The sequence below is a fragment of the Mycobacterium sp. 050128 genome (genome assembly GCF_036409155.1).
In the GTDB taxonomy this organism is placed as follows: Bacteria; Actinomycetota; Actinomycetes; order Mycobacteriales; family Mycobacteriaceae; genus Mycobacterium.
In genome coordinates this window covers 227,722-343,064 of sequence record NZ_JAZGLW010000002.1, presented here as the reverse complement: position 1 = coordinate 343,064, position 115,343 = coordinate 227,722, and the positions used below count along the sequence as shown (strand labels likewise).

At 65.9% G+C, this 115,343-nt stretch carries 100 protein-coding genes, 1 pseudogene and 2 riboswitches (1 of these 103 running past the window's edge); of the genes and pseudogenes, 62 read left to right on the top strand and 39 right to left on the bottom strand.

Annotated elements, in window-relative coordinates; all coding sequences use genetic code 11:
* A protein-coding gene (locus SKC41_RS19010) for a GAF and ANTAR domain-containing protein (protein ID WP_330979232.1) crosses the window boundary here: on the top strand, nt 1-613 show its 3' portion. It extends 134 nt beyond the left edge of the window; 613 of the gene's 747 nt are visible here — the last part of the coding sequence; the start codon falls outside the window, past its left edge; it ends in the stop codon at nt 611-613.
* Here the strand turns inward: SKC41_RS19010 and SKC41_RS19005 are convergent.
* The 11 genes from SKC41_RS19005 to SKC41_RS18955 form a co-directional block, all read right to left on the bottom strand.
* The gene (locus SKC41_RS19005) at nt 610-1,410 is read right to left on the bottom strand and encodes a GAF and ANTAR domain-containing protein (protein WP_330979231.1); all 801 of its coding nucleotides are present in this window, start codon (nt 1,408-1,410) and stop codon (nt 610-612) included. The two genes, SKC41_RS19010 and SKC41_RS19005, sit on opposite strands and share 4 nt — an antisense overlap.
* A gap of 37 nt (nt 1,411-1,447) precedes the next feature.
* Nucleotides 1,448-3,082, bottom strand: coding sequence for a fatty acyl-AMP ligase (locus SKC41_RS19000; protein ID WP_330979230.1), 1,635 nt, complete (start codon nt 3,080-3,082; stop codon nt 1,448-1,450).
* 557 nt (nt 3,083-3,639) lie between these two features.
* Nucleotides 3,640-4,758, bottom strand: a complete 1,119-nt coding sequence (locus SKC41_RS18995; RefSeq protein ID WP_330979229.1) for a M24 family metallopeptidase — start codon at nt 4,756-4,758, stop codon at nt 3,640-3,642.
* Nucleotides 4,748-5,983: a M24 family metallopeptidase gene (locus SKC41_RS18990; RefSeq protein ID WP_330979228.1), complete on the bottom strand. Its 1,236-nt coding sequence runs from the start codon at nt 5,981-5,983 to the stop codon at nt 4,748-4,750. The genes SKC41_RS18995 and SKC41_RS18990 overlap by 11 nt, the downstream gene beginning before the upstream one ends.
* Complete coding sequence (locus tag SKC41_RS18985) at nt 5,980-7,152, bottom strand: amidohydrolase family protein (RefSeq protein ID WP_330979227.1); 1,173 nt, start codon at nt 7,150-7,152, stop codon at nt 5,980-5,982. Before SKC41_RS18985 ends, SKC41_RS18990 begins: the two co-directional genes overlap by 4 nt.
* A gap of 36 nt (nt 7,153-7,188) precedes the next feature.
* Nucleotides 7,189-10,704, bottom strand: coding sequence for a carboxylic acid reductase (gene car / locus SKC41_RS18980; protein WP_330979226.1), 3,516 nt, complete (start codon nt 10,702-10,704; stop codon nt 7,189-7,191).
* A gap of 43 nt (nt 10,705-10,747) precedes the next feature.
* Nucleotides 10,748-11,695, bottom strand: a complete 948-nt coding sequence (locus SKC41_RS18975) for an SDR family oxidoreductase (RefSeq protein WP_330979225.1) — start codon at nt 11,693-11,695, stop codon at nt 10,748-10,750.
* Entirely contained in the window at nt 11,689-12,918 is a 1,230-nt protein-coding gene (locus tag SKC41_RS18970) for a cytochrome P450 (RefSeq protein ID WP_330979224.1), read from the bottom strand. Before SKC41_RS18970 ends, SKC41_RS18975 begins: the two co-directional genes overlap by 7 nt.
* A 28-nt stretch (nt 12,919-12,946) precedes the next feature.
* A complete protein-coding gene (locus SKC41_RS18965) occupies nt 12,947-13,624 on the bottom strand; it encodes a TetR/AcrR family transcriptional regulator (protein ID WP_330979223.1) in 678 nt (225 codons plus the stop codon).
* Between the two features lie 198 nt (nt 13,625-13,822).
* Entirely contained in the window at nt 13,823-14,446 is a 624-nt protein-coding gene (locus SKC41_RS18960) for a hypothetical protein (protein WP_330979222.1), read from the bottom strand.
* A 106-nt stretch (nt 14,447-14,552) separates the two neighbouring features.
* Nucleotides 14,553-15,362, bottom strand: coding sequence for a SigB/SigF/SigG family RNA polymerase sigma factor (locus tag SKC41_RS18955; protein ID WP_330979221.1), 810 nt, complete (start codon nt 15,360-15,362; stop codon nt 14,553-14,555).
* Between the two features lie 476 nt (nt 15,363-15,838).
* Between SKC41_RS18955 and SKC41_RS18950 the strand changes: the two genes are divergently transcribed.
* From SKC41_RS18950 to SKC41_RS18935, 4 genes are all read left to right on the top strand, one after another.
* Complete coding sequence (locus tag SKC41_RS18950; RefSeq protein WP_330979220.1) at nt 15,839-16,720, top strand: SDR family NAD(P)-dependent oxidoreductase; 882 nt, start codon at nt 15,839-15,841, stop codon at nt 16,718-16,720.
* Between the two features lie 299 nt (nt 16,721-17,019).
* Nucleotides 17,020-18,258, top strand: coding sequence for an FAD-dependent oxidoreductase (locus SKC41_RS18945; protein WP_330979557.1), 1,239 nt, complete (start codon nt 17,020-17,022; stop codon nt 18,256-18,258).
* Between the two features lie 56 nt (nt 18,259-18,314).
* Nucleotides 18,315-18,893 carry a DUF4389 domain-containing protein gene (locus SKC41_RS18940; RefSeq protein ID WP_330979556.1) on the top strand — a complete coding sequence of 193 codons (579 nt, stop codon included), beginning with the start codon at nt 18,315-18,317 and terminating at the stop codon, nt 18,891-18,893.
* A 79-nt stretch (nt 18,894-18,972) separates the two neighbouring features.
* Nucleotides 18,973-19,503 (top strand): class I SAM-dependent methyltransferase, encoded by a 531-nt coding sequence (locus SKC41_RS18935; protein WP_330979219.1) that lies wholly within the window; start codon nt 18,973-18,975, stop codon nt 19,501-19,503.
* Between the two features lie 3 nt (nt 19,504-19,506).
* On the opposite strand, the gene SKC41_RS18930 is transcribed toward SKC41_RS18935, so the two are convergent.
* Nucleotides 19,507-22,023 (bottom strand): ABC transporter permease, encoded by a 2,517-nt coding sequence (locus SKC41_RS18930; RefSeq protein WP_330979218.1) that lies wholly within the window; start codon nt 22,021-22,023, stop codon nt 19,507-19,509.
* Nucleotides 22,020-22,718, bottom strand: a complete 699-nt coding sequence (locus SKC41_RS18925) for an ABC transporter ATP-binding protein (RefSeq protein WP_330979555.1) — start codon at nt 22,716-22,718, stop codon at nt 22,020-22,022. The genes SKC41_RS18930 and SKC41_RS18925 overlap by 4 nt, the downstream gene beginning before the upstream one ends.
* 324 nt (nt 22,719-23,042) lie before the next feature.
* Here SKC41_RS18925 and SKC41_RS18920 point away from each other — a divergent pair, with 324 nt between their 5' ends.
* The 3 genes from SKC41_RS18920 (at nt 23,043) to SKC41_RS18910 (ending at nt 25,751) form a co-directional block, all read left to right on the top strand.
* Nucleotides 23,043-24,446, top strand: coding sequence for a WS/DGAT/MGAT family O-acyltransferase (locus SKC41_RS18920; RefSeq protein WP_330979217.1), 1,404 nt, complete (start codon nt 23,043-23,045; stop codon nt 24,444-24,446).
* 142 nt (nt 24,447-24,588) lie between these two features.
* Nucleotides 24,589-25,374, top strand: coding sequence for a heavy metal-binding domain-containing protein (locus SKC41_RS18915; RefSeq protein WP_330979216.1), 786 nt, complete (start codon nt 24,589-24,591; stop codon nt 25,372-25,374).
* Nucleotides 25,374-25,751 (top strand): DUF5073 family protein, encoded by a 378-nt coding sequence (locus SKC41_RS18910; RefSeq protein WP_330979215.1) that lies wholly within the window; start codon nt 25,374-25,376, stop codon nt 25,749-25,751. Before SKC41_RS18915 ends, SKC41_RS18910 begins: the two co-directional genes overlap by 1 nt.
* Before the next feature lie 222 nt (nt 25,752-25,973).
* Here SKC41_RS18910 and SKC41_RS18905 read toward each other — a convergent pair.
* From SKC41_RS18905 to SKC41_RS18895, 3 genes and pseudogenes are all read right to left on the bottom strand, one after another.
* Nucleotides 25,974-26,642: pseudogene (locus SKC41_RS18905) on the bottom strand (cutinase family protein); the annotation flags it as partial.
* 107 nt (nt 26,643-26,749) lie between these two features.
* Nucleotides 26,750-27,223, bottom strand: a complete 474-nt coding sequence (locus tag SKC41_RS18900) for a hypothetical protein (protein ID WP_330979214.1) — start codon at nt 27,221-27,223, stop codon at nt 26,750-26,752.
* A 31-nt stretch (nt 27,224-27,254) separates the two neighbouring features.
* Nucleotides 27,255-27,923, bottom strand: coding sequence for a TetR/AcrR family transcriptional regulator (locus SKC41_RS18895; RefSeq protein ID WP_330979213.1), 669 nt, complete (start codon nt 27,921-27,923; stop codon nt 27,255-27,257).
* Nucleotides 27,924-28,101: 178 nt separating this feature from the next.
* Here SKC41_RS18895 and SKC41_RS18890 point away from each other — a divergent pair, with 178 nt between their 5' ends.
* A complete protein-coding gene (locus SKC41_RS18890) occupies nt 28,102-29,868 on the top strand; it encodes an N-acyl-D-amino-acid deacylase family protein (protein WP_330979554.1) in 1,767 nt (588 codons plus the stop codon).
* A 35-nt stretch (nt 29,869-29,903) separates the two neighbouring features.
* Here the strand turns inward: SKC41_RS18890 and SKC41_RS18885 are convergent, their stop codons facing one another.
* A complete protein-coding gene (locus SKC41_RS18885; RefSeq protein WP_330979212.1) occupies nt 29,904-30,503 on the bottom strand; it encodes a TetR/AcrR family transcriptional regulator in 600 nt (199 codons plus the stop codon).
* 199 nt (nt 30,504-30,702) lie between these two features.
* Between SKC41_RS18885 and SKC41_RS18880 the strand changes: the two genes are divergently transcribed.
* Entirely contained in the window at nt 30,703-31,251 is a 549-nt protein-coding gene (locus SKC41_RS18880; RefSeq protein WP_330979211.1) for a class I SAM-dependent methyltransferase, read from the top strand.
* A gap of 10 nt (nt 31,252-31,261) precedes the next feature.
* Here the strand turns inward: SKC41_RS18880 and SKC41_RS18875 are convergent, their stop codons facing one another.
* From SKC41_RS18875 to SKC41_RS18860, 4 genes are all read right to left on the bottom strand, one after another.
* A complete protein-coding gene (locus SKC41_RS18875) occupies nt 31,262-32,632 on the bottom strand; it encodes a DEAD/DEAH box helicase (RefSeq protein WP_330979210.1) in 1,371 nt (456 codons plus the stop codon).
* A gap of 299 nt (nt 32,633-32,931) precedes the next feature.
* Nucleotides 32,932-33,213: a thiocyanate hydrolase gene (locus SKC41_RS18870; protein ID WP_330979553.1), complete on the bottom strand. Its 282-nt coding sequence runs from the start codon at nt 33,211-33,213 to the stop codon at nt 32,932-32,934.
* 89 nt (nt 33,214-33,302) lie between these two features.
* Entirely contained in the window at nt 33,303-34,001 is a 699-nt protein-coding gene (scnC, locus tag SKC41_RS18865; protein WP_330979209.1) for a thiocyanate hydrolase subunit gamma, read from the bottom strand.
* Nucleotides 33,998-34,855 (bottom strand): SH3-like domain-containing protein, encoded by an 858-nt coding sequence (locus SKC41_RS18860; protein ID WP_330979208.1) that lies wholly within the window; start codon nt 34,853-34,855, stop codon nt 33,998-34,000. The genes scnC and SKC41_RS18860 overlap by 4 nt, the downstream gene beginning before the upstream one ends.
* Nucleotides 34,856-34,981: 126 nt before the next feature.
* Here SKC41_RS18860 and SKC41_RS18855 point away from each other — a divergent pair, with 126 nt between their 5' ends.
* Nucleotides 34,982-35,821 (top strand): enoyl-CoA hydratase-related protein, encoded by an 840-nt coding sequence (locus SKC41_RS18855; protein WP_330979207.1) that lies wholly within the window; start codon nt 34,982-34,984, stop codon nt 35,819-35,821.
* On the opposite strand, the gene SKC41_RS18850 is transcribed toward SKC41_RS18855, so the two are convergent.
* The 8 genes from SKC41_RS18850 to SKC41_RS18815 are packed head-to-tail and all read right to left on the bottom strand — an operon-like array spanning nt 35,818 to nt 44,457.
* Complete coding sequence (locus SKC41_RS18850) at nt 35,818-37,518, bottom strand: FAD-binding protein (RefSeq protein ID WP_330979206.1); 1,701 nt, start codon at nt 37,516-37,518, stop codon at nt 35,818-35,820. The two genes, SKC41_RS18855 and SKC41_RS18850, sit on opposite strands and share 4 nt — an antisense overlap.
* Entirely contained in the window at nt 37,515-38,882 is a 1,368-nt protein-coding gene (locus tag SKC41_RS18845) for an aromatic ring-hydroxylating oxygenase subunit alpha (protein ID WP_330979205.1), read from the bottom strand. Before SKC41_RS18845 ends, SKC41_RS18850 begins: the two co-directional genes overlap by 4 nt.
* Before the next feature lie 22 nt (nt 38,883-38,904).
* On the bottom strand, nt 38,905-40,437 hold the full coding sequence (locus SKC41_RS18840) for an acyl-CoA synthetase (RefSeq protein ID WP_330979204.1): 1,533 nt from the start codon (nt 40,435-40,437) through the stop codon (nt 38,905-38,907).
* A gap of 8 nt (nt 40,438-40,445) precedes the next feature.
* Complete coding sequence (locus SKC41_RS18835) at nt 40,446-41,318, bottom strand: enoyl-CoA hydratase-related protein (protein ID WP_066815899.1); 873 nt, start codon at nt 41,316-41,318, stop codon at nt 40,446-40,448.
* A 16-nt stretch (nt 41,319-41,334) separates the two neighbouring features.
* Entirely contained in the window at nt 41,335-41,571 is a 237-nt protein-coding gene (locus SKC41_RS18830) for a lipoyl domain-containing protein (protein ID WP_330979203.1), read from the bottom strand.
* Nucleotides 41,564-42,562, bottom strand: a complete 999-nt coding sequence (locus tag SKC41_RS18825) for an alpha-ketoacid dehydrogenase subunit beta (protein ID WP_330979202.1) — start codon at nt 42,560-42,562, stop codon at nt 41,564-41,566. The genes SKC41_RS18830 and SKC41_RS18825 overlap by 8 nt, the downstream gene beginning before the upstream one ends.
* A 4-nt stretch (nt 42,563-42,566) precedes the next feature.
* The gene (locus tag SKC41_RS18820) at nt 42,567-43,550 is read right to left on the bottom strand and encodes a thiamine pyrophosphate-dependent dehydrogenase E1 component subunit alpha (protein WP_330979201.1); all 984 of its coding nucleotides are present in this window, start codon (nt 43,548-43,550) and stop codon (nt 42,567-42,569) included.
* A 43-nt stretch (nt 43,551-43,593) separates the two neighbouring features.
* On the bottom strand, nt 43,594-44,457 hold the full coding sequence (locus tag SKC41_RS18815) for a mycofactocin-coupled SDR family oxidoreductase (RefSeq protein ID WP_330979200.1): 864 nt from the start codon (nt 44,455-44,457) through the stop codon (nt 43,594-43,596).
* A 217-nt stretch (nt 44,458-44,674) separates the two neighbouring features.
* Here SKC41_RS18815 and SKC41_RS18810 point away from each other — a divergent pair, with 217 nt between their 5' ends.
* From SKC41_RS18810 to SKC41_RS18800, 3 genes are all read left to right on the top strand, one after another.
* Nucleotides 44,675-45,895 carry a CaiB/BaiF CoA transferase family protein gene (locus tag SKC41_RS18810; protein WP_330979199.1) on the top strand — a complete coding sequence of 407 codons (1,221 nt, stop codon included), beginning with the start codon at nt 44,675-44,677 and terminating at the stop codon, nt 45,893-45,895.
* Between the two features lie 137 nt (nt 45,896-46,032).
* Nucleotides 46,033-47,397 (top strand): wax ester/triacylglycerol synthase domain-containing protein, encoded by a 1,365-nt coding sequence (locus SKC41_RS18805; RefSeq protein ID WP_330979198.1) that lies wholly within the window; start codon nt 46,033-46,035, stop codon nt 47,395-47,397.
* Nucleotides 47,398-47,609: 212 nt separating this feature from the next.
* Nucleotides 47,610-47,906 carry an ANTAR domain-containing protein gene (locus tag SKC41_RS18800; RefSeq protein ID WP_330979197.1) on the top strand — a complete coding sequence of 99 codons (297 nt, stop codon included), beginning with the start codon at nt 47,610-47,612 and terminating at the stop codon, nt 47,904-47,906.
* Nucleotides 47,907-48,058: 152 nt separating this feature from the next.
* Here the strand turns inward: SKC41_RS18800 and SKC41_RS18795 are convergent, their stop codons facing one another.
* Nucleotides 48,059-48,805, bottom strand: a complete 747-nt coding sequence (locus tag SKC41_RS18795; protein WP_330979196.1) for an IclR family transcriptional regulator — start codon at nt 48,803-48,805, stop codon at nt 48,059-48,061.
* A 66-nt stretch (nt 48,806-48,871) separates the two neighbouring features.
* Here SKC41_RS18795 and SKC41_RS18790 point away from each other — a divergent pair, with 66 nt between their 5' ends.
* Together SKC41_RS18790 and SKC41_RS18785 are read left to right on the top strand one after the other, a co-directional pair.
* Nucleotides 48,872-50,212, top strand: a complete 1,341-nt coding sequence (locus SKC41_RS18790; protein WP_330979195.1) for an FAD-binding oxidoreductase — start codon at nt 48,872-48,874, stop codon at nt 50,210-50,212.
* Nucleotides 50,212-51,030 (top strand): DAPG hydrolase family protein, encoded by an 819-nt coding sequence (locus SKC41_RS18785; RefSeq protein ID WP_330979552.1) that lies wholly within the window; start codon nt 50,212-50,214, stop codon nt 51,028-51,030. The genes SKC41_RS18790 and SKC41_RS18785 overlap by 1 nt, the downstream gene beginning before the upstream one ends.
* Nucleotides 51,031-51,139: 109 nt before the next feature.
* On the opposite strand, the gene SKC41_RS18780 is transcribed toward SKC41_RS18785, so the two are convergent.
* Nucleotides 51,140-52,951 carry a DUF4407 domain-containing protein gene (locus SKC41_RS18780; protein ID WP_330979194.1) on the bottom strand — a complete coding sequence of 604 codons (1,812 nt, stop codon included), beginning with the start codon at nt 52,949-52,951 and terminating at the stop codon, nt 51,140-51,142.
* Between the two features lie 177 nt (nt 52,952-53,128).
* On the opposite strand from SKC41_RS18780, the gene SKC41_RS18775 reads away from it, so the two are divergent.
* The 3 genes from SKC41_RS18775 (at nt 53,129) to SKC41_RS18765 (ending at nt 54,865) form a co-directional block, all read left to right on the top strand.
* Nucleotides 53,129-53,686, top strand: a complete 558-nt coding sequence (locus SKC41_RS18775) for a hypothetical protein (protein ID WP_330979193.1) — start codon at nt 53,129-53,131, stop codon at nt 53,684-53,686.
* A gap of 181 nt (nt 53,687-53,867) precedes the next feature.
* Entirely contained in the window at nt 53,868-54,281 is a 414-nt protein-coding gene (locus tag SKC41_RS18770; protein ID WP_330979192.1) for a hypothetical protein, read from the top strand.
* A gap of 155 nt (nt 54,282-54,436) precedes the next feature.
* On the top strand, nt 54,437-54,865 hold the full coding sequence (locus SKC41_RS18765) for a type II toxin-antitoxin system Rv0910 family toxin (protein ID WP_330979191.1): 429 nt from the start codon (nt 54,437-54,439) through the stop codon (nt 54,863-54,865).
* Between the two features lie 9 nt (nt 54,866-54,874).
* Here the strand turns inward: SKC41_RS18765 and SKC41_RS18760 are convergent, their stop codons facing one another.
* From SKC41_RS18760 to malQ, 3 genes are all read right to left on the bottom strand, one after another.
* Nucleotides 54,875-55,072, bottom strand: coding sequence for a LapA family protein (locus SKC41_RS18760; RefSeq protein ID WP_330979190.1), 198 nt, complete (start codon nt 55,070-55,072; stop codon nt 54,875-54,877).
* A 149-nt stretch (nt 55,073-55,221) separates the two neighbouring features.
* Complete coding sequence (locus SKC41_RS18755) at nt 55,222-55,692, bottom strand: nuclear transport factor 2 family protein (RefSeq protein ID WP_330979189.1); 471 nt, start codon at nt 55,690-55,692, stop codon at nt 55,222-55,224.
* 26 nt (nt 55,693-55,718) lie between these two features.
* Nucleotides 55,719-57,860 (bottom strand): 4-alpha-glucanotransferase, encoded by a 2,142-nt coding sequence (malQ, locus tag SKC41_RS18750; protein WP_330979188.1) that lies wholly within the window; start codon nt 57,858-57,860, stop codon nt 55,719-55,721.
* Between the two features lie 407 nt (nt 57,861-58,267).
* On the opposite strand from malQ, the gene eccB reads away from it, so the two are divergent.
* Nucleotides 58,268-59,788: a type VII secretion protein EccB gene (eccB, locus tag SKC41_RS18745; protein WP_330979187.1), complete on the top strand. Its 1,521-nt coding sequence runs from the start codon at nt 58,268-58,270 to the stop codon at nt 59,786-59,788.
* Nucleotides 59,785-63,957 (top strand): type VII secretion protein EccCa, encoded by a 4,173-nt coding sequence (gene eccCa / locus SKC41_RS18740; RefSeq protein ID WP_330979186.1) that lies wholly within the window; start codon nt 59,785-59,787, stop codon nt 63,955-63,957. Before eccB ends, eccCa begins: the two co-directional genes overlap by 4 nt.
* A 42-nt stretch (nt 63,958-63,999) precedes the next feature.
* Here the strand turns inward: eccCa and SKC41_RS18735 are convergent, their stop codons facing one another.
* On the bottom strand, nt 64,000-65,175 hold the full coding sequence (locus tag SKC41_RS18735; protein ID WP_330979185.1) for a cytochrome P450: 1,176 nt from the start codon (nt 65,173-65,175) through the stop codon (nt 64,000-64,002).
* A 266-nt stretch (nt 65,176-65,441) separates the two neighbouring features.
* On the opposite strand from SKC41_RS18735, the gene SKC41_RS18730 reads away from it, so the two are divergent.
* The 23 genes from SKC41_RS18730 (at nt 65,442) to SKC41_RS18620 (ending at nt 91,247) form a co-directional block, all read left to right on the top strand.
* Complete coding sequence (locus SKC41_RS18730) at nt 65,442-65,636, top strand: ferredoxin (protein WP_330979184.1); 195 nt, start codon at nt 65,442-65,444, stop codon at nt 65,634-65,636.
* A gap of 482 nt (nt 65,637-66,118) precedes the next feature.
* Entirely contained in the window at nt 66,119-67,354 is a 1,236-nt protein-coding gene (locus tag SKC41_RS18725; RefSeq protein ID WP_330979183.1) for a PPE family protein, read from the top strand.
* A gap of 173 nt (nt 67,355-67,527) precedes the next feature.
* Nucleotides 67,528-67,827, top strand: a complete 300-nt coding sequence (locus tag SKC41_RS18720; protein WP_036469081.1) for a PE family protein — start codon at nt 67,528-67,530, stop codon at nt 67,825-67,827.
* 10 nt (nt 67,828-67,837) lie between these two features.
* Nucleotides 67,838-69,052, top strand: a complete 1,215-nt coding sequence (locus SKC41_RS18715) for a PPE family protein (protein ID WP_330979182.1) — start codon at nt 67,838-67,840, stop codon at nt 69,050-69,052.
* 296 nt (nt 69,053-69,348) lie between these two features.
* Nucleotides 69,349-70,578, top strand: a complete 1,230-nt coding sequence (locus SKC41_RS18710; RefSeq protein ID WP_330979181.1) for a PPE family protein — start codon at nt 69,349-69,351, stop codon at nt 70,576-70,578.
* Between the two features lie 440 nt (nt 70,579-71,018).
* Nucleotides 71,019-72,254, top strand: a complete 1,236-nt coding sequence (locus SKC41_RS18705) for a PPE family protein (RefSeq protein WP_330979180.1) — start codon at nt 71,019-71,021, stop codon at nt 72,252-72,254.
* 88 nt (nt 72,255-72,342) lie between these two features.
* A complete protein-coding gene (locus SKC41_RS18700; protein ID WP_330979179.1) occupies nt 72,343-73,560 on the top strand; it encodes a PPE family protein in 1,218 nt (405 codons plus the stop codon).
* 310 nt (nt 73,561-73,870) lie between these two features.
* On the top strand, nt 73,871-74,170 hold the full coding sequence (locus SKC41_RS18695) for a PE family protein (protein WP_090602177.1): 300 nt from the start codon (nt 73,871-73,873) through the stop codon (nt 74,168-74,170).
* 231 nt (nt 74,171-74,401) lie between these two features.
* Complete coding sequence (locus SKC41_RS18690; RefSeq protein WP_090602180.1) at nt 74,402-74,698, top strand: WXG100 family type VII secretion target; 297 nt, start codon at nt 74,402-74,404, stop codon at nt 74,696-74,698.
* 48 nt (nt 74,699-74,746) lie between these two features.
* Entirely contained in the window at nt 74,747-75,031 is a 285-nt protein-coding gene (locus SKC41_RS18685) for a WXG100 family type VII secretion target (RefSeq protein ID WP_036469090.1), read from the top strand.
* A gap of 91 nt (nt 75,032-75,122) precedes the next feature.
* A complete protein-coding gene (locus SKC41_RS18680) occupies nt 75,123-76,025 on the top strand; it encodes an ESX secretion-associated protein EspG (RefSeq protein WP_330979178.1) in 903 nt (300 codons plus the stop codon).
* A 261-nt stretch (nt 76,026-76,286) separates the two neighbouring features.
* Nucleotides 76,287-77,798, top strand: a complete 1,512-nt coding sequence (gene eccD / locus SKC41_RS18675) for a type VII secretion integral membrane protein EccD (protein ID WP_330979177.1) — start codon at nt 76,287-76,289, stop codon at nt 77,796-77,798.
* On the top strand, nt 77,776-79,695 hold the full coding sequence (locus tag SKC41_RS18670) for a S8 family serine peptidase (protein WP_330979551.1): 1,920 nt from the start codon (nt 77,776-77,778) through the stop codon (nt 79,693-79,695). Before eccD ends, SKC41_RS18670 begins: the two co-directional genes overlap by 23 nt.
* Nucleotides 79,696-79,714: 19 nt before the next feature.
* Nucleotides 79,715-80,914, top strand: coding sequence for a type VII secretion protein EccE (gene eccE, locus SKC41_RS18665; RefSeq protein ID WP_330979176.1), 1,200 nt, complete (start codon nt 79,715-79,717; stop codon nt 80,912-80,914).
* Nucleotides 80,911-82,743, top strand: a complete 1,833-nt coding sequence (eccA, locus tag SKC41_RS18660; protein ID WP_330979175.1) for a type VII secretion AAA-ATPase EccA — start codon at nt 80,911-80,913, stop codon at nt 82,741-82,743. Before eccE ends, eccA begins: the two co-directional genes overlap by 4 nt.
* A 132-nt stretch (nt 82,744-82,875) precedes the next feature.
* Nucleotides 82,876-83,048: riboswitch (M-box (ykoK) riboswitch) on the top strand.
* 354 nt (nt 83,049-83,402) lie between these two features.
* Entirely contained in the window at nt 83,403-84,608 is a 1,206-nt protein-coding gene (locus SKC41_RS18655) for a PPE family protein (protein WP_330979174.1), read from the top strand.
* 21 nt (nt 84,609-84,629) lie between these two features.
* On the top strand, nt 84,630-85,826 hold the full coding sequence (locus tag SKC41_RS18650; RefSeq protein ID WP_330979173.1) for a PPE family protein: 1,197 nt from the start codon (nt 84,630-84,632) through the stop codon (nt 85,824-85,826).
* Between the two features lie 6 nt (nt 85,827-85,832).
* Nucleotides 85,833-86,192: a DUF732 domain-containing protein gene (locus SKC41_RS18645; protein ID WP_330979172.1), complete on the top strand. Its 360-nt coding sequence runs from the start codon at nt 85,833-85,835 to the stop codon at nt 86,190-86,192.
* Between the two features lie 990 nt (nt 86,193-87,182).
* Nucleotides 87,183-88,418 (top strand): PPE family protein, encoded by a 1,236-nt coding sequence (locus SKC41_RS18640; RefSeq protein WP_330979171.1) that lies wholly within the window; start codon nt 87,183-87,185, stop codon nt 88,416-88,418.
* A gap of 5 nt (nt 88,419-88,423) precedes the next feature.
* A complete protein-coding gene (locus SKC41_RS18635) occupies nt 88,424-89,812 on the top strand; it encodes a PPE family protein (RefSeq protein WP_330979170.1) in 1,389 nt (462 codons plus the stop codon).
* Between the two features lie 36 nt (nt 89,813-89,848).
* Nucleotides 89,849-90,172, top strand: coding sequence for a DUF732 domain-containing protein (locus tag SKC41_RS18630; RefSeq protein ID WP_330979169.1), 324 nt, complete (start codon nt 89,849-89,851; stop codon nt 90,170-90,172).
* Nucleotides 90,173-90,259: 87 nt separating this feature from the next.
* Nucleotides 90,260-90,382, top strand: a complete 123-nt coding sequence (locus SKC41_RS18625) for a DUF732 domain-containing protein (RefSeq protein ID WP_442931706.1) — start codon at nt 90,260-90,262, stop codon at nt 90,380-90,382.
* Nucleotides 90,383-90,536: 154 nt separating this feature from the next.
* The gene (locus SKC41_RS18620; protein WP_330979168.1) at nt 90,537-91,247 is read left to right on the top strand and encodes an MgtC/SapB family protein; all 711 of its coding nucleotides are present in this window, start codon (nt 90,537-90,539) and stop codon (nt 91,245-91,247) included.
* Nucleotides 91,248-91,250: 3 nt separating this feature from the next.
* Here the strand turns inward: SKC41_RS18620 and SKC41_RS18615 are convergent, their stop codons facing one another.
* Nucleotides 91,251-92,441 (bottom strand): NAD(P)/FAD-dependent oxidoreductase, encoded by a 1,191-nt coding sequence (locus tag SKC41_RS18615; protein WP_330979167.1) that lies wholly within the window; start codon nt 92,439-92,441, stop codon nt 91,251-91,253.
* A 63-nt stretch (nt 92,442-92,504) separates the two neighbouring features.
* Here SKC41_RS18615 and SKC41_RS18610 point away from each other — a divergent pair, with 63 nt between their 5' ends.
* Both SKC41_RS18610 and SKC41_RS18605 read left to right on the top strand, forming a co-directional pair.
* Entirely contained in the window at nt 92,505-93,446 is a 942-nt protein-coding gene (locus SKC41_RS18610) for a sterol desaturase family protein (protein ID WP_330979166.1), read from the top strand.
* A gap of 119 nt (nt 93,447-93,565) precedes the next feature.
* Complete coding sequence (locus SKC41_RS18605; protein ID WP_330979165.1) at nt 93,566-94,246, top strand: Rv1815 family serine proteinase; 681 nt, start codon at nt 93,566-93,568, stop codon at nt 94,244-94,246.
* Nucleotides 94,247-94,252: 6 nt separating this feature from the next.
* On the opposite strand, the gene SKC41_RS18600 is transcribed toward SKC41_RS18605, so the two are convergent.
* Nucleotides 94,253-94,699, bottom strand: coding sequence for a nitroreductase family deazaflavin-dependent oxidoreductase (locus SKC41_RS18600; RefSeq protein ID WP_330979164.1), 447 nt, complete (start codon nt 94,697-94,699; stop codon nt 94,253-94,255).
* Between the two features lie 121 nt (nt 94,700-94,820).
* Here SKC41_RS18600 and SKC41_RS18595 point away from each other — a divergent pair, with 121 nt between their 5' ends.
* The 3 genes from SKC41_RS18595 to SKC41_RS18585 all read left to right on the top strand — a co-directional run bounded on the left by SKC41_RS18595 (nt 94,821) and on the right by SKC41_RS18585 (nt 97,597).
* Nucleotides 94,821-95,504: a TetR/AcrR family transcriptional regulator gene (locus SKC41_RS18595; RefSeq protein WP_330979163.1), complete on the top strand. Its 684-nt coding sequence runs from the start codon at nt 94,821-94,823 to the stop codon at nt 95,502-95,504.
* Between the two features lie 123 nt (nt 95,505-95,627).
* The gene (locus SKC41_RS18590) at nt 95,628-96,128 is read left to right on the top strand and encodes a VOC family protein (protein WP_330979162.1); all 501 of its coding nucleotides are present in this window, start codon (nt 95,628-95,630) and stop codon (nt 96,126-96,128) included.
* Nucleotides 96,125-97,597, top strand: a complete 1,473-nt coding sequence (locus tag SKC41_RS18585; protein WP_330979161.1) for an FAD-binding protein — start codon at nt 96,125-96,127, stop codon at nt 97,595-97,597. Before SKC41_RS18590 ends, SKC41_RS18585 begins: the two co-directional genes overlap by 4 nt.
* 4 nt (nt 97,598-97,601) lie before the next feature.
* Here the strand turns inward: SKC41_RS18585 and SKC41_RS18580 are convergent, their stop codons facing one another.
* Nucleotides 97,602-99,521 carry an ABC transporter ATP-binding protein/permease gene (locus tag SKC41_RS18580; RefSeq protein ID WP_330979550.1) on the bottom strand — a complete coding sequence of 640 codons (1,920 nt, stop codon included), beginning with the start codon at nt 99,519-99,521 and terminating at the stop codon, nt 97,602-97,604.
* A 94-nt stretch (nt 99,522-99,615) separates the two neighbouring features.
* Between SKC41_RS18580 and SKC41_RS18575 the strand changes: the two genes are divergently transcribed.
* From SKC41_RS18575 to SKC41_RS18515, 13 genes are all read left to right on the top strand, one after another.
* Nucleotides 99,616-101,259 (top strand): acetolactate synthase, encoded by a 1,644-nt coding sequence (locus SKC41_RS18575; RefSeq protein WP_330979160.1) that lies wholly within the window; start codon nt 99,616-99,618, stop codon nt 101,257-101,259.
* Nucleotides 101,260-101,384: 125 nt separating this feature from the next.
* On the top strand, nt 101,385-103,709 hold the full coding sequence (secA2, locus tag SKC41_RS18570) for an accessory Sec system translocase SecA2 (RefSeq protein WP_330979159.1): 2,325 nt from the start codon (nt 101,385-101,387) through the stop codon (nt 103,707-103,709).
* 63 nt (nt 103,710-103,772) lie between these two features.
* Nucleotides 103,773-104,399: a CDP-alcohol phosphatidyltransferase family protein gene (locus tag SKC41_RS18565; RefSeq protein WP_330979158.1), complete on the top strand. Its 627-nt coding sequence runs from the start codon at nt 103,773-103,775 to the stop codon at nt 104,397-104,399.
* The gene (locus tag SKC41_RS18560; RefSeq protein ID WP_330979157.1) at nt 104,392-105,318 is read left to right on the top strand and encodes a DUF881 domain-containing protein; all 927 of its coding nucleotides are present in this window, start codon (nt 104,392-104,394) and stop codon (nt 105,316-105,318) included. The genes SKC41_RS18565 and SKC41_RS18560 overlap by 8 nt, the downstream gene beginning before the upstream one ends.
* 13 nt (nt 105,319-105,331) lie before the next feature.
* A complete protein-coding gene (locus SKC41_RS18555) occupies nt 105,332-105,664 on the top strand; it encodes a small basic family protein (protein WP_036469126.1) in 333 nt (110 codons plus the stop codon).
* Nucleotides 105,665-105,669: 5 nt separating this feature from the next.
* On the top strand, nt 105,670-106,545 hold the full coding sequence (locus SKC41_RS18550) for a DUF881 domain-containing protein (protein ID WP_330979156.1): 876 nt from the start codon (nt 105,670-105,672) through the stop codon (nt 106,543-106,545).
* A 24-nt stretch (nt 106,546-106,569) separates the two neighbouring features.
* A complete protein-coding gene (gcvH, locus tag SKC41_RS18545) occupies nt 106,570-106,968 on the top strand; it encodes a glycine cleavage system protein GcvH (protein WP_330979155.1) in 399 nt (132 codons plus the stop codon).
* Nucleotides 106,969-107,182: 214 nt separating this feature from the next.
* A complete protein-coding gene (gene garA / locus SKC41_RS18540) occupies nt 107,183-107,656 on the top strand; it encodes a glycogen accumulation regulator GarA (protein ID WP_442931729.1) in 474 nt (157 codons plus the stop codon).
* On the top strand, nt 107,656-108,402 hold the full coding sequence (ftsR, locus tag SKC41_RS18535) for a transcriptional regulator FtsR (protein ID WP_330979153.1): 747 nt from the start codon (nt 107,656-107,658) through the stop codon (nt 108,400-108,402). Before garA ends, ftsR begins: the two co-directional genes overlap by 1 nt.
* Before the next feature lie 117 nt (nt 108,403-108,519).
* Entirely contained in the window at nt 108,520-109,014 is a 495-nt protein-coding gene (locus SKC41_RS18530; RefSeq protein WP_036469133.1) for a bifunctional nuclease family protein, read from the top strand.
* Nucleotides 109,015-109,263: 249 nt separating this feature from the next.
* Nucleotides 109,264-109,896, top strand: coding sequence for a MerR family transcriptional regulator (locus tag SKC41_RS18525; protein WP_330979152.1), 633 nt, complete (start codon nt 109,264-109,266; stop codon nt 109,894-109,896).
* 84 nt (nt 109,897-109,980) lie between these two features.
* Nucleotides 109,981-110,078, top strand: a riboswitch (glycine riboswitch).
* Between the two features lie 156 nt (nt 110,079-110,234).
* Complete coding sequence (gene gcvP / locus SKC41_RS18520) at nt 110,235-113,060, top strand: aminomethyl-transferring glycine dehydrogenase (RefSeq protein WP_330979549.1); 2,826 nt, start codon at nt 110,235-110,237, stop codon at nt 113,058-113,060.
* 86 nt (nt 113,061-113,146) lie between these two features.
* Nucleotides 113,147-114,421, top strand: a complete 1,275-nt coding sequence (locus tag SKC41_RS18515; RefSeq protein ID WP_330979151.1) for an HNH endonuclease — start codon at nt 113,147-113,149, stop codon at nt 114,419-114,421.
* Between the two features lie 13 nt (nt 114,422-114,434).
* On the opposite strand, the gene SKC41_RS18510 is transcribed toward SKC41_RS18515, so the two are convergent.
* On the bottom strand, nt 114,435-115,307 hold the full coding sequence (locus SKC41_RS18510) for a haloalkane dehalogenase (protein ID WP_330979150.1): 873 nt from the start codon (nt 115,305-115,307) through the stop codon (nt 114,435-114,437).
* Between the last annotated feature and the right edge of the window lie 36 nt (nt 115,308-115,343).

The window sequence follows — 115,343 nt, the reverse complement described above, 5'->3', positions numbered from 1 at the left end:
CGCGGCGGGTTTCCTCCTGGCGGACCCGTTCGAGCAACTCCGCCTGCTGGCCGCCACTTCCGAGCAAGCCCGCGAAATCGAACTCTTCCAGCTCCAGGCCGACGAAGGACCATGCGTGGACTGCTACACCACGGGCCGGCCGGTCTCCGTCGCTGAAGTGGGGGCCGAAACCGATCGCTGGCCTGCGTTCGCAACGGCCGCGCGCGATGCCGGATTCGCATCGGTGCATGCCGTCCCGATGCGCGCGGCCGGCGCTGTACTCGGCGCTCTCGGTCTGTTCGGCAGCCGACCGGGCACGCTGACGGAATCCGATCTGCTTGTCGCCCAAACGCTTACGCATATCGCTTGCGTCGCGATCATTCAGCAGCATCCACTCACACCGTCCAGTGTGCTGCCTCAGCTACAGTCGGCGCTTGCGAGCCGCGTCACGATCGAGCAGGCAAAGGGCTTCCTCCGTGAGCGCCTCGACGTCGAGGTCGAGGAAGCCTTCGCCATCATGCGTACCTATGCCCGCCGTCGGAAAGAACACCTCACCGACGTCGCCCACCGGTTGATGACTGAGCCCGGATCCCGGGCCACCCTGGTATACGAACTATCGGAACTCACCCGCTAACCCCGACGCGTGCGGGCACGCCGAGCCGCCTCCTCGACCAGTTGCCCTGCCACAATATGAAGCTTGACGTTCTTATGTTGGCTGAGGTCGCTGAGCCGCTCGAATGCCTCCTCCGCGCCGACGCCGGAACGGCTCCGGATTATCCCGATCGCCTGATCGATCACCGCCCGGCTCACCAATGCTCGTTGCAGTCGCTCCGTGCGCTCGCGCGCGCTCGCCAGCAACTGCGCGTGGTACACCGATACCGCCGCCGGCCGCGCGAACTGTGACGCGATCTCCACCGCATGATCTGCGAACGCGTCGCGGCCATATGCGTATGAGTTGATGGCGCCGATCACCTCGTCGCCGACCAGCAGCGGCAGGGCCAGCACGGAGTGCACGCCCATTCGGGCGACCCGCCCGCCGAAGTGCGGCCAGCGCGGGTCGCTTCCCAGGGATCCGCTGACCGTGGGGCGTCTCGACCGCATGCAGGTTATGCATGGGCCCTCATGGAGATCTTCGTACTGGGCAGTATCGATTTCTTCCACGAACGCCGCCGTCACCGCCCACGTCTGGACTTGCGGCCTGTCGTGATTGGACTTGATCAGCGTCACGCCCGCGCCGTCTACCGCGGGAATGGCCCGTGCCGCAAATTCAGCTACGTCACTGAGGATTTCGCCTACCTGTCGCGCGCCGGCCACGATCCCGGCAACCCCCCTCAGCCCTGCATGCAGATCGATTTCGTCCGCTTCGAGCTGCGCCCGTGACAGTGCGGGCTGGGGTCGCTCGCGGCCGGGTTGAGGATCGTAGTCGGTCATGGTCCCAGCCATTTTAAGCTGGTCGATGGGCGACCAATCAATCAACGAGTGCCAACGCGTGGGCACGACGCAGCTTCCCCGACGGCGTCTTGGGGATCATCCCCGGGGCCACCACCACGACCCGGTGGGGGCGCGCATCGACCTCGGCGAACACTTCGTGCGCCACCTGTTGCTCGATGCGCTGGACTTCTGCGGGCTGTTCCCAACCGTTGGACTCGACCGCCACGACGAAGGTCTCGCGAGTTAATCCCGCGTCTAACCGCACCGCCACCACACAACCCGGTCGCACCCCTGGCACCCGAGTTCCGGCTCGTTCGATGTCGGCCGGGTAGATCTTGCGACCGGCCATGATGATGACGTCCTTGACCCGGCCGCAGACGACTATGTTGCCGTTCTCCGTCACATAGCCCAGGTCGCCGGTGTCGTACCACCCCTGATCATCTTGCGCCGCAACGAGACCGGCCACGGTGACATATCCTTCGGTCACCGATTCGCCACGCAGCTGGATGACGCCGACGCCGCGAGCCGGCAATATCGCGCCGTTCTCGTCGACGATCCGCACGGACGTGCCCTCCAGTGGTCGGCCGAGACATGCCAGCCGGCGGGTACGACCCTTGGTCGCAGGGATTGCCCGATGCAGGACAGCGAGCACATCGGCGTCCACTTCGTCGACGGTCATCCCGTCACCACAGTCGGTGAACGAGACCGCCACGGTGGCCTCCGCCATTCCGTACGCGGGGACGATCGCGGCCGACTTCAGCCCGAACGGTGCGCCGGCGTCACACAGGTCCTCCACGTCGGCTGGGTTAACCTGCTCGGCGCCCGAAAGTGCCCACCGCAGCGACGACAAATCGAACTGTCCCGGCGTGGCCTGCCGACGTAGCCGCTTGGCGAACAGGTTATAGGCGAAGTTCGGCGCAGCCGTCATGGTGCCCTTGTACTTGTCAATTAGCTTGCCCCACAGCAATACATCGCGCAGAAAGTCCATCGGGGTGATCTTGACCAGCTCGACACCGTAGTACATCGGAACGGTCAGATAGCCTGTCATGCCCATGTCGTGAAAACACGGGAGCCAGCTGACGATCACATCGTGGTCAGCGTCGACATGCGCGCCGACGAACATTGCCTCGGCATTGGCAACGAAGTTCGCATGGGTGATCCGGACCGCCTTCGGGGGCCCGGTAGAGCCGGAAGTCAGCTGCAGAAATGCAACGTCATCGTCGTCAGTGTCGACCGGTTCGATCCCTTGACCCTCGAAAAGCCGCGCAATGGTAAGCACATTCAGGCCCGATCCGGTCAGCAGAGCAGAGGCCGGCATGAACGGATCCGAGACCAGAACCACCTCCGCTCCGATCATCTGGATAACAGCGATGGTCTCCGCGGCCCAACGCTGCAGGTTGGTTCGGGGGGTGGGCTGATGCAGCATCGTGAGACTGGCGCCGCGCATCCAAATGGCCTGGGCGGCCGGCGCGATCTCAACCGGAGCCGCCGCCAGGACGGCGACAGCGTCACCGTGTCCGATTCCTGCCCTAGCCAGGCGGCCCGCAACTTGGCGGGCCCGCTGGTGTACTTCAGCCCAGGTGTGCCGCATTGGTGCGTCTGGTTCGCCGGTGACCATGCCCATCACGCTCCATTGGGCGCTGGCGAACATCGTGTCGGTAAATCTGCTCACGGAAATCCCTCTTGCTCCGGTGCACCCGCTCGGCGCATTCGCCTCCGAGTTGGTGGCTTCGTCTGACGCGGATTCGAACCCGAAGTGTCGCGTTTAGAAAAGACGAGAAGACCGGAACAAGCGGCGGGGACTTCGGATCACCACCGTGACGTCTTCCAAGGCTGGAGAATCAACCAAAGTCACACCGTACCGTCTGCCGCGACCGACTGCAGCAAGACCTACAAAAGCATGTGGAGGTGCCCTGCTGGAGCTTGCCGACGTGAGTTGCCGCCGCTCGAAACTGACAGCCAAATCCTTTCTAACTTTGTTGCCAACGGGGGTACGGTGAGCTACAGCGACGGAATTAGGGCCGGTTGCGTCCGTCTTTCTGACGCCAGATGACCGTTGGTGCAACTGTGGTGTTAAGCAGTCAGCATCAGACTGGCCGTTGTCGACTCCGCTGTGTGCACAACCGCAGCAATGCAAACGTTTGTAACACCTCGCCGCAAAGGTCGCGCGGCTTCACATCGGAGGTCTCGTGCGCTGACCGCCGAGCAGAGCAACAGAGCGACGGCCCCTTAGCTCGTGTCGCCCCAGGACGGGCTCGTGGTCAGCACGTCGGTGCCGGTGTCGGTGATGTGGACGGTGTCGCGGCGGAACACCGCCCCGATGCCTTGTTGCCATACGTAGCCGGTGACCGCCAGGACCATGCCCGCCTCGAGCTGGTCGTGTTCGCCCGCTGCCACCAACGTCTCGGACACCACCGGGGGATCGAACCCCAGGCCCAATCCGTATGCGATCGGCATCGGCGGGATCGGTTCCCCGGCCGCCTCGTATGCGGCCAGCAGATCGCGGACGGACGCACCGGGACGACAGGCGGCCAGCATCTTGTCGTACAGCGTGTTCGACCTTTCGAACAGCGCACGAGCGTCGACCGGGTCGCCGACGGGCCAGGTGCGGCCCACCTCGGCGACATAACCGTTGGCCAGTGCTCCGGCGGCGAATGCGACGAGGTCGCCCGGCCGGGCCTCGGCGTCACCGCGACGCCACGGCCGCTCCCGCGAGGTCACCCACGCGGCGTCTTGGGTGGCCGGGGTGCTGACCCCGCCCGCGGCCATCGCCTCCATCATGACCCCGGCCAGCGTCCGCTCGGACACTCCCGGCGCCAATTCGCCCAGGGCAGTGGCGAGTCCGTGCTCGGCGATCCGCAGCGCACTGTCCATCGCCGCGACCTCGTCGGGCGTCTTGATGCGCCGCGCCGCCCGCATCGCCGGCTCGGCATCGACGAGCTCCGCAATTGGGAATGCGCCGGGCAACAATGCGGCGAAAGTCGGTGTGATCGCGTCGGTTCCGACCCGCCGCGCGGCCTCGGCGCCGTCGACCTTCTTGAGCACGTCGATCAGCGTCATCGGGTTCCAGGCCAGCCCGTAGAGGTGATCGTGGTCGATCTCCTCAGGCACCCCTTCGTCGTCGGTGCTGTTGAGGTAGATGTCTCCGGTGGCGCGCACCAGCACGCACATCGGACCGAACGGCCGGGTCCCGGCGATCCAGAGCTGTGGCGCGCCAGTGACATAGCGAATGTTGGCCTGGCGGCCGAGCACCAGTATGTCGAGGGCGTGTTCGTCCATTTGGGCCAGTACGCGGTCCCGGCGCCCGAATCGTAGTGCCCGGGTGTCGGGCAGAACTTCAGTCGCCATAGGGCGTGTAAGGGTAGTCGGTAATCGGCGCGTAGCCGTCTTCGGTGATCACCACGATCTCCTCACTGCGGTAGCCTCCGGTTCCGTCCTCCCACATCACGGGTTCCAGAACCAGAACCATGCCGGGGGGAAACACGAAGTTGTCGTCGAACTCCTCGCCGAGATCGGTGCCGATCATCGGCGCTTCGGCGGGATAGGTGCCGATGCCATGGCCGAGATAGAAATGCGGCAGCCACGGTTTGCGACCACCGTTAGCCGCGATCGCCGCCCGCGCCAAATCACCGGATGTCACACCGGCTTTGGTCACCGCCAGCACGGCGTCCAGCACCGTGCGCCACTGACGGAATTGATCTTGCTGCCGTGGGGTCGGCTTTTCACCGACCACCCAGGTCCGGCCGAAATCGGAGCAGTACCCGTGGTAAGTGATGCTGATATCGGTCCACAGCACATCGCCGGCGGCCAGTTCGCGGTCGGTGGGCAGCAGCGGCAGCGCAAGATCTCCGTGCGTAGTCCAGACACCGGCTGCCCGAGAACTCGGCATCACCTGCCAGATGGCCTCCAGCATGTTGGTGGTGGCCCCGAGCTCGAACGCGCGACGTACCAAGGTGGCCGACAGATCGATCTGCCGCACTCCCGGCTTCAGCGCCTTCTGCACGTCGACGATCGCTTGTTCGGTGATGCGGGCGGCCCTGCGCAGACAGGACAGCTCGTCTCGGGTCTTCACCAATTGCGCGGTGCCGAGCACGATCGCGGCATCCGTCGGTGGCCCCGCGGGGAATAGTTTCGGCGCTGCCCGCCGCATGGCCCCGGTGAGCTCGTCGACGGCGATGCTCGCTCCCGGCGGGATCAGACCGGCCAGCTGTCGCGCGAATTCCTGGACGCCGTGGTCGAATTCGAGGTAGGCGGGGCCGTGCAGATGGTCGTCGGGTACCGGCGACTCCGCCGACGATCCGCTGCGCAACGGCATGAACAGGTGCGGATGCTCGTCGTCGGCGAGCACCACCGCGACGGGGCGCTCCACATGCGAGAGACCGGCGTCCAGCAGCGGCCAGCTGGCTCCCGTCGCGTAACCGACGTAGCCGTTCATCAGCAGGATCAGCGCGTCGACGCCGTGCTCGGCCATCGCGGATCGCAATCGGGCCCCGACCTCCGTGCGCATGCGGGCCCAGTCCGGCTCGTCGGGCGCGTCGAGGACCGAGCGTCGGGCGGAAAGTGTCTTCGTCATGCTGAAATCCCCAGGAATTTCTTGATGTTGCCGCCGACGACACGCACGGCGTCCTCGGGTCCGACGGCGTCCACCACGGCGGCCAGCGACCTCTCCGAATAGCCGAAAGTGCTTTCGTTGTGCGGATAGTCGGACGACCACATCACCTTGTCGATTCCGATCTCGTCGATCTGTCGGAGGCCAAGACCGTCAACCATGAACGAGGCACACATGTGGGTGTCCCAGTAGTAGCGGATGTCGTGCTCGGGCTGATGCCGCAGCATGTGCTGGTAGGAGGCCAGCACGTGCTCGGCATCTTGCAGAGCCGTTGGCACCCAGGCGATTCCGCCCTCGAACCAGCCGACGCGCAGGCGCCGGTGCCGGTCCAGGATCCCGCCGAAGATGTACTTGGAGAACATCTCCCGAAACGAGTCGATGTTGACCATCATGGCCACCGCGACGCTGTTGACCTCGCTGGGAAACTTCGGCTGACTCTCGCCGATATGGTGGGTGATGGGCAGGCCGGCTTCCTCGATCTCGTCCCACACCGCGCTCATCGCCGTGCTGGAGTAGTCGATGGGCTGTCCGTTTTCGTCGTTACCTGGGTTGATCGGCATCAGAAATGTCTTCAGCCCCAACGATTTCAGTTCCATCAGCGTGCGGCGGGCCCCACGCGGATCCCACCAGTTGATCAACCCTACCCCGTAGCAATGGCCGTGAGAGCGGTCCTGGACCGCGGCGATGTGCTCGTTGTAGACGCGGAAGATGCGCTCGCGGATCTCGTGGTTCGGGTGGTGGAACAGCGCCAGCACCGCGTTGGGGAAGGCGAGTTCCTTGTCGACGCCGTCCTCGGCGAGTTCGCGAATCCGGGCTTCGACATTGTTGGTGGCCGCACCGGCGAGATCGTCGTATTGCATAAGCACCGCGCTGAAATCGCCGACCACCATGGACTGTCCGGGCTGGCCAAGCAGATACGCGCCATCCTCGTACCAGATCCGCGGTGCCTGATCCTTCAGGTCGGCGGGAAACTGTTCGTAGAAGATGTCGTCGGCTACCGAGATGTGGTTGTCGGCGGAGAACACCTCGGTGCCGGCCGGCAGGCCGGTGTTGAATTCCGCGGCCCGGCCGTGCCGGTGCTTGGGCGCGCCGATCATGCCTTCGGGGTAGAGGGTGTTGGCTGGGCTGGACATCATCGTCCCTTCGTTGGGATCACTTCTCGGTACGGATCACCGGGTGAGCCCGCCGATCTGTGCCAGGTCGGCGAGGTACTTATCGATCAGCTGCCGCGAGACATGGGGGATCGCGCGACCCGAGTGTTCGACCGCGGACTGGAATCGCGCGCCGGATACCGGTGACCCGGCCATAGCGAGCATGGGTTCACGGTAGACGTCCAGCACGGTCAGCACCGACTGGGCGCGCTGCCGCTCGGGCAGAGCCCCCATCGCCGTCTCGAAGCGGGCGAGCCAACTCGAGTAGTCGTCGATCTTTTCGACCGGATAACCCGCGGCGATGATCCAGTCGACGAACGTGTCCATCGAGATGCCGCCGTCGTGCGGGTTGGTGGTGTTGTACGTGGCGAAGCTGCTGCCGTGCCGCGGTCCGATCGCGGCTATTGCGTCGGCGAGGAAGTCGACCGGCAGGCCCTCGTAGTGCGGCCTGGCGTCGCCTGCCTGGTAGAACGACCGCGGGGCGACACCCGTGGCCACCAGGCTGAACAGCAGGCGGGTGAAGATGTCTGGCACGTTGAGCTGTCCTGCATAGCGGCTGTCGGCGAGGATCATGCCCGGCCGGAACACCGCCACCGGCAATCCGCACAGATCGTGGGCCTCGCGCATCAGCACCTCGCCGGCCCATTTGCTGATCCCGTACCCGTTGGCGTAACTGTCACTGACCACACACGCGGGGACCGAACGGCGGATGTCGGTGTCTTCATCCACGAGCTGGTGCGCCACGGCGCTGACGCCCAACGTGGAGATGTAGTGGACCGGCTTGAGTTTGGTGGTGATCGCCAACCGGATCACCTCCGCGGTACCGACGACATTGGGACCGAACAGCTGCTGATAGGGCAGCACGTGGTTGACGTGGGCGGCCGGGTGCACGATCAGGTCCACGGTCTCGCTCAGGCGCCGCCAGGTCGCGTCGTCGATCCCGAAGCCGGCCTCGCCGATGTCACCGGCCACGACTTCGAGATGGCCGTCGGCCAGGGTCCGGAAGCGGTCGAGCAGCTTGGGATCGGAATCCAAAGCGGCCTCAATGCGCTGACGAGCGTGTGCGGCATCGGCGCCGCGCGTCAGGCACACGAGTGTGCCACCCGAATCCGCCAGTCGTTGCAGCCATTCCAGCCCGAGGAACCGACCCAGGAAACCGGTCGAGCCGGTAAGCAGGGCGGTGCGGATCTCGCTCGTGGGGGCGGGCAACGACGTCGCCGCCTTCAGGATGTCGTCGTCGATGAACTTGTCCAGGCGTAGGTCGCAGGCCGACACCTCGTGACCGGCGCCGTCGTGCACGGAGGCGTAGGTGGGCCGCAGCACATCGGAATTGCGCTGGCGGTCAATATGATTGGCGATGCGGAGCAGATCCCCGGTCGGGTCGATCACCACGCCCACCGAAACCTCAACACCGTAGATGTCGGTCAGCAGCGTCGAAAAGGTCAACGCGGACAGCGAATCGCCGCCGAGATCGATGAACCTGGCCTCCGGCGAGACATCGCCCGCCGGCACGCCCAGGGTGGCCTGTACGGCCTTACTGACGGTCGCCAGCACCGGCTGGTCGGCGCCGCCGGTGCGCAGGGCACGCAGCTGCTGCAGTTGGTCGTCGGCCATGGCCGCATAGAGCTGCTCCAGGCGCTCGCCATAGCGCTCTTTGAGCTTGGGCCGCAGGAACTTTCCGACACCGGACAACAGGCCGTTGGCCAAGCTGAACGGCTCGGTCTCGATCAGGAAATCGCGGGGGATCTCATAGCCGTTGAGCCCGTTCTCACGTGCGATCTGTCGCAGCGAGTCGGCGATCATCGAGGTGCCGACGCCAGCGTCGTGCGGCACGATCACGGCAAGCAGGAAGGAACGTTCGCTGTTGCCGTAGATGTAGATCTGGTGAATCAACGAGCTGGTCGAGTACAACGCCTCCAGCCGCGAAACGGCGACGAATTCACCCTGTGCCAGCTTGATGACGTTGTTGCGCCGGTCGACGTAGCGCAGTTGGTCCGGCCCGACCTCGGCCATGATGTCGCCGGTCTTGTAGTAGCCGTCCGCGTCGAACGTCGTGGCCGTCAGGTCGGGGCGGTTGTAGTAGCCGGCCATGAAGCGAGCCGACTTGACCGCCAATTCTCCACGGGGATAAGGCTTGTCGGTGTTGAAGTAGCCGAGCTCGGGAACGTCGAGCAGCTTGTAGTCGATCACCGGCGGTCGCAGCACGTGCTCGTCGGCCACGATCATCCCGCCGGCGATCTCGGTGGACGAATACCCGATCAGCAGGTGCTGGTCGAGCACGATCTCCATGAACTCCTTGATTTCCGGGGACAGCGCCGCCGATCCGCAGCCCACCGCCAGCACGCGTCCGCCCAGAATCTGCTCGCGGATCGCGGTGGTCAGTTCCTCGGCCGTATCGTCGGATGCGCCCCCGGCCAGGCTGCGCCGGTCCAGCTCGCGCTGATAGTGGTGGTAGAACATCTCGCACACCCGGGGAACCAGACTCATTGAGGTCGGCCGCACCAGCGCCAAGTCGTCGAACAGCGTCGACAGATCGCTCTTGGCCGCGAAATAGCTGGTGCCGCCGTTGGCCAAGGTCAAAATCACGTAGCCGTACCCGATCAGGTGACTCATCGGCATGTAGCTCAATGTGATGACCGGCTGATCCGACTGTGCGAGCCAGGTGCCGATGCACAGACTCTCGGTGAACATCGCGCCCTTGGGTGTTCCGGTGCTCCCAGAGGTGTAAAACACCCATGCCAGCGGATCCTCGTCGGCCCCGGCCACGTGCAGCGGCGGGGCGGGCAGTGATTTGCCATGCGCGACAACATCATCGAGCGTTTCGATAGTCAGGCCGGTGCCCGTGGCGGCCAGCCGGTCGCGCGCGGCCTCGTAGCCGGCACGCTGATCGTCGTCGCGGGGTTCGTAGTCGAACACGATCAGCCGCTGCGGCGCGGTGCCGCTCCGGGCTGCCTCTAGCACTGTTTCCAAGGCGATCTCGAGGTTATCGATCCCGACGGCGAAGATTCGTGGTTGGGTCTCGTTGAGGATCGGCGCATGCTGAGCGGCCGGTGCGCTGGTCTGTAACGGCACCACCACCGCACCGAGGTGAATGCAGGCGCACTCGATCGCGGTGTAGTCGATGCTGGCGAAACCCAGCATGCACACGAAATCGCCGGTCTGCGCCGGGTGCTGTTCGTGATGATGCCAATCGCCGGCCACCGCTTGGACACGCGCCCACAGCTCCGCGTAGCTGACGGTCTCGAAGCGCGACAGGAAGTTCAGTGTCGAGCGTCCGGTCGCGGGATCCGTAATCACTTCGCGCACCCGCCGTCCCAGCGCCGGCCGCTCGGCGTAGCCCCGCAACACGGTCGCCATAACCTCGCCGATCCGCAGCCCGGGAGCGCGTGCCGCGGCTGCAATGTGCTCGTCGGGGCGGGTGGCGCTGAATTGCGCGTCCTCGGCATAGAGTCGCTCACGCCGGCGTGCCAGCCGTTCCCACTGGTCCTGCTGGGCGCCGGGATCCTTTACGTCAGAGCGGCCGACGAACGCCATAGTTCACCACTTCCCTGTGTCGAAGCCGTCCCGGCCGGTCCGGTCAGTCCGGATAGCTGACGCCGGTGAGTTCTTCGGAGAGCTGCCAGAGTCGCTTCATCTCGATTTCATTGCGTGCGAGCCGCGGGACGCGGGCGAATGTGACTCCGCCCCCGGCAGTTTCGTAGAAGCCCCGCGGTCCGTAGTAGCGGCCACCTTCGGCATCCGGCGAGACTGCCGCGTACAGGGTTGGCTTGATGCCCTCGTCGATGTCCAGCCACATGAAAGGCAATAAACGCCAGGTCAATTGGGTCAGTCGCGCCTGTAGCGTCGGTTTGTCCCGTCCATACGAGGCCCCGCTGAGCAGGTTGGTCTTGCTCAGTCCCGGGTGCGCGGCATTGGACATGACGCCCCAGCCACCCCGGCCGCTGCGCCGGTTCAGTTCGACCGCGAACATCAGCTGCGCCAGCTTGGCGATGCCGTAGGAGACCATCGGTTTGTAAGCGTGCCGGGCGTTGGGGTCGTCGAAGGTCAGTTTCGGTTGGGTGGCGGCGATGCTGCTCACCGTCACGACGCGCGACGACGTCGCGGCGCGCAGCAGCGGCAGTAAGTGCGCGGTGAGAGCGAAGTGGCCCAGGTGGTTGGCGCCGAATTGCAACTCGAATCCGTCGCTGGTGTGCAGCAGCTCCGGCGGGGTCATGACGCCGGCGTTGTTGATCAAGACGTCGATCGGCCGGCCTTCGGCAGTCAGCTCTTCTCCCAGTGCTGCAACGCTTTCCAGCGATGCGAGATCCAGCTGCTTGATGCTGAGCTTCGCGGCGGGAAATTCGCGGCGTATCTTTGCGATCGCGGTCTCGCCCTTGGCGTTGTTCCGGATGGCCATCACGACGTCGGCGTCCGCGGCCGCCAACCGCTTCGCGAGTCCGAATCCCAGACCGCTGTTGGCCCCGGTGACAACCGCACGCTTACCGGCCAGATCCGGCACAGTCAGCGTCAGGTTCGGCTTCACCATGTCACGGGAAGCTCGTAGACGCCGTAGGCCAACGTGTCGTGCTTGAACGGCAGCTCCTCGACCGGAACGGCCAGCCGCAGGGTCGGCACCCGGCGCAGCAGCGTGGGCAGCGTGATCTGTAATTCCATGCGGGCCAACTGCTGTCCCACGCACTGGTGGCGGCCGTAACCGAATCCGACGTGCGCACCCTGATCGCGGGTCAGGTCCAGCCGGTCGGCATCCGGGAACTGGCGGTTGTCCCAGTTGGCCGGTGCGACATCGAGAATGATGCCTTCTCCCGCGCGGATCGTCTCCCCGCCGACTTCGATGTCCTCGATGGCGATGCGACGTTGACCGGTTTGGATGATGCTCAGATACCGCATCAGCTCCTCGACAGCATTGGCGATCGCCTTCGGATCTTCGGTTTCGACCAAGAACTGCCGCTGATCGGGATGCTCGAGCAGGGCCGCGATACTCAGACTGATCATGTTCGCGGTGGTCTCATGGCCCGCGATCAGCACGCCGACTGCGAGTTGGGTGGCTTCGCGCACGCTGATCTCTTCGGCGTTGACCCGTTCCGCCAGATCGGACACCAGATCCTCCGAGGGGCTTTCCATCTTGAGCCGAATCAGCTTGGCGAGGTACTTCGCCAACGACGCCGCGCCCTGGGCCGTGTCCTCCTCGGTCGCGTAGCGCCCGGTGCCACGTTGAGCTTGTTCCTGGAAGAAATCGGCGTCCTCATAAGGCACACCCAGCATTTCGCTGATGACCAGCGTCGGGACGGGCAGCGCCAGCGCGCTCACGATGTCGCCGGGGTTGGGGCCTGCCAGCAACGCGTCGATCCGCTCGTCGACGATCTTCTGTACCGCGGGGCGCAGTCCTTCGACCCGCTTGAAGGTAAAGGGTTTTGACAGCATCCGGCGATAGCGCGTGTGTTCCTCGGCGTCGGAGGTGAACACCGAGCGCGGCCGTTTGTGCACCGTCGCCAGCATTCCCTCGTTCCAGTGCGGATAGCCCGGCAGCCGATCGTCGACGCTGGTGCGCGCATCGGTGAACAGCGAGCGGATCGCGTCGTAGCCGTGAATCAACCACGGTGTGCTGCCGTCCCAGATCCGCACCCGGCTGAGCTGCTTGGTTGCGTTGAGCGCCAACGATTCCGGGGGAGGGGCGAATGGGCAGCTCGCGGCCCTCGTCATCGGGAAGTCCGGAATGTCGGTGGCTGGATCAGTTGAGACGTCGGTCATCGCGCTCCTTGTTTTCACCGCTGGTCGGTCAGTCGCCCGCTGAACTCACATGAACCGGCGCGCGCCACAACCCGACGATCGCGTCGATCAGTCCCTCACCGGCGACCGGCCAACTGGAACGCGATCGCGGCCCGTGCTCGGCCAGTGCGCCTTCGTGCTCGGCGCACGTGTGCATCAGCAGGTTTCGGACCATGACGATCCGTTCGGATCGCACTCGCTTGGGCAGGTCGGGCAGGCATCGGTTGATGCCGTCGATGGTCTGCACCAGCCTCGGCGACATCAGGGCGTCTTTGGTGACGACATGGTGATAAGTCGGGTCGGCCATCGCCTGAGCGGCGAACCTCGCATACCAGCTCGGCGTGCCCAGCGCGGCCAAATGGTCGGTGAGTGGCCGCACCAGCGTGCTCACCCAGTCGCGCAGCTCGGTGGAATCGCCGATGTCGTCCAGCATCTGCGCGCGGAGTTGTTCTATCGGCTCGCGGTGCTTGCTTTCGATCGCGCGCAGCAGTTCGGTCCGGGTCCCGAAGTGATAGCAAGCCGCGGCGTTGTTGCCCTGCCCGGCCGCCTCGCTGATCTGCCGGTTGGACACGGCATACATTCCGCGCTCGGCAAACAACCATTCGGCGGCCGACAAGATCGCCTCACGCGTACCCATCGACCGGTCAGAACGTGCTGTCCGCTCGGCTTTCACCGCCTCAGTGAACACTGCGCCGCCGATTAAATCAAGCCATTTATTTAATGCGTGTCAGGGCCCGTTTCATCGGCGCCCGGGTTACCGGAGGTGGTGGTAAGTCGTGACGGCTTGGAGCCGCCGCCACAGCCGACCGACACAGCGGCGAACGTCAATCCGGCTGTGGCCGATGCAATCAGGCTCGGAGCGCGTGCGGTCGACGGCGACCCTGGCTCAGCCGCCGAGCCCCTTCTTCACCGCCGCATCCTGCTTTTGGCCGATGTCGTTGATGAAGTCCGGTGGCGGCAGCGTGTCGGGCGGGCCGTCGAATTCCAGCGTGACAAAGGCCTTGCCCTCGGTGAACAGCAATACCGCGATGCCCTTGTTGTTGTCGGGCGAGTTACCCGAGACCACTGTTCCGTCGGTGCCGATCTTGACCGAGTCCGTGGTCGGATGCTTGATCGCGCCGCCCTGTGCCGATTTCGCGGCGTTCAGTGCGCTGGTCGCCGCACCGGGGTCCGGCAGTACCTGGATGGTGACTTTGATGGTGTGGCTGTTGTCTTGGGTGTTGAATGTCGTCGCGGCGCCGGGCTGGCCGTTCGGATTGTTCGTCGGCGGCGTGCCGGTGAAAGGCACCGGCGCGTCGATATCGGTCACCTGGATCAACCAGCCCGTGTAATCGACCGCCGGCGCTGCGGGCGCCGAGGAGGTCGGCGCCGCGCTGCTCTTGCTGGTTGACGAGGTGGCCGATCCCGATGTCGTCGGCGAAGGCTTCTGATTGCCGCCGCAGCCGGCCACGGTCAACGCCAGCGCTGTCGCCACAGCGACCCCCGCAACCACCGGTTGTGAAAGCCTCATCGCGTCGTGCTCCTTCCAGGCTCGATCTGGCAACGGAGTCGATTTCACCCCAAAGGCACAGTACAGTGCGCGTGTCGTCAGATCGGCTGGGCACCGATGTCGCGGCCTATTCCAGCTGATCGCGCAGGGACGCCAAGGTACTCGCCAAAATGCGCGACACCTGCATCTGTGACACCCCGATTCGTTTCGCGATCTGGCTCTGCGTCATCGATTCGAAGAACCGCATGTGCAGAACCTCTTGTTCGCGGTCGGAGAGCGCGGCTATCAGGGAACGGACCGCTTCGCGGTTGGTGATGTGGTCGATCTGGGGGTCGATGCCACCCACCGCGTCGGCGACCACACGACTGCGCCCCGATGAATCGGCGCCGACCGGTGCGTCCAGGGACTCCAGCTGGTAGGCGTCGCCGGCAACGAGGCATTCGACGATCTCGTCGTGAGCGACCCCGAGCTCTTCCGACAGCTCGCGGGCCGTCGGTGCGCGGCCCAGTCTCTGGACCAAATCTGCCGTCGCTCTGCTGATTTGAACATGAAGCTCACGCAACCGGCGCGGCACTCGCATGCCCCAGCTGTAGTCGCGGAAGTGGCGCCGAACCTCACCCATCATGGTGGGAATCGCGAAGCCGATGAAACTGGGCCCTTTGTCGGGGTCGAACCGGTTGATGGCGTTCATCAGGCCCAGCCGCGCGACTTGGGTCAGGTCGTCGAGACCCTCACCGCGTCGTCCGAAGTGACGAGCGACGTGGTCCGCCAGCGGAAGACACCTGTTCACGATGCATTCGCGCTGACGGTGGTACTCGTGCGATTCGGCCGGCAGGGTGCGCAACACCAGAAACATGCCGATGACGTCGTCGTAGGAATCGTCGTTACGAGTGGTAGCCGGCCGGGTGGGCCGGGGCGGGGCAAGGACTTCGGTCATCTGGTCAACCGCCCCCTCGCAACTGCAGGTGTGGAGACAGCTGTGCACAAACGGATTCGCATTGCGGTACTTCCTTCGAAGTCGCGTGCAGTGAGGTTTCGCAGGCGAATGCCGACACCCCGCTGCAACCGTCCGTTGGACACGGATCGGTTGTTCGCAGCGCACGGAGCACCGAAGTAAGGGACCGGAAGATGTTGATCGCCGGAGCCACAGCCCAGCAGCCGTGCGGCTGACTGACCGCTTTTAGCTAAACGGCGACGTGTCCAGAACGGACTCAAGTTCCGATCCTACGCCCCCCGAGCCGGATCGGCGATTGTTCGCCGAATACCGGACGCCGAGCAACCTCGGGTGGCCCGAACCGGCACCGTCGACGAGGGTCAACCCCACCCGCGTACTGTTCGGCAAATGTCGGGAATCGGCGCCACCCGGCGCTCCTCTAAGCGTTATCGGGAACACGCTGGTTGGAGCCCGCGCCGATGAGCGACCAGGACTTACTCACCGGACGCGGCGCGGTGGTGTCCGGCGGAAGCCGCGGCATCGGCCGCGCGGTCGTCGAACTGCTTGCCGAGCTGGGCGCCGCGGTGGTGGTCAACGGCCGCGATGCCGATGCCGTGACGGACACCGTCGCGGCGGTCACGGCGACGGGCGGCCGAGCCACCGCGGTGATCGGAGCCGCCGACGACGAGGCCGTCGCCGCCGCGCTGGTGGAGACCTGCCGCGACATGTTCGGACGATTCGACATCCTGATCAACTGTGCCGGTATCGCCGAGCCGCCCGGCTCCTCGATCCTGGACATCTCGCCTGGCGACTTCAATCGCCTGTTGGGCGCCCACATCGGCACGGTCTTCCATACCTGCCGGATCGCCGCGCGCGCGATGGTCGAGCAGGGACACGGGACGATCGTCAACACCAGCTCGGTGGCCTTTCTGGGCGACTACGGCGGCACCGGCTACCCCGCGGGCAAGGGCGCCGTCAACGGCTTGACGGTGGCCATTGCCGCCGAGCTCAAAGCCAAAGGCGTGCGGGCCAACGTGGTGTGCCCCGGCGCACGGACACGCCTTTCCACCGGAGACGACTATGAAAAGCACATCGCGGATTTGCACCGCCGCGGATTGCTGGACGACGTGACGATGCGGGCCTCGCTGGATAGTGCCCCGCCCGCGTTTGTGGCACCGCTCTACGCGTATCTCGCCAGCGACCTGTCGCGCGACGTGACCGGTCAGATCCTTGTTGCCGCAGGCGGATTCGTCGGCCGGTTTGATCGCCCGGTCCCGTCCCTGCTGGGCTATCGCGACCACCATGATGCCGCGCCGTGGGGGATCGAGGACCTGCACAAGATGATCGGTGCGCGCCGCTAGCCGCAACCTCGAAATTGACATCCCGTGTTGTCCGAAGGGATCGCCCGGCCGAGATGCGGTGTGTGACTTCACTTCGGGTAGTGACGGATTCGGCCTTTTCCGATTGTGCCGGTGCCCGGCTGGCGTCGCGCATATCTCCGTCGCGGACAGCAATTCGAGTGCCCTCTGCCTTGAACCGATTCAAGCGTGCTTGCGTGTCCAGGAGAGTGACGAGCCGAAGCAAGATCGCTGACCACCCACTGGGGCGCAGGACCAGAGGGCGGACACAACAGCGCGATCGCGCAAGCGCCAGCAGCCACATCAGCTGGCTCCCGTCCTCGAAGGCGCGGTCCGGGCGACCACTTAAGGTCCTGGTGATCGGTGCGGGAGTGAGCGGCATTTCGGTTGCCCGGGGATTGCTCCGGGACGGCCACGACGTCACGGTCTTCGACCAGCGCACGGATACGCGCGCAGGCGGGGGCGCGATCACCATCTGGTCCAACGGTGAGACGGTATTGCGGCAGCTGGGCGTCGACATGGATGGGGCCGGTCAGCTGCTGTCCAGCGTGCGTTTGCTCACGTCGAGCGGGCGCCGAGTCGCCACGCTGGACGTCAACGCGATGGTGCAGCGCTTGGGCGCGCCCGTTCGGATGGTGCCACGCCGGGTCCTGCTGGAACGGCTGCTGACGGACTTTCCGGCCGATCGCATCCGCTGCAACGCGCGTGCCGCCCAGGTCATCACGATGCCCGACGGCGTAGCGGTCGGGCTCGAGGACGGACGCGTGGCCGAAGGCGACGTGCTGATCGGCGCCGACGGTCTGCATTCGGTGATCCGGGACGTGGTCGGCGCGCCGGCCGCCGAGCCCACCGGCTGGTGCAGCTGGCAGGGGCTGGCCAGCGTGCCCGAGATCGTCGACAGGCAGACCGCGTATCTCGTCATCGGCGCTACCGGGAACACCGGTGTCTGGCCGGCCGGCGGTTCCTACGTGCAGTGGTGGTTCGACATGCCGTGGTCCCACGACTTCATTCGGCCACATCGCCCGATCGAAGCGATCCGGTCGACCTTCGCCGGCTGGTCTGATCCGGTCGATCGGGTCCTCGCGAAACTGACCGACGACGATTTGGCCCAGTCGCCCTACCCGCATTTCCGGCATCCGATGACCGCGCCGCTGAGCGCCGGTCCGGTGACGTTGCTCGGCGATGCCGCGCACACGATGCCGCCCACCTTCGCGCAGGGGACGAATCAGGCGCTGCTCGACACCATGGTGTTGTGCAAGACGATTTCGGATCTGGACGCCGGCAGCTGCCGGGCCGAGCTATCGCGCGCGCTGCGCTCATACGAAAAGACCCGGCGACACCAGGTGGGCGCGGTGTCGGCGGTGGCTTCGCTGCAAGTTTCACATCGCGAATCCGTGTTGAGACCGGCGGCGTTCCTGCCGGATCGGTTGCACACCTGGGCATTGACAAATTTCGTGCGGATGACCAGCCACCCGCGTATGGCGGCGGAGATGGATCGCGCGCTCGCGGCAGCAACTTCGACTAGGCGATGCCCACGGTGACCGCGCCGCACGTCGTCGGGATCCAACCGGCCCACGCGGAGGTCGAGACCGTCCGCGTGCGAGCCGATTTCGACGCGCCGTCGCGCTGGCTTTGGCTCCTAAAGTGGTGTGTGCTGGCCGTGCCGCACTATCCCATCCTGATTGTTCTCTATCTGGTGTATCCGATCCTGACAGTCGTTGCCGGCGTGGCGATCCTGTTCACCGGGCGGTATCCGCGCCCGATCTTCGACTTCAATGTCGGTGTGCTGCGCTGGTCGTGGCGAGTCATGAACTACCGGTTCCCGATGAACAGCACCGACAAATATCCGCCCTTCACCCTGGCGGCGCGGCCCGACTATCCGGGCGAACTCGATGTCGAATATCCCGAGCACCTGACGAATTGGGCCGTCCTGGTGAAGACGTGGTTGTTGGGCGCCCCGCAGGTCCTGTTGTGCTGGGCGATGGAGCCGCTGCTTCAGGTGCTGTGTGTGATGTCCGCGGTGGCGTTGTTGTGCACCGGCACGATTCCGCAGGGCATCTTCGATCTGTTGATGGGCATTGTGCGATGGCGCTACCGGGTCGCGGTGTATGTATCGTTGATGCGTGACGAGTACCCGCCTTTTCGAATGGACTTAGGTAGCCGCTACGCCCGGTAATCCGTTGTTTCCCTACATATATCGGTTCGGCCAGCCGGTCTTCGATCGCCTCTTTTACAACCGGTATCGCCGAGACGCGATGGCGCACGCGACCGGCCGGCTGCTAATGGTGGGGCTGGGGCCGGGAGCCGACCTGAAGTTCGTCCCGTCCGCGGTGACTTCCATCTCGGCGGTCGAGCCGGTGGCCACGTTCCGGCAGATGGCGTCTCGTCTCGCAATGCGCAACGGCATCGCGGCCGATATCGTCGAAGGTACCGGCGAGTCAATACCTTTCGGCGACAACAGTTTCGACTCGGTACACATCGGGTTGGTGTTGTGCTCGGTCGACGACGTCACTGCGACGCTGGCCGAGGTCCGCCGGGTCCTGATGCCGGGCGGCCGACTGGTCGTTCTCGAGCACGTGCGCGGCGAGGGCGCGACGGGCCGACTCCAGGATCTGATCGCCAAGCCGTGGTCCTGGTTTGCTGCGGGGTGTAAACCGAACCGGCGCACCGTCGACGCGATCGCGGCCGCCGGATTCGATACCGCGGGGCTGCGCAGCCTCCCGCGCACCCCGGTGCCGTTTCCGTGCAAACCCCATCTGCAGGGGTTCGCCACGCTCGTGGAGTAGTACCTAGTCGACGCCGACAGCTTCGATGATGTTCAGGCGCGCCGCGCGTCGGGCCGGCGGCACCGAGCCGAGCAGGCTGATCGCCAACGCGCCGGCGGTAAAGGCGAGGGCGATCCAACTCGGATGGAACGTGACGCGGAAGTTCATCATGTCGCCGCTGACCAGACTGAACAGCCACTGGTCCGCGCATCCGAACACCAGCCCCAAAACACCGCCCACAAAACCGATTCCGGCCGCCTCGGCCAGCACCATCCGCAGCGTGAACCGTCGGCTGGATCCCATTGCCCGCAGCACACCGATTTCGCGTCGGCGTTCGAGCACGGAAAGCGTCAGCGTGTTGAGCAGCGCGACGGCGGCGACCAGCACGACGATGATCCAGACGGCGTTGGCGATGAACATGCTCTGATGCATCGGCGCTTCAAGCCCCGCCAGCTCTGCGTTGCCGTCATAGACGTAGATCGGCGCCGGCACCGCCGCGCGGACATCGGCTAAGAGGCGATGCGGATCCACGCCCGGGGTCGCGGCGATCTGCAGCGTCGTCGCGATTGGACGGTCGAACCACGCCCGCATCCGATCCAGACTCAATCCCAAGGTGCCGATGACCGTCGAGAAATAGGGCACCAGGCCCAGCACCGTCGCCTGCTGGACGCCGTGCGGGGTCTGCATCCGGAGTTGGTCGCCGACCCGAACGTGCAAGGTCTTGCCCAGATTCTGCGAGAGCACCACCCCGCGACCGGCCAGCACATCGTCGCGCACTTGCCGGTCCAGCGCCCGGTACAGCGGATCGGCGGTCCCGGCGGAGAACCCGTCGAGCATCACCCGGGTGCCCCCGACCTCGGCGAATCCGTACGAACCCTCGGTGACATGCGCGACGCCCGGAACGGCGGCCAATTTCTCGGAAAGTCCTTGCGGTAGCGAGTCAGTCGGGTAGCTGTCCGGAGGATTCGCGGTCACCCACACCGGGGTCTGCGCCACCGGTGCGAAAATGCTCCGCGCGGATCGGATCATGTCGTTGTTCGTGCCGGTGATCGTGACGGTCGTGATGACCGCGATCACCACCGTCATTACCGTCGCCCACACCCGTCGCGGTGCACGCTCGATGGTGGCCGCGGCAAGGGCACCGACGGTGCCGAATATCCGCGCGGTAGTGGCCGCGGCGTTGACGATCGGCATGGTGAGCGCGAAACCCAGTGCGACTTCAGCAGAGAACACGGCCGACATCGCGACGAACGCCAACACGCCGCGCTGGGTGACGACGACCGCGATCGACACGGCGAAGACGGCAATGGCCCCGACACCGCACACGACCCGCAGCCAGTGCGGTACGCGGTCGGCCGCTGACACTCCGACCGGTGCCAATGCCTCGATCGGTGCGACCTTGTACACCTGCCGCGCAGCCATCGCCGAGGCCACCACGCTGGTGAGTGCGGTCGTCACGACGGCGATCGGTATCGCGTAGCCGGGTAGCCAGTATTCGATGCGGGCTTCGAGTCCCTGCGTCATGGCCGGTGGCAGACGGCCAATCGCGATGCGGCCCAGCAGGATTCCGATGGCCGAGCCGATGCCGCCGCCGATCACCCCGAGTATCGCCGCTTCCGCGAGCATGTCGCGCACGATGACGGTACGCCGGCCCCCGATCGCGCGCAGCATCGAGATGACCGGCCGGCGCTGGGTGATCGCCATGGTCATCGTGGTGTAGATCAAGAACGCGCCGACCATCAACGCCACCATCGCACCCATCAGGGCCATGTAGTTCATCAGCTTGACACCGTCGCCGGCCCGGGTAGCCCGCATACTCGGGTCGGCGACGATGGCCCGACCGTTCACCGCCGCACTGACGCCCGCGCGAACCTGGCTCAGGTCGGCTCCGGGTTTCATCGTGATCAGGATAGAGTCGAGCTGACCCTGGCGCCCGGTGATGTTCTGCGCCAAAGCAAGTGGCGCCAGGACGTAATGCCCGCCGTTGAGAGCTGCGACCTCTTTGCCGGCGAGTACCTCGGTCACCGTGACCGAGCCCGAACCGACTTGGAACGTCTCGCCTTTGGCACGACCGATTCCCGGACCGATGCGGACCCCGTTCGCAGGCCCGGGTGGATTCGCTTGTTGTTCTGGCGCAACAGTTGTCAACGCGTTCTTCAGAGCCCCGCCCAGCGCTGCCAGGCGATCGTCGGCGCCGAACAGCAGCACCGGCCCCGAGGAGGTGGAAACCGTCGTCCGGATCATGGGCGCGGCGGTCGCCACGCCGGGCACCGCGGCGACGTCGGCGGCGAGCGCGCCGGGAAACCCCGCGTCGGTGATCCCGGAGACCTCCAGCGAGGCGATGCCGGCGATCCCGTCGCTGAGTCGATTGACCGATCCGGTGATTGACCCGAAGATGCCGAATACCGCCACCAAATACATTGCGGAGACGGCCATTACCGCGATCGAAGCGAATGTGCGCCGCCGGTGCACGGCCAGCTCGCGCAGGCTGAACACGCGCAGCCGGCTCGCCGTGGCACTGATCGCCGAAGCCGGTCTCACACCAAAACCGCGGATCGCTCGTTGGACACGACGCGCCCGTCGGCCAGCATGATCACCCGATCGGTTGCCTGGGCTGCTTCGGGGTTGTGAGTCACCATCACCACCAGCCGGCCGCGTCCGGGTTCGTGCGCGACGTCGCCGAGCAGCGTCAATATCGAAGCGCCCGTGGTGGAGTCGAGGTTTCCGGTGGGTTCGTCGGCCAGGATCAACGGTTGGTCCATCATCAGCGCCCGCGCCACCGCGACGCGCTGCATCTGGCCACCCGACAGTTCCGCCGGCCGGTGCTCGGTCCGGTGGCCGAGGCCCACCCGCTCTAGCAGACGAATCGCATCCGGTTTGGCCTTACCCAGCCGCACGCCGTCGAGCAGCTTCGGGACGGCGACGTTCTCCCACGCGGACAACGTCGGTAGGAGATTGAAGAACTGGAAGATGAAGCCGACGCGATGATGGCGAAATTGTGACTGCTGTTGGTCATTGAGGCGCCCGATCTCGTCGCCGTCGAATTCGATCGACCCGGAATCGGGGGAGTCCAGCGCGCCGAGCAAATGCAGCAACGTGCTCTTGCCGGCACCCGAAGGCCCGACCATCGAGACGAATTGCCCACCCTCGAGCCGCAAGCTGATCTTGTCGAGCGCGCGGACGGTTTGTCCGCCAATCCGGTATTCCCGCACCACATCACGCAGTTCGATGGTCAGCAGCTGGTGCTTGGGTCCATCGCAGGTGTCGACTCGTCTGAACATGATCCTCCTGCGCCTCCGCACGTAATCAGCGCGCGTCTGCCGCTAACCGCACGGCGCCCAAGGCGCTGGTACCCGGTTAACGAGACCCAACCGTGACGGGTTCAGCCCGGGGTTCGGGATGCGGAGGTGCCGTCCGCCGCGGCGAGTTGAATACCGTGGCGGTATGTCATCGAAATTTAACCAAGAGCGTTTGCTCGGGGTGTAGCCCCGCATTTTTCAACTACCTAAACTCCAAGGGGTTCGGGGGGTTTTCGAAGGTCACTAGTCGAGCAGGCGGCTATGGAACGACTGAGCGGGCTGGATGCGTTTTTTCTCTATTTGGAGACGCCGACCCAGCCATTGAATGTGTGTTGCGTGTTGGAGTTGGACACGTCGACCATGCCGGGGGGCTACAGCTACGCCGGGTTTCGCGCCGCGTTAGCGAAGAGCATCGCGGCGGTGCCGGAGTTCCGGATGAAACTCGTCGACCACCAGCTGAATTTCGATCACCCCGTGTGGGTGGACGACGATAAGTTCCAGCTCGAGCACCATTTGCAGCACGTCGGTGTCCCGGCGCCCGGGGGGCGCCGGGAGCTGGCCGAGATCTGCGGGTATATCGCCGGGCTGCCGCTGGATCGGGATCGACCGCTCTGGGAGATGTGGGTGTTGCAGGGCGGCGCCAACAGTGACGCGGTCGTGATGATGCTCAAGGTGCATCATGCGCTGGTCGACGGCGTCGTGGGTGCCAATTTGCTGGCCCACCTGTGCAGCGCGGAACCCGATGCGCCGGCCCCGAAGGCGGTCACCGGTGCGGGCGGCGGTAACCCCGTGCGGATCGCCGTGAGCGGACTGATGGGCTTTGCCCGCCGGCCCTTGCGGTTGGCGACCGTGGTGCCCTCGACCATGTTGACGTTGGCGCAGACCGTGCTGCGGGCGCGCGACGGCCGCACGATGGCCGCGCCGTTCTCGGCCCCGTCGTCCCCGCTCAACGGTCGCGTAACGCGCTACCGCAACGTCGCGTACACGCAGCTGGACATGCGCGACGTCAAGCGAGTCAAGGACCGCTTCGGGGTGACCGTCAACGACGTCGTCGTGGCGTTGTGCGCCGGGGCGTTGCGGCGTTTCCTGCTCGAGCGCGGTGAGCTGCCCGACAACCCGCTGGTGGCCGCCGTGCCGGTGTCTGTGCACGGCAAGTCCGATCGCCCCGGGCGCAACCAGACCACCTGGATGTTCTGCCGGGTGGAAAGCCAAATCAGTGATCCGGCCGAACGGATCCGCGCGATCGCGGTTGGAAACAAGGCCGCCAAAGAGCACACCGCGGCTCTGGGTCCAACCCTCCTGCACGACTGGACGCAGTTCGGCGGCCCGACGATGTTCGGTGCCGCGATGCGCGTGCTGCCGCACCTTCCGATCAACCGCAGCGCGTTCAATCTGGTGTTGTCGAACGTGCCGGGCCCGCAGGACCAACTGTATTTCCTGGGGTGCCGCGTCGACACGATCTACCCGCTCGGGCCGATCATCGGCGACGCCGGGCTCAACATCACCGTGATGTCGCTCAACGGAGAACTCGGCATCGGCCTGATCGGCTGCCCGGACCTGTTGCCCGACCTGTGGGGCATGGCCGACGCGTTTCCCGATGCGCTCAAAGAGCTGCTGGAGTGCCGCGATAGCCAGGTCGACGACAGCTACTCGCCGGATGCCTGAGGCCGCGAGTGCATCGTCGGTAGCCGGCCACCGGTAGACAGGGCATCGTTACGTCCACTCCGTCGACAATGTCGCACGTTACGTGTGTGTCCGAAGGCACTGCGGCCTACGCTGGCTGCGAACCGCAGGAGGGTCTTTGACAATGGAACCGAACCAGCTCGACCCCGTCGCCAGCGAACGTCTCTCGCATGCCGGGAAGCTATGGACTTCTGACCTTTCGATCAACGAGTTCGCGCTGCTGCATGGCGCCGGATTCGAGCCGATGGAACTCGTGATGGGGGTCTCCGTCTACCACGTCGGCTATCAGTTCACCGGCATCCGGCAGCAGTCGGAGTTGCCCGTGCTGACCGACGCGACCTACCGGGCGCGCTGGAATGCGATGTCGCGCATGCAGGCCGAAGCCGATGCGCTGGGCGCCGATGGCGTGGTCGGGGTCCGGCTCGATTGGCGTCATCAAGGCGAAGGCGAACACCTCGAATTCATCGCGGTCGGAACCGCCGTGCGATACGTCGCCAAGCCGGGAGCGTTTCGGAGGCCCAACGGGCAGGCATTCAGCAGCCACTTGTCCGGCCAGGATCTGACCACCCTGCTGCGTTCCGGGTTCGCGCCGGTCGCATTCGTGATGGGCAACTGTGTGTTTCACATCGCCGTGCAAGGCTTTCTGCGAACACTTGGTCAGGTCGGGCGCAACGCCGAGATGCCGCAGTGGACGCAGGGCAGCTACCAGGCGCGGGAGCTGGCCATGACGCGCATGCAGAGCGAGGCCGAGCGCGACGGTGCAAACGGCGTCGTGGGCGTGCATTTCGCCATCTCGAATTACGCCTGGGGACATCACACCGTTGAGTTCTACGTGGCGGGCACCGCGGTGCGCCGCAGTGGTGAGCCGCAGACCATCACACCGTCGTTCGTGCTGCCGATGAGTGATTGATGACGAGTTACGACCCTGAGCGCGCCAGCCGCGCGATCGGAGCGGCCCTGGCCGGACCCGGCGGCGTCGGACAAGTGATCACGGTGTTTTGCGGCGTTCCCGGCGTCATTCTGACGCCGGCCCGGCGCGGCCTTTTCCGGTCCGCGCCGCAGCGAGTCCAGATCGGCGACTGGCGCTACGAACTCACCGCCGACGGTCGACTGAGCGCCGGCCATATCGTCAATGGCATCGTGTTGGCCGAGGAGGTCTTGGCTGCCGGCATCGTCGGCCCGCACATCGCCCGCGCGCTGGGGCAGCTGGTGGGCCACTACGGGCCGACCATCATTCCCAACATCGACGCGGCCGTCGAGGTCCTCGAGGCGGCACCTCGCTACTGAGTGAATCGCTCTGCAGGACAATACGTTTCGCTCGTTAATGGCTGGACATAACAGCGCCCGGTCGCTTCCGGTCCGCTACGCTGCCGGTCCCGGGGGCGGGCCTGGGTGATGCGATGCCACCGGCGCAGGGGAGGGTGCCGGCGCGGCGGACGGTGCCGGCGTCGCCGTCGGCGCGGATGCTTGTCCCGGTGTCGGCGACGGGCTCGGTGCGGTGGCTTGGGCAATACGGTTCGCGGTGAAATCGGCCGCCTGATCGATCATCCCGGCCTGCTGGTACTGCCTATGCGCGGAGAAGTCACCAGAGCCGGCACAGATCGGGTCATTTGGCACACACAACTCGATAGCCTTCGGCGCGTACAACGGACCGATCGTGACCGGCGGCTGGTTGATCATGCTCATGAACTGGCTCGCCGGTTTCCCGAACAGCGCGACCGCGACAACGTGGTTGGCGATCTCGGCCGGCATGGGTTGCAGGTCCTGCCCCAGGCGTGCGTCCTCGGGCACCTGGTTCGCGGTGACGAAACCCATCACGGCCGCGCCCTGGGAATATCCGCCCAACACCATTTGGGTTTTCGGACAACTCGCCGCGGTCTGCTGGATATGAGCGCCCGCGTCGGTAATGCCGTCGACCGCTCGGGGAAAGCTCATGGTGGCCGGGTAATCGACCGGATACACGCTGAGCGACTTCGAACCGAGGCGCGCGCGCAGAGCATCGACGAAGCCCTCGCCGATGTCGCCGACTCCAGGCGCCTGGTCGGTGCCTCGGGCGAACACGACCTCGACATCGGGGCACGGTTCGGCGGACACAGCGGGAATGGGGGCGGTCAGCAGTGCCGCCCACGTGGACGTCGTAGCGGCACAAAGCAAAACGGGGAGGGCGTACGCCTTCACGCGTTGAATTTTGTCACATTTTCCCCATCAGCGCCTGCTGTGCATTTTCGCATCAACTGGCGTGTCGCCGCGGCGGGCCATCCGTCAGTTAAGTCTATGGGGCGCAGCTACTTCGGTGCGTCCTGCGCGCCGGAGTGGCGCCGGTGCAGAAACGCGCTGCCCGCACGAAGCACGCCACGAAACGCGTATACGGCCGCCACCACGCACAGCAGGATCAGCAGGATGAACATGGGTAACCAGTTGCCTCGGCTGTGGTCGACGCCCCACCAGACGATCGTGAAGAGCACCGCGCACAACATCACCACCACATCGCGCCAGTTGCCCTGGTACGACATCGCGGCCCGGCGCAATGCGCGGCTCCGGTTCGCGGAGTCGACCAAGTCGTCGACTCGGGCATCGATCGAGCGGCGCAGCGCGTCGCGTCTCTCGGTGGCCTCGGGTGGCAGGCGATCCAGCAGGTCCATGTCCTGCTGGATCAATTGCCGATAGTCGGGACCCCGGAATTGCACGGCCGCCAGCGCGAGTAAGACACCGCCGAAAGCGGGCGCGCTGTCCAACGCGAGCTGTCCCAGTCCGACCATCGTTACTCCTCCTTGTGCAGCTGATCCCGGATCAGGACGCCGCCGAGGGCCGCCGCCGGGCCCGCGGCTCGGGAGTCCGCAGCGGGTCGATTGCCTGGGCGATTTGCGGGTACGCGATGGCCGGTCCGATCCAGCGGACCAGGTAGCGTCGAAGATCGGCGCCGCTGCGCGCGGGCCGGCCGGGGTCCGCCAGGAACGAGTGCAGCAGCCGAAGGGTGAACTCGTTCAACTCGTCCAGGCCCGCGTCGTCGAAACCGTGTTGCTCCCAATCGATATCGAAGCGGTGCAGCATCGATCGCCCGAAGGCCAGCGCGGTATCCGACACGATGGAGATCGTTTGACCCCCGCGGTGGCGCTGATTCAGCACCAACTCCAGCTGATTGTCAGAAGCCAGCTGTTCGACGCAGAAGGCAAAACTCTCCGTCACCGCCAAGACGGGATCGGTGATGCCTTTGAGGTGGGCCGCCAGATGATCGAGGAAGCCGTCGGCCGATCGCATCGCGCTCGCCACCTGCAATGCCTGAGTCCCGGGGAAATACCTGTACACGGTCTGCCGGGTCACGCCCAGAGCGCGGGCGACGTCGGCGATCCGCATGGCCGAGCCGCGCTCGTCGATGATCTTGTCCGCCGCATCCAGGATCCGCTCGATCGCCTCCTCATCGGAGCCAGGGGTGTTCCCGGCCCAACCGTGGCTGCGCATCGTTAGTGGGCGGCAAACAGGTCGTCGGTGCTCATCACCGCTAGATCATATCGTCGCAGCTAGATGATCGTTGCTGACGCGCTTAGCCGACCGGGAATCCGGGCCCGCGCTCCGATCAACCAATGACAAGACACTATCCGAGGTGTGTATGCTCACTGCAAATCAGGAGGCCGCAAGCATGCAGTACGACACCGTGATCATGAATGGACGCTGGTTCGACGGAACCGGCGCGCCATCGGCTGTCCGCAACATCGGGGTGCGCGACGGCCGCGTCGCCACCATCACCGACGGGGTAGTCGACACGACCGGCGCCGATGTCATCGACGCAACGGGGCAGTGGGTGATCCCCGGGATCATCGACATCCACACCCACTACGACATCGAAACACTCTGTGAACCAGCGCTTTCCGAGTCGCTGCGACACGGTGTCACGACGGTGCTACTGGGCTGCTGCTCGCTGTCCACCGTGTACCTGGAGAATGTCGACGCGGGCGACATCTTCGGCCGTGTCGAGGCGATTCCGCGGCGTTACGTCATCGAGCAGCTCGACAAGGCCCGGTCTTGGCGCAGTCCGAAGGAATATGTGGCCGCCCTCGAGGAGCTCAACCTGGGTCCCAACGTGGCCGCGTTCATCGGCCATTCCGATATGCGGGCCGCAACGATGGGACTCGACCGGGCGACCCGCAAGGACATCCGCCCGTCGGCGGCGGAACTGGCGCGAATGGAGTCGATGCTGACCGAAGCGCTCGACGAGGGCTTTGTCGGGATGTCCTCGCAGCAGTTGCTTTTCGACAAGCTCGACGGTGAGGTGTGCAGGTCGCGCACGCTGCCGTCGACCTACGCCACGTCACGCGAACTTCGTCGCCTCAACGCTATTCTGCGGCGGCGCAACAAAATCCTGCAGTCGGGTCCCGACATCAAGAATCCGCTGTCGATCTTCTCCCAGCTGGCGGCCTCGCTCGGGGTGGGTCGCCGTCGCCTCAAAACCAGTCTGCTGTCGGCCGCCGATGTGAAGGCCTTGCCACCGGTCATCTACCTGATGGAGGCTGCGGCGCGGGTCGTCAATCGACTTGGCGGTGACTTTCGCTGGCAGCATCTGCCGGTGCCGTTCGAAGTGTATGCCGACGGGATTTCGCTGGTGATCTTTGAAGAATTCGGCTCCGGCGCCGCCGCCCTGCATCTGCAGGACGAGCTTGCCCGCAACGAGTTGATGCGCGACGAGGACTACCGGCGCCAGTTCCGCAAGGACTACGACCAGAACTACGGGCCGCGAGTGTGGCATCGTGACTTCTTCGACGCCGACATTGTGGCGTGCCCGGATGAATCGGTGGTGGGCAAGTCCTTCGGGCAGGTCGGGCTCGATCGCGGAGGTCTGCATCCGGTCGACGCGTTCCTCGATCTGGTGCTCGAGCACGGCGAGGCGCTGCGCTGGCGTACCACGATCTCAAACCACCGGCCCGAGTTGCTCAAGAAGCTGGCGCAAAGCGCGAGCGTACAAATGGGGTTCTCCGACGCGGGCGCGCACCTGCGCAACATGGCGTTCTACAACTCCGGCTTGCGGCTGCTGCGGCACGTGAACGACGCGGCAAAGCGCGGCACACCGTTCCTGTCGATCGAGCGGGCGGTGCACCGGCTCACCGGCGAGCTCGGAGCCTGGTACGGCATCGACGCGGGCACCCTGCGAGAGGGCGACCGCGCCGACATTGTCGTGATCGACCCGGACAGGCTCGACGAATCGCTCGATGCGTATGCCGAGCACCCGGTCGAGTCCTATGGCGGCCTGTCGCGCATGGTGAACCGCAACGACGACACCGTCACGCACGTCTTCGTGTGCGGGCAACTCGTGTTCAACGTGGGACAGGCCTCGCCGGTGCTGGGCAAGCAGCGGTTCGGTCAGTTCTTGCGCGCCGGCAACTCAGCCCGGACGCTTACGCCGGCGGTCTAGCCGGATCCTGTTGCGGTCAAAAGGCTTTCGGACGATCAGGCGACCGACGCTCCCAAGATGAGGTTGACCGCCTCATCGAGTTGCCCGGCGATCTCCTCGTAGCTGACGAATCGCGCCGTCATCAGCGCGCCGGCGAACGTCATCTGCAGGGTGGTTTTCACCGTGCGGGGCCAGCCCGGGCCCAGCGCCGCGGCGATCCGCTTGGACACTTCTTCACCGATCTGTTCGCGCAGCGGCACGACGGCGGGATCGTCGGCCATCAAGGCCGCTCCGCAGGCGGCACTCAACTCGGGCTCGTCGGCGACGGCCACCGCCATGTCCCGCAGCGTCGCGCTCACCCTGGTCTTGGTGGTGTCGTTGACGTCGGTGTGCAACGGCAGCGCGCGCAGAAAACGTAGATAGACGGCGGCCACCAGGGCGCTCTTGGACGGGAAGTAGGTGTAGGCGCTGGCCGGCGATACCCCGGCGCGGGCGGCAACGGCCCGCATCGTCAGGTCGGCGTAGGACGATTCGCGGAGTTCCGCCAGACCGGCCTCGAGGACCTTGCGGATTGTTTGACCTGGCCGACGATCGGAGCGGCGGGCACCTGTGGCACCGGCCGCCGTCCGGGCAGCCGACGCCACTTCTCTAGACACCCGTCCAGTGTAGAAAAACGGAATACCCACGGCCAACTAGCCGAACCATGGCGATGAAACGTCGCGTTACTGCATCGACGACCTCTGTTTAGCTGCGCCAGAAGGCCCGCCGGCGTCGACCTGCCCGTCAAACGCAGACAGCTGTCCAGAAAGTTTGGCTCTTCGTTTGTCGTGCCACGCGAGTCGTAAGGTGACGGCTGTGACCCGGGAGGACCAGCGTCGTTGGGACGAGCGGTACACGAGTAAAGGACCACCGGCGCCGGACGCGGCGGTCGGGCCTCCCGGTGCCTTCGCCGCCTATGCGGACATTTTCCCGACGACCGGGCGCGCTCTCGACGTCGCCTGTGGCCCGGGATACGCCAGTGTCTGGCTGGCGCAGCGCGGGCTGGAGGTCGTCGGATTCGATGTTTCCGCGGTGGCCGTCGGCCAGGCCCGGGAACTGGCCCGGCACAGCAGTGTCGACGAGCGCTGCCGTTTCGGCGTAGTGGATCTCGACGACGGGTTGCCGGATGGACCACCCGTCGACGTGATCCTGTGCCACAAGTTCCGCGACCGCCGCCTCGACCAGGCTTTCATCGATCGCTTGGCGCCGGGCGGCCTGCTGGCCGCGGCGGCGCTCAGCGAGGTCGGGGCGCAACCGGGTCCGTTTCGCGCGACGCCCGGCGAACTCGCTGTGGCCTTCGGCGCACTGGACGTCATCGCCGCAGGCGAAGGGCAGGGCCTGGCCTGGCTACTGGCACGGGCTTGAGGTCCGCGAACTACCCCTGCGCGCGGCTCGATCGCCGGCGATGTTCGACCCGCCGCGTCGGTGTCGCGGTGCGTTGCGACGCCCCCGATTCGGTTCGCCCGGTATAGGCCTTCGCGGAGCGAGTGCCGCCCTGACGGCGCCGTTGGCCGCCGGCGTTCGCTCGGTGCTGCCGGGGCGGGCGCGATGGGGCAGCGGCGGGCGCCGGGGCCTGGTAGGGAGCGACCTCGCCGACGAGCGCTTGCACCGCCTGCGACGTCCCGGTCACCTGCTGAGGGGCGACCTTGATACCTGCCTTGCGCATCAATGCCTGTGTGTCGTGTCGCTGCTCGGGCAGGACCACGGTGACGACGTCACCGGCGCTGCCCGCCCGCGCCGTGCGTCCGGACCGGTGCAGATAAGACTTGTGCTCGGCGGGCGGGTCGATGTGCACGACGAGTTCAACCTCGTCGACGTGCACGCCGCGTGCCGCGATATCGGTTGCCACCAGCACCCGGGCGCCGCCCGAGGCGAACATCGCAAGGTTGCGCTCGCGGGCGGGCTGAGACAGGTTGCCGTGCAAGTCGACTGACGGAACTCCCGATTCGGTGAGCTGCTTGGCGAGCTTGCGGGCCTGATGCTTGGTGCGCATGAACAGAATCCGGCGCCCGGTGCCGGAAGCGAGCCGCTGCACAACTTCCTTCTTGGCTTCGGCGTTGGCGACGTGGAACACGTGATGCGTCATCTCGGATACCGGCGAGTCGGCACTGTCGACGGAGTGCGACACCTCATCGCGGAGGAACCGCTTGACGAGCTTGTCGACACCGTTGTCCAGGGTCGCCGAAAACAGCATGCGCTGACCGCCATTCGGCGTCGCGGCCAGGATTCGGGTGACGCCGGGCAGAAAGCCGAGATCGGCCATGTGATCGGCTTCGTCGATCACGGTGACCTCGACAGCATCGAGGCTGATCAGTCGCTGCTTCATCAGATCCTCGAGCCGGCCGGGGCAGGCCACCACGATGTCGACGCCGGATTTGAGGGCCACCACCTGGCGGTGTTGGGAGACCCCGCCGAAGATCGTCGTGACGCGCAGACCGCAGGCGGCTGCCAGCGGTTCGAGCGTCGCGCTGATCTGGCTCGCCAGCTCACGGGTGGGTGCGAGCACCAAACCCGATGGCCGCGAACGGCGGCGGCCGCCTTCGGAGAGTCGGCTCACCAGCGGAATCGAGAAGGCCAGCGTCTTACCGCTGCCCGTTTTCCCGCGGCCGAGTACGTCGCGGCCGGCCAGCGTGTCGGGCAGGGTAGCGATCTGGATCGGAAATGGATGTTCGATGCCGCGCTCCGCGAGCGTGCTGACGATTTGTCCGCGCACGCCGAGTTCGGCAAAGGTTTTGTCGGTAGTCACTTTTCGGTGCCTTTCAGGCATCGGTCATGCCGGACCGCCGGATGTAGCGCGCGGTTCTCAGCACAAGTTGGCGAGATTGCCGGAGGGCAAAATCGATCGCCGCGAGACAAGCTAGTGCGGATGCACGGTTCATCTGAACGTGGTGAGTTAACCCGAATTTCGGGGCGGCACCAGGTGGGATGAAGAAGCGTTCCACGACGTAGTTGACATCTAGCTGTGAGGCCAACGTTGCTGCCAGCATAGCGCACCCAAAGCACAACGACGAAAAAGCAGCCTGTGATGTGCGTCGCCGCGATCGATCAGGATTCGAGCCTGGCCCGCACCGCTGCCATGCGTTCTTCGAGTTCGGACTCATCGATCACACCACGCGCCAAGAGTGAATGAGCCAGCGCGACCAACCGGTTTTCCGGGTAGGGCAGGTCGGCGTAGACCGTCGCCGACAGGGTGTCCTCTTCGTTGCGCCGGTCCACGAAGCCGAGTACCTCTGGGCCACAAGCGCTTTGGTCAAGGGCATCGCAGATGCCGTCCAGGCTTGTCTTCCAGGGCGGCACTGCATTGTCGACGCCGTACTTCTCCGCCATTCGGGTCCAGACCTGGTTGCGTTCAACGATTTTCGCCAACGGCGCGATCCTGGAACGTTCGGAAGTGTTCACTTGGCCGCCCTCGATGATCAATCGCCGACCGGATGGATCGCCGGCCGGGTTTCGGTGATCGAGTTCGTCGTCACTCCGGCCTTGGGCAGTGCCACACCGATCAGGCAGTCGCGGGTGATGATTTGGGCCAGCTGGTCCTCGGTCCAGCCTTCGGTTCCCTCGGGGCGCACGGGCATCACCATGAAGCGGTGCTTCTGGTTGGAGTCCTCCACCCGAATCTCGACCTCTTCGGGGAGGTATAGTCCGAATTCGGCGAGCACTTGGCGCGGCCAGCGCACGATGCGGCGGCGGAAGTTGGGCGTGCGGTACCACTCAGGCGAATTGCCCAGAATCGGACGCGGGTAGCAGGAACACAACGTGCACACGATGACGTGGTGCAGAGTCGGCGTATCCACCAGCACGTGGAAAGCCGTGAAGTCGCTCGGCGTGCCAAAACCCGTCGGGTCTAGCCAGTCGACGCCGACTTCCTTACTCGCGGTGAGCGGATCGGAAATCACCAGCTCCTTGAACGCGGAGTCGAGCCAAGCCCGCGCCACCAGCTGGGCCGCCGGAGTCGGCCCGATCTGCTCGGCGTATTCGGTCATGCGGCGGTGTTCCTCCGCGGTGAAAATTCCCTTCTCGATGCACAATTCGCGAAGGGCGATCTCGAGGACCTCGAAGTCGGTGATCTCGTCCACCATCGGCGCGGCGGTGCGATCGTGATCGTGAGCGGTCATGCTGACGTCCTCTCGGATCGGGCCGCTTCGAGCCATCGCTCGGGTATCTCGGTTTGCAGGGTGTCATTGGCGGGACCGGTGTAGCCGTGCCAAAGTTCGGTGAGGTTGAACCGAACGATGTAGAACCACTCGGGCTTTTGATCGGGGCCGGCCCAGGTCTCGTCCTCGGCGGCGGGGCTTTCGTAGGTGACGACGGCGATTTCACCCGTCGCGCCCCGCACGTATTCCTGGGTTCGGGTATAGAGCAGGATGGGCAACTCCTTGACGACGACCTTGTCGCCTACCTGGAATTTCGGTTCGCCGGCCTGACCGGCGTATATCTGCGGGTCGCCCTTGCCGACGGCGTGCAGGTGGTGTTCGTTGCGTTTGACCTTCGCAGGGTCGCCTTCGAATTTGGGCTTGGCCTCCAAGGGCTTACCCTGTAACCCGCCGTCGTACCGGGCCTTGACCTCGACCATGCGTTCGGCCAGCTCGCTCAGCCCGATGTGGTGTTTCTCGACGAGGACGCGCACGACGGCGAGCAACCAGCGCACGTAATACGGAAGACCCAGATAGATGGCGCGGCCCAGGTCGACATTGCCCATCCGCCGCCGTTCCTCCGACAGCCAGATACCGCGCCAGCCGAGAACCTCACACATGATGTAGGTGTTCTCTTCCCAGATCTCGTACTGCTTGTTCTGGTATTCGATCGGGGCATCCGGCTCGCCGCCGACGTCGTGCGGCGTCTTGGCGTAGGCGGCGAAGCGATCGTGATCGATGAGATCGGGGGTGGGCGCGTCGGGAAGTTCCGGGTAGGAGGACTTGAGCCTGGCTACCAGATCCAGTTGCACTGCGCGGTCAAAAGGAGTCGCCATCTGGGCTCCATTCATACGTCGCGATCTAGGCCGGTGCACAGCCCGGTGCGCACCCAATACAGCTCACTCCACTCGTCAAGATCACGCAACCGCTAAACCAGTTGCGCGCAGGGTAATGTCACTGCGATGGAGCGTCGCGTCCTCGAAGCGATCATCTATGAACGTGAGCCACCGATCGCGCGGATAATTCTTAATCGGGTCGACAAGGCCAATACCAAGGATGCCGTGCTCGTCACCGAAGTCGACGATTGCCTGCACGAGGCGGACCGCGACAGCGAGATCAAGGTCGTCATTGTCAAGGCCAACGGCAAGGGCTTCTGCGGCGGCCATGTCGCCCGCTGGGGCCCGGACGAAAACCCCTATCCCGATTTCGGAAATACGTTTGAGGACCTGTACAAAGGCACCGCGGACCTATTTCTGTGGCCCACGTTGTACTTGTGGGAGTTCCCGAAGCCGACGATCTCGCAGATTCACGGCTATTGCATGGGCGGCGGGATCTATCTCGGGCTGTTGACCGACTTCTGCGTGGCGTCCGACGACGCGTATTTCCAGATGCCGCTCGCCCAAAGTCTCGGAGAACCGGGCGGCCACACCATGATTGAGCCTTGGCTACTGATGAACTGGCATCGCACCATGGACTGGCTGTTACTGGCGCCCACGCTGTCCGCCCAGCAAGCCCTCGATTGGGGGCTGCTGAACAGGGTGGTGCCGCGAGAAGACCTGGAGGACACGGTCGAGGAGATGGCGCGCAAGATCGCCCAAATCCCGTTGACCACACTGATGGCGGTGAAGAACAACGTCAAGCGCGCCTGGGAGTTGATGGGTATGCGCGTGCACCTTCAGGTCAGCCACATCCTGACCAACATGGTCGGCGCCGCCACCGATGTTCAGGCGCGGCGCGCCGAACTGATGCAATCAGGCATGAAGCCACGCGATTTCGTCGACCGCGACGAAAAAGACGCCTAACGGCTTTTCTCGCCGGCGATTCTGCGCCCGGCCGCATGTCGTGCGGCGACGTAACCGAAAACCATCGAACTCGCGATGCTTGCCCCGGCACCCGGATAGGTGCGGCCCATCACCGTCGCGGTGGTGTTGCCCGTCGCGTAAAGACCGTCGATCACCTGATCCTGCTGATCGAGCACTTGGGCGTATTCGTTGGTGATCACACCGCCACATGTTCCGACATCCGCGGGCAGAACGCGGGTCGCGTAGTACGGCGCGCGGTCCAGTGGGCCGATCGCGGCGTTCGGTCGATATCCCGGATCACCGAGGCAGTCGTTGTAGGCCGACTGCCCACGCCCGAAGTCGGGATCCAATCCCTTCGCGGAGAACCGGTTAAACCGTTCGATGGTGCGCGACAGCTCGTCGGCGGGCAGGTCGATCTGGCGGGCCAGGTCGGCGATCGTGACGCCGCGTTTGACGGCGCCCTTCTCGATCAGCTCGGGGGGCAGGTGCTGATTGCGTTTCAGCGGATTGGAACTGGTGACGTACCGGCGCACGTATCCGTCGTCGAAGATCATCCAGCAGGGGACCGCCTTATTGGCGTACATCGCCTTGCCGACCTCGACGTAGGAGTTCGACTCGTTGCAGAACCGACGGCCGGTCGAGTCGACGTAGATGGCGCCGGGCCGCTGCCGCCCCGAGCCCAGGGACGCGGCGACCGCGCCTCCGTTGGCGATGAAAACCGAAGGCAGCCACCATGCTTCGTCGAGCAGATCGGTCTTGGCGCCCAGCCGCATTGCCGTTTCGAGCACTTCGCCGGTGTCACCGGCGTTGGCGATCGACCACTGGCCTTCGTTGGGCTGGTCGCCGCTGTACCGGCGACGCATCTCTTTGTTGTGGCCGAAGCCGCCGGCGGCCAGCAGAACTCCCTTGCGTGCTTCGATGTTCAGCGCGACGCCGTTCCGATTGACCCGAGCACCGACGACGCGGCCGTCCTCGACGATCAGGTCTTCCATCGCGGTGTTCGTCCACAGTGGCGGTTGATTTCCACCGAGGTCGATCAGCGCCTTGAGCATCTGCGCGATCAGTGAGGCGCCGTTGGTGAGGATCTGGGTGCGGCGAGCTCGTGCCGCGGCGGTGCGCGCGAACACCTTGGTGGCGACCGCGAATGCGCGTGGCGCACGGTTGAAGTACTGAACCGAACGAAGCTCGTTGGTCAGCACCACGTACCCGTAGTTCTTGGCCAGCGGCGGCTGCACCTTGTCGTGCCAGCTGCCGAGGTCGGCGGCGTCGAACGGGATTCCCTCGACGGCGCGACCGGACTCGTTGCCGCCCTTGTGGTTCGGGTAGTAGTCGCTCCAACCGGCGCAGCGGATCAGCCGAATACCCTTGCGGATCAAGAAATTGTCCATCTCGTAGCCCGCGGTGAGGAACATCTCCCGGCGCGCAGGAGAGGAGGCCGCACCGATATCGCCGACCACGTCGGCCAGATAGGCCAGGCCGTCTTCGTGCGAATCGGCGATGCCGTCGGCACGCATCAACGGGTTGTTGGGCAACCAGACGATACCGCCGGAAAGCCCGGTCGATCCGCCGACCAGGGCCTGCTTCTCGACGATCAGGGGCTCGAGTCCACTGTCCAGTGCCGCGAGCCCCGCCACCATTCCGCCGCCGCCGCTGCCCGCGATCAGTAGATCTACCGAGCGGTCCCATGCAGTGGTCATGAGCCGAACCCGAGATCCGCGATGGGCACGTCGATCGTGGTATTGGTCTTCTGAATCGCGGGAACCAGCGCGTCGTAGGGCAGGCCGGCGAGGAACCCGTCGATGACCCGCTCGAAGTTCGAGATCAGTCCTTCGATCTGGTCGGAGAGTCGCATGTATTCAAATCCCTTGGAGTGCAGTCCTTTTTGCTGCCGCGGCAAATTGGAGAAGTCCTGGGCCGGAATCGGCGGCCAGCGCGGATCGTCGGGTGCCATCGGTTCCGGTGGAATGGGCTTGCCGGTGATCTGATCCGGCGGGATCCGCGTCAGCGACCAGATCTCGAACAGGGTCTCCTCGGGCCCCAACGGCCGGATCCGGTACGACGAAGCGCTGCTGTACTGCGGCAGCAAAAAGTAATGGGGGAAGGCGAAATTGATCGCCTCGGTGATGCCGCGCCGCGCAAGGTCATTCAAGTCGGGAATATCGCAGCCCCGGGCACGATGCCAGCCGACGATCGCGTCGTTGAGCGTCCTGCGCCAGGTAGCCATGGCCTCGGCCGGATCGGCCGGCAGCTCGATGTTCTGCAAGCCCTCGGCGATACGGACGTCGTTCTCATGCGTCATACCCGCCATGCCTTCGCCGAGCGTGCGCATGAAATACAGGTTGGTCTGCGCCAGGCCAGGCTTCGCGGTTGTGGTGGGCATGCTCGACGGCAGCAGCTGGGGGTGCGTCTGCGGAACGTGGTAGCCCTCCATGAATGCCGCCGTCGCCAGCTTCCAGTTCACCGGAAGCCGGCACGACTGCCACCATTCGGTGCGCAGGGTTTCCACGTGCCAGGCGTCATAGATCGACGCGAACGGTTCCATGCACTCCCGCAACGCCGGCGCGCCGTCGTCGAGGTTGATCCACGCGCAGCCGCCCCAGAGCTCACAGCGGACCGAGACGAGTTCGAGGTCATCCGGACGCATGTTGTCCTCGGCGAACGCCTCGGGCCGCAGCACGAAGGTGTTGCGTCCGTCGATGCCCCAGCACCAGCCGTGGAACGGGCATACGAAGGTGCGTCGATTTCCGTTGCCTTCCACCAGCTTTACCCCGCGGTGGCGACACGCGTTGTGATAGGCCCGCACCGTCTCGGTGTCGACCCGCACCACGATGATCGACTCGTCGAGAATCTCATACTCGACGTAGTCGCCGGGCTTGGGTATCTCCTCGAGCCGGCAGGCCATCTGCCACACCCGGGGCCACAACATCTCGGCCTCCAGCGCGTAGAAGTCGGGGTCGTAGTAGCGCTGCTTGGGAATTCGATCGGCGGCCGCCACTGCCCACGGCACCGGTAACGCCGTCCAGTTCGCCTGACCACGTCTCGAACCTGTTTCTACAGCCATCTTGTCATCCCTTGTGTCAGCGTCACACGATCCGCGATGCCCGCCCCTGCCAGTAACGCTCGCGAATGCGCCTCTTGTACAGCTTTCCGTTCGGATCGCGCGGCAATTCCGGGTCGAATTCGACTGTGCGCGGGCACTTGTAGCCGGCCAGGTGGTCCCGGCAGTACGCGATCAGCTCGGCCTCCAGGTCGGGCCCGGTCTCGACGCCGGCGACGGGCTGCACGACGGCCTTGACCTCTTCGCCGAACTCGTCGTTGGGCACGCCGAAGACCGCGGCATCGACCAGTTTGGGATGCATGACCAGGAGGTTCTCCGCCTCCTGCGGGTAGATGTTCACCCCGCCGGAGACGATCATGAACGTCGACCGATCGGTCAGGTACATGTACCCGTCCTCGTCGACGTATCCCATGTCCCCCAAGGAGCGCCAGCCGCGGTCGTTGTACACCGACGCGGTCTTGGCGGGATCCTTGAAGTACTCGAATTCGGGTCCACCTTCGAAGTAAAGCTCTCCAGCCTGACCGATGGGAAGCTCTTGTCCGTCGTCGCCGACCACATGCACCGGGGCCATCGGGATGCCCACCGAGCCGGGGTGGTCCAGCCACTCCTCGGGACCGATCACGGTCCCCGCGAATCCTTCAGTGCCGCCGTAGTATTCGTGGATGATCGGCCCGAGCCAGTCCATCATCTGGTGCTTGACGTTCACCGGGCACGGGGCGGCCGCATGGATGACGCAGCGCAGGCTGGAGACGTCGTAACCGCGCCGCACCGCCTCGGGCAGTTTGAGCATCCGGACGAACATCGTCGGAACGAACTGGGCGTGCGTCACCCGGTGCTCCTCGATCAGGCGCAAGACCGCCTCGGGGTCGAACTTCTTCATGATGATCGACGCCGCACCCACCCGGTTGGCCGCCATCGTGTAGTTCATGCCGGCCGCGTGATACAGCGGCGCCGGGGACAAATACACACTCGATTGGTCCATGCCGTACTTGTGGGTCAGTGCCATCTCGAGCACCGACTGCGCCCAGGAGCCGTTGCCGTCGGCCGGCAGCGGCCGGCGGACCGCCTTGGGCCGTCCGGTGGTGCCGGACGAGTAGAGCATCTCGGATCCGTCCGACCACGGTGGCGCGGCACCCGCCGCTGCCAGAGCATCCTCGTAGCGGGCCCAGCCGGGCAGTTCTGCGCCAACGCCGATGTGGACGTCGGCCGCCGTGTTGACATCGCGCACGTGGGCAGCGACTTCGGGCATCGACGCGTCGACGAACACCGCCCTGGCATCCGAGTCGCCGATCACGTACGCAACCTCGTCGGGCGTGAAATGGGTGTTGACGGCGGTGTAGTAGAGCCCGGAAAGTTGGCATCCCCAAGTGATTTCGAAGAATTCCGGTCGATTCGGCAACACCAGGGCCACGCCATCGCCGCGGCGCAACCCCGCGTCGTGCAGCGCCGCGGCGACCCGTTGGCTCCGCTCGTAGAGTTCGCCGAACGAGATCGTGCGGCCGTCGGCAATCAACGCCGGCGACTGTGCGACCGCGATCGCGTGATCGGCGATGTTCACCAGCGGACCTACGTAGCCGCGGCGCCGTCGGTTTGGGCGGCGGCCGCGGCCTGACGCCGCGCGTGCTCGGACGGTAGCACCTTGTCCTTGAACACGGTCTGGATCAGCTGTTGCACGTCCTTGCTGATCGAGGCGAGTGCGACGAGATCGTTGGAGCTCTGCCAGTGCACCCGCATGCCCATCAGCTCCCAGGCCCGCTTCAGATTGGCCTTGGTGAGCATCAACGTCGTCAACGGCGCCTGGGCGATGTGGCGGGCGATCGCGTCCACCCGGGCGTCCAGGTCCTCGCGCTTGACCACCTCGTTGACCAGGCCGACCTCCAGCGCCTTCTTGGCGTCGATCACCTCAGCGGTGAACAGGTAGTAGGCCGCACGGCGCCAATTCATGAACACCCAAGGCTCGATGGAACATTCGCCCGAGGGCATGCCGAAACCCTGCAGCGGCGGGTAAGAGAAGTAGGCGTCGTCGGCGGCGATGACGATATCGGTGGTCAGGCCCATATGCGTCCCGCCGCCGACACAATAGCCGTGCACCTGCGCGATGGTGGGCTTGGAGAACTCCCAGAGGTTCAGCGTCGGCTTGACGAACAGATCCGACTGCGCCTTCCACGGGTGGCCCGTCACCATCGCGTTCTCCACGAACGACGGGTAGTCGACGGCATTGTTGCCGATCGCATGCCCGGAGCAGAAGCCCTTGCCGTTGGCCTTGAGCACCAGCACCTTGATGTCGTAGTCCCGGTCGGCGTCCAGCAGTGCGGCATCGACCTCTTCGGCCAGCTTCTGGTCCTGCGCATTGGCCTTCTCCGGCCAGTTGAGGGTGATCTTCGCGATCGGACCATCCTTCTGGTAGATGATACGTTCGCGAGTCTCGTTGAGGTCCATATGCTTTGTCCTTCCGTTATGACGTGATGACACCGATTTCGGCGCCGATGTCGTAGATGGTCCCAACCTGACCCGTCCACTGGACGATGCCGGATGCTCCCGCTTCGATCTCCTGTTCCACCTTCTCGGTGGCGATCACATAGATCGGTGTGCCCGCTTCGACGTGCTCGCCGGCGCCGACCAGCAGCCCGGTGAGTTCGGCTTCGGACACCGCGACCGACACACGGGGGATACGAATAACGAAGTCAGCCATGCGCGTTCGCCCTCTTACAGGTGCGCAGCGCCGCTTCGAGGATGCCGGCCGCGGACGGGTACACCTGCGCCTCGAGCGCGGCGGCGGCCGGGTTGGGAACGAACCGGGCGCCAACCCGCTCGACGGGTGCGGCGAGTTCGCCGAACAATTCCGATTGCAGGATTGCGGCGATCTCTGCCCCGGGGCCGGCGAATTGGACTGCGTCGTGGACGATTACAGCCCTGCGGGTACGCCGTACGGACTCGACGATGGTCTCGACGTCGAGCGGTAAAAGGGTGCGCAGATCGACGACCTCGGCGCTGACACCCTGGGCGGCCAGGGTGTCGGCCGCCGCGAGCGCCTCGTGCACGCTGCGTCCGTAGCCGATCAGACTCACGTCGGTGCCCGGCCGCTTGATGTCGGCCTGGCCGAGCGGAATTGAGAACCCGGGATCGACGGGTACCGGCCCCTTCTTGCCTTGCAGCCGGATCGTCTCGACGAACAGGCACGGGTCGGGGTCGAAGATCGCCGAGGCCAGCAGGCCTTTGCCGTCGTGCGGGGTGGACGGCACGATCACCTTCATCCCCGGAATGTGCATGAACCACGCCTCCAGGCTCTGCGAATGCGTGGCACCGGTGGCCAGCCCCGCGTACACCTGGGTTCGAATGGTGATCGGCGCCGTCGTCCGGCCGGCGGTCATGAACCGCAGCTTGGCGGCGTTGTTGATCAGCTGGTCGGCGGCGATGCCGATGAAGTCCATGATCATGATCTCGGCCACCGGCAACAGTCCGTCGATCGCGGCGCCGATCGCCGCACCGACGATCGCGGCCTCCGAGATCGGAGTGTCCAGAACCCGGTCGTGACCGTACTTCGTCGACAATCCTGCCGTCGGCCCGGATGCACCGGGATCGGCGATATCCTCACCCAGCAGAAACACTCGGTCGTCGGCCTGCAGTGCCTGATCCAGCGCGAGGTTCAGCGCCTCGCGCATCGTCATCTCTTTTTCGTCCATGTCTTTACACCGGGAACTTGATCGGAGTTGCGTACACGTCACGGTCGAGCTCGTCGGCCAAGGGGGACTCCGCGCTCATCACCGTCTGCAGCGCCGCCTCGACGGCGGCCAGCGCGTAAGTGTCAATGCGCGCGAGCTCCTGTTCGTCGGCAATGCCGGCGTCGGCGAGATGCCGGCGGAAGCGCGGCACCGGATCGGCGGCCATCGCCGCTGCCAGTTGTACCTTCGGGATGTAGGGCATCCGATCGCCGAAATAGTGACCGCGGAAGCGGAATGTCACGCACTCGATGAAGGTGGGGCCTTCGCCGCCGCGCGCCCGCCGCAGTGCCTCGTCAAGCGCGGACTTCACCGCCAGCGGGTCGTTGCCGTCGACCCGAACGCCGGGCATCCCGTATCCGGCGGCCCGGTCGGCGACGTGCTCGAGCTTCATGGTGTCGCGGGTCGGCGTCATTTCGGCGTACTGATTGTTCTGGCAGACGAACACCAGCGGCAGATCCCAGAGCGCAGCCATGTTGGCCGCCTCGTGAAAGGACCCGGTATTGGTGGCGCCGTCGCCGAAGCTGACCACGGTCACGCGATCGAGCCCCTTGCGTTTGGCGGCCATCGCCAGCCCGACCGCCACTGGCGGTCCGGCGCCGACGATCCCGGTCGAAAGCATCACGCCCACCTCGGGTTTGGCGATGTGCATGGTTCCGCCCTTGCCGCGGCTGGCACCGACGGTGCGTCCCATCATCTCGCCGTAGATCTCCTCGAGCGGGACGCCTTTGCCGATCAGATCGTGCAGCCCGCGGTAGGTGGTCACCAGCTGGTCGTCGGGCCGCAGCGCGATACCCATCGCGGCGGCGATCGCCTCCTGGCCACGCGACGGCCAGTACACGCACATGAACTCGCCGGTGCCGATGCCCTTGGACAGCCGGTCGTCGGCCGCCTTCATCAGCACCATCAGCGCGTAAAGGCGTTTGAGGTCGGAGTATTCGGTGTGGGTCATCGCATTGTTCCGTTGTGGTGCAGTCCAATTGGTGCCACCGCCGTCATGCGCCTGACCACGGCTTGACCTTGAGGAAGCCGCCGCCGTCGACGCGCAACTGTTGTCCGGTGATGTAGCGGGCGGCGTCGGAGGCGAGGAACAGTACCGCCTCGCTGATGTCCTCGGGTTCGACGTAGGGGATAGGCATCGCCTGGACCAGCGGGAAAATCGGTTCGGCGTCCTCGCGGGTCGGCTCTTTCAAGTCGGGGCGGAAGGCGCGATACATCGGCGGGCTGTGCAACATGTCGGTGTTGACGTTGGTCGGATGTACCGCGTTCATCCGGATGGAGAACGGTGCCAGCGCCCGTGCGAAGTCGTTAACGTAGTGCGCCGCAGCGAGTTTCGCGAAAGCATAGCCCGCACCGCCGGGACCGCCGTCGATGCCGGTGGTGTTCATCGACGACATGAACGCCGCGTTGGAACCGATCACGATGATCGACGCGCCGGCCTGTAGGTGTCTAAGGCTGGCGTGGACGAGATTGAGCACGCCGACCAGGTCCACGTCCACGGCATCGGCGAACGCCTTCGGGGGCAGACCCGCGGTCAGCGGGCAGATGCCCGCGTTGGCCACCACGATGTCGAGGTGTCCGAGTTCGGCGACACCCTCATCGATCGCGGCGGACAGCGCCACCCGGTCGCGCACGTCGGCGATCGCCGTGAACGCGCGCTGTCCCTCCTTTTCGACCAGCCGCGCCGTCTCGTCCAAATCCTCCGGCCGGGCCAACGGGTACTCGTTCGTGTCGATGTCCGCGCACAGATCCACCGCGATGATGTCGGCGCCTTCGGCGGCCAGCATGCGCGCGTGCGATCGTCCCTGACCCCGCGCGGCGCCGCTGATCACGGCGACCTTGCCCGTTACCCTGCCCATCGCTGATCCTTCGTCCCGGTGGCTGCTTCCAACGACCCGAGTTGGTGCACACGTGGGGGCTCGTTACCGCGGTGGTTCGGCGAGCCAGCGAAAGTGCCTACACCACTCATCTCTTCCACGAAAACCTGCACGTGGCTGTAGCCGGGCTATCAATATCCCTTAGAGTAACTAGAATACCTAAAATAGCAAGGACAGGTCCGGGCCGAGGGGGTTGGCGATGTCAGGCGTCCTTCAAGGGGTGCGAGTAGTCGAGTTGGCGTCCTGGACCTACGTCCCGTCGGCTGGGGCGGCGCTGGCGGACTGGGGCGCGGACGTCATCAAGGTGGAGGGTGTGGCGTTCGGCGATCCCGGCCGCGCCCTGGTCGTCGGCGGCTTCACCCGCGAAGCGGCCCGCCCCGACGCCGACTTCATCCTCGAGTTGGGCAACCGCGGCAAGCGCAGCATCGCGATCGACATCAAATCCGAGACGGGTCGCGAATTGTTCGGCCGCCTGTTGGCCACCGCGGATGTGTTCCTGACGAACTGGTTGCCGGGCGCACTGGATCGCGCCCGGCTTACCGTCGACGACATTCGCGCGTTCAACCCGAAGATCATCATTGCTCGCGGCACCGGCCTCGGGGTCCGCGGACCGGACCGCGATCGCGGCGGCTTCGATGCGGCCACCTACCTGGCCCGCGGCGGGGTGGCCTACACCCTGACCCCGTTCGGGACCGATACCCCGGCGGTCCAGGGCCCCGGCTTCGGTGACCTGCAGGGCGGGGCCACCCTGGCCGGTGGCGTGTGCGCGGCGCTGTTCCACCGGGAACGCACCGGCGAGCCGACGATCGTCGACTCCTCCCTATTGGCCCAGGCGATGTGGTCGATCGCGCCGTCAATCTGTGCCGCGGATTTCTTTGATATCGACGGCATTCCGGGGGCGCCCCCGGGATTGGCCATCAATCCGCTGGTGAACCGGTACAAGACCAAGGACGGTAGATGGATCCAGCTGGTCTTCCTGCAACCCGACAAATTCTGGGCCGGCTTCTGTGAGCGCATGGGACTTGCGGAGTTGGCCACCGACGAGCGCTTCGTACCGTCGAGCAATCTGATCGCGAATGCGGCCACGGCGACCGAGATCGTGGCGAAGACGTTTGCCGGCCACGACCTTGCCCACTGGCAGCAGGTGCTCGCAAGCGAACCAGGAGTGTGGGGTGCCCTCGCGACACCGCGGGAGACACTCAATGACCCGCAAGTCGAACCCAACGGCTACGTGGTGACAAACGTCGACGATTACGGCGAGGAATATCGAATCGTCGCCGCTCCGGTCCAATTCAACGAAACGCCACCACTTCCCGCGCGCGCTCCAGAACATGGACAGCACACCGAGGAGATATTGCTCGAACTCGGCGTCGAGTGGGACGACATCGCGAAGGCGAAGGACCTCAACTCGATCCTCTGATACCGGCGGATCCCGCTAAGCGGCCGCGTCGCCCGCAGTTGACAAATGGCTCCTATTCGAAGGACCAAAGTCATTGTCTGCCAACAACCTGATGACGTCAGCCGCGTCCCGCCGTAGGTTTGTGCCTGAGGTACATCATGGCCACCTTCATGCGCAACAGCGACGCCTTCACCTGGGCGATGGAAACCGATCCGCGACTGCGATCGACCGTCGTCAGCGTCGTGTTGCTGGATCGATCCCCGGACTGGGATGGGGTGCGGGACCGATTCGACCTGATCAGCAGGAAACTACCGATGTTCCGGCAGCGCGTCGTGGCGTCGCCACCGCCGGCCCCACCCCGGTGGGAGTATGTCCGGGACTTCGACCTCGACTACCACATTCGCCGCACCGTCTGCCCCGGGGGCGGCACGCTCGATGACGTACTCGAGATGGCCCGACTGGCCGAGATGCAGGACTTCGACCGGGCGCGGGCGCTCTGGGAGGTGACGCTGATCGATGGCCTGAAAGACGATGGCGCGGCGATGATCTGCAAGTTCCACCATGCGCTCACCGATGGAATCGGGGGCGTGCAGATCGCGATGAACTTGTTCAACATTTCCGAAGAGCTCTATGAGCACGAGTCCTTACCGCCCGAGCCGCAGGGATCCAGCCCCTCACTGCTCGGGGATTACCGCGATTCCTGGCGCTACGACGCCGAGCTGATGGGTAAGGCGCTGATGGGTGTGGTCAAGACGGCCCCGCGCCTGATCGTCGACGGTGTTCGGCGGCCTATTACGACGGTCCGATCCGCGGCGGCCACCACGGCATCGGTGTACCGGACGGTGCGGCCGATAGCCCGGACCGGGTCACCGCTGATCACCGAACGTGGCCTGATCCGGCGTCTCGGCGTCCATGAGGTGCCGAAGTCGCTCCTAAGGGAAGCAGGGCACCGCTGCGGTGGCGCGCTCAACGATGCGTTTGTCGCGGGCGTGGCCGGTGGGTTACGCCGGTACCACGAGAAGCACGGCGTCGAGATCGGCGATCTGCACCTTTCGATGCCGATCAGTCTGCGCACAGCGGCCGACGACATGGGCGGAAACCGGATCACGCTGATGCGCTTCGACGTACCCGTGAGCGAGGCCGATCCGGCCGCACGAATCAAGGCGATACACCAGCGCACCGGCGCGGTGCGCGATGAAAGATCGCTGCCCTATACCCAGTTGATTGCCGGCGCGCTGAACCTGATGCCGCGGTGGTACATCGGTTCGGTACTACGCCACGTCGATTTCGTGGCCAGTGACGTGCCGGGAGTCCCGGTGCCGGTCTTCCTGGGCGGCGCGGCGGTACGCGCGCAATACGCGTTCGGCCCGACGATCGGCGCGTCGGTCAATGTCACGTTGCTGACCTACGTCGACACCTGCGCGATCGGCATCAACGTCGATACCGTCGCGATACCCGACTACGACGTGTTCTACGACGCTATCGTCGCGGGCTTTGACGAGTTAGCCTCGCTTGCAAGCTAATTCGGAGCTGAATTCCCGGCGACGTGACTACTGGCCAATACCGACACGGTCACAAGCACATATCAATGTCGGCGCCGGTATGGCGTAACGTCACCGATCCACAAATCATGGCACAGTGCGCCTTTGAGAATCCGATGGCGAGTTATGCGTTGTCGCAGGGATTCTTGTCCGCTATGCCGAGTAGCGGATTTCGTTGGGGGGCAACAGGAGGTATGAAGAGCATGGCGAACTGGGTTCCCGCGCAGACCTCGGGCGGACCGAACTCCAGCCGCATTCTCGACACCGCGCGGGGGATCATCATTGGACTTCGCCGGTGCCGTTCGGAGACGGCGTTCGACGAACTACACACCGCGGCACTGCGTCACAAGGTTCCGGTATTCGCGATGGCCTGGGCGCTTGTGCACCTGGCCGGCGAGGGCGAAAAGACATCCAGCTTCGTCGAGGCGCAGTCGGCTGCGCGCCACGAGTGGGGTCAATTGTTCAGCGGAGCCTCGGCACTGAGCTGCTGAGACGTGATCACGATCTTGGCGCGGCCGGGGTCCCTGGGGGGTACCACGGCCGTGCCAACCCACGTCAAGAATCCACCGGGCTGATGTCGACGATCAAGATCGGGTACTAGCGGCGGTCCGTCGGCGAGTCTTCACCGCCCCGTCACGCTGCGTCAACGAGTCCAGGCGGGCGAGTCGGTCGCAGTGCGCAATGCTGCGACGATGCGCTGCTCCTTTTCCCGGAAGCGCTCGGTGGGTGCCGGCACCGAGATGGCGACGATGTTGTCGCCCAACGTCCGTCGCGCGATGGCGGCCGCCGAAATGCCGGGGGTGTGTTCTCCCCGGTCGAATGCGAGCCCAGTGCGCCGGATCTCGGCGATCTCGCGACGAAGCCGCTCGGCCACGCCGGAACTGAACCGGGAGATCATCGCCTCCGCGTCGGCCTCGTCCAGCGCCGCCAGCGCCGCCTTGCCGTTGGCGGTCACTTCCAGCGGGAATCGGACACCGACGGCAGAGACCGCGCGGAGTCGGTGGGACGATTCGATCTGGTCGACGAACCACATCCGCTGGCCACGCAGCACGGACAGATCGACGGTTTCCCCGTCGGTTGCGCGCGCTACCCGTTCGATGGTCGGCCGGAAAATCGCCGAGACGTGCGGTCCCGCGGCGCTGCCGAACCCGAGCAAGCGCTCGCCCAGCGAGAAACGGCCTTGTGAATCCACCCCGGCCAGACCGACTTCCACCAGACCGACCAGAAGGCGCCGCGCCGTCGATTTGGCCAGTCCGAGCCGCTCGCCGAGGTCGACCAGCCGGAGCCGTCCGGGCTCGGCAGCGATCTCGTCCAATGCGGCGGCGGCACGACGCAGCACCTGGATGCCTTCGTCGCGATTCGTGGTCGAAGCGGGTTCCGTGGGCGCCACACTTCCACTATAGTGTTCCGCATTGCGGACTGCCAAGAACCGACATGTGGATCAAAGGAGCTCCAGATGAGTGCGCTACCTGCAGGGCGGCACTTCTTTCGCAACGACGACGGATACGAAGACGCCCGCCGCGGCACGGTATGGAACCAACGAGTCCCCGCGCGCTACCCGGACCTGATCGTTCAGGCCGTCGACACCGAAGACATCGTCAGCGCCCTGCGCTACGCCAAGGCCAATGGCCTCAAGGTGAACATCCGCTCGGGCGGCCACAGCTGGGCGGCCAACCACCTGCGCGACGGAGCCGTGCTGCTCGACGTCAACCGGATCAACCACGCGAATATCGATGCCGAAAAGGGCGTCGCCGTCGTCGGCCCCGGCAAGGGCGGCAGCATCCTGATGGCCGAACTGGAAGCGCAGAATCTCTTCTTTCCCGCGGGGCACTGCAAGGGCGTGTGCGTGGGCGGTTACCTGCTGCAGGGCGGGTACGGCTGGAACAGCCGGGTCTGGGGTCTGGCGTGTGAAAACGTCATCGGCCTGGACGTGATCACTGCCGAGGGCGAGCAAATCCATTGCGACGCAGACAATCACGCCGACCTGTTCTGGGCCGCCCGCGGCGCGGGCCCGGGCTTCTTCGGCGTGGTCACCTCGTTCTACCTGAAGCTGTACCCTCGCCCCGCCGTCTGCGGCACCAGCGTCTACGTGTATCCGATCGAGTTCGCCGACGAGATCTACACGTGGGCGCGCAACGTCAGCGCCGAGGTGGACCGCCGCGTCGAAATGCAAATCGTGGCCAGTAGAAGCGTCCCGAACATGAACCTCGACAGGCCTGCCATCACCTTCGCGTCGCCGGCATTCGCCGACACCGAGAAGGAAGCCGAGGAGGCCCTGGCCATCTTCGGTACGGTGCCGGTTGTCGACAAGGCGCTGGTCGCAATTCCTTACATGCCAACCGATATGCCCACCTGGTACACCGCCGTGATGAGCAACTACCTGCCCGACCACCGCTACGCCGCCGACAACATGTGGACCTCGGCGTCCGCCGAAGATCTCCTCCCGGGTATCCACAACATCATCGACACGATTCCCGACCACCCGTCGCACTTCCTGTGGCTGAACTGGGGGCCGTCGCCGGCCCGCCCGGACATGGCCTACAGCATCGAAGACGAGGTCTACCTGGCTCTGTACGGCGCCTGGAAGAATGAATCCGACGACGCGAAGTACGGCGACTGGGCGCGTTCCAACATGGCCGCGATGTCGCATCTGGCCACCGGCATTCAGCTCGCTGACGAGAATCTCGGCCAGCGTCCGGCCCGATTCGCCAGTGACGCGGCCATGGCCCGCCTGGATAAAATACGAGCGGCCTACGACCCAGATGGTTTGTTCAACGCGTGGATGGGACGACTCTGATGGCCGGCGATCTTTACCTGGGTTATCGCAACGACGACGCGAACACGCCGTTCGGTAAATTCTTCAATCCCGAAATGGCCTCGCTGCCAACACATGTCGTCGAGGCGTTACAGCACGGTCCACAAGGCGGGATGGCATTGCTGGCGTTCGAAGACGCCGCGACCGTCGCCGAGGCAGGCTATCAGCAGACCGAGAACGGCTACGGCGTCCTCGACGACGGCAGCTATCAGGTGTCGGTACGCACCGACATGCCGGGTGTCACCCCGGCGATGTGGTCCTGGTGGTTTGGCTGGCATGGCAGTGACACCCGCCGATACAAGCTGTGGCATCCGCGGGCGCACCTGTCCGCGGCCTGGAAGGACGGCTCGAAAGATGCAGACGCCAACCGTCAAGGCGCCCAGCGTTACATCGGCCGCTGGTCGTTGATCAGCGAGTACATCGGCTCCACAATGCTCAACGGCGCAATCCAATTCGTCGATCCCGCCGAGATGGACTGTCCACCCGACAGCGAGGATGCGGTGGCGATCTGCGCCCGGCTGGGCGCGAGTGACGCCCCGGTGGACGTCGGATGGTTCATCCATCACGTCCGGTCCACGCCGGCCGGATCCGAAATGCGGTCCCGGTTTTGGATGGGCGGGCCATACATCGCGGTGCGCAACGCCCCCGGCGTCGCATCAATAGCCCTGCGCCCCATTGCCTCTCGCATGCTCGGCAACCCGGAGGCCAACGCCCGGAATCTGCTCGTGCACTGCGCCCAGGAGATGAATCACCTGGCCGGTTTCCTGCCTGAGCTCCATGCGGCGTTCGGCGACGAATAACCGCATTCAGTTGGCGTAGGCGGGCGCGGATCAGCTTGAGCGCCGCCCGACGTTGGCCGGTGCTACCCAGCCTTCTCGTGCGTCGTGTCGAACGACAGCTGATCCGGGGCTATTTCCCGGGCGGAAGTTGGCGTGGGCCGTTGGGCGCCCGAAGCTGGCGCGGCCCCTCGCGTTGCGTCAACTCCGGTGCGCGATCGCTGTCCGCGGGCGCCAGCGGTAGGCCGTCGGCGTCCTTGACGGAGAGGCGCGGTGAGCGGTGCTGACCCACGCGCGGGGCCGGGTGCTGGTAAGTCTCGTAGTGCTCGCGCGATGAGGCGATCCGTGTGGACGGCTCCGCATCGGTGGTCGACGACCGCGGCGGCTCGCCAGAGTCAGCGCTCTCAGTGTCGAAAGTGACTTTGCGAGTGCGCCTGAGTGCGAACGTGATCTCCTCGACCTCTTCGAACACCTGCCGCGCGGTGCGCAGCGGTGCGGTGGTGTTGTCGATGGCCCGCGCGACGAAGGGCGGCACCAGCGGACGAATCCAGCGCACCGCGGCCCTGGTCGCGTCGGGGAGCGACGGGATCGACGGGATGGCCGCAGCGGCCGGCTCGCCCGGGACTTCGACCTCGCCGGCCGGCTCGACTTCCGCCGGCAGATTCTTCACCTCCGGTATCGCTTGGGAATCCGCTGCACCGGAGGGTAATTCGGCGATGGCCCGGCTAGCGGCCTCCGCCTCGGCGGCGATCGGTAGGTAGATGTCTTCCTTCACCCGCTCGAAGGTCCGGACCGGCGGAGCGGCCTGCGGCCCCTCGATGGCTTCGGTAACTCGACGACGTTGCTGCTCCCGGTCGATTTCGGTCTGCGCCTCGATGGCCAGCCGAGCCTGCGTGAGTTGGTGCTCGGCCCATAGGATCTCGGCTTCGCGGCGGACTTCGGCCCGCTTGATCGCGATCGCGGTATCCGCGTCGAGTTCGGCGCGCTCACGTTCCGCGCGGGCCGTGGCGTGGCGATCGTGGGTGGTCTCGCCGCGCCACCCCCGCAGAATCAGGGGCAGCAAGTAAACCAACGCGAAAAACGCGATGGTCAGCAGCCGCAACACCAACGCCCCGGCGCTCGCGAATGTGAGGTCGTTCATCGCCATCCAGCGCGCACCAAGGCCGCCGGGGCCGGCATCGGCAAGGACCCGTTGGCGGGCATCGTTGACGGCCTGCTCCTCGCGGGAAATCGTGGCGTCCAAAGCGGGTGCCTGGCTGTCGCGGGCCGCCAACGCATTGTCAAGCTCGCGCTGCGCATCGGCGAGAATCTGGTTGGCCGTCCGGGTTTCGGGCCCGGCACCCGGATCGCCGGTGATGCGGGTCTGTGGACACCCCGGGCCGGGGTGGTATTCGCAGCGCGCGACGACCAAGGCGTTGTCCTGGCCGTTGCGGGCCTGGGTGACCGCGTCGTCGAGCCCGCTGCGCGCCGCACGTGTCTGTTGCAGCGCTGTCGACGCCTGCTCGACAGCCGGCGCGGAGTCGGCCGTACGCAGCGCCCGGCCCTCGAGATGATGATCGATCGAGCCGGAAAACACGACGAGCGCCGCGAGTTCGCCGACGACAACGCCGACCGCCACCGCAACGACCACCCTCCCCGCGATGCCGGGCCAGCCGCGGTGCGGGCCGCTCGCGATGCCGCGCGTCACCGCCCCGACCAGCAGGCCGAACACAAGCGTCAGTGCGACGATCGCGATCAGCGGCCAGCGTGCCGACGCGTTAACCGCCAAGGCCGCGGCCAGCCAAGCCAGCACAGCTCCGAGCAGCACCACTGCACCGGCGACAGCGTGGGTGGACCGCTCGTGACGTTCACTTAATTCGCGCCAGTGGCCGCCACCAAGCCAGGCGAGTACCCCCTCGACCCGGGAGACGGCTGAGCGCGGCTCAATTAATCCGTGGGCGCCCATCAGACTCCAACACCTCCGTCGTCAAGCGTCCCAGGCCATCGCCCGACACACCGAATCGAAGCGCCGACGTGTGGCGTTGTTCACAACGCCACGCCGTGGGGCGGATGAAGGTGAAATTCCTGCGACGCGGACAGATCAGCGAAGTTTCCGGCAAATGGCGTGAGACGGTATAAGCCTATGCAAAACCACGACTACGTCACCTACGAAGAGTTCGGACGCAGATTCTTCGAGGTCGCCGTCACGCCCGAGCGTGTCGCCGCCGCATTCGCCGATATCGCCGGCAACGAATTCGCAATGGAGCCGATTGCCCAGGGACCCGGCGGGATTGCCAAGGTCAGCGCAAACGTCAAGATCCAAGACCCGCGCGTTACGCGACGCTTGGGTGACAGCATCACCTTCGTCGTGCACATTCCGCTGTCGATTGATCTGCTGCTGGACTTGCGCCTCGACAAGCAGCGTTTCCAGGTCTCCGGCGACATCGCGTTACGCGCGACCGCCCGGGCGGCGGAGCCCCTGATCCTGATCGTCGACGTCGCGAAACCGCGGCCCTCCGATATCACCGTCAACGTGTCGTCCAAGTCGTTCCGCGGCGAGATATTGCGCATCCTGGCCGGTGTCGACGGCGAGATTCGCCGATTCGTCGCCCAATACGTCGCCGACGAAATCGATGCGCCCCACTCGCAGGCCGCCCAAGTCATCGATGTCGAAGAGAAGTTGAACGAGGCCTGGCCGTAGTCGGCGCGCCGGCGCCCGTGCGCGCCGGCCCCAATCCGGCTGCCCACCCGTGGCCCCGGCAAACGAAACGAACCGTCAACAGCGGACCGTCGAATTAGTCACACCGCAAACCGCGGTGAGTTAGTCTACGGCCGTGTGATACCCGTTTCAGCCTGATAATTCGATTACATAGGAGACTCACATGACCCATCGGTGGTTACTCGCGGCGACGCTGATCGCGGGATTAGCGATTTCGGGCTGTTCGTCCGGCAGCAAAACGACGACTCCGGCTGGATCTACGACAAAGAGTTCCACTTCAGCGTCCGCCACGTCGAGCTCCTCGTCGAGTGAAACCACCGAGGCGGCACCATCAACCACGCTGGACACCAGCCAGTGCGTCGATGTCACCGGCGCGAATGCCGACCTGCTGACCGCGTCGGACAACGCTGGCGCTCGCAAAGCCGCAGACACCCTCGAGAAGTACAACCCGCCGGCCAAGGTCAAGGACGCAATCGAACACTTCGTCACCACCGGCGGTGCTCACTTCGATGACCCCGACTACACGAAAAACAACAAACTCGTCAGCGACTGGGTGAAGGGCGTCTGCCCGACGTAACCACCGGTATCAGCAAATCGGTTCCGGGGCCGGCAACGGCCCCGGAAGCTCGTCGCGGGCGCGATCGGGACGCAGGGCGCGTTTTACGGTTGCCCGGCCGGGTATGTAGCACCTCGACTGCATGCTCACGACGGTCTCAAGAGGAGCGACAAATCTTGGCGCAAGTAGATGTTTCGACGACGTCGGATCTGGACCCCGGCGCCGCCTGGAAACTGGCGTCCGATCTCGGTCGATTCGACGAGTGGATGACGATCTTCGGTGGTTGGCGCGGTGAATTACCGTCGGCGATCGAACAAGGCACCAAAGTCTCGTCGTGCGTCAAGGTCAAAGGATTTCGCAACGTCGTGCACTGGACGGTGACCCGCTACGACGAGCCCAAATCGATTGAGCTGCAAGGCCGCGGTAGGGGTGGCATTCGGATCACCGTGGCGATGGATGTAACCGATACCCAGCCGGGGTCCATCTTCCACCTGAACGCCGACATCGGTGGCGGGGTACTCAGCGGGCCGGTCGGCAGGGTTGTGGCGCGCGTGCTGCGCTCCGATGTGCGCAAGTCGGTAGAAAACCTGGCCGCTCTGCAGTAACCGCGGTTGTCACCGCGCGGGGTGACGTCCGAGCCATTCCCGTTCGGCCTGGCGGATTCGCCTGCCCTCCATGGCAAGCCAGTCCAGCCCGACGCCCAATGCCATCAGTCCGACGATGGCTGCCGAAAGACCAATGCCGATCTCGTCGAGCGCAAATCCGGCGATGCATACCACCACCGCGATCACGGCCGCAGCGACCAGGAGCATTCCGGGTGTCCGTGCGGACTGCCGCGGCGGTCCGCACCGCCCATCGTCAATCGCGCTGCGGCTGTTGTGCTCCATGCAGACGCGGCTACCCGAAACGCCGCGTGGCCAAACGACTTCGGCACCCGGACGTCGATCTGCGGCGAGCGCGTTCAGTCCGGATCCCACGACAGCAATCGACGTACCGGCCGCGACTCGATGGCGTTGACGGTCAACCGTCGGCGCGTGATCCGCCACCTCGATTCCGTCGACTCGTACTCGTCGTCGTAGCGCAAATGCCAAGCCGCGTCGAACACCTCATCGTCGCGCCGAGTCCAATGATGCGCGACGCATGCGATCCGGCCGCGCGCTGTGCCGGGACGCGGCCCGTCGTCGTACACCTCGCCGACGATCGCGTGTTCGGTACGGGCGACCGCGGCCACCGCCGCGACGGCCTGTGCAATGGCCGGCCGACCGCGATGCGCATGAATCGGTGTCAAGGTGGCCGGCGGCTCAGGCACCGTCAGCTCGGCATCTATCGCGAAAAGGGCTGCCACAGAATCGAATTGACGGTCGTCGACTCCAGCCGCATAGCGGTGCACCAGATCGCTTAGTGCGGATCGATCGTTCGCGGAGAGCATCATGTCACCCGAAGCTAACAGGCGCCCGGCTAGATGGTTGGCGGTGTCAGCGTGTTGCGCACCGCGTCGGCCAGCGCGGCGACCCGGCGACTGGTGAATACGTCTTCGAGCATCATTGGTTTGCCGTCGGGCCCGGTCAGCGGAACCCGCCAGTTGGGATATTCGTCGGTGGTACCGGGCTGATTCTGGGTTCGTCGATCACCGACCGCGTCGGTCAGCGCCACGCCCAACAACCGGGACGGCGTGCGGCCCAGGTAGCGGTAGAGGGCGAGGACGATCTGTTCGGCGTCAGGGTCGTGCTCACCGAGCAGCCCCACCCGGCGCAGCTCGGCCATCCAGGCAGCCAATTCCGCTCGGTCGGACTCGAACTCCTCGGCGACGGGCCGGGTCAGCAATCCCAGCGACTCGCGCAGCCGGACATGGTCGCCGGCCAGGTAGCCGGCGGTCGGCGGCAGATCGTGGGTGGTGACCGACGACAGGCAGTACTCGCGCCAACGCTCGGCGGGCAGCGGACCGCCGATTCCGTCGCGGTCGAGCTCGAACCACAGAATCGAGGTGCCCAGCAGCCCCCGTAGTAAGAGGTAATCGCGGACCCACGGTTCGACCGTGCCGAGGTCCTCGCCGACCACCAGCGCACCGGCGCGGTGCGCCTCCAGCGCGACGATGCCGATCATCGCCTCGTGGTCGTAGCGCACGTAGGTGCCTTCGGTCGGGGGTGCGCCCTCGGGGACCCACCACAACCGGAACAACCCGATGATGTGGTCGATCCGTACCCCGCCGGCATGCCTCAGCACCGCCCGGATCAGCGCGCGGAATGGCCGATATTCCTGCTCGTCCAGGCGGTCTGGGCGCCACGGCGGCTGCGACCAATCCTGGCCGAGCTGATTGAACTCGTCGGGCGGCGCGCCCGCTGTCACCCCCAGCGCCAGTACATCTTGCAGCGCCCAGGCGTCGGCCCCGTTCGGGTGCACGCCGACCGCGAGGTCGTGCATGATGCCCAACGACATCCCGGCCCGCACCGCCTGCGACTGTGCGGCGGCCAGTTGTTCGTCGATCTGCCATTGCAGCCAGCGGTGAAAATCGACGGCGTCCGCATGCTTTTCGGCGAACCGGGCGACGCCGATAGCGGTCGGGTGCTGCAAGAAATTCGGCCAGCAATGCCAGTCGCCGCCGTACTTTTCGGCGAGTGCGCACCAGACGGCGAAGTCGTCGAGCGCGCTGCCTTCACGCTCGCGGAAGGCGGCATACGCCAGCTCCCGGCCCGCAGACCGCGGTACCCGGTAAATCAGCTTCAGCGCCTCCCGCTTGGCCTTCCACGCACTGTCACGGTCGACGGCATCCAGCCGGGCGGCGTGCTGGCGGACCTCGTCGCGAAGCCGCCGCAGCCGGCCGCGTTTGGCCAGGTCGGTGAATTCGGGGATGGACTCGACGCGAATATAGAGCGGGTGGAAGAAGCGGCGTGACGTCGGAAGGTAGGGCGAAGGCTCCATCGGGATCGTCGGGGTGGCCGCGTGCAGCGGATTGACCAGCAGGTAGTCGGCCCCATGCCGCGAGGCCGACCAGACGGCCAGGTCGGTCAGGTCGGTGAGGTCGCCGATGCCCCATGACTGCTCGGACCGCACGCTGTAGAGCTGGGCGGCCAGGCCCCAGGCCCGGCGTGCGCCGAGTTGCTCCGGTAGTCCGAGCCAGTCGGGCGTCACGATCAGCGCGGCGCTGGTTTCGATGCCTCGCGATCGCAGATGCAGGCGGTGGTAGCCGAGCGGCAGATCCGGCGGCAGCACAAAGCTCGCCTCGCCGACCCATCGCCCGTCCAGATTGAACGGCGGTGTGAAGTTATCGACCTGCTGCACGCCGCCGTGCACGGTCCCGTCCTCGAGCCGCAACAAGACTTCGGCGGGATCGCCGTGGGTGACGTGCACCCAGAACCGCGTCGGGGCGCCGGTGCGGGCGACGATGGTCGCCGGCAGTTGACGCGACCAATAGGTGCGCAACTGGCTGACCAAGGCCTCGTTGCGATCCTGCTCGGTGCCGGCCGTCACGCCGAAAGCCGCGAGCACGGCGATCAGCGTGCTCTCCGATATCTGAACCTGGCGGCCCGTCCAGTCCTCGTACCAAGTGGAAATGCCGAATCTTGCGGCAAGTTCGACCAGCGAAGGTGCGAGCTCAGTCATGCCGCCCATCTTGCTGCCAAAACCCGCCTGGCACGACGCGAGCCGGGCGACGAACGCCGCCGATGTTGCCAGCGCGAGATTACTTAGCAGGTCAGCGGAGCGCCCGGGTCGCGCATGCTCGACAGGACGGGTTGGCCGTCCGCGGCTACGATCCCAATGGAGAGATGAATAGTCCGGCCGGGGGATCCAGTGGGGAACGTGAAAACTGCCAGCTCAGCGGCGTTTGCCAGCGCTGGGCGGGTTGGCGATGCCGTTTGACGCCGGCCGGATTGATGGACGTGACGAGGCTTTGAAGTGAACGCCACATTGCGCTACATGGCGAGGTCATTGCGGGTGGCTTACGGTTATCGATGTGATTCGCGTGCTGGACGTCGTCCAGGCGTTCTAACAGACCGGATGGTGAATTAGTGGCGGAAGAGAGTCGCGGGCAGCGCGGCTCGGGGTACGGCCTCGGGCTATCGACGCGCACGCAGGTGACCGGCTATCAGTTCCTTGCTCGGCGAACCTCGATGGCGTTGACCCGCTGGCGGGTCCGGATGGAGGTCGAGCCGGGACGGCGCCAGACCTTGGCCGTCGTGGCGTCGGTCTCCGCGGCAGCGGTGATCTGCCTGGGCGCGCTGTTGTACTCCTTCATCAGCCCGGCCGGTCAGGTGGGGGATTCGCCGATCATCGCCGACCGCGACTCCGGTGCGCTATACGTCCGGGTGGGCGACAAGCTGTACCCGGCGCTGAACCTGGCCTCGGCCAGGTTGATCACGGGACGCCCCGACAACCCGCACTTGGTGCGCTCCAGTCAGATCGCCAACATCCCGCGTGGCCCGATGGTGGGCATCCCCGGCGCACCGTCGACCTTCGGGCCCAAGACCCCGTCCCTGTCGTCGTGGCTGATCTGCGACACCGTCGCCGGCTCGACCGGCGTCGGCGCGCCCTCGGGTGTGACCGTGACGGTGATCGACGGCACGCCCGATCTCAGTAACCGCCGCCACGTATTGAATGGCTCGGACGCCGTGGTGTTGAGCTACAACGGCGACACCTGGGTGATCCGGGAAGGACGCCGATCGCGGATCGACGCGGCGAACCGCTCCGTGCTGTTGCCGCTCGGCTTGACGCCGGAACAGATCAGCATGGCAAAGCCGATGAGCCGCGCCTTGTTTGACGCGTTGCCGGTGGGCCCCGAGTTGACGGTGCCCGAGGTGCAGAACGCGGGCAGCGCGGCGACCTTCCCGAACGCTCCCGGCCCGGTGGGGACGATCCTCGTCACGCCGCAAATCAGTGGGCCCCAACAGTATTCGCTGGTGCTGCCCGAAGGGGTGCAGACGCTGCCGCCGTTGGTCGCGCAGATCATGCAGAACGCCGGCGGTGCCAACAACAGCAAGCCGGTGACCGTGGAACCCGCGGCGCTGGCCAAGATGCCGGTGGTCAACAAGCTGGATCTGTCGTCGTATCCGGACACCCCGTTGAATGTCACCGACCTGCGGGAGAACCCGGCGACCTGCTGGTGGTGGGAGAAGACCAGCGGCGAGAACCGGGCGCGCATCCAGGTCGTGTCCGGACCGACCATCCCGGTGTCACAGTCCGAGTCGAAAAGGATTGTGTCGCTGGTGAAGTCGGACACCACCGGCCGCACCGCCGACCAGGTCTACTTCGGTCCTAACTTCGCCAACTTCGTGGCCGTCACCGGCAACGATCCCGGTGCCAAGACCACCGAATCGCTATGGTGGGTAACGGATGCCGGCGCCCGATTCGGTGTCGACGACACCCGCGATGTGCGTGAGGCGTTGGGTTTGCAGACCAACCCGAGCTTGGCGCCGTGGGTCGCGCTCCGGCTCCTTCCGCAGGGCCCGACGCTGTCGCGGGCTGATGCGCTGGTCGAGCACGACACCCTCCCGATGGATATGTCCCCTGCAGAGTTGGTGGTACCGAAGTGAAGCGTGGATTCGCCCGGCCGACGCCGGAGAAGCCTCCGGTCATCAAGCCGGAAAACATTGTCCTGCCAACACCGCTGAGCATTCCGCCGCCAGAGGGCAAGCCGGTGTGGCTGGTCGTGGTCGGCGTTTTGGTGATCGGCCTGATGATCGGCATGGTCGCCATGGTCTTCAGCAGCGGCTCGCGCGTGTTCGGCGGCGCGGGCGCGATCTTCCCGATCTTCATGATCGGTGGTGTCGCGATGATGATGTTCGGCGGCCGGTTCGGGGGCCAGCAGCAGATGAGTCGCCCGAAGCTCGACTCGATGCGCGCCCAGTTCATGCTGATGCTGGACATGCTGCGTGAGACCGCCCACGAGTCGGCCGACAGCATGGACGCCAACTACCGGTGGTTCCACCCGGCTCCCGACACGCTCAGCGCAGCGGTGGGATCCCCGCGGATGTGGGAGCGCAAGCCCGACGGTAAGGACCTCAACTTCGGTGTGGTCCGCGTCGGCGTGGGCATGACGCGTCCCGAGGTGACCTGGGGTGAGCCCCAGAACATGCCGACCGATATCGAGCTGGAGCCCGTGACCGGTAAGGCGCTTCAGGAATTCGGTCGCTACCAGAGCGTGGTCTACAACCTGCCCAAGATGGTTTCGCTGCTCGTGGAACCTTGGTATGCGCTGATCGGTGAGCGTCCGCAGGTATTGGGATTGATGCGGGCGATCGTCTGTCAGCTGGCGTTCTCCCATGGCCCCGACCACGTGCAGATGGTCGTCGTCAGTTCGGACCTGGACGAATGGGAATGGGTCAAGTGGCTGCCGCACTTCGGCGATTCCCGGCGTCAGGACGCGGCTGGTAACGCACGGATGGTCTACAGCTCGGTACGCGAGTTCGCCGCGGAGCAAGCCGAATTGTTCGCCGGCCGTGGATCGTTCACGCCTCGCCACGCCAGCTCGTCGGCCCAGACGCCGACGCCGCACACCGTGATCATCGCCGATGTCGTTGACCCGCAATGGGAATACGTGATCAGCGCCGAAGGCGTCGACGGCGTGACCTTCTTCGACCTGACCGGTGCGTCGATGTGGACGTCGGTCCCGGAGCGGACGCTGCGGTTCGACGACAAGGGCGTGATCGAGGCACTGCCTCGAGACCGCGACACCTGGATGGTGATCGACGACAAGCCGTGGTTCTTCGCCCTCACCGACCAGATCAGCTCCGCCGAGGCGGAGGAGTTCAGCCAGAAGATGGCGCACTGGCGCCTCGCCGAGGCCTACGAGGAGATCGGCCAACGCGTCGCGCACATCGGCGCGCGGGACATCTTGGCCTACTACGGCGTCGACGATCCCGGCGACATCGACTTCGACGCGTTGTGGGGTGCTCGCACCGACACGATGGGCCGCTCGCGGCTGCGGGTGCCGTTCGGCAATCGCTCCGACAACGGCGAGCTGCTGTTCCTGGACATGAAGTCGTTGGACGAAGGCGGCGACGGCCCGCACGGCGTCATGTCCGGAACGACGGGTTCCGGCAAGTCGACACTGGTGCGCACCGTGATCGAGTCGCTGATGCTCGCCCACCCGCCCGAGGAGCTGCAGTTCGTCTTGGCCGACCTCAAGGGTGGATCGGCGGTTAAGCCGTTCGCCGGGGTGCCGCACGTCTCGCGGATCATCACCGACCTCGAGGAAGACCAGGCGCTCATGGAGCGCTTCCTCGACGCGCTGTGGGGCGAGATCGCCCGCCGCAAGGCGGTCTGCGACAACGCCGGTGTCGACGACGCCAAGGAGTACAACTCGGTGCGCTCCAGGATGCGTGCCCGCGGTCAGGACATGCCGCCGCTGCCGATGCTCGTGGTGGTTATCGACGAGTTCTACGAGTGGTTCCGCATCATGCCGACCGCGGTCGACGTCCTCGACTCGATCGGCCGGCAGGGACGCGCCTACTGGATCCACCTGATGATGGCCTCGCAGACCATCGAGAGCCGCGCCGAAAAGCTCATGGAGAACATGGGTTACCGCTTGGTGCTGAAAGCGCGTACCGCCGGAGCCGCGCAGGCCGCCGGCGTGCCCAACGCCGTAAACCTGCCCGCGCAGGCCGGTCTGGGTTACTTCCGTCGCAGCCTCGAGGACATCGTCCGCTTCCAGGCGGAGTTCCTGTGGCGTGACTACTACTCCCGCGGGATCACCATCGACGGCGACGAAGCGCCGGTGCTGGTGCACAGCATCGATTACATTCGCCCGCAGCTGTTTACCAACTCGTTCACCCCGCTCGAGGTCAGCGTCGGGGGGCCGGACATCGACCCGGCGCCGATCCTGGGCAACGGCGAGGTGCTCGAGGCCGACGGCGCCGAGAGCGAAGAGGAAGACGACGAAGGCATCAGGACGCCGAAGGTCGGCACGGAGATCATCAACCAGCTCCGCAAGATCGACTTCGAGCCGTACCGGTTGTGGCAGCCGCCGTTGACCCAGCCCGTCGCGATCGACGAACTGGTCAACCGGTTCCTCGGCCGTCCCTGGGACCAGGACTACGGCTCGGCGAAGGATCTGGTGTTCCCGATCGGGATCATCGACCGGCCGTTCAAGCACGACCAGCCGCCGTGGACCGTGGACACCTCCGGGCCGGGCGCCAACGTCTTGATCCTGGGTGCCGGTGGTGCGGGCAAGACCACGGCTCTGCAGACGCTGATCTGCTCGGCCGCGCTGACCCACACCCCCGAGCAGATCCAGTTCTACTGCCTGGCCTACAGCAGTACCGCGTTGACCACGGTCGCGCGTCTGCCGCACGTGGGTGAGGTGGCCGGTCCGACCGATCCTTACGGTGTCCGCCGGACGGTGGCCGAACTGCTGGCGCTGGTACGCGAGCGCAAGCGCAGCTTCCTCGAGTACGGAATCGCCTCGATGGACGTGTTCCGGCGCCGCAAGTTCGGTGGCGAGGCCGGCCCGGTGCCCAACGACGGCTTCGGCGACGTCTACCTGGTGATCGACAACTACCGCGCGCTCGCCGAGGAAAACGAGGTCCTGATCGAGCAGGTGAACCAGATCATCAACCAGGGCCCATCGTTCGGGGTGCACGTCGTGGTCACCGCCGATCGCGAATCCGAGCTGCGGCCGCCGGTGCGCAGCGGGTTCGGGTCCCGCGTCGAGCTGCGCCTGGCCGCGGTCGAAGACGCCAAGCTGGTGCGGTCCCGGTTCGCCAAGGATGTCCCGGTCAAGCCGGGGCGCGGCATGGTCGCCGTCAACTACGTCCGACTCGACAGCGACCCGCAAGCGGGCCTGCACACGTTGGTGGCCCGGCCCGCGCTGGCCAACACCCCCAACAAGATCTTCGAGTCCGACAGCGTGGTCGCGGCCGTCAGCCGGCTCGCGAGCGGCCAGGCGCCTCCGGTGCGCCGCCTGCCGGCACGGTTCGGTGTGGAGCAGGTGCGGGAGCTGGCTGCCCGCGACCACCGCCAGGGTGTTGGCGTCGGCGGAATCGCCTGGGCCATCTCGGAATTGGACCTGGCGCCGGTCTACCTGAACTTCAACGACAACGCGCACTTGATGGTGACGGGCCGACGCGAGTGTGGGCGTACCACGACGCTGGCCACGATCATGTCCGAGATCGGCCGGCTGTATGTCCCGGGCTCGACGACCGCACCGACGCCGCCGGAGGGCACGCCCTCGGCGCAGGTCTGGCTGGTCGACCCGCGTCGCCAGCTGCTGACGGTCCTGGGCACCGAGTATGTGGAGAAGTTCGCCTACAACCTCGACGGTGTGCAGGCGCTGGTGGGCGAACTGGCCGCGGTCCTGGCGGCTCGTCAGCCTCCGCCGGGGCTATCCGCCCAGGAGCTGCTGTCGCGGTCGTGGTGGAGCGGTCCGGAGATCTTCCTGATCGTCGATGACGTCCAGCAGCTGCCGCCCGGCTTCGATTCGCCGCTGCACCAGATCGCCCCGTGGGTGACCCGGGCTGCCGACGTCGGTCTGCATGTTCTCGTCACCCGGACGTTCGGTGGTTGGTCGTCGGCGGGCAGCGACCCGATTCTGCGGGCCCTGCACCAGGCGAACACGCCACTGCTGGTGATGGACGCCGACCCGGACGAGGGCTTCATCCGCGGCAAGATGAAGGGTGGCCCGCTGCCCCGTGGTCGAGGCCTGTTGATGGCCGAGGACACCGGTGTGTTCGTCCAGGTGGCCGCAACCGAAGTCAACAAGTAGGACAGCAGCCGCTGAGTTGGGCGTGCCGCGGGTCGACCGCGGTCAGTCCCAACTCAGCGGCAATGCCTTGAGCGCGAACGTCTTTGACGGAAACCTGATTTCGGGCGTGTAGTCCGGCGGCACGTCGAAGTTTGGGATCTGTTTGAGCCATTCGGCGACGATCACGGTCAGCTCGATGCGCGCCAGATGAGACCCGAGGCAGCGGTGCGGTCCACCGCCGAATCCCCAGTGCCGGTGCACCTTTCCATCCATCACAATGTCGTCGGTCGACACCGAGTCGGTGCCATCGCGATTGATCGCCGCCATGCACAACCGCACCGAAGTGCCGGGGGGTAGCGTCATGCCGCCGATTTCGACGAACTCGGTGGTGACCCGGGGAGCCACCGGCGCCGACGGCTCGAGCCTGACGATCTCTTCGATGAAAACCCTGGTCTGCCTTGGGTTGTCGCGAAGCATGTCGCGTAGCTGCGGTCTGCGCGCGAGTTCGTAGATGGCGTATCCGATCGCCGCGGTCACCGTATCCAAGCCGGCCAGGATCAGCAGGTGGCTCATCCCCAGTAGTTCGAGATCGCTGAAGTCGCCGTCGCCCGTCATGACCTGGGACAGCATGTCGGTGCCCGGGTTCTGCCGGCGTTGGGCGATCACGTCGGTGAGGTAGTTCAACAGCAGGTGGCCCTTGTTGAGGTCCTCCTGGCTCAGGTAGGGATTGTCCGCGATCAGGGCGTCTTTCCAGCCGATTAGCAGATCGCGATCTTCCAGCGGGAGACCATAGAGGTCAAGGAACACCTGAAAGGGATACAAGTTCGCGAAATCGGCCATCGCCTCGCATTCGCCGCGGCCGGCGAACTCCGCGATCATCTCGGCGGCGTGGCGCTCGAGCACCGGCCGCGACTTGCTCAGCGCGTGCGGGCTGAAGTACGGCTGCAGGATCTTGCGGTAGCGGGTGTGCTCGGGCGGGTCGAATGCCAACGGCACCACCGGCAACGGGTAGCCGGGGGGCTGCAGCGCCAGCCGCGACGAGAAGACCTTGGGATTGCGCAGCGCGGCCAGCACGTCGTCGCGCCGCGTTATGTAGTAGAAGCCGTTCATGAAGACGACCGGGCCAGCGTCGCGGAGCACCTTCCATCCGACACCACGGTCGACGGCCATGGGCAATTTGGCGTATTCGAGCCGCGGTAGGTAGAAGTCGCCTGGCTGGTATTCGCCAGAGATGCTCATGCGTTCTATCTCCGCTTGTCTCTGCTATTTCGTTCCCGGTGCCCGACTCGGCCAGGCCGTGCTTGCAACGATGCCGCCGCCGGATTTTCGGTGGCACATCAATATCGCACGTGTGTCGCACGTGCTCCAATCCGGCTGGTGGACCGTGGAACTGGCTGTCCGCGAGCGTGGAACAATCTTCTAGAATTCAGAGCGATTGATCTACCTATCGATTCGTCAAATCCGATCTGACGCGATTCCGTGGACGCGGCGGGGGAGGGAACCTTGTGAGGGTTCGTCTCGAGAAGTCCAAATGCGTGGGCCACGCCCAGTGCTACGCCGTCGATCCCGATCTGTTCCCCATCGACGAGTCGGGCTATTCGATTCTCGAAGAACATGAGGTGTCAGCCGAGGAAGCGGAGCTGACCCGCGACGGGGTGGCCTCCTGCCCGGAGATGGCGCTCATCCTGGACGAGGACTAACGCCGCCGGCGACGTCCGATCCTAAACAGGCAGGCGAACCCCGGGTAAACAGCCAGCCGCTGCAAATGAACGCCAGTTGGCCGGGAGTGAACAATGGTTGGCCTGGTGTGAATAATTGGCTTCGCCGGTCGGCGGCAGGGGTATAAGCCATTAATGTCTTCCTCGAGCGGCAGTTCAGCCCAAGTGAGCTGTCGCTTGGTTGCTGGTAGTGGGGGTAATCGAGGCAGGATGGGCATGACGTTCCTGACCAACTGTCCGGGAAACATGGTGGTAGAACACCGTGCTGGGGATGGCGCACGACTGGATCAGGACCCACCGGATTGCCTGCTCCATGGGTTTGCTAACCCATGGACGCGACTGGCCTCCAACGGGTCGGCGGTCCGGGGATAGCAGGGTGCTGAGGCAGCCGCTAATGGTTTGTAAAGGTTCTTACGCGATAGCCGAGATTGCCAACGCAATCCCGGCCAATTGAGGAGGACGCGGTGTTCGACTTCGGAGCGTTACCGCCCGAAATCAATTCCGGTCGCATGTACGCGGGCCCGGGATCGGGGCCAATGATGGCCGCGGCCGCCGGCTGGGACGCGCTTTCGGCAGAGCTGGCCATCGCGGCCAACGGATACAACTCGGTGATTTCCGAGCTGCTCGACGGACCGTGGATGGGGCCCGCATCGCAGCAAATGCTCACCGCGGTCGTTCCTTACATGACCTGGCTGGCCACGATGGCCGCCGATACGGAGCAGACCGCTATCCAGGCCCGGGGGGCCGCCGCGGCTTTCGAAGCCGCGTTCATGGCGACGGTGCCCCCGCCGGTGATCGCGGCCAACCGCTTGTTGTTGGCGACCCTGATCGCGACGAACTTCTTCGGTCAGAACACCCCGGCGATCGCGGTCACCGAAGCGCAGTACATGGAGATGTGGGCTCAAGACGCCGTCACCATGTACAGCTATGCGGCCGCGTCGGCGATCGAGGCGGAAGTGCCCCCGATCACGTCGTCTCCGCAAACCACCAGCCTTGATGGGACAAACAATCAGGCGCAAGCCGTGGCGAAAGCGGCCTCCGAGCCGGCGGGCCAATCCGGGCAGTCCGCAGCGAACGCCGGCACGCAGCTGGCCTCGTCCAACAGCACGGTTCCTCAGATACTCCAACAAGCCTCGGTCAACGCCGCTGCGGCGCCCCAGCAGGCCGCCGCCGCGGCGGACCCGCCCTGGTGGCAGGGATGGTTCACCATCCCGACACCGGCCAACCCCAATGGCTGGTCGCCGGGCTTCTTCAACACGCTGCGCCAGGGCCTGCAGGCCTACTTCGGCGTGGGTCTTGGAGCCTTTGGTTACCAGATGCAGCAGCAGTTGACCTTCGGTATCGGTACCACGGCCGGTGGTAGTGGTGCGTGGTACCCGACGCCGCAGTTCGCAGGTTTGGCCGCGCTCGGCGGTGGCCACCCCGGCGGCGTCGCGGCCACCGCGCACCTGGCCACCTCGGTCAAGGTTGGCGGACTCTCGGTCCCCAACACCTGGGCCGGTGCGGCACCCGCCGCCATCGAAGAACCGGCCATCCACGCCACCACCGTCAACTACGCCACCAGCGCCGCCGGACCCGCCAACAACGGCATCCTGCAAGGCATGCCCATGACCGGTACCGGCCGACGCGCCGCCACCGGCTTCACCCACAAATACGGGTTCAAGCGCAACGTGCTTGTCCGTCCACCGTCCGCGGGGTAACGGCCATGAGCAATTGGAATCCCGAGGAACAGAAGTGACCGCCAGATGAACAGAGATTGTCCAGGGCTGAACAGTTCGCATGGACAGGGCAAGTCCAATTGCGAGCGAACTAACGTCATCATCAAGAAAACCCGCCGGTGCGTGCACCGGACGGTTACCGAGGAGGGAATCACATGTCGTTTGTGACAACGCAGCCAGAAGCGTTGGCGGCAGCGGCGAGCACGTTGCAGGGGATCGGTTCGGCGCTGACCGCCCAGAATGCTGCGGCCGCGGCTCCGACAACGGGTGTGGTACCGGCCGCTGCCGACGAGGTGTCGGCGCTGACCGCGGCACAGTTCGCCGCACACGCCCAGATGTACCAGGCGGTCAGTGCGCAGGCCACCGCGATCCACGAGCAGTTCGTCAACACCTTGAGCATGAGCTCGGGGTCGTATGCGCTGACAGAGGCGGCCAACGCGGCCGCGGCGGGCTAAGGGGATCACGATGATTGATTTTGGAGCGCTACCTCCCGAAGTGAACTCCGCGCGCATGTATTCGGGTGCGGGTTCGACGTCGATGACGACGGCGGCCTCGGCCTGGCGTTCGCTTGCCGCGGAGCTGAACTCGGCCGCATTGGCCTACGACAACGTGATCACCCAGCTGTCCAGCGAGGAGTGGCTGGGGCCGGCTTCGACCGCCGCGGTGCAGGCCCTGACGCCGTACGTGACCTGGATGAAGACCACCGCGGCCCAAGCCGAAGAGGCTGCCCAGCAGCTCGACTCGGCCGCCGTGGCTTTCGAGACGGCGTTCGCCTCGTCGGTGCCGCCGCCGCTGATCGCACAGAACCGGGCACTGCTGACCCAGGCCATGGAAACCAACGTGCTGGGTCAGAACACCGGGGTCATCGCACAGCTCGAGTCGCAGTACGGCCAGATGTGGGCTCAGGACGCCAGCACGATGTACAACTACGCCGGGCAATCGGCTTCGGCGACGAAGGTGACCCCGTTTGCAGCCGCGCCCGAGGTGTCCACCCAGGACGCCGGGGCCAAGCAGGCCGCGGCGACCTCGTCGGCGGCCAGCACCGGAGCCGGCAACGCCGCGAACACCACGGCGCAGGCGATCACGCAGACGCCGCAAGCGCTGCAGGCCGCGGCGGCCCCCGCGGCCGCGACCTCGTCCAGCGACCTGCTGACTCAGGGGTGGTTCCTGCTGACCGGGCAGACCGTGCTGCCGAGCAGCTTTGCCACCTTCGTGAACGGTCTGAGCCCGTTCGTCGGTTTCGCGTATAACACCGAGGGTCTGCCGTACTTCTCCGTTGGTATGGGTAACAGTGGTGTGCAGATCGCCAAAAGTACCGGCGCCCTCGGAGGTGCGGCCGCCAGCGCGGCGTCCGCGGCACCCAAGGGCCTGGCCGGTCTGGGCGGCATGCTCGGCGGCGGCGCCCACGCGGCGCCGGCGGTGTCAGCCGGTCTGGGCAACGCGGCCTCGGTCGGCCGGCTGTCGGTCCCGGCCATGTGGTCTGGAGCCGCTCCGGCGGTCAGCCACGCTGCCGCGGTACCCGTCAGTGCCATCACCGCGGCCCCCGAAGCCGCGGGTTCGGGCAACCTGCTCGGCGGTATGCCGTTGGCCGGCATGGGCGCCGGCCAAGGCTTCGGCGCCTCGGGCCCTCGCTACGGCTTCCGCCCCACCGTGATGGCCCGCCCGCCGTTTGCCGGGTAGCCATTCGATTCACTGCGAATGCACGCATGACGGCCGCATGGCCGTCATGCGTGCATTTTATTTGTCCCCACTCGGTGCGAGCCGCCGAAACCCGCTGCAGTTGACCGGGTTTCACGTGCGATAGTTCGCCCACGTTCCGAGTCACAGGTCCCAGACTGCCAGCGTGTCATACGCTGCGGCAACGAATCTGGCTACCCGACAACACGCGTCGTCAAAAGCCGAAACTCGTAGACCCACTGGGCTATTCGCGATGGAATCAACACGCGCAATCTGACCAGGATCCGGGAGGCTTAGTCATGTCGATTGATTTTGGGGCGTTGCCGCCAGAGATCACCTCTGCGCGCCTATATGGGGGCGCGGGTGCGACGTCGTTGATCACGGCATCCTCGGCGTGGAATTCCCTTGCGGCCGAGCTGAATTCGGCTGCGATGGGCTACGAGAACGTGATCACTCAGCTATCGAGTGAGGACTGGCTGGGGCCGGCCTCGGCGAAGGCCGTCCAGGCGCTGACTCCGTATGTGACATGGGTGAAAACCGCTGCGGCTGAGGCCGAGCACGCCGCTCAGCAGTTGTCCGCGGCCTCCGCGGCGTTCGAGACAGCGTTTTCCTCGGCGGTGCCGCCGCCGGTTGTCGCGCAAAATCGCGCCCTGTTGGCCCAGGCCATGGCAACCAACGTGCTGGGCCAAAACAGCGGGCTGATCGCTCAGCTCGAATCGCAATACGGTCACATGTGGGAGCAGGACGCCACCACGATGTACCGCTACGCCGCTCAGTCCGCCTCCGCGACCAAGGTGACCCCGTTCAAATCGGCGCCGGAGGTCACCGACCCCGCCGGCCAGGCCAAGCAGGGCGAGGCGACCTCGTCTGCGGCCGCAACCGGAGCCGGCAATGCCGCGAATTCGACGGCCAACGCGATCACCCAGACACCCAGCACGCTGCAGTCGGCGGCGACGCCCGCTGCGGCTGCCGCGGCGGCCACCACGCCCACGGACCCGTTCACCGAACTGTGGTTCCTGTTGACCGGGCAGACGACGTTGCCCACCAGCTTCGCCACGTTCGTCAACGGTCTGAGCCCGTTCGCCGGTTTTGCCTATAACACCGAGGGTCTGCCGTACTTCTCCGTCGGTATGGGTAACAGTGGTGTGCAGATCGCCAAAAGCACCGGCGCCCTCGGAGGTGCGGCCGCCAGCGCGGCGTCCGCGGCACCCAAGGGCCTGGCCGGTCTGGGCGGCATGCTCGGCGGCGGCGCGACCCATGCGGCGCCGGCGGTGGCAGCCGGCCTGGGCAACGCAGCCTCCGTCGGCCGACTCTCGGTCCCGGCCCTGTGGACCGGCGCCGCGCCGGCGATCAGCCACGCCGCGGCCGTGCCGGTCAGCGCCATCAGCGCGGCTCCGGAACCCGGCTCGGGCAACCTGCTCGGCGGTATGCCCCTGGCCGGCATGGGCGGCGCCCACGGCGTCGGCGGCTCGGGCCCCCGCTACGGCTTCAAGCCGACCGTTATGGCCCGCCCGCCCTTCGCCGGCTAAGCGGTCCGAGCCGCCGCCGCACCGGCGGGGCCGAAACGCGGGGGAGTCCGCAACGAACCGCACGTTTTGCGGCCGTTGAACGGCCACCGCACAGCGGCGCTCTGCAGGTTTTATCCGCGAGCGGATTTTTATCCGTCCGTCAATTTCTCGCACCGTCCGCCGCACCCGTGGCCTTCGCGCTTGGCGGCCGCCACGACGCCGCGGCATCCCGCATTCGCCCAGGTGATGGCCCGCATTCACGACGCGGTAAGCCACCGGTGTGATCTTGTACTTCTGTCGGATAGCGCCACGCGTCTGCGCGGCCGTCGCGCGATCGGCCAACTCGCCGGCCGCAGCCGCAGGTCCCCGCGCCTTAGCCTCGCAACCAACCATTTCGGTCAAGGTCGTCGCCAAATTCCAGTTGCGAGGAACACATGCCGTTCGAGCCGGGCGCTGCGTAGATGGACTACGGTGCCGTACCGCCAGAGATCACGTCGGCCCTGATGTATACGGGTCCGGGATCGGGACCGCTGATGGCCGCGGCCGCAGGCTGGGATGGGCTGGCGGCAGAGTTGGCAACCGCGGCCAGCGGCTACAGCTCGGTGATTTCCGAACTGACCAGCGGGCCCTGGATCGGGCCGACGTCGGCGTCGATGATTTCAGCGGTGTCCCCATTCGTGAGTTGGCTCGGCGCGGCGGGCACCCAGGCTGAGGAGACCGCCACACAGGCCCGGGCTGCCGCAGCCGCGTTCGAGGTGGCGTTCATGGCGACGGTCCCCCCGCCGGTGGTCGCGGCCAACCGGGTGTTGTTGGCGACCCTGATCGCGACCAACTTCTTCGGCCAGAACACCCCGGCGATCGCGGCGACCGAGGCCCAGTACATGGAGATGTGGGCCCAGGACGCCGCCGCCATGTTCGGCTACGCCGCCGCATCGGCGGTCGCGACGGAACTGACCCCGTTCACGCCTTCGCCGCGAACCACCGATCCCGAGGGCACGTCGAACCAGGCGCAAGCGGTGGCGAAAGCCGCCTCCGAGCCCGCGGGCCAGTCCGGGCAGACCGCGGCCAACGCCACCACGCAAGCGGCCGCCACCAACGCGGTTCCGCAAGCGTCGCAACAAGTCTCGATAAACGCGGCTGCGGCAGCCGATCCGGCGGCGGCCGCGCAGAATCCGCCGTGGTGGTCCAATTGGTTCACCATCCCCACTCCGGACAACCCGATGGGATGGGGTCCCAGCGTCCCGCAGACCATCTTCAAACAGCTCAGCGGCCTTCCCTACTTCGGGACGGGCTTGGGCGCCTTCGGCTATTCCATCCAGCAGCAGACGACGTTCGGTTTGGGAACGACGGCCGGCGCCACCGGTGCGTGGTATCCGACGCCGCAGTTTTCCGGTCTGGCAGCGCTGGGCGGTGGCCACCCCGGTGGCGTCGCGGCCACCGCGCACCTGGCCACCTCGGTCAAGGTCGGCGGACTCTCGGTGCCCAACTCGTGGGGCAACGCCACACCCGCCGCGCTCGAAGAACAAGCCATCCATGCCACCACCGTCAACTATGCCGCCAGCGCGACCGGTCCCGCGAACAACGGGGTCCTGCAGGGCATGCCGATGACCGGCGCGGGGCGACGCGCCGCCACCGGCTTCACCCACAAATACGGCTTCAAACGCAACGTACTTATCCGACCACCATCGGCAGGATGACTCGTGCCCACTCGATCCACCCTCGTCCAGTTACCCACCACCGATTCACACCACCTTGCAGTCCGCTCAGCATCCAGGAGGCTCAGCTATGTCGATTGATTTTGGGGCGTTGCCACCAGAGGTCAACTCCGCGCGCTTATACGCGGGCGCCGGTTCGACGTCGCTGACGACGGCGGCCTCGGCGTGGAATTCCCTTGCCGCCGAGCTCAATTCGGCCGCTTTGGGCTATGAGGGCGTGATCTCCCAGTTATCCAGCGAGGAGTGGCTGGGGCCGGCTTCGGCCGCCGCGGTGCAGGCCCTGACGCCGTATGTGACGTGGGTGAAAACCACTGCGGCCCAAGCCGAAGAGGCCGCCCAGCAGCTGTCCTCAGCCTCGGCGGCGTTCGAGACCGCGTTTGCCTCGGTGGTGCCACCGCCGCTGATCGCCCAGAACCGGGCGTTGCTGACCCAGGCTCTACAAACCAACGTGTTGGGGCAAAACACCGGCGTCATCGCACAACTCGAAGCCCAATACAGTCAGTTCTGGGCTCAGGACGCCAGCACGATGTACAACTACGCGGGGCAATCGTCCTCGGCGACCAAGGTGACCCCGTTTGCAGCGGCGCCCGAAGTGTCCACCCAGGACGCCGGGGCTAAGCAGGCCGCGGCGACCTCGTCGGCGGCCAGCACCGGAGCCGGCAACGCCGCGAACACCACGGCGCAGGCGATCACGCAGACGCCGCAAGCACTGCAGGCCGCGGCGGCCCCCGCGGCCGCGACCTCGTCCAGCGACCTGCTGACTCAGGGGTGGTTCCTGCTGACCGGGCAGACGATTCTGCCGAGCAGCTTTGCCACCTTCGTGAACGGTCTGAGCCCGTTCGTCGGTTTCGCCTATAACACCGAAGGTCTTCCTTATTTCAGTGTCGGTATGGGTAACAGTGGTGTGCAGATCGCCAAAAGTACCGGCGCCCTCGGAGGTGCGGCCGCCAGCGCGGCGTCCGCGGCACCCAAGGGCCTGGCCGGTCTGGGCGGCATGCTCGGCGGCGGCGCCCACGCGGCGCCGGCGGTGTCAGCCGGTCTGGGCAACGCGGCCTCGGTCGGCCGGCTGTCGGTCCCGGCCGTCTGGTCCGGGGCGGCACCGGCGGTCAGCCACGCCGCGGCGGTACCCGTCAGCGCCATCACCGCGGCCCCCGAAGCCGCAGGCTCGGGCAACCTGCTCGGCGGTATGCCACTGGCCGGCATGGGTGGCCAGGGCGGTATCGGCGCCGCAGGCCCTCGCTACGGCTTCCGCCCCACCGTGATGGCCCGCCCGCCGTTTGCCGGCTGAGCAAACGTAGAAGCTCGGACCGCGAGAAACCGTTAGCTACTGCGACGCGTGCGACCGCCGGCGCGGCCCACGGTAACGCCGCTGCCTGCAGGTTTTCGACAACGAGGGAGGTCAGCCCGTGCCAGTCCTGTGATTTCGCTGCTCAGGGGCCCCAAACTAGGCCTTACGCTGTTACTGTGTCGTTACTAAAAGTGAATTCGCCGTACCGTTCCGTGAACAATTGCGAACGGGCAGTCCATGGATCAGGCTTTACGGAACACGGTCATCTACTCTCATCAGAGAGTTTGGGGATTATGGAGGAGGAAAAAACATGTCGTTCGTGACGACTCAGCCGGAGGCTTTGGCCGCGGCAGCCGGGACCCTGCAGGGTATCGGGTCTGCTCTCAGCGCCCAAAACGCGGCTGCGGCGGCCCCGACGACCGGGGTGGTGCCGGCGGCTGCCGACGAAGTTTCAGCGCTCACTGCGGCTCAGTTCGCCGCACACGCGCAGATGTACCAGGCCGTCAGCGCCCAGGCTACGGCGATTCACGAGCAGTTCGTGAACACGCTGTCGATGAGCTCGGGCTCTTACGCCGCTACTGAAGCAGCCAACGCGGCCGCTGCCGGCTAACTGGTTTCTTCATTTGAGGCTAAGGAAACCCACATCGAAGTGGGTCACGCCAGCCGCCCAGCGGTCGGGCAACCCGTCTACCGAGTAGACGGTCCGGTGGGTGCTGGCTAGGAGGGGGATCATCCTTAGGTGTTCGGTCTGGCAGCTACGTCACTGTTGTAACTGACCGGACCTATCCACTGTCCAACACAACAAAATCTCGAGTCGCAAGTGATTAAGGAGAAAGGCAACATGGCAACACGTTTTATGACCGACCCGCACGCGATGCGTGCGATGGCGGGCCGTTTTGAGATGCACGCGCAGACGGTGTCGGATGAGGCGCGCAAGATGTGGGCGTCGTCGATGAACATCGCCGGTGCGGGCTGGAGCGGTCAGGCCCAGGCCACGTCGTACGACACGATGGGTCAGATGAACCAGGCGTTCAACAACATTGTCAACATGCTCCACGGTGTGCGTGACGGACTGATCCGCGACGCCAACAACTACGAGACGCAAGAGCAGGCCTCGCAGCAGGCCCTCGGCCACTAGTCGTAACAACTACGGCTGCGTAACCTTCAGACATTAGGAGAAAACGCTATGAGCATTAACTACCAGTTCGGAGACGTGGACGCGCACGGTGCGTTGATCCGCGCGCAGGCCGCTTCGTTGGAGGCCGAGCACCAGGCCATCGTTCGCGATGTGCTGGCCGCCGGTGACTTCTGGGGTGGCGCCGGTTCGGTGGCGTGCCAGGAGTTCATCACCCAGTTGGGTCGCAACTTCCAGGTGATCTACGAGCAGGCCAACCAGCACGGGCAGAAGGTGCAGACCGCGGGCAACAACATGGCCAGCACCGACAGCGCCGTCGGGTCCAGCTGGGCCTGACACCCGAAACTTCAGGCGCGGCAGCACACCGAACTACTGGTGTGCTGCCGCGTCCTGCGGTTACCGTGCACAACGACCATCCGGGGTACAAATGGACCAACAGAGCACTCGCACCGACATCACCGTCAACGTCGACGGCTTCTGGATGCTCCAGGCGTTACTGGACATTCGGCACGTCGCTCCGGAGCTGCGGTGCCGTCCCTATGTATCCACCGACAGCAGTGACTGGCTCAACGATCACCCCGGTATGAAGGTGATGCGGGAGCAGGGCATCGTCGTCGGCGACGATGTCAATGAAGAAGTAGCCGCGCGGATGCGGGTGCTCGCCGCGCCGGACCTTGAGGTCATCGCACTGCTGTCGCGGGGCAAGCTGCTGTACGGCGTCGTCGATGACGAAACCCAGCCCCCGGGCTCGCGCGACATCCCGGACAACGAGTTCCGGGTGGTGCTGGCCCGCCGCGGCCAGCATTGGGTCTCGGCGGTTCGGGTCGGCGCTGATATCACCGTCGACGACGTCGCCGTCGCGGACAGCGCGTCGATCGCCGCCCTTGTGCTGGACGGCCTGGAGTCGATTCACCACGCCGAGCCCGCCGCGATCAACGCGGTCAACGTTCCGCTCGACGACATGCTGGAAGCCACCAAGTCGTGGCAAGAGTCCGGGTTCAACGTGTTCTCCGGTGGAGACCTGCGCCGGATGGGCATCAGCGCCGCTACCGTCGCTGCGCTGGGCCAGGCGCTTTCCGATCCGGCAGCCGAGGTTGCTGTGTATGCGCGCCAATACCGCGACGACGCCAAGGGCCCCAGCGCCTCGGTGCTGTCACTAAAAGACGGTTCCGGCGGCCGAATCGCCCTTTACCAACAGGCGCGGACCGCAGGTTCGGGGGAGGCCTGGCTGGCCATCTGTCCGGCGACCCCACAACTGGTGCAAGTCGGCGTCAAGACCGTGCTGGACACGCTTCCTTACGGCGAATGGAAGACCCACAGCAGGGTCTAACGACAAGTATCAAATGTTAAGGCTTGTAACGCTTTTGAACTCAGGGTGCGGCCAAGCCACGAACACGTCATACTGCTCTATGAATAAGCAGCAAATAATGGAAGTCAGTGTCAGCGGATTCACCAATCGCGAGGCGGGGTAAATGGAGTTGGAAAAGGTCGAACTACTACTTTCCGAAGCCTCGGTAAGTAGGTCGACAGAGCCCTTCACGCGACTGGCAAGCCGAAGCCACACGTTCACCACGACAGGGGGTGCAGCCCGATGACTGCGGTAGCTGATGCGCCACAGGCTGATATTGAGGGAATCTCACAGCCACGGGCAGTCGTAGTTGGCATCATGGCCGGCGAGGGCGTCCAGATCGGCGTTTTGTTAGACGCCAACGCCCCGGTGTCGGTGATGACCGAGCCGCTGCTGAAGGTGGTCAACAGCCGCCTGCGCGAGCTCGGCGAGACCCCGCTGGAGGCGACGGGCCGCGGCAAGTGGGCGCTGTGCCTGGTTGACGGCTCGCCGTTGCGCGCCACCCAGTCGCTGAGCGAGCAAGACGTCCTCGACGGCGACCGGTTGTGGATCCGCTTCGTCCCCGACACCGAAAAGCGCTCGCAGGTCATCGAGCACATCTCCACCGCCGTCTCGCAGAACCTCAGCAAACGGTTCGCCGCGATCGACCCGGTCGTCGCCGTGCAGGTCGGCGCCGCGATGGTGTCCGCCGGCGTTTTCCTCGCCACGGTACTGCTGGGCTGGTGGCGCTGGCACCACAACTCGTGGCTGACCACGATCTACGCCGCGGTCATCGCCGCGGCCGTGCTGGGCGTTTCGATGATGCTGCTGATGCGCGCCCAGACGCAGGCCGATCGACGCGTCGCCGACATGATGCTGGTAAGCAGCCTGGCCCCGCTGGCAATCGCCGCGGCCGGGGCACCACCCGGCGGTGTCGGATCTCCGCACGCGGTGTTGGGCTTCGGCGTCCTCACCATTGCCGCGATGCTCGCCCTCCGGTTCACCGGACGCAGGCTGGGGTTGTACACCGCGATCATCACCGTCAGTTCGCTGACGACGATCGCGGCCCTGGCTCGGATGATTGCCATGACCAGCGCCGTGACCATGCTGACGACCATCGTGCTGGTCTCGGTGATCGGCTACCAGTGCGCACCGGCCATGTCGCGGCGGCTGTCCGGTATCCGGTTGCCGGTGTTCCCGTCGGCCACCAGCCGCTGGGTCTTCGAGGCCCGGCCCGACCTGCCCACCACCGTGACCCGCACCGGCGGCGGCCCGCCGGTCCTCGAGGGACCCGCGTCGGTGCGCGACGTGCTGTTGCAAGCCGAACGTGCCCGGTCGTTCCTCTCGGGCCTGCTGCTCGGCTTCGGCGTGCTGATGGTGGTTTCGCTGGCGGGGCTGTCGGACCCGCACGCCGGGCAACGATGGCTCCCGCTGCTGCTGGCCGGCTTCAGCGCCGGGTTCCTGATGCTGCGCGGTCGCTCCTACGTGGATCGCCTGCAGGCGATCACCCTGGCCGGCACGTCCGTGATGATCGTTGCGACGGTCGTGGTGCGGTACGCGCTGGAACTGCAGTCGCCGCTGTCGGTGTCTGTCTGCGTGGGGATCCTGGTGCTCCTGCCCGCGGCCGGCCTGGTGTCCGCGGCGGTCGTGCCGAACAGCATCTACAGCCCGCTGTTCCGCAAGTTTGTGGAATGGATTGAATACGTCTGCCTGATGCCGATCTTCCCGCTGGCGTTCTGGTTGATGAATGTCTATGCAGCGATCCGGTACCGGTAACGGCAAGGTGTGGCGTAGGCGCGCATCCCGTGCGGCGATCGCCGCACTCCTGCTCACATCTGGTTCACTAGCCGGGTTACCGCCCGCCTATGCGATATCGCCGCCGACGATCGACCCGGCGGCGGTGCCGCCGGACGGTCCGCCGGGGCCACCGGCGCCAATGAAGCAGAACTCGTACTGCACCGAGGTCGGGGTGCTGCCCGGCACCGATTTCAAGCTGCAGCCGAAATACATGGACATGCTGAACATGCAGGAGGCATGGCAGTTCGGCCGCGGCGCCGGGATCAAGGTCGCCGTCATTGACACGGGCGTGACCCCGCACCCCAGGTTTCCGCACCTGATCCCCGGCGGGGACTACATCATGGGCGGCGACGGGCTGTCCGACTGTGACGCGCACGGCACCATCGTGGCGTCGATGATCGGCGCGGCACAGGCAAACGGCGCGGCACCGCCGCCGGTGGCGGGACCGCGCAAGCCGGTGACGATTCCGACCACCGAGGCGCCGCCGAAAGCGCCACCGCCGCAGACTGTGACCCTGTCTCCGTTACCCCAGACCGTGACGATGGTTCCGGCCTCGCCGCCATCCGAGGGCCCGCCGCCGCCACCGTGGGCACCGCAGCCACCGCCGTCGGAGCCCGCGCCTGCCGCTCCCGCGCCCGGCGCGCCTGCCGCTCCGGCGCCCGCCGCGCCTGCGCCGGCCTCACCGTCGCAGGCTCCGCAGGGAGCACCGCCGGGGCCGGCACCCGCGCCAGGGGCTCCCGGAGCCGCCAACCACGGCGGCGGCACGGTGACGATTCCGGCCTACTCCGGTGGTGGGCAGACGATTCATGTCGGCAATCCGCACCCGCTGGCGCCCACGCCGACGCCCGCACCGCCGCCTCCGCCACCACCGGCGCCGCCCGCGTCCGGTGGGCCCGATGCCTACAGCGGCATCGCCCCCGATGTCGACATCATCTCTATCCGCCAGTCCAGCCAGGCCTTCGGTCTCAAGGACGCCTACACCGGCGACGAGGACCCGCAGACCTCGGCGAAGATCTCCGGCGTCGAGACGATGGCACGGGCCATCGTGCACGCCGCCAACATGGGGGCCTCGGTGATCAACATCTCCGACGTGACCTGCATGAGTGCGCGCAACATCATCGACCAGCGGGCGCTGGGAGCGGCTGTCCGCTACGCGGCGGTCGATCGCAACGCCGTCATCGTCGCCGCCGCCGGCGACACCAGCAAAAAGGACTGCAAGCAGAACCCGATCTTCGATCCGCTGAAGCCCAAAGACCCACGCGACTGGAACGCCGTCACCACCGTGGTGACGCCCTCCTGGTTCAGCGACTACGTCTTGACCGTCGGCGCGGTGGATTCGGAGGGTCACCCGCAGACCCAGGGCAGCAATGGGCAGGGCCCGTCGAGCGTGGCTGGACCGTGGGTGGGGATCGCCGCGCCCGGAAGCGACGTCATCGGGCTCTCGCCGCGCGACGACGGCCTGATCAACGCGATCGACGGACCGGACAACTCGCTGCTGGTCCCCAGCGGCACCAGCTTCTCGGCCGCGATCGTGTCCGGAGTGGCCGCACTCGTGCGCGCCAAGTACCCGCAGCTGTCGGCATATCAAGTGATCAACCGGTTGGAGCGCTCCGCGCGTGCACCGGCCCGCGGTGTCGACAACCAGCTCGGTTACGGTGTCGTCGACCCGGTGGCGGCACTGACCTGGGATATTCCCGACGGCCCGCTCAAGCCGCCGCAGCAACTGTCGATACCGTTGAACGTGCCGAAAGCGCCTCCGCATCGCGACATGCTGCCCGTGTGGGTGGCGGCCGGGGGATTGACCGGAGCACTACTGATAGGTGGCGCTGTATTCGGTATCGCGACGTTGATGAAGCGTCGCAGGCAGCAACAATAAGGGCGGAGCAGTAACAGCAATGAAGGCTCAGCGCAGGTTCGGGTTGTCTTTGTCGTGGGCGCGGGTCACGGTCGTGTTCTTGGTCGTCGTGGGGATCCTGTTGATCGCCAGCCACTGCCCCGACTCGTGGCAGGGCAAGTACCACATCGCCTGGTGGGTGGGTGTAGGAATCTCGGTGATCATCGCGCTGCTGTCGCTGGTCACCCATCACGGCCTCACGGTGACCTCCGGCCTGGCCGGTTGGCTCTGGGACTGGTCCGCCGACCCGGGTACCACGCTGGCCGCGGGTTGCACGCCCGCGCTCGACTACCAGCGCCGATTCGGGCGCGACAAGGTCGGGGTGCGCGAGTACGACGGCCGCCTGGTCACCGTGATCGCGCTGGACGGCGACGACGACGCGGCATCGCGCCACCACCGCCAGAAGAGCACGGCGCCGGCCAGCCTGCTGGTGCGATCGGTTGCCACCGGGCTGCGCCAGTTCGACGTCAACCTGGACGGCATCGACATCGTGTCGGTGCAGATGCGCCGCGGCGGTAACGCCGCCGAGTTGTCCAAGCTCGACAAGTTGGGTCCCGAGGAGTGGGGACTGGTCAGCGAACAGCCCGCCTCGTACGTGCGCCGCACCTGGCTGGTGCTGCGAATGAACCCGCAGTCCAACGTCGCCGCGGTAGCGGCCCGCGATTCGCTGGCTTCCACGCTGGTCGCCGCCACCGAGCGGCTGGTTCAGGATCTCGACGCACCGGGCTGCGCGCCCCGCCCGCTGACCTCCGTGGAGATCGCCGAGGTCGACAGCGCCGTGCTGGCGGACCTGGAGCCGACCTGGAGCCGGCCCGGCTGGCGTTACCTCAAGCACTTCAACGGGTTCGCGACCAGCTTCTGGTTGACGCCGTCGGACATCACCACCGAGACGCTGGAGGAGCTGTGGCTGCCCGACGCCGAGGCGACCGTGGTAACCATCCAGCTCACCGCCGACGACGGCCACCCCCAGGTCTCCGGCTGGGTGCGCTATCACAGTGACAGCCGGCTGCCCAGGGGAGTGTCGTCGGGACTCAACCGGCTCACCGGCCGCCAGCTTGCCGCGGTGCGCGCCAGCCTGCCTGCTCCGACGACGCGCCCACTGCTGGTCGTGCCCACCCGAGGGCTGCTCCCCGACGACGACTTAGTGCTCCAGGTGGGCCAGGTGCGGGAGGACGCTGAGCGCTCGCTCGCGGGTCAATGAGCCGCCCGCAATCGACGGCGGAGGACGCCCGTAACGCAATGGTTGCCGGCCTGTTGGCGTCGGGAATCTCCGTCAACGGTCTTCAGCCCAGCCACAACCCGCAAGTCGCGCTGCGAATGTTCACCACCGCCACCACGCTCGACCCGGCGATGTGCGACGCCTGGCTGGCGCGGCTGTTGGCGGGTGACCAGAGCATCGAGGTGATCGCCGGCGCTTGGGCGGCGATAAGCACGTTCGGCTGGGAAACCCGTCGGCTCGGCGTCACGGAAATGCAGTTTCATCCCGACGTCTCCGACGGGCTGTTTCTGCGGCTGGCGGTGCTCAGCGTGGAATCGCTCGCGTGCGCGTACGCCGCGGTGCTCGCGGAGGCAAAGCGCTTCGAGGAAGCCGCCGAGCTGCTCGACCGAGTCGAACCCCGCCAGCCCATCGACGAAGAGCTGATCGCCTACGTGCGCGGGATTCTTTACTTCCGTGCCGGACGATGGCCGGACGTCCTCGTGCAATTCCCCGAGGGAAAGATCTGGCGTAACCCCGAATTGAAGGCGGCCGGCGCGGCCATGGCGACCACGGCGCTGGCCTCGCTCGGCGTCTTCGAGGAGGCGGTGCGGCGCAGCCAAGACGCCATCGAGGCGGATCGGGTGCCGGGAGCGGCCAACGTCGCGCTGTACACCCAGGGTATGTGCCTGCGGCACCTCGGACGCGAGGAAGAAGCCGTCGAGGTGCTGCGCCGGGTGTACTCGCGCGACCCGAAGTTCGCCCCCGCTCGCGAAGCCCTGGACAACCCCAACTACCAGTTGGTGCTGACCGATCCGGAAACCATCGAGGCTCGCACCGACCCGTGGGACCCGGACAGCGCACCGACCCGCGCGCAGAACGAGGCGGCCAAGCAAGCCGAGACGGCGGCCAAGTACTTGGAAGAGGGCGACGAGGAGCTCAACGCCATGCTGGGCATGGAGCGAGCGAAGCGGGAAATCAAACTCATCAAGTCCACGACCAAGGTGAACCTGGCCCGCGCCAAGATGGGTCTTCCCGTGCCGGTTACCTCGCGCCACACCTTGTTGCTGGGCCCGCCCGGAACGGGGAAAACCTCGGTGGCGCGCGCTTTCAGCAAGCAGCTGTGCGGGTTGACGGTGCTGCGCAAGCCCGTGGTGGTGGAAACCAGCCGCACCAAGCTGTTGGGCCGCTACATGGCCGACGCGGAGAAGAACACCGAGGAGATGCTCGAGGAAGCGTTGGGCGGAGCGGTCTTCTTCGACGAGATGCACACGTTGCACGAGAAGGGCTACCAACAGGGCGACCCGTACGGCAACGCGATCATCAACACCTTGCTGCTGTACATGGAGAACCATCGCGACGATCTGGTGGTGTTCGGCGCCGGCTACGCCAAGGCGATGGACAAGATGCTCGACGTGAACCAGGGTCTGCGACGGCGTTTCTCGACCGTGATCGAATTCTTCAGCTACACGCCGGACGAGCTGGTCGCGTTGACCCGCTTGATGGGCCAGGAGAACGAAGACGTCATCACCGAGGAAGCGGCCGAGGCCCTGCGGCCGTCGTACACCAAGTTCTACTCCGAGGAGAGCTACTCCGAAGACGGGGACCTGATCCGCGGTATCGACACGCTCGGTAATGCCGGCTTCGTGCGAAACGTGGTGGAAAAAGCCCGCGACCACCGCAGCTTCCGCCTCGACGACGAGGACCTCGACGCGGTACTGGCCAGCGACGCCACCGAGTTCACCGAGCTTCAGCTGCTCCGGTTCAAGGAACTCAGCGGCGATGATTTGCTCGAGGGCCTCAGCGCGGCAGTCGCCGAGAAGAAGTCGAGCTGAACGGCTTTCATCACGTTCCATAACACGGCCGCGGGGCGCCCGAATGGAATCGGTGTGGCGGCCCAGTGAATTGTTGCGAACGCCTCGCAGCAAGCTTGACTCACTCTGTCTCGAATGCCACGATGGCGTGTGCAAGCACCTCGTTAGGTGAGGCTTCCATTACGGATATAGGCCACTGACCTCAAACGTCGAAAGACGCCCAGGGTCAGGACAGCTCTTCCCGGCTTAAGGGTTGAGCCCAAGTGGCTTCTGGCTTCGGCCGGATACGCAGTGTGGTGCCGAAGCTCTGATGAGAGGGGTGCCGGATCCGGCGAACTCGCCGGGTGTCCCCATCCCTTCGTGCAGAATATAGGCATCTCGGTGTGCCCAGTCCGCAAGGAGGTGAGAACGAAATTAATCCCGGTGATAGTCCATATTCTCGATCGATGACGTTTCGTTCGAGCCGACCCAGGCGTCATGCTTGCCTGTCGACTTGCACCGAGTCGCCCACCCACATTGCGCAATCGGTGTATGTCCTGGCAAGGGTCGCGCCTCCGGCTCACCCTTATTCCTGAGGAGAACTCCGATGACCATTGTCAACGTACAGACCACTGCCGGTTCGTGTGCGGCTACCAAGGCAGCCAACGTAGCGGCCACCTGCTAGGCGCCGAGGGGGAACCATGCTGGATTTTGCGGCGTTACCGCCGGAAGTCAATTCGATCAGAATGTATTCTGGCCCCGGGTCGGGGCCGTTGCTTGCCGCTGCCGCCGCCTGGAATGCCCTGGCCGCTGAAATGCGTTCCGCGGCAACCGATTACGAGTCGGTGCTTCGGGAACTGAGCAGCGCGGGCTGGATCGGTCCGTCGTCGGCGTCGATGATGGCCGCGGCCGCGCAGTATCTCGCGTGGCTCAACGCCACTGCCGCTCAGGTCGAACAGGCGGGCATGCAGGCTAGCGCGGCCGCCACCGCTTTCGAGGCCGCGTTCGGGATGACGGTGCCCCCGCCGGTCGTGGCGGCCAACCGTACTTTGCTGGCGAACCTGGTGGCCTCCAACATCTTCGGGCAGAACACCCCGGCGATCGCGGCCACTGAAGCCCAGTACATGGAGATGTGGGCGCAAGACGCCGGGGCGATGAACGGCTACGCCACCGCATCGAACGCCGCGGCGCAGATGGCACCGTTCACCTCGCCACAGACCAACACCACTCCTGATGCGGTAACCGGGCAAAACGAGGCGGTCTCTCAGGCATTGAATTCGGCTGCCGGGAATACGCAGTCGCTGTTGTCGGGTAATACCTTGTCTACCAACGACGTCAACGCCCTTGCCGCACCGCAGGCGTCGGGATCGCTCTACGATTACCTCACGCAATTCTTCGGCAACACGAACAACACGGCCGCGGGCCAGTTCTTGAGCAGTAACTTCTTCGCCAACTCGATCCTGAACGGTTCGATCGCCGGTGGCCCGTTCAACCCGCAATCCATCATTGGAACGGTCGAGGGCTTCAACTTCCTGCAGACGACGGCCACGACGCTGGGCGGTCTGGACGACTTCACCGCCGGTGCTGAGGCCGCCACCACCGGCCTGACCGCCAACTCGGTGGGGTCGGTGAGCATGGGTGGCGCTTCGGCGGGAATCGGTAACGCGCATCTGATCGGTTCGATGTCGGTACCGCCCAGCTGGAGCAACGCCGCCACGATCAGTGCCGGTCAGGGACCGGCGCCGGTCACCGGGCTCAGTGACATCGGGTCGGCTGGGACGCCGGCCGCGGGTGGGCCGGGCGGGGTAGCCGGCCCCCTGGGTGGCACCGGCAAGCGATTGCGCCGCGCCATCCCCAGGTACGGGTTTCGACCCGTCGTCATGCCGCGCCCGCCGGCCGCCGGATAACAGACTTCAGGAGGAGATGTCATGCTGAACTTTGGGGCGTTACCGCCAGAAGTCAACTCGGCCAAAATGTACGCCGGGCCTGGATCGGGATCAATGCTGGCCGCTGCGGCGGCATGGAACGCGATCGCTGCTGAGATGCGTTCGGCAGCAAGCAATTACGAAGCAGTGATCCGCTCGCTGGTCAGCGAGGGCTGGCTGGGCCCGGCATCGGCGAAGATGGCGGCGGCGCTGCAGCCGTATCTAGAGTGGATGAGCACCACCGCCGCGCAGGCCGAGCAGGCCGGCGCTGCGGCCAACGCGGCCGCTGCCGCCTACGAGGCCGCGTTCGCCGCGACGGTGCCCCCGCCGCTGGTGGCCGCCAACCGCACGCTGCTGGCGAACCTGTTGGCTACCAACATTATTGGCCAAAACAGCGGAGCGATCGCGACGACCGAGGCCCAGTACGGCGAGATGTGGGCGCAGGATGCCTCGGCGATGACCAGCTACACCACGGCGTCGCGGGCCGCCACGCAGATGACGCCGTTCAGCGACCCGCAGTCCGACACCACCCCGGCCGCAACGGCCTTGCAGGCCGACGCGGTGAACAATGCCAATGCCTTGGCTGCTCCGCTGGCCGCCGGCGCGGGGGACAACATATTCACGCCCGGCTCGGGTTCGGACACCACCGGACTTTCGGGGTTGCTGAACATTTTCAGCAATTCGAACCCAAATCTGCTGGGGGCTTTCCTCAACAACAACAGCGTCTCCGGCCTGTCGAACGCCTTCACCACCAACGGCATTTTGAACCCGACGACGATCATCGATCCCGCCGCCACGGCGGCCGCGAACAGCGCCGTACAAAGCGCGACCACCTCGGGCCTCGAGGATCTGGCCGCCGGCCTCGGTGGTGCGGCCGCGGTGTCGTCGACGACGAGCCTGCCCGGCGCGGCCGCAACCGCGGCAGTAGGGCAGGCGAGTCTGGTTGGGGCCCTGTCGGTCCCGCCGACCTGGGCCGGCAGCGGAGCAACCGTCAGCACGGTTGCGGCGACGACTCAGGTCGGAGCCGGGGCGTACCACAGCTTTGGGGCGGCCACCCCGATGGTGATGGAAGAAGCCGGGGCAGTGGGCATGCCGGGGGTGCCGCTGGCCGGTATTCCGGGTGCGCACGAGGATGAGTTCGCTGACCCGATCTACGGGTTCCGGCCCCGCGTCATCGGGCGCCCACCCGCTGCCGGTTAACGACATATGAAGGTCCCACCGTTTCTGGCAAGCGTCGTCACCCTGATCGGCCTGGCCGCACCGGCACACGCCGATCCGGCTGACGACGCCTTCCTCGCGGCGCTCAATAACGCGGGCATCACCTATCACGACCCGGAGCATGCGATCAAGGCCGGCCAAAAGGTCTGCGACCTCGCCAATTCCGGGACGTCTCAGCTCGACATCATCCGCGACATCCGCGATCTCAACCCATCCTTCACCATGGCTAAGGCCGCCCAGTTCGCCAAAGCCGCCGCTATGGCCTACTGCCCAGAACGCCTCTCCACCGACAGCGGCGGCACCAACCCCGGCCCGGGCGGCGCCAGCGGAGGCGGCGGAGGCGGCTAAGCGAGAGCACTTTACTGGTGACCTCTCGCCCTCACAGCAAACCTTCAGAAGTCGATAAGCCTCGTAGCAGTTCTACATGTTTACGTTAGGTGAAATGTAGGGGAGCTCAGTATGGCCATTGCCTATCAATTCGGCGCCGTCGACTGCCATGGGGCGCTGATCCGTGCCCAAACCGCCTCGCCCGAGGCCGAGCCCTAGTCCGGCACCGGGGATGCGCTTGCCGCAGGGGACTTTTGGGACGGCGCCAGGGCAATGGCACACCAGGGGTACATTGCCCACGCCGAGCCGGAATTCCCACACGACATACGCCGCGCGAATGCCGACGGGTGAAAAGTACTAACAGCCGGCCGCAATTCGCAACACACCGAACGTGCTTTGGATGCCGTTTTAGATAAATGCAGCGGTCCATTTCAGCGCTACGCGAGAATTCGATGCGCATGCGCACTATCGGTGGATTTTCGCATATCCACGGACGTTATTCTTGAATTAATTGACGGGACGACGAAATAACTTGCGATCGGGCCGGTAATAGTAGCCTCCGATAACGGGTAACACATGTGCGATTGGCGTTGGTAGGGCGCGGCATTCGCCGGATTCTGAATATCTAGGACGCGCCGGGGACCGTCGCTGGAAGCCGACGATACCTCGTTATACTGCTAGTTCGCTAGCAGCGATGTTAGCTACATCACTTCGATGTTCTCACACGGGCCCCGCATGCGGTGACAGTTCTTCTTTACCGCGCGATTACCGGAAGGGAACGCGTCGCGGGTAGATTCTGATGACAATAATCGCAACATGGGGGCGTGCGCCCGAATCAGGACCGGGCGAGAACATGGGAAATTTTTATCCGGGAGAGTACGAACATGCGGTCGTTAAACACGTGTAATACAAGGCCGATTCGATGTATTTCATTAGAGCTGCGGCGCGTTTGCGGCGAGGGCCGTGAACCCGCGCCTACCATGGCGGCCAAATGAGGGAGCGGAGGTAACGATGTTGGACTTCGGGGCGTTACCACCGGAGATCAACTCCGGTCGAATGTACGTCGGTGCGGGATCGGGGCCGATGTTGGCCGCCGCCGCCGCCTGGGACGAGTTGGCTGCGGAGCTGTTCTCAACGGCGGCGCTGTATGGCTCGACGATCCAAAGCCTCTCTGTCGGGCCGTGGACCGGCCCCTCCTCGATCGCGATGGCCGCCGCGGCCGCACCGTATGTGCAGTGGATGAACGCGACGGGGGCCCAGGCAGAGCAGGCGGGCATCCAGGCCAAGCTTGCCGCAGGCGCTTACGAGGCGGCCTTCGCGGCGACAGTGCCGCCGCCCGTCATCGCGGCCAACCGTTCCCTGCTGGCGACGTTGATCGCGACCAACATCTTGGGGCAGAACACGCCGGCGATCGCGGCCACCGAAGCCCAGTACATGGAGATGTGGGCGCAGGACGCCGCCGCGATGTACGGGTATGCCGGATCGTCGGCGACAGCGTCGCAGCTGCGGCCATTCGCCGAGCCGCCGCAGACCACGAACGATGCCGGCTCGCGGATGCAAGCAGCGGCGATGGCCCAGTCGAGCACCTCGTCGGGCGCCAACTCCGCGACACAGCTCTCCCAGCTGGCGACCGCGGCGCCGGCGGCGACATCGCCCATCACCTTGCCACCGGTGCCGCCGGCCCTGACCGAGTGGAACAACATCTTCGCGACCATCGCCTCCGGCCCGTACTCACTGCAGGGCTTGACTTCCATACCCGGTGGTCCGTTCCTATCGTTCGGTCAGGCCTACGCCTGGGGCCAGAACGGGCAGAGCGCCGCGGCCTACCTGTCCGGGCCGAAGTTCATCAAGGGTGCGTTGGAACCATTGACCAGGGTGCCCAGCGCCGTCCATCCCATGCTGAGCTCCGCGGTCGGCGGCGCGCCGGTGACGGGCTCGATGGGCAGAGCGGCTTTGGTCGGAAGCATGTCGGTGCCACAGGGCTGGACCCAAGCCGCCCCGGCAATCAGAACGCTCGCCACGGTGCTGCCCGCTACCGAGGCCGCTCTACCGGCCGCCTCGCTGGCCGGTGAGGGCGGCGCCTTCAGCCAAATGGCATTGTCCAGCCTGGCGGGACGTGCCATTGCCACGACGTCGACTCATTCGGTGAGCGGCAATGCCGCGACCGCAGCGGCACTGGGTGGTCTCGTCGCCGAAGCCGACCCGGCCGCCGCCACCATCATCGTGATTCCGGAACTGGAGGACTGAACGACATGTTTTACGCAGCCTTTCCACCGGAGTTCAATTCGGGCCGGATGTACAGCGGGCCGGGCGCGGAGTCGTTGGTGACGGCGGCGACGGCCTGGGAGAACCTGGCCGCCGAATTGCAGTCCGCGGCGACCGCCTATTCGTCGGTGGTTTCGAATCTGACCAGTGGGCCGTGGGTGGGTCCGTCGTCGTCGACCATGGCGGCCGCGGCCGCACCCTACGTGGCGTGGATGCAGCAAACCGCGGCCCAGGCCGCCAGAACCGCGACACAATTGACGCAGGCCGCCGCCGCGTACGAAACCGCGTTCGCCGCCCACGTCCCTCCGGCGCTGATCGCGGCCAACCGTGAACTGCTGACCCAGTTGATGGCCACCAATATCTTCGGGCAGAACACCGCGGCGATCGCCGCCACCGAGGCGCAGTACGGGGAGATGTGGGCCCAGGACGGCGAGGCGATGGACACCTACTTCGCCTCCGCGGCGACGGCGTCCGAGTTGACGCCGTTCACCGAGGCGCCGCAGACCACCAACCCCGCAGGCACGGCGATGCAAGCGGCGGCCGCACCAACCGTCGCGGCAGCAGCGGCCGCGGCACCAGCGGCCGCAGCCGCCAGCACGACATCGGGCGGTCCGCTGGCGTTTCTCTCCCAGCTCGCCACCGAGTACACAAACTTCATCAACGGGCTGTTCAACTCGGCCCTCGGGCCGAACGGATCCGCGTGGGTGAACGCCGTGTACAGCGCCCTCAAAGGTCCGGTGAGCTTTACTACGGGGTTCAACGACATCGGGCTGCTGATCAACTTCCCCGTATCGCAATGGCTCAAGTTCGCGCCGCCGGTGGCCTACGGTGCACTCCCCAAAGACGCGTTGGGCGCTGGTCTGGGCGCGTTGGGCTTCACCCGGGGCACCTTGTTCGACGCGATCTCGCCGACCGCGGGTTTCGCTCGGGGCACGCTGGTCGGATCACTGACGGTTCCGCCCAGCTGGGCCTCGTCGACGCCGGCGATCAGAACGGTGGCCGCCGCCTTGACCGCCGCCGGGCCGGAGGCTGTCCCGGCGGCGGCGCTCAGCGAGGGCAGCCTGTTCAGTTCGCTGGGGATGGCGGGAATGCTGGGCAGCGCGCTGGGCGCCGGGGGTCCCACCGTGGTAAACGCCGGTGTCCGCAACCGGATGAAACCGCTCAAAGACCTCAAAGATAAGAACTCGCCGGAGCACCTGAAACGTTTGGTGGCACAAATTTCGGAGAAGCCCGAAACGGTGCAGCATCACAACGTCGATCAGGAAGGTCTCGACGCACTGCTCGAGCAGCTGGCCAAGAAGCCGGGTATTCACGCGGTGCACCTGAAGAAGGGCAAGTCCAAGGTCATCCCGTCCGAAGATGCGCAAATCGGTTGAGCAACAACCTCATTCAAGCACGGAAGAAGGTATCCGATGAAACGGCTATTCGCGGTACTCGGCGTGTTCGCGATGATTGGCTTCGCCGGTTCGGCGTACGCCGAACCGGTGCCGGAACCGGACGGTGACGACGGGGCCTTCCTGGCCACACTGCGCCAGGCCGGCTTCAGCTTTTCCAGCGAAACCTCAGCCGTCGCGGCAGGGCGAGCGGTGTGCTCGTGCCTGAACAACGGCGAGTCCGGCCTAGAGCTCGTGCACGACGTGAAAAACCACAACCCGGGAATGAGCATGGAGATGGCATCAGACTTCGCGCTGATCTCGGCGAAGTTCTATTGCCCTCACCAACTTTCGAAAGCGTGATGCGGTGGCGACCGGCCTGAGGCGTCCGCTGCTGGCGCTGGTATCACCTATACCGACTCGGGTCAGGCCGTCGCATTCGGAAAGGCGGTGTGGGGGAACCTACAGCGCGATAACCCCGGACTGACCACGGACCACGCCACCCTGTTCGTCGGGATAGCGGCGAAGTACTACTGCCCGCAACGGCTCAACAAACCGTCCTCGGCGGGGTAGCAACGCCAACCGCCGGCTGCGCAGAGGTTGCGCGGGAATGTCCACCGGGCAACCGGCATGGCTGGCATCCACCCACTGTTCACCTGCGGGTGGTTAGCTGCCCGCGACCGGCACGGGGGCGTCGCGGCCGTGCCGTCGGGGGAAGGAGTCCGGTATGTCGCAGACGCTGAGCGTCGCCGATTTCGCGCTCCGGCTGGGCGTCGGGGTGGGCTGTGGCGCCCTGGTCGGAATCGAACGGCAGTGGCGAGCACGCCGGGCCGGTCTGCGGACCAACGCGCTGGTGGCCGCGGGTGCCACCTTGTTCGTGCTGTACGCGGTCGCCACCCCGGACAGCAGCCCCACCAGGGTCGCGTCCTATGTGGTGTCCGGTATCGGCTTTCTCGGCGGTGGGGTGATCCTGCGCGAGGGCGTCAACGTCCGGGGCCTCAACACCGCCGCCACCCTGTGGTGCTCCGCGGCGATAGGGGTACTGGCCGCCTCCGGGAACCTGGTGTTCACGTTGATCGCCACCCTCGCCGTCATCACCATCCACGTGGTGGGCCGCCCGCTGGGGCGGGTCATCGACCATGACAACGACACCGAGGAAGACGAAGGCCGTCGACCCTTCCTGGTGCAGGCGATCTGTCGCCCGAAATCCGAGAAGTACGCCCGCGCACAACTAATCCAGCACGCCAGCAGCAACGACCTGACGCTGCGCGGCATCCACACCGGTCAGTCCGACGACGACGAGATCACGTTGACCGCACACCTTCTGGTGGATGGTCATACACCGGCCAAGCTGGAGCGATTGGTCGCCGAGCTCTCCCTGCAGCCCGGTGTTCGCGCGGTGCAGTGGTACGCCGGTAACGAAGCGCAGGCCGACTGACGGCTACGGGCGCGCCTGCAACTCCGGTGCGGCCGCGGCCAACAGCTCGGCGCGGATGCCGGTCAGTGGGGGATAGATCCGCTTGGAGTTGATGGTCTGCTTGGTCGTCTTGGCGTCCGCGCCCGTGGCGACCACCACGCGGTCCCACCCTTCGGTGTAGACCGCGCCGGCCGGTCCTAGATCGAGAACCGTTACATACCAAGGGATTCGAAGGGCAAGCAGCGGCTCGCCGAACAGGTCGCTGATGACGTTGTAGCCGGCATAACGGCCCATCGGCCGCCCATGCTGACACGACATCACCGACAGGTGTTCGTCATCCATGCGGGCCGCGGCCACGTCACCCGCGGCGAAGATCGACCCGACCCCGATCACCCGCAGATAGTCATCGACGAGTACCCGGCCCGAGCGGTCGCGCTCGACCGGCAGTTGATCGGTCAACGAGCTCGCCCTCATCCCGGCACACCACACCACGGTAGCCGCCTCCAGCAGCTCACCCGAGGACAGCGTCACGCCGTTGCGGCCGACCGCGTCGACACCGACCCCAGTCCTCGTCTCAATCCCGTTGTCCGACAGCGCTTTCTCAATCACCGGCCGTGCCGAGGCTCCCATGTCGGAGCCGACCAGTGGATTTCGGTCGACGAGAATCACCCGGGGATTTCCGGGGAGCAACGCGCGCAACCGGTTCGGCAGCTCGCATGCCGTCTCGATGCCGGTCAGCCCGGCGCCGACCACGACGACCGTCGCCGCCGCGGGCGCCGGCGGATCGACGGCTAGCCGTTGCAGATGCCGTTGCAGCGCGACGGCGCCGTCATACGTGTCGACGTCAAAGCCGAACTCCCGCAGCCCCGGCACCGCGGGTTTGAGCACCCGGCTACCCGACGCCAGCACCAGCCGGTCGTAGCCGTACGTCGCACCATCGGCCGTGCCGACAGTGCGTGCTCCGGCGTCGATCGTCGTCACCTCGGTCACGGCGTGGGCCACGCCGGCGGGGTCCAACAGCTCTGCCAGCGGGATGCGGCAGGCACTCAAGTCGGCCTCGTAATTGCGGACCCTGATGTCGTGGAACCCGGTAGCGCTGAGCACGGTGACGTCGACGGCCCCCGCCGGCACCGCGAGCTCGTCGAGTCGTCGGGCAGCACCCAACGCCGCCCATAGCCCCGCGAAGCCGGAGCCGACTACGAGCACCGCGGTCACGTACTCACCGCCTCATTGGTCGGGGTTGCCGGCATCCGCAGCCGACCGTCGTAATCTATCTGTGTGAATGCCGCCACCGGGTTCTGGTTCGGGTTGCCCCCGCAGCTGCGGGACCCGGTGCTGTTCGCGATTCCGTTCTTCCTGCTGCTGCTGATTCTCGAGTGGACCGCGGCGCGCAAGCTCGAACGGCTCGAGGCCGCCGCCGAGGACCCCCGGCCGGCGTCGGGCGCGTATTTGACCCGCGATTCGTGGGCCAGCATCTCGATGGGGCTGGTTTCGATCGCCACCACCGCCGGTTGGAAAACCCTGGCCCTGCTCGGGTATGCCGCGATTTATGCCTACCTGGCACCGTGGCACCTGCGGGTGGACCAGTGGTACACCTGGGTCATCGCGATCGTCGGCGTCGACCTGCTGTACTACGCCTACCACCGCATCGCCCACCGGGTGCGGCTGATCTGGGCCACTCACCAGGCGCATCACTCCAGCCAATACTTCAACTTCGCGACCGCACTTCGCCAGAAGTGGAACAACAGCGGCGAGATCCTGATGTGGATTCCGTTGCCGCTGTTGGGGATTCCACCCTGGATGGTGTTCTTCGCGTTCTCGATCAATTTGATCTACCAGTACTGGGTGCACACCGAGCGGATCGGCAAGCTCGCGCGACCGATCGAGTTCGTCTTCAATACGCCGTCCCACCACCGCGTGCACCACGGCATGGACAAGGTGTACCTCGACAAGAACTACGGCGGCATCTTCATCATCTGGGACCGCCTGTTCGGCAGCTTCCAGGTCGAGCTGTTCCGCCCGCATTACGGGCTCACCAAGCAGGTGGACACCTTCAACATCTGGAACCTGCAGACCCGCGAATACATCGCGATCGGGCGCGACTGGCGCTCGGCGAGCCGGCTGCGCGACCGGCTGGGTTACGTATTCGGACCGCCGGGCTGGACTCCGCGCCCGGCCGCCGCGACCGACGAGTCCGTTCGGTTGGCGACGTCGTCGTAACTGCCGTCCCTGTAACGCCGGCCCCGGCTAGCGCGAAAAGGTCGATGACGAAACAGTAACGACGTAATCTCAACTTGTGGTCGGAGCACCCGCCGGCCTTGACGGAACGGAGTCCGTCCATGGTGCATCGCATGGCACTTCGCGTAGTGGTCGCGGCGATTGCCGCCGTGGCCTTTACACCCGGTTTGCCGGCGGCCACGGCCCACGCAGACCCGGTGGTGGTGTCCCCGGGCATGGAGATCCTGCAGGACAACCGGCTGTGCACCCTGGGCTACGTCGATCAGGCCGCGAGAATCGCGTACACCGCCGGGCATTGCCGCAGCACCGGAAACATCGTCACCGACAGAAACCGCAACCCGATCGGGCATCTCGCAACCTTCCGCGACGACACCCCCAGCGGCTCGACCGTCGCCGTCGACCAGGCCATCAGCGACTACGAAGTGATCGCGCTGGATCCCAACATTGCGCTGAACAACATCCTGCCGGGCGGACGGCCGCTGGTGTCGAGCCCGAACGTCGCGCTGCAGCCGGGGCAAGCGGTCTGCCACTTCGGCGTCTCCACCGGCGAAACCTGCGGGACCGTCGAGGCGGTGAACAACGGCTGGTTCACCATGTCCCACGGTGTCCAGAGCCATCCGGGCGACTCCGGCGGACCGGTGTATTTGGCCTCCGCCGCCGGTCCGGGGCAGATCGTCGGGATCTTCAACAGCATGTGGGGCGACTTTCCCGCGGCGGTCTCGTGGCGGTCCACCTCCGAACAGGTCCACCAGGACATGGCGGGGCAGCTCAACGGCGGCTAGCGCGCGTCACTGTGACCGGAGCACGAACACCGGTATGGACGGGGCGCCCCCGCGAAACTCGTCCTCGCTGGAATCCGGCGTCAGGCCGGCCACATAGCCCTTGACCTGCCAGTACCATCGGTCCAGGTACCGTTTCAGCACCGCGGGTTTGGCCGCATCCTCGACCTCGGTGGCCGTGAGGTGTTTGCGCCGCCACCGCGGCCCCACCTCGACGACGCCGGCGGCACGCACGTTGCGTGCCCACTGGGTATTGCCTCGCGGCGACACGAGATAGTCCACGCCGTCGATGGTCAACAGGTTGATCACCACCGCGCGCGGCTTTCCCGACTTGCGCCCGCGGACGCGCAGCGCCCGGGTCCCCGCGATGCTGACCCCGAGTTCGGCGAGCCATCGGATCACGGCGTTACCGGCACGGGTGACACTGTTGGGTTCCTCGTAGCGGGTGGTGGACATGGTGGATCCTCTCTCGGTCGGCCTGGACGTTCTGAGAGCAGTGCTCTCTTGCATGGTCACGATGACACAACAGTCATCGAAAAACAAGAGCGGTGTTCTCGGTTTGTGCGAGACTGACGACGTGGGCAAACGCCAGGAGTCGCGGGAACAGATCGAGGCGCGCATCGTCGAGCTGGGCCGTCGCCACCTGGTCGATCGCGGCGCGGGCGGGCTGTCGCTCCGCGCGATAGCTCGCGACCTGGGCATGGTTTCCTCGGCGGTGTACCGGTATGTGTCCAGCCGGGACGAACTGCTCACCCTGCTGCTCATCGACGCCTACTCCGACCTGGCCAACGCGGTGGACCGAGCCCGCGACACCGCGGACGAAGTGTGGAGTGACGACGTCGTCGCGATCGCGCGGGCGGCGCGGCGCTGGGCGGTGGAGCACCCCGCCCAGTGGGCCCTGTTGTACGGCAGCCCGGTCCCCGGTTATCACGCGCCCGCGGAACGCACCGGCGGAGTCGGCACCCGCGTGGTGGGCGCCATCTTCGACGCCATCGCCGCCGGGATCACGACCGGCGACATCCGACTGACCAATACCGTTGTCCCGCAACCGATGTCGTCGGACTTCGACCGGATCAGGCAAGAGTTCAGCTTTCCCGGCGACGACGCCGTCATCGCCAAGTGCTTCTTGTTCTGGGCCGGGGTGGTGGGCGCCATCAGCCTCGAGGTGTTCGGACAATACGGCGCCGACACCCTGACCGATCCGGAAGCCGTGTTCAACACCCAGCTCGCGCTGCTGGTGGACATGCTCGTCCAGCACTGACCCGCGGTCGGGTTCTGAATTAGAACATGTTCACCCGGCGCTTCCGGGTGCCGAGCGGCGGATTTCGGCAAAGAATTTCTAGGCCTTTCTGGTGGCCGACAGACTGGGCTATCCTGCCAAACGATGACGCTTGGAGTTCAATCACCGATACAGATCGCCTGGGTTACCCAGAATCTGGATGCCACCGAAACGGCTCTCACCGGCCTGTTAGGCGTCCGGAAGTGGGTGCGGATACCCGACGTGCACTTTGCTCCGGACAGCTGTAGCTACCGTGGCAAGCCGGCCGACTTCATCGCTCACATCTCCTTGAGCTATCTCGGCGACATGCAGCTGGAGCTCATCGAACCAGTCAGCGGGGAGAACATCTATAGTGAATTTCTTCGTGACTGCGGGCCAGGTCTGCACCACATCTGCATGGAGGCCGAAACCCCCGAGAAATTCGACGCGGCACTGGCCGACGCCGCCAATCACGGCGCCGCGGTGGTGCAGCAGGGCGTGATGCCCGGCGGAATCCAATTCGCGTATATCGCGGCGCCACAGGCGGGTGTGCCGTTTGTGGAAATCGCGTACGTCTCGCCCGAGATGAGGGCGTTTTACGACTACATCAAACAGGAGCAAGGGTGAGCACCGAGATTCCAGCAACGGTCAAGGCGGACACAGTGACGTCGTGGTCGGACGACGTCGACGTGCTCGTGATCGGCTTCGGCATCGGCGGTGGCTGCGCGGCAGTGAGCGCGGCAGCCGCCGGCGCGCGGGTCCTGGTCCTCGAGCGCGCCGCTGCGGCGGGCGGCACCACATCGATGGCCGGAGGCCACTTCTACCTGGGTGGCGGGACGGCGGTCCAGCAGGCCACCGGGCATGAAGACTCCGCCGAGGAGATGTACAAGTACCTCGTCGCGGTATCTCGTGAGCCCGACCTGGAGAAGATTCGGGCATACAGCGACGGCAGTGTCGAGCACTTCGAATGGCTGGAGGATCTGGGTTTCCAGTTCGAGCGCAGCTACTTCCCGGGCAAAGCGGTGATCCAGCCCAATACCGAGGGATTGATGTTCACCGGCAACGAAAAGGTGTGGCCCTTCCTGGAGCAGGCGGTGCCGGCACCACGCGGCCACAAGGTGCCGGTGCCCGGTGACACCGGCGGTGCCAGCATGGTGATCGACCTGCTGCTCAAGCGGGCCGCAAACCTGGGCGTGCAGATCCGCTACGAGACCGGCGCGACGGAACTGATCGTGGATGATTCCGGCCCCGAAGCCCGAGTGACCGGGGTGACGTGGAAGCGGTTCACCGAAACCGGTGCGATCAAAGCAAAGACGGTCATCATTGCCGCCGGGGGATTCGTGATGAACCCGGAGATGGTAGCCAAGTACACGCCGAAGCTGGCCGAGAAGCCGTTCGTGCTGGGCAACACCTACGACGACGGCCTCGGTATCCGGATGGGGGTATCGGCCGGTGGCGCCACCCAGCACATGGACCAGATCTTCATCACCGCTCCGCCGTACCCGCCGTCGATTCTCCTGACCGGGATCATCGTGAACAAGCTCGGGCAGCGGTTCGTCACCGAGGATTGCTACCACTCCCGCACGTCCGGATTCATCATGGACCAGCCAGACAGTGCCGCGTACTTGATCGTCGACGAGGCACACCTGGAACATCCGACGATGCCGCTGGTGCCACTGATCGACGGCTGGGAAACCGTCGCCGAAATGGAAGCGGCCCTTGGCATCCCAGAGGGCAACCTGGCCGCGACGCTGGACCGGTACAACGAGTTCGCCGCCAAGGGCGAGGACCCCGATTTCCACAAGCAGCCGGAATTCCTTGCGGCACAGGACAAAGGCCCTTGGGGCGCGTTCGACATGTCATTGGGCAAGGCCATGTACGCCGGATTCACAGTCGGTGGTCTGGCCACCTCCGTGGACGGTGAGGTGCGCCGCGCGGACGGGACCGTGATATCCGGCCTGTACGCGGTCGGGGCCTGTGCGTCCAACATCGCCCAGGACGGCAAGGGCTACGCCAGCGGCACCCAGCTGGGCGAGGGCTCGTTCTTCGGCCGCCGTGCCGGAACGCACGCGGCCCAACAGGCCGCGGGCGCGTAGCGCGCTAAACCGTCGCGGGCTCCTCGCCGACCGGCCCGAGCTGCCAACGGCCGCCGCCGAGCAACTGCAGCTCTTGTTCGTGATGCTGCTCGACGGTGTTGCGGTGGCTGACGCTGACCACGACACACTCCGGAAGTTCGCTGCGCAGTAGTTGATACAGCGCGAATTCCAGCCCCTCGTCGAGCGCGGAGGTGGCTTCGTCTAGGAAGACGGCGCGCGGCTTGGTGAGCAGAATCCGGGCGAAGGCAACCCGCTGCTGCTCACCCGGCGAGAGCACCTTGGCCCAGTCCTGCTCTTCGTCGAGGCGTTGGATCAGCGGGGCCAGCGCCACCTTGGTCAGCACCTCGTGCAGCTCGCCATCGCTGATGTGATCCGGCGAGTTCGGGTAGCACACCACGCCGCGCAGACTGCCCAGCGGCACGTAGGGCAACTGCGAGAGGAACATCGTCGCGTTGTCACCGTCCGGGCGGCACAGTGTTCCCGAGGCGTACGGCCACAATTCGGCCAGACTGCGCAGCAGCGTGGTCTTGCCGGCGCCGGACCGCCCGGTGATCACCAGCGTGTCGCCGGTGTCGAGCTCGATGTCGAGCGAGTCGATCAGCTGATCTCCCGCCGGCGTGCGGACCTCGATACCGGCCAGCTCAACCGCCTTGTCCTGGCTCGGTTTAACCAGCACCGCGGGCAGCGCGCGACCCTGGGCATTGGCGTCGACCAATCCGTGCAACCGGATGATGGCCGCCCGGAACGAGGCGAACGCGTCGTAGTTGTTCCGGAAGAACGACAGCGAGTCGTGAATGTTGCCGAAGGCCGTTGCCGTCTGACCGACATCGCCGAAGTTGATCTTGCCGGCGAACAACCGCGGTGCCTGAATGATCCACGGCAGCGGGACAATCGCCTGCGACACCGACCAGTTCCAGCCGTTGAAGATGATGGTCCGGCGGACGAACTTGCGATAGTTGTCGATGATCGGCGTGAAGCGCCGCCACAACTGCGAGCGCTCCACCCGCTCGCCGCGATAGAAGCCGACCGCTTCCGCGGCGTCGCGCAGCCGCACCAAGGCATACCGGAAGGCGGCGTTGAGTTTCTCGTTGTTGAAGCTAAGCCAAATCAGCGGGCGCCCAAGCCAAATCGCGACGACCGTCGCGATCAGCACATAGACCAGCACCGTCCAGAACATGGCCCGCGGCAACGTGAAACCGAAAAGGGTCAGGTCCCCGGACAGGTTCCACAGGATGGCGGCGAACGAGATCACCGAAGCGACCGCATTCACGGCCCCGAACAGCAGCGTGCTGCCCGTCCCGTTGGACGGGTTGTTCGGGGTGCCGCCGGCGTTCGTGGTGAAGATGTCGATGTCCTGCTGGATACGCTGGTCGGGGTTGTCAATCGTGTTGTCGATGAACAGATCTCGGTAATAGGCCTTGCCGTCCAGCCAGTCGTCGGTCAGGTGAGCCGTCAACCACATCCGCCACGAGATGATGAACCGCTGGGTGATGTAGATGTCGAGCATGAACCGGACGACGTAGAGCGTGGCCAACACGCTGAAAATCAGCAACGACATGTAAAAGCCATGAATACCAGACTGTTTGACGGTGTCATCGCCGGCAGCCGTGCCCTGGACCGCGATCTGCACCGACGTGTACAGGTCGTTGCCCTGGTAACTGAGCAGCACGGTGAGCCGCACGGCAAGCAGCACCGACAGGAGCAGCACCCCCAGTAGCAGCCACACCCTGACACTGGCCGGGCCGACGAAATAGCCGCGGGTGATCCGCCAGAACTGGCGGCCCCAGGGCGTGAAGAACCTGAATGCTGTCAGCACGACGATCAGACACACGGCGCCGACCGCCCAGGCGATCGCGACCCATTGCAACGAGTCCACGAGTGCCGACGACCAGTCGATGGATGGCTTGAATAGCGTGGGACCCAACTTCGACGTCTCCTTGCTATCGAGGCCTCCTGAGGAGCCTCGTGGCGAATGCTTCCCCGCGAAGGTACCCGAGACCGGCGGATAGGCTGCCAGGATGAGCATCGACGCTCCGTCCAGCCAGATTGTCCATGCGGGCCGACTCATCGCCCGGCGGCTCAAAGCCAGCGGTATCGACACCGCCTTCACGTTGTCGGGCGGCCACCTGTTCTCCCTGTACGACGGCTGCCGTGACGAGGACATTCGACTCATCGACACCCGCCACGAGCAGACCGCGGCCTTCGCCGCCGAAGGTTGGTCGAAGGTGACCAGGGTGCCGGGCGTGGCCGCGCTGACCGCGGGTCCCGGTGTCACCAACGGCATGAGCGCGATGGCGGCCGCGCAGCAAAACCAGTCACCGCTGGTGGTGCTCGGCGGCCGGGCACCCGCGCAGCGCTGGGGCATGGGATCGCTGCAGGAGATCGACCACGTGCCGTTCGTGGCACCGCTGGCGCGTTTTGCGGCCACCGCGCAGTCCGCGCAAGACGCGGGCCGGCTGGTCGACGAGGCACTGCGGGCCGCCGTCGGCGCGCCGTCGGGGGTCGGATTCGTCGACTTTCCGATGGATCACGTGTTCGCGGTCTCCGAGGACGACGGCCGACCCGGCGCACTGACCGAGCCGCCCCCATCGCAAGCCCCCGACGGCGACGCGCTGGACCGCGCCGCGGACCTGCTGGCCGGCGCGCGGCGGCCGGTGATCATGGCCGGCACCAACGTGTGGTGGGGACACGCCGAGGCCGCGCTGCTTGGGCTGGCCGAGGAGCGGCGGATCCCGGTGCTGATGAACGGGATGGCCCGCGGCGTCGTGCCCGCCGATCACCCGTTGGCGTTCTCGCGGGCGCGTGCCAAAGCGCTGGGCGAAGCCGATGTCGCCCTCGTCGTCGGGGTACCGATGGATTTTCGGCTCGGCTTCGGCAAGGTGTTCGGACCGGAAACCCAGCTCGTCGTCGCGGATCGGGCCGAACCCGATCGGGCGCATCCGCGGCCGATCGCGGCGGGCCTGTACGGCGACCTGACGGGCATACTCTCGGCGCTGTCCGGGCGCGGCGGCGCCGAGCACGAAGACTGGATCGCCGCGCTGCGGTCGGCCGAGACCGCGGCCCGTGATCAGGAGACCGCCGATCTGGGCGACGACCGAATTCCGTTGCACCCGATGCGGGTGTACGCCGAACTGGCGCCGATGCTGGACCGCGACGCCATCGTGGTCATCGACGCCGGCGACTTCGGCTCCTACGCCGGCCGCGTGATCGACAGCTACCAGCCCGGCTGCTGGCTGGACAGCGGCCCGTTCGGCTGCCTCGGGTCGGGCCCCGGCTACGCCCTGGCCGCCAAACTGGCCCACCCCGAGCGTCAGGTCGTGCTGCTGCAGGGCGACGGCGCCTTCGGCTTCAGCGGCATGGAGTGGGACACCCTGGTGCGCCACCAGGTTCCGGTCGTATCGGTGATCGGCAACAACGGAATCTGGGCGCTGGAAAAGCATCCGATGGAAGCGATCTACGGCTACTCGGTGGTGGCGGAGCTGCGGCCGGGCACCCGCTACGACGAGGTGGTGCGCGCCCTGGGCGGCCACGGCGAGCTGGTCTCGGCGCCCGTCGAGCTGCGCCCCGCGCTGGAGCGCGCGTTCGCCAGCGGCCTGCCCGCGGTCGTCAACGTGCTCACCGACCCGAGCATCGCTTACCCGCGCCGATCAAACCTGGCCTGATTGGTCGGCTTGCCCCCTCGCCGCTGCGCGGCTGGGAGGTACCCCCACCTCACTCCGCGTAGCGGAGTGCATCGTCGCCGACCGGCCTAGCCGGAGGTGTGCTGGTCACCGCGTACCGTTGACCTGTGCCAAAGACAACCCGCACCCAACCGGGCCGCCTGAGCAGCAGATTTTGGAAGCTGCTCGGCGCTAGTACGGAAAAGAACCGCTCGCGCTCGCTCTCGCAGGTCACCGACTCCTCGGAATACGACGAGAAGGCCGCCGGCCTCTCCGACGAGCGGCTGCGCAAGGCCACCGGGTTGCTCAATCTCGACGATCTCGCCGACTCCGAGGACATCTCGCAGTTCCTGGCGATCGCCCGGGAAGCCGCGGAGCGGTCAACGGGCTTGCGGCCGTTCGACGTTCAGCTGCTGGGCGCGCTGCGCATGCTCGACGGAGACGTGATCGAGATGGCGACCGGCGAGGGCAAAACACTGGCGGGTGCGATCGCGGCCGCGGGATACGCGATCGCCGGCCGGCACGTCCATGTCGTGACCATCAACGACTACCTGGCCCGCCGGGACGCGGAATGGATGGGCCCGCTGATCGAGGCGATGGGACTGACGGTGGGCTGGATCACCGCCGAGTCGACGAGCGAGGAACGCCGCGCGGCCTACGACTGCGACGTCACGTACGCCTCGGTCAACGAGATCGGCTTCGACGTCTTGCGGGATCAGCTGGTGACCGACGTCGACGACCTGGTGTCGCCGAATCCCGATGTGGCCCTTATCGATGAGGCCGATTCGGTGCTGGTCGACGAGGCGCTGGTGCCGCTGGTGCTGGCCGGCACCACGCACCGGGAAACGCCGCGGCTCGAGATCATCAAACTGGTCGGCGAGCTCGCGCCGGACATCGATTACGACACCGACTCCGACAGCCGCAACGTGCACCTCACCGACGTCGGCGCACGCAAGGTCGAAAAGGCGCTCGGCGGGATCGACCTGTACTCCGAGGAGCACGTCGTCACCACGCTCACCGAAGTGAACGTCGCGCTGCACGCCCACGTGCTGTTGCAGCGCGACGTGCATTACATCGTCCGCGACGATGCGGTGCACCTGATCAACGCCTCGCGCGGCCGCATCGCGCAACTGCAGCGCTGGCCGGACGGCCTGCAGGCCGCCGTCGAGGCGAAGGAAGGCATCGAGACCACCGAGACCGGAGAGGTGCTCGACACCATCACGGTGCAGGCGCTGATCAACCGCTACACGACGGTGTGCGGAATGACCGGGACCGCGCTGGCCGCCGGGGAGCAGCTGCGCCAGTTCTACAAGCTTGGCGTTTCACCAATTCCGCCGAATACTCCCAACATTCGCGAAGACGAGACCGACCGGGTTTACATCACCGCCGCGGCCAAGAACGACGCGGTCGTCGAGCACATCGCCCAGGTGCACGAGACCGGACAGCCGATCCTGGTCGGCACCCGCGATGTGGCCGAGTCCGAGGAGCTGCACGAGCAGCTGGTCCGCCGCGGCGTGGCGGCGGTGGTGCTCAACGCCAAGAACGACGCCGAGGAAGCCGAGGTGATCGCCGAGGCCGGGAAGTACGCCGTCGTCACGGTGTCCACCCAAATGGCCGGGCGCGGCACCGATATCCGCCTCGGCGGATCCGACGAAGCCGACCACGACCGGGTCGCGGAGCTGGGCGGGCTGCACGTGGTCGGCACCGGCCGCCATCACACCGAACGATTGGACAACCAGTTGCGCGGGCGCGCGGGCCGTCAGGGCGACCCGGGCTCGTCGGTGTTCTTCTCCAGCTGGGAGGACGACGTCGTGGCGGCCAACCTCGACCGCAACAAGTTGCCGGAGCAGACCGACGAGGACGGCCGGATCGTCAGCCCCAAGGCGGCCGGGCTGCTCGACCATGCCCAGCGGGTCGCCGAGGGCCGGATGCTGGACGTGCACGCCAATACCTGGCGCTACAACCAGCTGATCGCCCAGCAGCGCGCCATCATCGTGGACCGCCGAAACACCTTGCTGCGCACTGCAACTGCGCGCGAAGAGCTCGCCGAACTCGCCCCGAAGCGGTATGAGGAGCTGTCGGAGGAAATCTCGGAAGAACGCCTCGAGACGATCTGCCGACAGATCATGCTCTATCACCTCGACCGCGGCTGGGCCGATCACCTGGCCTATCTGGCCGACATCCGCGAGAGCATTCACCTGCGCGCGCTGGGCCGGCAGAACCCGCTCGACGAATTCCACCGCATGGCGGTCGACGCGTTCGCGTCGCTGGCCGCCGACGCGATCGAAGCGGCTCAGCAGACGTTCGAAACGGCCAACGTCCTCGAGGAGGAGCCGGGCCTGGATCTGTCCAAGCTGGCCCGACCGACGTCGACGTGGACCTACATGGTCAACGACAACCCGCTGTCCGACGACACGTTGTCCACCCTGAGCCTGCCCGGGGTATTCCGCTAGACGGCCCCGCGCGGCTCGTCCCGCGGTGCGGACCACATCGTCACCGAGCTAATGTCACGCCTCATGGAGCCGGTTCCGCCAGACCGGGTGCTGACAGTGCCCAACCTGTTGAGCACGCTGCGCCTGGTGCTCATCCCGGTGTTCATCTACGTACTGTTGGTCGCCCACGCCAACGGCTGGGCGGTGGGGATCCTGATGTTCAGCGGCGCCTCCGATTGGGCCGACGGCAAGATCGCCCGCACGCTCAATCAATCGTCGCGGCTGGGTGTGCTGCTGGACCCGGCGGTCGATCGGCTCTACATGGTGACCGTTCCCGTCGTGCTGGCGCTCAGCGGCATCGTGCCGTGGTGGTTCGTCATCACCCTGGTCGCGCGTGACGCGCTGCTCGCGGCCACGCTGCCGCTGCTGCGCAGTCGCGGATTGTCCGCGCTGCCGGTGACCTACTTCGGCAAGGCCGCGACGTTCGCATTGATGTCCGGCTTCCCGCTCGTGCTGCTGGGCACCTGGGACGCGTTGTGGAGCCGGGTGATCGGCGCCTGCGGCTGGGGCTTTCTGATCTGGGGAATGTACGCCTACCTGTGGTCATTCGCCCTGTACGCGGTGCAGATGGTCCTGGTGATGCGGCGCATGCCCAAGGTCACCCAACACGCGGCAGCGCCGATCGCCCGCAAACCGGGTGAGCATGGCTGAACCGGATCGCCTGCTCGGCGGCTACGACCCCAACGCGGGCCGTAGCGCGCACGCCGCCGCGCGCCCCACGCTGATCCCGGTGCCCTCGCTGTTGCGCGCGCTGCTCTCGGAGCATCTGGATCCCGGTTACGCCGCGGCCGCCGAACGGCGCGCCGCTGAGGGCACACCGCAGAGTGGGCGCACGCGCGTGTTCGGTTGGCTTTGGCAAGCCCTGGCGGCGATGCTTGTCGCCACGGTTTTCGCCGCCGCGGTCGCGCAAGCCCGTTCGGTCGAGCCGGGTGTGCGTACAGCTCAGCAGCTGCTGGCGCGCAGCGTGCGATCGATCGAGGAATCCGACACGAAATTGGCTCAGCAGCGCAGCATGCTGTCGAGCAAGGTCGACGACGTGCAACGGCTCGCGCTGGCCGACAATGCCGAGGGCCAGCGGCTGCTGAGCCGGCTGGACAGTCTCAGCCTGGCGGCGGCCAGCACAGCAATCATCGGTCCCGGCCTGACCGTGACAGTGACCGATCCCGGTGCCAGCCCGAACCTTTCCGACGTGTCCAAGCAGCGCGTGAACGGGAGCCGGCAAATCATCCTCGATCGCGATCTGCAACTGGTGGTCAATTCGTTGTGGGCCAGCGGCGCCGAGGCGATCTCGATCGGCGGGGTGCGCATCGGGCCGAATGTAACGATCCGTCAGGCCGGGGGAGCGATCCTGGTCGACAACAACCCCACCAGCAGCCCGTACACGATCCTCGCGGTCGGGCCGCCGAACGGGATGCGGGACGTCTTCGAGAACAGCCCCGGATTGCAGCGTCTTAGGCTGCTGGAGGTCTCCTACGGTGTCGGCATCACGGTGAACGTCTCCGACGGCCTGTCGCTGCCGGCCGGATCGGTCCGGGAAGTCAAGTTCGCCAAACAGATTGGGCCCAAGTGAGAAAAGTCCTCGGATGATCGGTATCGCGGCACTTGTGGTCGGCATCGTGTTGGGCCTGGTTTTCCATCCCGCCGTGCCCGAGGTCGTCCAGCCGTATCTGCCCATCGCGGTGGTCGCCGCGCTCGACGCGGTTTTCGGCGGGCTGCGGGCCTACCTCGAGCGGATCTTCGACCCCAAAGTCTTCGTGATTTCGTTCGTGTTCAACGTCTTTGTCGCGGCGCTGATCGTTTACGTCGGCGACCAGTTGGGCGTGGGCACGCAGTTGTCCACGGCCATCATCGTCGTGCTGGGCATCCGGATCTTCGGCAATGCCGCCGCGTTGCGGCGCAGGCTGTTCGGGGCGTAACGGAAATGAGTCAGGATCAACCCGACGGCGTGGCCGACGAAAGTCGGGACGCGCCAACCAGACACGAGGATGCCAAGCCCGGGGCCGACGATACAGCGCAGCGTGGTCGCCACGAATTGCCCGCGCGCAGCCCGCGCCCCGAGATCGGGGCGGTAGGCCGGACCGGGTTGTCCGGGATGCTGCGGAGCGGGCGGTCGCGGCTGATGTTCGGAACGCTGGCGGTCCTGCTCTGTCTGGTGCTGGGCGTCGCGATCGTCACCCAGGTCCGCCAGACCCGGTCGGGTGACTCGCTGGACACTGCGCGCCCCGCAGACTTGCTGGTGCTGCTGGATTCGTTGCGGCAGCGCGAGGGCACGTTGAACGGCGAAGTCAACGAGCTGCAGAACACGCTGAATTCGTTGCAGGCGTCCGGCAACACCGACCAGGCCGCGATCCAAAGCGCGCAGGCCCGGCTGGCCGCGCTGTCCATCCTGGTGGGCGCCGTCGGCGCGACCGGACCCGGCGTCACCATCACGATCGATGACCCCGGTCCAGGAATATCGCCCGAAGTAATGCTCGACGTGATCAATGAGTTGCGCGCCGCCGGAGCCGAGGCGATCGAGGTCAACGGCGGCCACCAGTCGGTGCGGGTGGGTGTCGACACCTGGGTGGTCGGCACGCCCGGTGCGCTGACCCTCGACACCAAGGCGCTGTCGCCGCCGTATTCGATTCTGGCGATTGGCGATCCGCCCACGCTGGCCGCTGCGATGAACATTCCCGGGGGTGCCGAGGACAGCATCAAGCGGGTCGGCGGGAAGATGTCCGTGCAGCAGGGCGACCGCATCGACGTGACCACCTTGCGACAACCAAAACCGCACCAATACGCTCAGCCCGTCAAGTGAGACGCCGAAAAGAACAGGATTGCCGTGAGCGATATCCCGCCCGATCTGCACTACACCGCCGAACATGAGTGGGTTCGCCGGAGCGGTGACGACACCGTGCGGGTCGGGATCACCGACTTCGCGCAATCGGCGCTGGGCGACGTGGTTTTCGTCCAGCTGCCCGACGTCGGCACCGAGGTGACCGGGGGCGAATCCTTCGGCGAGGTGGAATCGACGAAATCCGTGTCGGACCTCTACGCGCCGGTGTCCGGCAAGGTGACCGCCGTCAACGGCGAACTGGAAGGCGACCCGCAGCTGGTCAACTCCGACCCGTACGGTGCCGGCTGGCTGCTGGATATTCAGGTCTCGGACGGCGCTGAGTTGGAGTCCGCCGTTTCCGGGCTGCTCGATGCCGAGGCCTACCGCGGCACATTGACCGAGTGACGGTTGCTAATGTCCCTGCCACGGGGGCCAAACGATCGGTTAGCGATCCAGCCGGTGGCTAGCGCATTCGGAACCACCGCGCGGTACGGTCAACACATCAGCGTTGGAAGGCAAGTAATCGGCAATACAGGGTTCACCAACCTAGCGGGAAGCCGGCCGAACGGCCCGGTCAGACAACGCCACAGCGGCCAGTGAGGAGCAGCGCGTGACGGATATGGACTCAGGAAGTTCGCAAGACCAGACTTCTGACGAAGTCACCGTGGAGACAACTTCGGTATTCCGCGCCGACTTCCTGAACGAACTGGACGCGCCCGCCCATTCGGGTTCCGAGAGCACGGTCTCCGGGGTCGAAGGACTTCCGGCGGGCTCGGCGTTGCTGGTCGTCAAGCGGGGGCCCAACGCCGGATCGCGCTTCCTGCTCGACCAGGCCATCACCTCGGCCGGTCGACACCCCGACAGCGACATATTCCTCGACGACGTGACGGTGAGTCGCCGCCACGCCGAATTCAGGTTGGAAAACAACGAATTCCACGTGGTCGATGTGGGTAGCCTCAACGGCACGTACGTCAATCGCGAGCCGGTGGACTCGGCAGTGTTGGCGAACGGTGACGAAGTACAGATCGGCAAGTTCCGGCTGGTGTTCCTGACGGGACCCAAAGGTGACGACGACGGAGGATCCGGAGGCTAGTGAGCGCACCCGATAGCTCGGCTCTCGCCGGGATGTCGATTGGGGCGGTCTTGGACCTGTTGAGGCCGGATTTCCCCGATGTCACAATTTCCAAGATTCGGTTTTTGGAAGCTGAAGGACTGGTGACGCCGCAACGCGCCGCGTCGGGATACCGCAGATTCACCGCTTACGACTGTGCGCGACTGCGCTTCATTCTCACCGCACAGCGCGACCATTACCTGCCGCTGAAGGTGATCCGGGCCCAGCTCGATGCCCAGCCCGACGGCGAGCTGCCGCCGTTCGGATCGCCTTATGGCGTACCACGATTGGTTTCGGTGAGCGACGGCGATGGCGACCCCGACACCGGATCGGACGCGGCCGCGGTGGCACCCACCCGCGTCCGGTTGAGTCGAGAAAACCTCCTCGAACGCGCGGGCGTGGACGAAGACCTGCTGACCGCCCTACTCAAAGCGGGGGTCATCACCACCGGCCCGGGTGGACTCTTCGACGAGCACACCGTCGTGATCTTGCAGTGCGCACGGGCGCTGTCCGACTACGGCGTCGAGCCACGGCATCTGCGTGCGTTCCGCTCGGCGGCCGACCGGCAGTCCGATCTGATCGCCCAAATCGCGGGGCCGCTCATCAAGGCCGACAAGGCCGGCGCCCGCGATCGCGCCGACGATCTGGCGCGCGAGGTTGCCGCGCTCGCAATTACTTTGCACACGTCGCTGATCAAGTCCGCCGTTCGCGACGTTCTGCGACGCTGAGGACTAGACTTCCCTCAACAGCTTGGCGTCCGACGACACGGAGAGGAATGGTGCCCCACCGGGTCGTCGCGCCGAGTGAAAGTCGGACACGGCGGCATGTGCGGAGGGCAGACACAAATGGGTGAAGTTCGTGTTGTCGGCATTCGCGTCGAGCAGCCGCAGAACCAGCCGGTGCTGCTGCTGCGCGAGGCCAACGGAGACCGCTACCTGCCGATTTGGATCGGGCAGTCCGAAGCCGCCGCCATCGCGCTCGAACAACAAGGCGTCGAGCCGCCCCGCCCGCTCACGCATGACCTGATTCGCGATCTCATTGCCGCACTTGGGCATTCACTCAAAGAGGTCCGGATTGTCGATCTGCAGGAAGGCACTTTCTACGCCGACCTCGTCTTCGACCGCAATATCACCGTGTCGGCGCGCCCGTCGGATTCGGTGGCGATAGCGCTTCGCGTCGGTGTCCCGATCTACGTCGAGGAGGCCGTTCTCGCCCAGGCCGGCCTGCTGATCCCGGACGAGAGTGACGAGGAATCCAACACCGCTGTTCGCGAAGACGAGGTGGAGAAATTCAAGGAATTTCTCGACAGCGTGTCACCCGACGATTTCAAGGCCACCTAGGCCGGAAATCCCGCATTAAGGTGGATACCGACATCACGGATCCGTCTCATCTGACACTGTGATGTCGACACGCCTGACGGATAGCACGCCCCTTGCCGTTACGGCCCCCATACTTTGAGGACAAGTTAAGGCGCGGCAGCGATAGGACAGCGTAAGCTCTCTAACACTCGGGCCTTGGCTAACGCGGCTGTAATAGGCAGCCAGTGGACGCAGCTAGTGACTAGAGCGCGATCGGCGAGAGGATTCACTGTGAGCGACCAGCCACGTCAAGAACAGCTGGACCTTGCTGACCAAGCGGATGCCGCAAGCAATGGTGAACCGAGCGTCACCGTGGCCCCCGGCCCCGTACAGCCCGGCCTGTTTCCTGACGATTCGGTACCCGATGAGCTCGTCGGCTACCGCGGGCCAAGCGCCTGCCAGATCGCCGGAATCACCTACCGGCAGCTGGACTACTGGGCACGCACGTCGTTGGTGGTGCCGTCGATTCGCAGTGCGGCCGGTTCCGGCAGCCAGCGGCTGTACTCCTTCAAGGACATCCTGGTTCTCAAGATCGTCAAGCGGCTGCTGGACACCGGTATTTCGCTGCACAACATCCGCGTCGCCGTCGACCATCTGCGTCAGCGTGGCGTCGAGGATCTCGCCAACATCACCCTGTTCTCGGACGGCACCACCGTCTACGAGTGCACATCGGCCGAAGAGGTCGTCGACCTGCTGCAGGGCGGCCAGGGCGTATTCGGCATCGCCGTCTCGGGCGCCATGCGGGAGCTGACCGGCGTCATCGCCGACTTCCCAGGTGAGCGCGCCGACGGCGGCGAGTCGATTGCGGCGCCCGAGGACGAGCTGGCCTCGCGGCGCAAGCATCGCGACCGCAAAATCGGCTAGCAACCCACTGTTGGTTATCCCGACACGCATTGTTGGGCGATTTCGTGTACCGGGCTTCACTGACGGGTAAACTGGGCGTCGCATCACGCCCGCGCGGGAGAGTTCTGTGGCAGCCAGCCATGGACGCCGAAGGAGCAACACCTCTCCGTCAACCTCTCAGGCACCCGGACCGCGTCAAGGTGAAGATGCCTCTGGAAAGCGGTGCCGCCTCGAGCGGACCACCCGCCGATGGGGAAAGGCGCTTGGGGGGACTACGCGCCGAATCTCTCAGGCGCCCGTGACTGGGTAAGGACAGAGGGAGAGGGCCGATAGTCCCTCTGCCGATGTCAGGAGTACCCGTGGTCGACAAGTCCAGTTTCGCCGCCCGTCATATCGGGCCGGATAGCCAGGCCATCGAGGCCATGCTCGACGTGATCGGGATTGGCTCGCTCGACGAGCTGGCCTCCAAGGCAGTACCGGCCGGTATTCTCGACAGACTTTCCGACAGCGGTCTCGCACCGGGTCTGAGCGCGCTGCCGCCTGCCTCCAGCGAGGCCGAGGCGCTAGCCGAATTACGGGCGCTGGCCGACACCAATACGGTCGCGGTGTCGATGATCGGGCAGGGCTATTACGACACGCTCACCCCGCCGGTGTTGCTGCGCAACATCATGGAGAACCCCGCCTGGTACACGGCCTACACGCCGTACCAACCGGAAATCAGCCAGGGCCGGCTGGAAGCGCTGCTGAACTTCCAGACCATGGTCACCGATCTGACCGGGCTCGAGATCGCCAACGCCTCGATGCTCGACGAAGGCACCGCGGCCGCCGAGGCCATGACCCTGATGCACCGGGCGTCGCGCGCCAAGACCAACCGGCTGGCCGTCGACGCCGACGTCTTCGCGCAGACCGCTGCCGTGCTGGCCACTCGCGCTCAGCCGTTGGGGATCGAGATCGTCACCGCTGATCTGCGTGACGGCCTGCCGGACGGCGACTTCTTCGGTGTCATCACCCAACTGCCCGGCGCCAGCGGCCGGATCACCGATTGGTCCGCACTGGTCGCCGAGGCTCACGAGCGGGGCGCGCTGGTCGCGATCGGCGCCGACCTGCTGGCGTGTACGTTGATCACCCCGCCGGGCGAGATCGGTGCCGATGTCGCGTTCGGTAGCACCCAAAGATTCGGTGTGCCAATGGGATTCGGCGGCCCGCACGCCGGATATCTGGCGGTGCACACCGCGCACGCGCGTCAGCTGCCGGGCCGACTGGTCGGCGTCTCGGTCGACAGCGACGGCTCACTGGCCTACCGCCTGGCCTTGCAGACCCGCGAACAGCACATCCGGCGCGACAAGGCGACCAGCAACATCTGTACCGCGCAGGTACTGCTGGCCGTGATGGCCGCGATGTACGCCAGCTACCACGGCGCCGACGGCCTGACCTCGATCGCCCGCCGGGTCCACGGCTGTGCCCGATCCATCGCCGCCGCGCTGGGTGAGGCGCTGGTGCACGAGACGTACTTCGACACGGTGCTGGCCCGAGTGCCAGGACGCGCGGACGAAGTGTTGGCCAAGGCCAAGGCCAGGGGGATCAACCTGTGGCGCGTCGACGCCGATCATGTGTCGGTGGCCTGCGACGAGGCCACCACAGACGCCCACGTGGCGATGGTCCTGGACGCGTTCGGGGTGTCGCCCGCCGATCCTTCGGGCACCGATATCGCCACGCGCACATCGGAATTCCTCACCCATCCCGCCTTCACGCAGTACCACACCGAGACGGCGATGATGCGCTACCTGCGCACCCTGGCGGACAAGGACATCGCCTTGGACCGCAGCATGATTCCGCTCGGCTCGTGCACGATGAAGCTCAATGCCGCCGCCGAAATGGAGTCGATCACCTGGCCGGAGTTCTCCCGGCTGCACCCGTTCGCTCCGGCGGCCGACACCCCGGGAATGCGGCGCCTGATCAGCGACCTGGAGACCTGGCTGGTGCACATCACCGGCTATGACGCGGTGTCTCTGCAACCCAACGCCGGGTCGCAAGGCGAATACGCCGGCCTGTTGGCGATCCACGAATATCACGCCAGCCGCGGCGAACCGCAGCGCGACGTGTGCCTGATTCCGTCCAGCGCGCACGGCACCAACGCGGCGTCCGCGGCCCTGGCCGGCATGCGGGTGGTCGTGGTGGGCTGCCACGACAACGGCGATGTCAACCTCGACGATCTGCGTGCCAAAATCGGCGAACATGCCGATCGGCTGTCCGCCTTGATGATCACCTATCCGTCCACCCACGGGGTGTTCGAACACGACATCACCGAGATCTGCGCGGCCGTGCACGACGCCGGCGGCCAGGTGTACGTCGACGGCGCCAACCTGAACGCGTTGGTCGGCCTGGCCCGGCCGGGCAAGTTCGGCGGCGACGTGAGCCACCTGAACCTGCACAAGACGTTCTGCATCCCGCACGGTGGCGGTGGCCCGGGTGTGGGTCCGGTCGCCGCGCGTTCGCATCTGGCGCCGTTCCTGCCGGGTCACCCGCACGCGCCCGAACTGCCCGAGGGGCACCCGGTGTCGTCGGCGCCGTACGGATCGGCGTCGATCCTGCCGATCAGCTGGGCCTACATCCGGATGATGGGCGCCGACGGACTGCGGGCGGCATCGCTGACCGCGATTGCCTCGGCCAACTACATCGCCCGCCGGCTCGACGAGTACTTCCCGGTGCTCTACACCGGCGAGAACGGCATGGTCGCCCACGAATGCATCCTGGATCTGCGCGGTATCACCAAAGCCACCGGCGTGACCGTCGATGACGTGGCAAAGCGGTTGGCGGACTACGGTTTCCACGCGCCCACCATGAGCTTCCCGGTGGCCGGCACACTGATGGTGGAGCCCACCGAGAGCGAGGACCTCAACGAGGTCGACGCGTTCTGCGACGCCATGATCGCCATCCGCGGTGAGATCGATCGCGTCGGTTCGGGGGAGTGGCCCGCCGACGACAATCCGCTGCGGGGTGCGCCACACACCGCCGAGTGCCTGGTGGTCTCCGACTGGGATCACCCGTACACGCGCGAGGAGGCCGCCTACCCGCTGGGCAAGGGCTTCCGGCCCAAGGTGTGGCCACCGGTGCGCCGCATCGACGGCGCCTACGGGGACCGCAATCTGGTCTGCTCGTGCCCGCCGATCGAGTCGTACTCCTGAGCTGAGTGTCCAGCCCGTTCGGCCGGCCTTGGCAGCAGCGGAGCGCATAGTTCTAGTTGTCAGTGGGCCGCGCTATACTCGAACACATGTTCGATTCACTTGCGATGGTCGATCCGCTGGCCGACCAATCGGCGTTGATCGAGCGCATCGCGGAGCTGGAAAGAATCAAATCCGCGGCCGCGGCGGGCCAGGCGCGGGCGGCGGCCGCCCTGGACGCGGCGCGCCGGGCAGCCGAAGCGGCCCTCGGAATGCCCGCGGCGCAGCGTGGGCGCGGGGTGGCCAGCGAGATCGCACTCGCGCGGCGGGACTCGCCGGCCCGGGGCAGCCGACATCTCGGCCTCGCTAAAGCGCTCGTGCACGAGATGCCTCATACGCTGGCGGCACTCGAAGGCGGCTCACTCTCGGAGTGGCGGGCCACCCTGATCGTGCGCGAGAGCGCGTGCCTGGACGTCGACAACCGTCGCACTTTGGACGCCGAAATGTGCGCCGACCCGGCCAGCCTGGACGGAATCGGCGATGCGCGAGTGGCCGCAGCCGCCAAGGCGATCGCCTATCGGCTGGACCCACATGCCGTCGTGGAACGAGCCGCCAGGGCCGAGAGCGAACGCACCGTCACCATCCGGCCGGCCCCCGACACGATGACCTATCTGACCGCGTTATTGCCAGTAGCCCAAGGGGTTTCGGTGTACGCGGCACTGCGCCGCGAAGCCGACACGCGCGGCGACGGACGCTCGCGTGGACAAGCGATGGCGGACACCCTCGTCGAACGGGTCACCGGGCGTGACGCTGCGGTCCCCATGCCGATAGCGGTCAACCTCGTCCTCTCCGACGAAACGCTGCTGGGCGACGGCACCACACCGGCCGACATTTGCGGCTACGGTCCCATTCCGGCCGCGGTCGCCCGCGCAATGGTCGCTAACGCCGTGACCGACCGGCGGTCCCGAGCGACGCTGCGGAGGCTCTATGCGCATCCTCGCTCCGGCGCGCTGGTGGCGATGGAGTCGAGGGCGCGGCTCTTCCCGCGCGGACTGGCCGGCTTCATCGAGTTGCGCGATCAGCGTTGTCGCACGCCCTACTGCGATGCGCCGATCCGGCATCGTGACCATGCGCAACCGTGGGCGGCTGGCGGAGCGACCTCCGCAGCCAACGGTCTCGGCTCGTGCGAGCGGTGCAACTACGCCAAGGAGGCCGACGGCTGGCGGGTCACCACTAGTATCGACGAAACCCATACCCACACAGCCGAATTCACCACACCAACGGGACAGACCTACCGGTCAGCGGCCCCACCGCGGGCACCCACGATCACGTTCAGCGACATCGAAGTACGAGTCGGCATCGCACTGGCTAAGCATGCCGCCTAGGTTTCGAGGCAGTTCAGCCGTAGCGTTTGATGATCGCCGAGGCGATCTCGTCGGGCGCATCCTCCTGGATGAAGTGCTTGGCCGTGGGCAGCTCGACCAGCATGTGATCGGGGAAAGTCGCCCGCATCCGCGGGATGCTCGGACCGGGCCGGAACGCGAAGTCTTTCATGCCCCACACCAGCAGGGTCGGCTTGGCGCCGAGCTTGGCCGGCACCTCGCGGCTCAGCCGTTTCAGCAGCGGGCGGGCGGCCAACAGCTCCTTGGGCATCTCGGCCACCCCCAAGCGTGCGGCCGGGCTGGGCTGCACGCCGCGGTAGTGGTCCATCACCGCGGTTCCCGGCCGTTGCGCGGTGCCCGCGGGAATCAATCGCTCCACGAAGAAGTTGCGCTGCAGGATCGCTCTTTGCATTGGGGGACTGGACATCACACGCGAGAAGATCTTGGTCGTCAGCACGTCGATCGGCCAGAACCAGGTGTTGCCCAACACGACACCGCGCACCCGCTCGGCACGTTGGACCGCGACCGCCATGCTGATCGGTCCGCCCCAGTCCTGACCCATCGTCAGATAGCCGTCCAGGTCCAGGTGATCCACGAACTCGCCGATCACCTGGGCATGCTGGTCGACCTTGTACCCGAATCCGGCCGGGCGATCCGACAGCCCGAACCCCAGATAATCCGGTGCGATGCAACGAAATCGGCCACGAAGGGCCGTGATGATGTCACGGTACAGGAAGCTCCACGTCGGGTTACCGTGGCACAGCAGCAGCGGCGGGCCGGTTCCTTCGTCGACGTAGTGGACGCGGCCCCGCGAGCTGTCGAACCAGCGCGACTCGAACGGATACAGCCGTGGATCCGGAGTGAAATCCGGTTTGAATTCCTGATCCATGACCCACCTTCTTCATCGAGGCCGTCCACCGCTGTG

What these genes read in the sequence shown, in the direction of transcription:
- SKC41_RS19005 (WP_330979231.1), bottom strand. Translation starts at nt 1,410, where the DNA reads ATGACCGACTACGATCCTCAACCCGGCCGCGAGCGACCCCAGCCCGCA.
- SKC41_RS18995 (WP_330979229.1), bottom strand. Translation starts at nt 4,758, where the DNA reads ATGGCGACTGAAGTTCTGCCCGACACCCGGGCACTACGATTCGGGCGC.
- SKC41_RS18990 (WP_330979228.1), bottom strand. Translation starts at nt 5,983, where the DNA reads ATGACGAAGACACTTTCCGCCCGACGCTCGGTCCTCGACGCGCCCGAC.
- SKC41_RS18985 (WP_330979227.1), bottom strand. Translation starts at nt 7,152, where the DNA reads ATGTCCAGCCCAGCCAACACCCTCTACCCCGAAGGCATGATCGGCGCG.
- car (WP_330979226.1), bottom strand. Translation starts at nt 10,704, where the DNA reads ATGGCGTTCGTCGGCCGCTCTGACGTAAAGGATCCCGGCGCCCAGCAG.
- SKC41_RS18975 (WP_330979225.1), bottom strand. Translation starts at nt 11,695, where the DNA reads ATGGTGAAGCCGAACCTGACGCTGACTGTGCCGGATCTGGCCGGTAAG.
- SKC41_RS18970 (WP_330979224.1), bottom strand. Translation starts at nt 12,918, where the DNA reads ATGACCGACGTCTCAACTGATCCAGCCACCGACATTCCGGACTTCCCG.
- SKC41_RS18960 (WP_330979222.1), bottom strand. Translation starts at nt 14,446, where the DNA reads ATGAGGCTTTCACAACCGGTGGTTGCGGGGGTCGCTGTGGCGACAGCG.
- SKC41_RS18955 (WP_330979221.1), bottom strand. Translation starts at nt 15,362, where the DNA reads ATGACCGAAGTCCTTGCCCCGCCCCGGCCCACCCGGCCGGCTACCACT.
- SKC41_RS18950 (WP_330979220.1), top strand. Translation starts at nt 15,839, where the DNA reads ATGAGCGACCAGGACTTACTCACCGGACGCGGCGCGGTGGTGTCCGGC.
- SKC41_RS18935 (WP_330979219.1), top strand. Translation starts at nt 18,973, where the DNA reads ATGGCGCACGCGACCGGCCGGCTGCTAATGGTGGGGCTGGGGCCGGGA.
- SKC41_RS18920 (WP_330979217.1), top strand. Translation starts at nt 23,043, where the DNA reads ATGGAACGACTGAGCGGGCTGGATGCGTTTTTTCTCTATTTGGAGACG.
- SKC41_RS18915 (WP_330979216.1), top strand. Translation starts at nt 24,589, where the DNA reads ATGGAACCGAACCAGCTCGACCCCGTCGCCAGCGAACGTCTCTCGCAT.
- SKC41_RS18910 (WP_330979215.1), top strand. Translation starts at nt 25,374, where the DNA reads ATGACGAGTTACGACCCTGAGCGCGCCAGCCGCGCGATCGGAGCGGCC.
- SKC41_RS18900 (WP_330979214.1), bottom strand. Translation starts at nt 27,223, where the DNA reads ATGGTCGGACTGGGACAGCTCGCGTTGGACAGCGCGCCCGCTTTCGGC.
- SKC41_RS18895 (WP_330979213.1), bottom strand. Translation starts at nt 27,923, where the DNA reads ATGCGCAGCCACGGTTGGGCCGGGAACACCCCTGGCTCCGATGAGGAG.
- SKC41_RS18890 (WP_330979554.1), top strand. Translation starts at nt 28,102, where the DNA reads ATGCAGTACGACACCGTGATCATGAATGGACGCTGGTTCGACGGAACC.
- SKC41_RS18870 (WP_330979553.1), bottom strand. Translation starts at nt 33,213, where the DNA reads ATGGCGGAGAAGTACGGCGTCGACAATGCAGTGCCGCCCTGGAAGACA.
- scnC (WP_330979209.1), bottom strand. Translation starts at nt 34,001, where the DNA reads ATGACCGCTCACGATCACGATCGCACCGCCGCGCCGATGGTGGACGAG.
- SKC41_RS18860 (WP_330979208.1), bottom strand. Translation starts at nt 34,855, where the DNA reads ATGGCGACTCCTTTTGACCGCGCAGTGCAACTGGATCTGGTAGCCAGG.
- SKC41_RS18855 (WP_330979207.1), top strand. Translation starts at nt 34,982, where the DNA reads ATGGAGCGTCGCGTCCTCGAAGCGATCATCTATGAACGTGAGCCACCG.
- SKC41_RS18850 (WP_330979206.1), bottom strand. Translation starts at nt 37,518, where the DNA reads ATGACCACTGCATGGGACCGCTCGGTAGATCTACTGATCGCGGGCAGC.
- SKC41_RS18845 (WP_330979205.1), bottom strand. Translation starts at nt 38,882, where the DNA reads ATGGCTGTAGAAACAGGTTCGAGACGTGGTCAGGCGAACTGGACGGCG.
- SKC41_RS18835 (WP_066815899.1), bottom strand. Translation starts at nt 41,318, where the DNA reads ATGGACCTCAACGAGACTCGCGAACGTATCATCTACCAGAAGGATGGT.
- SKC41_RS18830 (WP_330979203.1), bottom strand. Translation starts at nt 41,571, where the DNA reads ATGGCTGACTTCGTTATTCGTATCCCCCGTGTGTCGGTCGCGGTGTCC.
- SKC41_RS18825 (WP_330979202.1), bottom strand. Translation starts at nt 42,562, where the DNA reads ATGGACGAAAAAGAGATGACGATGCGCGAGGCGCTGAACCTCGCGCTG.
- SKC41_RS18820 (WP_330979201.1), bottom strand. Translation starts at nt 43,550, where the DNA reads ATGACCCACACCGAATACTCCGACCTCAAACGCCTTTACGCGCTGATG.
- SKC41_RS18815 (WP_330979200.1), bottom strand. Translation starts at nt 44,457, where the DNA reads ATGGGCAGGGTAACGGGCAAGGTCGCCGTGATCAGCGGCGCCGCGCGG.
- SKC41_RS18810 (WP_330979199.1), top strand. Translation starts at nt 44,675, where the DNA reads ATGTCAGGCGTCCTTCAAGGGGTGCGAGTAGTCGAGTTGGCGTCCTGG.
- SKC41_RS18805 (WP_330979198.1), top strand. Translation starts at nt 46,033, where the DNA reads ATGGCCACCTTCATGCGCAACAGCGACGCCTTCACCTGGGCGATGGAA.
- SKC41_RS18800 (WP_330979197.1), top strand. Translation starts at nt 47,610, where the DNA reads ATGAAGAGCATGGCGAACTGGGTTCCCGCGCAGACCTCGGGCGGACCG.
- SKC41_RS18790 (WP_330979195.1), top strand. Translation starts at nt 48,872, where the DNA reads ATGAGTGCGCTACCTGCAGGGCGGCACTTCTTTCGCAACGACGACGGA.
- SKC41_RS18785 (WP_330979552.1), top strand. Translation starts at nt 50,212, where the DNA reads ATGGCCGGCGATCTTTACCTGGGTTATCGCAACGACGACGCGAACACG.
- SKC41_RS18780 (WP_330979194.1), bottom strand. Translation starts at nt 52,951, where the DNA reads ATGGGCGCCCACGGATTAATTGAGCCGCGCTCAGCCGTCTCCCGGGTC.
- SKC41_RS18775 (WP_330979193.1), top strand. Translation starts at nt 53,129, where the DNA reads ATGCAAAACCACGACTACGTCACCTACGAAGAGTTCGGACGCAGATTC.
- SKC41_RS18770 (WP_330979192.1), top strand. Translation starts at nt 53,868, where the DNA reads ATGACCCATCGGTGGTTACTCGCGGCGACGCTGATCGCGGGATTAGCG.
- SKC41_RS18760 (WP_330979190.1), bottom strand. Translation starts at nt 55,072, where the DNA reads ATGCTCCTGGTCGCTGCGGCCGTGATCGCGGTGGTGGTATGCATCGCC.
- SKC41_RS18755 (WP_330979189.1), bottom strand. Translation starts at nt 55,692, where the DNA reads ATGATGCTCTCCGCGAACGATCGATCCGCACTAAGCGATCTGGTGCAC.
- malQ (WP_330979188.1), bottom strand. Translation starts at nt 57,860, where the DNA reads ATGACTGAGCTCGCACCTTCGCTGGTCGAACTTGCCGCAAGATTCGGC.
- SKC41_RS18735 (WP_330979185.1), bottom strand. Translation starts at nt 65,175, where the DNA reads ATGAGCATCTCTGGCGAATACCAGCCAGGCGACTTCTACCTACCGCGG.
- SKC41_RS18720 (WP_036469081.1), top strand. Translation starts at nt 67,528, where the DNA reads ATGTCGTTTGTGACAACGCAGCCAGAAGCGTTGGCGGCAGCGGCGAGC.
- SKC41_RS18715 (WP_330979182.1), top strand. Translation starts at nt 67,838, where the DNA reads ATGATTGATTTTGGAGCGCTACCTCCCGAAGTGAACTCCGCGCGCATG.
- SKC41_RS18710 (WP_330979181.1), top strand. Translation starts at nt 69,349, where the DNA reads ATGTCGATTGATTTTGGGGCGTTGCCGCCAGAGATCACCTCTGCGCGC.
- SKC41_RS18705 (WP_330979180.1), top strand. Translation starts at nt 71,019, where the DNA reads ATGGACTACGGTGCCGTACCGCCAGAGATCACGTCGGCCCTGATGTAT.
- SKC41_RS18700 (WP_330979179.1), top strand. Translation starts at nt 72,343, where the DNA reads ATGTCGATTGATTTTGGGGCGTTGCCACCAGAGGTCAACTCCGCGCGC.
- SKC41_RS18695 (WP_090602177.1), top strand. Translation starts at nt 73,871, where the DNA reads ATGTCGTTCGTGACGACTCAGCCGGAGGCTTTGGCCGCGGCAGCCGGG.
- SKC41_RS18690 (WP_090602180.1), top strand. Translation starts at nt 74,402, where the DNA reads ATGGCAACACGTTTTATGACCGACCCGCACGCGATGCGTGCGATGGCG.
- SKC41_RS18685 (WP_036469090.1), top strand. Translation starts at nt 74,747, where the DNA reads ATGAGCATTAACTACCAGTTCGGAGACGTGGACGCGCACGGTGCGTTG.
- SKC41_RS18680 (WP_330979178.1), top strand. Translation starts at nt 75,123, where the DNA reads ATGGACCAACAGAGCACTCGCACCGACATCACCGTCAACGTCGACGGC.
- eccD (WP_330979177.1), top strand. Translation starts at nt 76,287, where the DNA reads ATGACTGCGGTAGCTGATGCGCCACAGGCTGATATTGAGGGAATCTCA.
- SKC41_RS18670 (WP_330979551.1), top strand. Translation starts at nt 77,776, where the DNA reads ATGCAGCGATCCGGTACCGGTAACGGCAAGGTGTGGCGTAGGCGCGCA.
- eccE (WP_330979176.1), top strand. Translation starts at nt 79,715, where the DNA reads ATGAAGGCTCAGCGCAGGTTCGGGTTGTCTTTGTCGTGGGCGCGGGTC.
- eccA (WP_330979175.1), top strand. Translation starts at nt 80,911, where the DNA reads ATGAGCCGCCCGCAATCGACGGCGGAGGACGCCCGTAACGCAATGGTT.
- SKC41_RS18655 (WP_330979174.1), top strand. Translation starts at nt 83,403, where the DNA reads ATGCTGGATTTTGCGGCGTTACCGCCGGAAGTCAATTCGATCAGAATG.
- SKC41_RS18650 (WP_330979173.1), top strand. Translation starts at nt 84,630, where the DNA reads ATGCTGAACTTTGGGGCGTTACCGCCAGAAGTCAACTCGGCCAAAATG.
- SKC41_RS18645 (WP_330979172.1), top strand. Translation starts at nt 85,833, where the DNA reads ATGAAGGTCCCACCGTTTCTGGCAAGCGTCGTCACCCTGATCGGCCTG.
- SKC41_RS18640 (WP_330979171.1), top strand. Translation starts at nt 87,183, where the DNA reads ATGTTGGACTTCGGGGCGTTACCACCGGAGATCAACTCCGGTCGAATG.
- SKC41_RS18635 (WP_330979170.1), top strand. Translation starts at nt 88,424, where the DNA reads ATGTTTTACGCAGCCTTTCCACCGGAGTTCAATTCGGGCCGGATGTAC.
- SKC41_RS18630 (WP_330979169.1), top strand. Translation starts at nt 89,849, where the DNA reads ATGAAACGGCTATTCGCGGTACTCGGCGTGTTCGCGATGATTGGCTTC.
- SKC41_RS18620 (WP_330979168.1), top strand. Translation starts at nt 90,537, where the DNA reads ATGTCGCAGACGCTGAGCGTCGCCGATTTCGCGCTCCGGCTGGGCGTC.
- SKC41_RS18605 (WP_330979165.1), top strand. Translation starts at nt 93,566, where the DNA reads ATGGTGCATCGCATGGCACTTCGCGTAGTGGTCGCGGCGATTGCCGCC.
- SKC41_RS18600 (WP_330979164.1), bottom strand. Translation starts at nt 94,699, where the DNA reads ATGTCCACCACCCGCTACGAGGAACCCAACAGTGTCACCCGTGCCGGT.
- SKC41_RS18590 (WP_330979162.1), top strand. Translation starts at nt 95,628, where the DNA reads ATGACGCTTGGAGTTCAATCACCGATACAGATCGCCTGGGTTACCCAG.
- SKC41_RS18575 (WP_330979160.1), top strand. Translation starts at nt 99,616, where the DNA reads ATGAGCATCGACGCTCCGTCCAGCCAGATTGTCCATGCGGGCCGACTC.
- SKC41_RS18565 (WP_330979158.1), top strand. Translation starts at nt 103,773, where the DNA reads ATGGAGCCGGTTCCGCCAGACCGGGTGCTGACAGTGCCCAACCTGTTG.
- SKC41_RS18560 (WP_330979157.1), top strand. Translation starts at nt 104,392, where the DNA reads ATGGCTGAACCGGATCGCCTGCTCGGCGGCTACGACCCCAACGCGGGC.
- SKC41_RS18555 (WP_036469126.1), top strand. Translation starts at nt 105,332, where the DNA reads ATGATCGGTATCGCGGCACTTGTGGTCGGCATCGTGTTGGGCCTGGTT.
- SKC41_RS18550 (WP_330979156.1), top strand. Translation starts at nt 105,670, where the DNA reads ATGAGTCAGGATCAACCCGACGGCGTGGCCGACGAAAGTCGGGACGCG.
- garA (WP_442931729.1), top strand. Translation starts at nt 107,183, where the DNA reads ATGGACTCAGGAAGTTCGCAAGACCAGACTTCTGACGAAGTCACCGTG.
- SKC41_RS18530 (WP_036469133.1), top strand. Translation starts at nt 108,520, where the DNA reads ATGGGTGAAGTTCGTGTTGTCGGCATTCGCGTCGAGCAGCCGCAGAAC.
- SKC41_RS18515 (WP_330979151.1), top strand. Translation starts at nt 113,147, where the DNA reads ATGTTCGATTCACTTGCGATGGTCGATCCGCTGGCCGACCAATCGGCG.
- SKC41_RS18510 (WP_330979150.1), bottom strand. Translation starts at nt 115,307, where the DNA reads ATGGATCAGGAATTCAAACCGGATTTCACTCCGGATCCACGGCTGTAT.